The sequence below is a fragment of the Paraburkholderia sp. BL17N1 genome, from assembly GCF_003634175.1.
In the GTDB taxonomy this organism is placed as follows: domain Bacteria; phylum Pseudomonadota; class Gammaproteobacteria; order Burkholderiales; family Burkholderiaceae; genus Paraburkholderia.
Genome location: NZ_RBIW01000002.1, coordinates 3,396,785 through 3,510,640 on the forward strand (window position 1 = coordinate 3,396,785; position 113,856 = coordinate 3,510,640).

Here is a 113,856-nt window from a genome sequence, read left to right on the forward strand (position 1 = left end):
CGAAGTGCGCACGGCCGGCGACGGTATCGCGGGTCTCGAACTGATCGGCGCGTTCGCGCCGCAGGCGGTGATTCTCGACATCGGGTTACCGCAACTGAACGGCTATGAAGTGGCGCGGCGGATTCGCCAGGATCACCAGCACGCGGGCATTGTGCTGATCGCCGTCACCGGCTGGGGCCAGCAGCAGGACAAGCAGACTGCTCTCGCCGCGGGATTCGACCATCACTTCACCAAGCCGGTCGACCCCGGCGAGTTGCAGCGGGTATTGAGCCGGCAGAGTGCGTGAGTGCGTGGTTGCGTGATCAACGCGCCTTGTTAAACTGACGCGATTTCCGCCCGCCTCTCTTTATGCCCTACGACACTGTTGCCGCTTTCGCCGCTGCCTCTTGCGAAACCGTTTCGCCCCGCACTGGCACAGCCGCCCATGCTTGACGACGCTCAGGTCACACGCACCTTCGCCACGCGCGGCATTGTGCCCGACGCGAACCAGCGCGAAGCGATCGCCGCGCTCGTCACACTGCTCGGCGCGAACGGCCCGCGCGCGCGTTCCGCCGCGACAGCGCCGCATCAGGGCGTGTATTGCCATGGGTTGCCTGGGCGCGGCAAGAGTCTGGTGGTCGATACTGTGTTCGAGTTGGCGACCTGCCGCAAGCGGCGTCTGCACTTCCACGAATTTTTGCGCGAGATGAACCGGCGGCTCGTCCGCGAACCGAGTGGCGACGACCGCCTCGGCTCGGTCTCGCGCCAATGGCTCGACGGTATCGAGCTGCTGTGCTTCGACGAATTTCACGTACACGATATCGCCGATGCATTCCTGATGGGCCGCTTTCTCGATACGGCGATCGGGCTCGGCACCCGCATCGTGCTCACCTCGAACTATGCGCCGGAAGGTCTGCTGCCCGACCCGGAGTTTCACGAGCGTTTTCTGCCGACCATCGAGCAGATCAAACGCTGCTTTAGCGTGATTCATTTCGACGGCGCGCGCGACTACCGCTTCGGCGGTGAACAGGCGCAGGTGCCGCATTTCTTCGCGCCGCTCGATGCCGCCAGCCGCGAGGCATTGCTGCGGATTTTCGTGCGCTATGAAGGCAGCGAAACGCTCGATCCCGTCACGGTGAGCGCGGCGGGCCGACCGCTTGTCGCACGCGCGGCGGGCGCGGCTTTACTGTGGGCGGACTTCGAGAATCTGTGCGTGGCGAGCCGCTCGCATCTCGACTACCTGGACCTCGCCGAGCAATGGCACGGTCTGATCCTCGACAATGTGCGCAACGAGTGGTTGAGCACATCTCACACGCTGCAACGGCTGATCTGGCTGGTCGATATTCTCTACGACCGCAAGCGTGCGCTGTTTATCGCGTCCGATGAACCAATCGAGACGGCGCTCAGCGGCCTGCAAGGCGCGCACGATCTGTCGCGCACACTGAGCCGGCTCGCCGACATGCAATCGCGCGCTTATCGCAACACGCTCGATGGAACGCGCGAGGTTTCAGCGGACATGCCGGTCGATGCGTTGGACGATTCCGCGTAAGCCGGAGCACCCTGGGCGCGTTTCCATAAAAAACCGGCGGTTTTCATCAAACCGCCGGCTTTTTCACTGCGCACCTTTCGCGCCCTCACTCCTGGCTGCGCTTCGCCTTCACCCGCTCGACCTGCTGCTTCGCCGCTTCATGCACACGCTCCGGCGTGAAGCCGAACTTCTTCTTCAGATCAGCGAGCGGCGCGGATGCGCCGAACGTATGCATCACTACCTGCGCGCCGAGCCGACCCACATAGCGGTCCCAGCCGAGCGAGGCAGCCTGTTCGACGGCGACACGCGCGTCGACGTCCGAGGGCAGCACCGACTCCTGATACGCCTCGTCCTGGCGCTCGAAGATGTCCCACGACGGCATCGACACCACGCGCGCCGCGATCCCCTCGCCCTTGAGCTTCTCGTACACGTCGACGCAGATCGAGAGCTCGCTGCCCGTCGCCATCAGGATCACTTGCGGCTTTTGTCCATCGGGTGCGTCGGCGAGCACATACGCGCCCTTCTGCGTTCCGCTGGCGGCGGCATAGCGGCTGCGATCCAGCGTGGGCAATGCCTGGCGCGACACGACGATGCACGACGGCCGGCGCGGATCCGACAGTGCCACGCGCCAGGCCTCGGCGACTTCGTTGGCATCGCCCGGACGCAGCACGGTGAGACCCGGCACGCCGCGCAATGAGGCCAGTTGCTCGATCGGCTGATGGGTCGGACCGTCTTCGCCCACGCCGATCGAATCGTGCGTGAACACGAAGATCGACGGCACTTCCATGATCGCCGAGAGGCGGATCGGTGGCTTCATGTAGTCGCTGAAAATCAGGAACGTGGAGCCGAACGGCCGCAGATTCGACAGCGCGAGGCCGTTTACCGCCGCGCCCATCGCGTGTTCGCGAATGCCGAAGTGCAGATTGCAGCCGCCGTAGTTATCGTGCTCGAAGCTGCCTGCGCCCTCGAATTTCAGGTTGGTTTTGGTTGACGGCGAGAGATCCGCCGAGCCGCCGATCATCCACGGCACGCGCGCGGCAATCGCGTTGAGCACCTTGCCCGACGAATCGCGTGACGCGACGCCTTTCGGGTCGGCGTCGAACTTGGGGATGTCGCTGTCCCAGCCCGCGGGCAAGTCGTGCGCTTCCATCTGCGCGAATTCACGCGCGAGTTCCGGGTACTTCTTGCTGTATGCGTCGTACTGGACCTGCCATGCCTCGCGCGCCGCCTTGCCGCGCGCGCCGATGCCGGCCGCGAAGCGCTCGTGCACGCCATCAGGCACATAGAAGAACTTGTCCTCCGGCCAGCCATACGCCTTCTTGGTGAGCGCCACTTCTTCGACGCCGAGCGCCTCGCCGTGCGCCGAGGAACTGTCCTGCTTGTGCGGCGAACCCCAGCCGATGATGCTATGCACGACAATCAGAGTCGGCCTGTCGGTGATGCTTTTCGCCTCGACAAGAGCGGCCTCGAGCGCGGCGGCGTCGTTGGCGTCGTTCACGCGCAGCGTGTGCCAGTTGTAGCCGCGGAACCGGCTTTCGACGTCGTCGCTGTACGCGAGGTCCGTGTGGCCCTCGATCGTCACGCGGTTGCTGTCGTAGATCCAGATCAGATTGGACAGTTTCAGATGCCCGGCGAGCGATGCCGCTTCGTGCGAGATGCCTTCCATCATGTCGCCGTCGCCGCATAGCGCGTAGACGCGATGGTCGAAGAGCGGCGCATCCGGCTGGTTGAAGTGGCTCTCGCACCAGCGCCCCGCCATCGCCATGCCGACGCTGTTGCCGAGTCCCTGGCCGAGCGGGCCGGTGGTGGTTTCGACGCCGGTGGTCATGCGGTACTCGGGGTGTCCCGGCGTGTTGCTGTCGATCTGGCGGAAATGCTCGATGTCGTCCAGCGAGACGGAGGGCCTGCCGGTCGGCTTGCCCTCGTCGTCCACCGCTTTCACGTTGGCCAGATGCAGCAGCGAATACAGCAGCATCGACGCATGCCCCACCGAGAGCACGAAGCGATCGCGGTTCGGCCACAACGGCTCGTCCGGATCGTAAACAAGATGGTTTTGCCACAGATGATAGGCCACGGGTGCCAGTGCCATCGGCGTGCCGGGGTGACCGGAATTGGCCTTTTGCACAGCGTCCATCGACAGCGTGCGGATCGTGTTGATGCACAGCTGATCGAGGGCGGGATCGTTTTGCATGGGACACTCCTTGTTCGGCGGTTGAAGAGAAAGCCGGAACGCGCTGTGTAGGCGCACCCGGCGAACCGTGTTACGTGGAAGAACGCATGAGGAACCGCTGCGAGGCTCAACGATGATGCGCCGATGCGCGCAAATCTGCACGGAGCGTTACACGCGGCATCGGGCGGGCTTGCTGCGGGAAGCGGTTATTACAGCGGGCTTGCCACTGGAACCCGTTCGGAGCGGCGCTGACACGAAGAAAAAACCGCCGTGCGCCGAGATCAAGCCGCGCGCAGCCAATACTCGACCAGGGGTCCCTCCTTGCCGTCGATCGGATCCAATGGCGGAAAAGGCAACGCCTCCATGGCCGCCAGTTCGTCCGGCGTGAGCGCCTCGCGGCGGATGTCCCACTGCTGGTCCTCCGGATAGCCGGCGACGACCCGGAAGTGCCGCGCGAACGATTGCAGACAATGGCCAGTGCCGGCCGGCAGCAGGATCGCGTCGCCGGCGGATAGCGACACCACCCTGCCGCCCGGACCGCCGATGATCACCTGCGCGGAGCCGTCCGTCACACCGAGTACCTCGTGCGCCGTGGCGTGGAAATGGTGGTAGTCGAAGATCCCGTCGCGCCACTGCGGCGGCCATGCGTTGCGCTCGAAAAGGATTTCGAAGGCGGCCGCGAGGTCGCCGCTATCCGGCATGAGAGCGCGCCGGTAAATCACGACCGGCAGGTTGCGGTTATTCGGCACCCAGTCGTGCGGTTTGAGCATGAAGGCTTCGTATTCGGTTTTGGCGGCGTCGAATCCATGCTTTGAATCATTGAACATGGTTTCCTCCTTAGCGTCCTGCGGATCGCGGTGCGCCGTTGGAGCCGGCGTGGAAGACGCTGCGCTGGCCGGCTCGGGCGTTCGTTTCAGCGCCGCATAAAGCGCACCTGCCTTCGCGTCCGCTTCTTTTCGGGCGTGTTTGTACGCGCTACTGTGACGGTGGACGAATTTCGCAAACATATGAAGTATCGCTCGCCTGGTTACATTGCTGCGTCATTCCTTGCGCTGCGATTCACGTCCGCCGCCTCCGGGCGGCTCCGCATGCGTGCCGGTGCCGAGCGGCACTTCGGCGGTGTGTGCCGGGCGCTCGTTCGAGCGTGGCGGATTGGTCGCCTTGTCGACGCCGGTCTGCTCGACTGGCTCGATGCCAAGCGGACTGGGTTCGATATAGTGCGTGCCGCTTGGCTTGTTGCGCTGTTTCACCTCATCAGTAACCAATGCGTCCAGTTCGTCCTGCGATTTGGTGCCCTGCATGTCGCTCTCCTCGTGACGTGGGATATATCTTCGTTGAAGCAACATCCGGTCCCTCTCGGTCAACGCTCCCGCACTACGCCGGAGTATGGCCGGGCACGGCCGTTGCGAAAAACGAGGCGAAGGTGTGAACCGACATTTTGTAAAAAGGAGAACTTCATGACGATGACGACGATTCGCGTGTCCGATACCGAAGTGCAGGTCGAACGCACTTTGTACACATTCGCGCAGAAGAGCGACGCGGACGCATTCCAGCGCTGCCTCGCCGATTCCTCGATCGACAGTTGCTACCGCACCTATCCACCCGTCTCCGCGAAGCCCACCCTGCCCGACGAACACCCCAACGATCCGGGCCGCGGCAGCACGATTTCACCGTCGCTCGGCGGCATGCCATAAGGATTCCGTCTTTCCGGCAAGCGGCGCGCGTGCGCCGCCCTCCTCCACCTGCCTCCTTGCTCCCTCACTTTTCAGGGCTTGCGCGATCGGCGGCCACGATCTCGCGCCCATAGTCGATCGCGGCGCGGCGCGCCTCGTCGGCGGTCGCGTAGGGCCCGAGTTCAGGCGCGCCATCGAATGGAAACAGAATTTTTCTGTCCGCTTTTCTGACAACCTTCAGTCCACCTACGTAACGGCCGTCGCCTGTTCCGTGATAGCTGGCGTAAATCTCGAACTCGTCGTCAGCAACGTCGGCCTTATGTCGCGCCATTTTTTCTTTCCCTTATCCCTGCACATCTGTGCGTCATGTTCGGTGTGATATCGCGGCGCATACCGCCGCTGCTGGATACGCGCCTGCCGTGGTCGAGCAATAGCCGTTCCACGCGGCGCGCCCGCGTCGGCGGCGGTTCGAGCCGGTGGCATGCCGGTTGCGTTTCACATGCATCCCCACCACGGAACCCACCATGACGACGAAGACGACAAACACGAGTTGCATGCCGGATCTGCATCTGCATACGCCGATGCCGCCGGAAATCGACCCCGACGCGCCGCCCCCGACCAGCGATCCCGATCCATCGCCGCCGCCCGACGATGTGCCGCCGAACGACCCGGATCGTGCGCCCGACGGTGATCCGCCGGGCAGGCCGCCGCCACAGAGCGTCGCGTTCCTGTCTCACGCGCTTGCGCACACCGAAGGTCCGGCGCGACGGTTGTAAGCGCAAATTAATCCAGCGGTCCGGTAATTGCGGGGCTTCGGCTAAACCGGTGCGCAGGCACCGCCAACCGTTGAGGAGTCAGCATGAGCACCGACCCTACTGTCGAACCCACGTCCGAGAGTCCAGCGCAACGCGCATCCACCGCGCCCGATAGCGCGCCCATCAAGCCATATCGCCACGCTGCCGGCGGCTGGGGCTCGGTCAAAGCGGTCGCGTCGATCCTCGTGCAGGAACACGTGACGTTGAACGGCAGCCGCATCCTTGCGCAGCAGAACAAGCCTGACGGCTTCGCCTGCGTGAGCTGTTCGTGGGCCAAACCCGCGGACCCGCATCTTTTCGAATTCTGTGAGAACGGCGCGAAAGCGACCGCGTGGGAAATCACCAGTAAACGCGTCGACGCGGATTTCTTCGCCAGCCATACGCTGAGTGAATTGCGCTCGTGGAGCGGCCTCGAACTCGAATCGCGCGGGCGGCTGACCACGCCGATGCGCTGGGATCCCGTCACCGACCGCTACGTGCAGACCACCTGGCAACATGCATTCACCGAAATCGCGAGCGAACTGCAAGCAATGGATCCGAATGAAACGGTGTTCTATGCGTCAGGCCGCGCATCGCTCGAAACGTCCTACATGTACGCACTATTGGCGCGCCTCTACGGCACCAACAACCTGCCGGACAGTTCGAACATGTGTCACGAAAGCACTTCGGTCGGCTTGCCGAAGTCGATCGGCGTGCCGGTCGGGACCGTGCAACTCGAAGATTTCGAGCATACCGACTGCATGCTGTTCTTCGGCCACAACACCGGCACCAACGCGCCGCGCATGCTGCATCAGTTGCAGGATGCGCGCAAACGCGGCGTCGAAATCATCACCTTCAATCCGCTCAAGGAACGCGGGCTCGTCACCTTTGCGAATCCGCAGTCGCCGCTCGACATGCTCACTCCGGCCGACACGCGGATCAGCACGCAATATCATCAGGTAAAGATTGGCGGCGACGCGGCAGCGATTGCGGGACTCTGCAAGCTGCTGATCGAATGGGACGACGACGCGCAACGCAACGGTGAGCCACGCGTGCTCGACGCCGCTTTCATCGCGGAACATACGCATGGCTTCGAAACCTTCGCCCAGGCCATGCGCGCGACTTCATGGGAGGAGATCGAACACCACTCGCACCTCAGCCGCGCCGCGCTCGAAGACGCGGCACGCGTCTACGCGAAAGCGAATGCCGCGATGGTGCTGTACGGCATGGGCATCACCCAGCACCGCAGCGGCGTGCACAACGTGCAGATGCTGTCGAACCTGCTGCTTCTGCGCGGCAATATCGGCCGCCCGGGCGCGGGCATCTGCCCGATTCGCGGTCACTCGAACGTGCAGGGACAGCGCACGGTCGGCATCACGGAAAAGCCGGAACTCGCGCCGCTCGACAAGCTGAAGGAGCTCTACGGCTTCGAGCCGCCGCGCGACAAAGGCATGACCACGGTCGATGCCTGCCGCGGCGTGCTCGACGGCAAGGTCAAAGCGTTCATCGGCCTGGGCGGCAATTTTCAGGTGGCGATTCCCGACCACCATGTGATGGACCCCGCGTGGCAGCGTCTGCGGCTCACGGTGCAGATCGCCACCAAACTCAATCGCAGCCATCTGCTGCACGGCGAGGTCGCCTATCTGCTGCCATGCCTCGGGCGCATCGAGGTCGACCGGCAGGCGAGCGGCGAGCAATGGGTCAGTGTGGAGGACAGCACGGCCTGTGTGCATGGCTCGCACGGGCTCGCCGAGCCGGCCGGCGACATGCTGCTGTCGGAGCCCGCCATCGTCGCGGGTCTTGCCAAGGCGCTCTTGCCGCGCAACCCGAAGATCGATTGGGACGCTTGGGTCGGCGACTACTCGCTGGTGCGTGACGCAATCGAGCGCACCTATCCGGATCAGTTCAAGGACTTCAACGCGCGCTTCAAGCAACCCGGCGGCTTTCACCGGCCGCTCGCGGCCTGCGAGCGCAAATGGAAAACGGAGAGCGGCAAGGCGAATTTCATCGTGCCCGAGACGCTCGACGAAGACGCGGATATGCCGGCGCGAGGCCCGGACGTGCTGCGCCTGATGACGGCCCGCGGCGACAGCCAGTTCAACACCACCGTCTACGGCCTCGACGACCGCTTCCGCGGCGTGCACGGTAGCCGCAACGTGCTGCTCATGCATCAGGACGACATGGCGCAGCGCGGTTTCGCGGAGGGCGACGCGGTGTGCATCTCCACCGTCTCGAACGACGACGTGACGCGCGAAGTCGACGGCATGCATGTCCACGCGTTCGACATTCCGCGAGGCTGCATCATGGGCTATTACCCGGAATGCAATCGCCTGATTCCGCTCTCGCATCACGCGGAATCGAGTCAGGTGCCGGCGTCGAAGTCGATTCCGGTGCGGCTGCGCAAGTCGGCGGTGAGCGAGGATCGGGTGGCGTAAGAAAGTACAAAGGGCGCGCCGGCATGAACCGGGGCGCCCTTTCTGCCATGCCGAACTACCCGTTCTCTACACCGCGTCAGAACTGATGCAGCATACCCACGTACGCACCGGTTTGCGATTCGCCCACCAGCGGACTCGTATTGTTGCTCGCGTCGCGCGGCGATGCTTCGAGCGAGAAATTCGAGTTGCTGCCATTGCGCACGTAGCCCACGGTGCCGTACAGGAAGGTGCGCTTCGACAGATTGTAGGTGGTGCCGAGCACGTACATCATCGCGTGTCCAGAGGGGTCGTGCGCGGCATCGCCCGAACCGTCGCCGACCTTCACGTAGAAGCCGCCCGCCGTCATGGCCCAGCGCGGCAGAAAGTTGTAAGTGGCGCCGAGCCAGTAGTGATCGGCCGAGTCGGCGACACCGACCGGCGAATCGGGCGCGGAGTAATGCGTGTAGGCGCCCTGGATCTTCACCGCGTCGAAATGCACGTTGACGCCGGCAAAATATTCGCGCGATGCCTGGAAAATGTTGCTGAAGCGGCCATTGTTGTCGCGCAGTTCGTCGTAAATGCCGCGCACGTCGAAGAGCGGCGAGTGATAGGTCAGCATGATGCCGTCCGAGCGGCCGAATTCGCCGGCCGCGCCGCTGTTGAACGCGCCCGCCTGATTGCCGAACGCATATTGCGCCTGCACATCGAAGCCCCAGAATACCGGGCTGTGATACTCGACGTTGTTGCTGGTTTGCTGCCAGTTGCGCCCACGCACGAGCGAGGCCGATGAAAACGCCTGCTGCACGAACGGATCGAATTCCCAGACACCGTCGCTGTCGATAAACAGATTGCGGCCGGCCTGCAACGTGCCCCACTGCTCGCTTTTCAAACCGGCAAAGGCGCGCCGCGACCAGAGCCGCCCGCCGCTCGTCGTGCCGTTCATGACCTGCAAGCCGGTTTCGAGGTTGAAGACCGCACTGAGGCCGCCGCCCAGATCTTCGTTGCCTTTGAGGCCCAGCATGCTGGTGCCCCAGTCGCCGCCTTCGGCGCTCCAGCGGCTCGAACTGCCGCCCGCGCCATTGTTGATGTGATTCAGGTATTCAAGGCCGGCGTCGAGGCGGCCATATAAGCTCACGCTGGTTTGACCGTATGCCAGCGGACTTGCCACGGCGAGGGCCGCCATTAATTTTGTATGTAGTCTCATTGTTGTGCCGTCAATTTTTGTGTCCACGCTGCGGGCCAATGCGGACTGCGGATGCTTTTCAACAAGATCGGCGAGAAAGATGTTTGTAAAACCATAGCGCCGGGTCCGACGAACTATAGGCGACAGGCGCTTCATGGCCTATTCGTTTGACGCAATAAATATTTGCCCGGCATGCGCTCGACAAACCTCGCTTGCAAATGGATCGGGAAGATCAAAATACGCTCAAGATAAGATAGTCCGTGATTCGGCCTCAGCCAAATTGCAATGCATGATTCGTTATGGACTATTCAACCTCTGCCATGAATGCAACCGAACTGACCGAAGACGAAAACCTTGGCCTTTACCAGCGCGCCACGGAGAACGGCGCGGAATGGTGGCGCGTCAGCGTGGCCGACCGGCCGGAAAACTATCGGCTCGAACATGGCGTCGACCGTGACGGGGGCGCGGGCGCGGTCGATATCGATCTCGTCGTGGACGCGGAAAATCTGCGCGCGAAGCTGAAGAAATGGCGCCGCGAAGGCTTCGCGATGGACACGGACAACGCCGGCAGCGAGCAGTCCGCAGCCGGCCGGGTCGCCTTCATGCCGGAATTGCAGCGCGCCGCGGCGCGGGCTTCGGCGGCCAGACATCGGCAGCGGGAAGGCACCGGCGAGACCGTGCGCATCGGTCATGTGGAGGTGCCGTGCGGCGTCGACAATCCGCTCGTGCCGCGCATCAATCCGGCCTATCTGTTCTCCGAGCGCTTCAACGACATTGTCGAGGACATCGTCGAGAACCGGCGTGTCATGCTTATCGGTCATACCGGCGCCGGCAAGACCAGCCTGATCGAACAGGTCGCGGCGCGTTCGCGCCACGGCGTGCTGCGCTCGAACATGAACGGGCAAACCACCGTCGGCGACTTCGTCGGCTTCTGGACCGTCAAGGGCGGCGAGACGCTGTGGGTCGACGGCGTGCTGCCTACGGCCATGCGCGAGGGCCTCTGGCTGATCGTCGACGAAATCGATTTTGCCGAACCGTCGATTCTCGCCGCCCTCACCGCCGTGCTCGAACCGCACGGCCGCCTCGTGCTGAAGGAAAAAGGCAACGAGATCGTCGCGCCGCATCCGGCCTTCCGCCTGTTCGCCACGGCGAATGCGGTCGGCGCGATGAGTCAGTTCCGCCATCTGTATCAGGGCGCCAATCTGATGAACGAGGCGTTTCTGGATCGCTGGCGCGTGTATCTGCTCGACTATCTGACGCCCGCCGAAGAAGCCGACGTCCTGATCGCGACCCTCGCCCCGCATATGACGCGCGCGCTCGCCACCACGCTCGCCGCGATTGCCGCCGACTGCCGCGCGGCGTTCGCTCGCGAAGATCTCTCGAGCGCGTTCTCCACGCGGCGGCTGCTCGACTGGGCCGAACTGATGCTGCGCACAGGCGATCCCGAACGCGCCGCCGGGCCGGCCCTCTACGCGAAGGTGAGCCCGGAAGACGCCGCGTTGATTCGCGGCATCATTCGTCATCACATCGCGCCGGCCCCTGAAGCGTGAGCGCGGTGCATGCAAGCCGCGACACGCGCGGCTTCGCCTTCGAATCCACGCTCGCCAAGGTCGCCCGCGTGCTGACCGGGCAATATGGCGTGGCGGTCGTGTTCAGTCCGGACGGCCCGCGCGTGGAGCCGGGCCGCATTGTGATTCCCGACTACGAGTTGCATGGCGAGGTCGAGCGCGACGTGCTGATCGGCTATCTGGATCTGCTGGTGGCGCGCGCCAAACATGCGTCGCTCGCGCAACTCGACGCGCTGCCCGCGGGCGTCGCGGCGAATCTCGCGCAAGTAATCGACGACCGTCGCGTCTGCGCGCAGTTGCTCGACGAATATCCGGGCGCGCGCTGGTTCATCGGCAAGTTGCGCCTGCATGCGGCCGAGCGCGTACGGCGGCGCTGGCCGAAGCTGCACTGGCGCGACCGGCTGGTCTGGCTGGTCGAGCGCGCGATGTGGAACGAACCGCCCGCCCCGATCGAAGCGAGCCATGCGCTGCTCGCTGCCTTGCATGCCGCGGAGGATCTGCTGCACGAAGCGCGCGCGAGCCGCTCGACTGAGCAAAGCATCGCGGCGGCGCAGGCGCTGGTGGCGCGCGTGCGCGCGCTGTCGGCGGGTGAGGCGAACAGCATGATGTTCACCGCGGATCCAGTCGAGGACATCGATACGGAAACGGCGGCTTCGTCGTCCGCGCCGCTCGATGGTGACGACGCCGCGTTGCCCGGTCAGGACAGCGCAAATTCGCCGCCGTCCGACCGGAGCGGCGGTACGCAGGCGGACAACGCGGTCGGTATGGGTCAGTCGCTAACGGATGCGCGACAGCCGTCCACGCGCTCAGATGGCGAAGCCCGAGACGGAACCTCGAGCGTATCGCGGGCCACGCTGTCGATTCCGCTCGCCACCGAATTCGACGACATCCGCGATCTCACGGGCCAAGGCGACAGCGCCGTGTGGCGCGAATTGCGCGCGCAGGCTCGCGCGGACACCGCGCCGCTGAAGGAAAAGCTCGAACGCGCGCTGAGCGCCGACGAGCGCACGCGCTGGCGGCGCGAGCAGGAGCGCGGCGAGATCGATCGCACGGCGCTGGCCAGGCTCGCGACCTCACCCGGTTACCGCACGCCGTTTCGCACGCAGCGGCCCGCCAAAGGACGCGATGTCGCCGTGACGCTGCTGATCGACCGCAGCGGCTCGATGGCCGGCCGCAAGATCGAACTCGCGCGCCAGTGCGCGGCTGCGTTGTGCGACGCGCTCACGCAACTGTCGTTCGATTGCGAAGTGCTCGGCTATTGCTCGGTCGAATCCGCGCCCATGAAACAGCTCTACGAGCGTCAACTCGCCGGCGGCGCGGATCTGCGGCGCTACAACCGCTTTGTCGAACGGCTCGATCTCAAAGTCTATAAACGCTTCGGCGCAACGGACCTGAGCGGGATCGCCGCGATCGACTGCGGCCACGAGAATCCGGACGGCGAGGCGCTCGCCTGGGCCGCGACGCGCCTTGCCGACCGTCAGGCCGAACGGCGCATTCTGATGATGTTCTCCGACGGTTATCCCTCCACCGGCGACGGCGATCCGCAGGTATTGCGCAGCGATCTGCGCGAGCGCGTCGCGGCCATCGGCAAGCGCGGCATCGAACTGGTGGGAATCGGCGTGCTGACGGACGCGGTCGAGGACTTCTATCCGCACAACGTGGTGGTCAGCCGCCTCGCCGACCTGCCCTCGACCGTGTTCTCGGTGTTGAGTTCGATGCTGCTCACGCGTTGACGCCGCCGCTCGCGCGGTCCACGCAAGTCACGCCGCCTGCGGCTTGAACGGATATCGATCGATCACACCGCCGCGCGCCACCACCGCCGTGCTCTCGGGAATCTCTTGCCACCAACCGGGAAGGTCGGCGAGCGGCTCGGACAGCACCAGAAACGCATGCTCGCCGGCGGCCACGATACGCGGATCGTCGGGATACAGCGCGTGCAGATGCTGAAACGACGTGCTGTGAAACAGCGAACGTGACTGCCCCTCGCTCGAATAACGCACGGCGACGATCTGCTCGCCGTCGGTCGCGCACACCGTCATGTTCAACGGCTCTTCCACGCCGTGCTTGCGACCGGTTTCCTCGACGAAGGCCACCATCCGCTCCAGCGCGGTGACGGGCGCCAGTTCCAGACCGAAGCTCAGCGCGAGAAAAAACATCACCTCGGAATCGGTCGAGCCTTCAATGGACGGAAACAGATCCGGGTCGATCGCCAGCATCAGGTCGCGGCGCACGGACGGATAGTTGCGGATCAGCCCGTTGTGCGCGAAAAGCCAGCGCCCATAACGGAACGGATGGCAGTTGGTTTCCTGCGAAGGCGTATCCGTCGCCGCGCGGATATGCGCAACGAACAGCGGCGCGCGGATCGCCCGCGCGGCTTCGCGCAGATTGCGGTCGCTCCACGCCGGCTGGATGCAGCGGTAGCGATACGGGATATCGGTCGGATGGCCGTACCAGCCGATGCCGAAGCCGTCGCCGTTGGTCGTGGTGTGGCCGAGCCGCGAATGCAGGCTCTGGTCGATCAGGGAATGTTTTGCGTTGAACAACACCGTTTCGAGCTGAATCGGGTTGCCGGTATAAGCGAGCCAGCGGCACATGAGGTTCTCTCCTGTCGGGTCCCGTGCAAGAAAATGGCTGTCGGGTACGCATAAGCGCCCCCGGCACAGCGTGCCGCCGGGTGCGCGTCTACTTCGCTACAGGCTGCATCGTCGCGATCGGAATCAGGAATTCGGAGAAGCCGGTCAACATGATCTGCACGCCGATGCACAACAGCAAAAAGGAAGATACACGCATGGCGACCTTGGTGCCTTCCACGCCGAGGTATTTGGCGAACACCACCGCGCGGCTATAAACCAGATACACGGTGACGGCCACTGTCAGCGAGATCACCACCGACGCGATGCTCGAAATCACGAACTCCGAGAGCTTGTGCGTGCGGTTCGCGGTCAGCGCAACGGCGGTCGCAATCGAACCCGGTCCGGTGGTCAACGGAATGGTGAACGGGAAAAACGCTTTCGACATCGCGTTGTCCGCGTCCACCCGCTTGACCGCCGGCTTTTCGGCCGGCTGCGTGTCAGGCGCATTGAGCATCTGCCAGCCGCCCACGGCGACGGCGAGCCCACCGCCAATGCGCAGCGCCTGCATGGAGATGCCGAAAAAATGCAGGATCGGCGTACCGATGAAAAACGCCACCAGCAGCACGCACATCACGTTGATGGCGATCTTGCGGGCGAGCGCGGTGCGCTCCTCCGTGGTCAACGAAGCAGTCCGGTCCAGGAAGACGAATGCAATGCCGATCGGGTTGATGATGCTGATCAACCCGGTAAAGCCAAACAGAATGTCCGAGATCAGACTTTCGACCATATGCGTTCCGTGTCGAGCGACGGCTCGGGCGGCTGCATTGCGCACCAGCCGCGCCGCGCCATGTTGATGAAGCCGGACTCTCTCCGGCGCGCCGGATGTTGCCTGACTGTTGCTTGCGTTGCGTGGCGAGATGATATCGCGCCGCGCCAGCCAAAGCGGTAAAAAGCAGGCGCCGAAGGCGGCGTGCCGCAGCCCTCCACGCTATGCACGCCGCCTTGCAGCGCAGCAACCGAGCGCATAAAGATGCGCCCGCAACTTTCAGAAAGCCTACACTTTTTTGACCAGCTTTACGGGACCGAAGCATCCGGCATACAGTCCCCAGCGAAGCCGCACTTTCAACGAGACGTACTTACCGGTTCGAGGAGTTGCCCCCATGTTGCTTCGTGTACTTGCCGCGCTGCCGTTCATCGGCATTCTGCTCGGTGTTCCGTTTGTGAATCGTGTCGAGCCGCTGATGCTCGGCATGCCGTTCGTGCTGGCCTGGATCGTCATGTGGGTCGTGCTCAGTTCGATCATCATGGCGATCGTCTACCGTCTGGATCCGTCCAACCGTCAGCTCGCCGCCGATGGCGAGGAGGTCAGTTCATGAGCGCACTCGTCATCATTGCGGCCATCACGCTGTTTGCGCTTTACCTCGGGGTGCGCGCCAAGCGCGGCCACGACATGAGCCTCGAGCAATGGACCGTGGGCGGCCGCAGCTTCGGCACCGCCTTCGTGTTCCTGCTGATGGCCGGTGAAATCTATACGACCTTCACCTTTCTTGGCGGCAGCGGCTTTGCTTATGGCAAGGGCGCGCCGGTCTATTACATTCTGGCGTACGGCACGCTCGCGTACATCCTCTCGTACTGGATGCTGCCGCCCATCTGGCGCTACGCGAAGAATCACCGCCTCGTCTCGCAGCCGCACTTCTTCACGCGCAAATACGACAGCCCGGCGCTCGGCACGCTGGTCGCGCTGGTCGGCGTGGCCGCGCTGATTCCCTACCTCGTGCTGCAATTGAAGGGGCTGGGCATCATCGTCGCGACGGCCTCGTACGGCGCGATTTCGTCGACGGCGGCCGTGTGGATCGGCGCCTGTGTGGTGACGGCCTATGTGATCGTCTCCGGCGTGCGCGGCTCCGCGTGGAATTCGGTGGTGAAGGACATGCTGATTCTCGCGATCGTGCTGTTCCTCGGCATCTATCTGCCGCTGCACTATTACGGCGGCTTCGGCGACATGTTCCGCGCCATCGACGCCGCGCGCCCCGGCTTCCTGACCTTCCCGGCCAAGGGCTCGAGCGTGACATGGTTCCAGTCGACCGTGCTGCTGACGGCGCTGGGCTTCTTCATGTGGCCGCATACGTTCGGCTCGATTTTCACCGCGAAAGACGAACGCATTTTCCGTCGCAATGCGATGGTGCTGCCGCTGTATCAGCTGATTCTGCTGTTCGTGTTCTTCGTCGGCTTCGCGGCGACGCTGAAGGTGCCGGGTCTGAAGGGCGGCGACATCGACCTCTCGCTGTTCCGCCTGTCGTTGCAGACCTTCGACCCATGGTTTGTCGGCGTGATCGGCGCGGCCGGGATTCTGACCGCGCTCGTGCCGGGCTCGATGATCCTCACGTCCGCGTCGACGTTGCTCGCCAACGACGTCTATCGCGGCATGGTGAGCCGCAACGCCTCGGACGCCACGGTGGCGAAGCTTGCGCGCTTCCTCGTGCCGGTGGTGGCGCTGGTGGCGGTCGGCTTCACGCTGCAAGGCGGCGAAACCATCGTCGCGCTGCTGCTGATGGGCTACAGCTTCGTGACCCAGCTCTTTCCGGCGGTGATCTGCAGCCTGCGTCCGCATAACCGCGCGACGAAACAAGGCGCGTTTTGCGGGATTCTGGCCGGCGTGGCCGTGGTGGCCGTGACGACCACGATGCACCTCAGCATCGGCCAGTTGATGCCGTTCCTGCCCGATGCCTTGAAGGACATCAATATCGGCTTCCTGGCGTTGGCGGTGAACATCATCGTGTTCGCGGTGGTGAGCGCGATGACGCAGCCGCGGCCGGTCGAGCAGACGCACGCGCCGGTGCATTGATACAGACTTTGCGGATTGCGTAGTGAATGAAGGGCTGTCGTTCCGACGACAGCCCTTTTTATTTTCAGACGCCGCTCCGGCTTCTGAAATTAAGTGTCAAACCTACACACGAATGAAAAAACCGCGCTTCGGGCGGCCAGGCGTCAAGCCAGATAAATAGGCCTTTCAAGCCAAAGATTCGCCCATCCGCACTGCAACACAAACCCACCTCGCCGCCCCCTGCAAAACCGCGGACCTCAGGCACACCCCTTGCTGAATAGACGCGTCCGCGAATTCCACCGCACTGTGCAAGTGCAAAAAACCCGTCCTTGGGGGCCACTTTGCCGCTTAACGTTCTTCTCGTCGCTTCCGAAGCCCTGCCGCTCGCCAAGTCCGGCGGCCTCGGCGACATGGTCAGCGCCTATGCCGCCGCGCTGCGCGATGCCGGCGTCGATGTCTCGATCCTGATGCCGGCTTATCCGGCCGCGCTCGAACGCGCGGTCGACGTCGAGCCCGTCGCGCGCATGACCGGCCTGCCCGGCGGCGACGCGCGGCTGCTGCGCGGCCAGATGCCCGATACCGGCGTGCCGGTGCTGCTTCTGCAAATGGACCACCTGTTCGCGCGCGAAGGCCTCTATCGCGATCCGCAAGGGCGCGACTATCTGGACAACCTCACGCGCTTCGCCTCGCTCGCGGCAGCGGCCGCGCGAGTCGCGCGCGGCGTGCGCAACGTGAAGCGCCCCCACATCGTGCACGCGCACGATTGGCATGCAGGACTCACGCCGCTGTACCTGCGGCTTGCGGGCGTCGCCGCGAAAAGCGTCTTTACGATTCACAACCTGGCGTTCCAGGGCAATCATCCGCTCGCCATGGGCGGCTGGATCGGCGTGCCGCCCGAATTGCTGGCGCCCGCGCTGTCCGACGAACGCAGCATCGAGTTCTACGGCTCGCTGAGCATGATGAAGGCGGGCATCGTCCATGCGGATCGCGTCACGACGGTCAGCCGGCGCTATGCCCGCGAGATCCTGACGCCGCGCTTCGGGCACGGCATGGAAGGCGTGTTGCAAGCCCAGGCCGGCAAGCTGTCGGGCATCGTCAACGGTATCGATACGAGCGTGTGGAATCCGGCGACGGACAAACAGATCGCACGCCCCTACTCCGTCGATGACACCGCTGGCAAGCAGGCCTGCAAGCGTGAGCTGCAGCAGGCCTTCGGTTTGACGCGCGATCCGTTCGCGCCGCTGGTCGCGATCGGCAGCCGTCTGACCGAACAGAAGCTCGCCGATGTCGTCGTGCATACGCTGCCGGCGCTGCTGGAACGGCATCCCCGGCTGCAGTTCGCGATTCTCGGCCAGGGCGAGCACGGTCTCGAACAGGCATTGCAGGACGTCGCGGCGGCGTGGCCGGGACGCGTGGGCGTGCAGATCGGCTATGACGAGCGGCGTGCGCACATGCTGCATGCGGGCGCGGACATTCTGCTTCACGGCAGCCGCTTCGAACCGTGCGGACTCACGCAACTCTATGCGATGCGCTACGGCACGATCCCGGTAGCCTCGCGCGTCGGCGGTCTGGCCGATACGATCGTCGACTATGCACCGCACGATCCTCGCGGCGAACATAAGGCGACGGGTTTCCTGTTCGACGGCGAAAGCCCGGACGACGTGATGCATGCGCTCGGCCGCGCGCTGGCCGCGTTCGTGCAGCCGTCGTCGTGGCACGTGTTGCAGCGCAATGCGATGAGCCGCGAGTCCGGCTGGGACGCGTCGAGCGCGAACTATCTCGCGTTGTACGCGGATCTGGTGGACGCACGTCCGGCGCTGCGCGATACGCAAGTTCGCAAGAGCCCGGTTCGGGTCCATACGGCGGCCGCCACGGGTACACGCAGGGAAGAGTTCAACGCGGGCATCGGCGAGATGGCGCGTAGCGCCTGAACGGTTTTGACGCACTCGGGCGCGCCGCGGCGCGCGCGGCACGGTATGCTTGGCGGCCTATCTGTGTTTCGTGGAGTTGCCGATGCAGCCGCCCGTTCTCCGAGTCGCTCGTCCTACCAACAATCTGCGTAAGGTTGCTGATTTCTATACGCGGGGCTTGGGCTTCGAAGTTCTCGCGAGCTTCGAGAATCATGAAGGTTTCGATGGCGTCATTGTCGGACGGCGCGACTGCCACTGGCACATCGAATTCACCCATCAGCATGGCGTGACCGTCGAACGCGCGCCGACCACCGAGCACCTTCTCGTGCTCTATCTCCCTGAACACGATGCATGGAGCGCGGCCGTCGGCCGGCTCGAAGCGCTCGGCGTGCCGGCGTGCGCATCAGAGAATCCTTACTGGGACCGTCAAGGCAAAACGTTCGAAGATCCGGACGGGTATCGGATCGTTTTGCAGCAAGCGGCGTGGGTATAAACAGAAGCTGCTTGACGAGCTAATGCCACTGTTGGGCAAGCTGCTGCGTGCGGAAGCTTGCACCGCGAGGCCCGTTTCCTGGGCGCTGGCGCATGGGCATCCGCCGGGAACGGGGGTAGACTGTCCGCCGGATCGAAACCGGACCTCAAGCCACTATGCACAGCGACTCCACCCCTTACGTGCTTTACTATTCGCCCGGCGCGGCGAGCATGGCCGTGCACTGGATGCTGATCGAACTCGGCATCTCGTTCGAATCGCAACTGATCGACATCGACGCCGGCCGGCAGCACGACCCGGCGTATTTGCGGCTCAATCCCGCGGGACGCGTGCCCACACTGGTCGTCGACGGCACGCCGCGCCACGAATCGGCGGCGTTGCTGATGCTGCTGGCCGAGCGGCATCCCGAGGCGGCGCTCGCCCCGGAGCCGGGTTCCGTCGATCGCGCCGCATGGCTCGAAATGATGATCTATCTCGCCAACACGATTCTGCCCGCCATGCGCGACTGGTTCTATGCGGACTCCGACGGCGACCCTGCCGGCGCCGAAGCGGTTCGCGCGCTGGCCTGCCGTCGTCTCGACGCGGCGTGGGACAAGCTCGATGCCCATCTCGGCGCAAGCCACGACTATCTGGTCGGCGACAAGCTTAGCACCGCCGACTTCATGGCCGTCATGCTGATGCGCTGGACTCGCAATATGCCGCGTCCCGCGCTCGGTTGGCCGAATCTCGCACGTTATATCCGACAGCTGCGCGCGCGGCCTTCGTTCATTGAATTAAATGCGCGCGAAGGCCTGACCGAATGGCGTAACGAGGAACAGTGACGCGCGCTTGATCGAGATCGCGCGGGTGCCGGTTTGCTGTGGCCTCACTCGCGCGAGCCGTCTCTCGTGTCGCGCACTTGATTGTCGTGACCGTCTCCGCAGCCCGGCGTCAAGTCGGCCGCTTGCCGATGATCACAATGCCGCGTGAAAGTCCGCTCACGCTATCCACCGCCAACGCGCCCGCGTACAACTGCGCGATCGGCACCCAGACAGCTGGATATTTATAGCGCGCCACGTCGAGCAGCAACGCGCTGTCGCTCGCCGAGTCGTACGCAGCGAGCGGCGACCAATGTCCGCCGCCCGCCTCGCCGATCTCCACGCGCCTGAAATTCAATAGCACGAAGCGGTCGCTATGGCCCGTGGTCGCGCGCACCAGATCGCGGAACTGGCCGAGCGACAGGTCCGCCGCGTGATATTTCCTCACCTCGACCGGGAAGGAATTCAAAGCCGTGCTGAGCTGATCGAGCGTCATGCCCTCCTGCGAAACCTTGGCGGCGTTGGCCACCTGTGGATCGATGCCGTGGAAGAAATCGTCCTGCGAGAAGAACGGGAAGTCGGGGTACTGCGTCGATTGGGGCCGGCGGATGCCCAATGCGTTGAGCGCCATGACCGAGGTCGCGACGGAGCAATAGGCCTGGTTGCGCTGGGTTTCGAAATACTGCGAGAGGGGCCAGTACGACTGGTTGGAGCTGGAGCTCGTCAGCCGCTTCTGGCCGGCCGGCTGCGCCAACGCGACGAGGTTCGGCGGCACCGGCAGCGGGCCGTCGGCCGGACGCGCGGAGGCCTCGCTAGTGGGGCGAACAGCGGACTGACCGGCAGACTGAATGACGGCCGGCGGAACGGCGGCCTGACTGCTGGCCGGCGGCACCGGCGCACACGCGGTTAGCGCCGCGGCCATAACGGTGACGATCCATTCAGGCCGGCTCAAGCGCCCGATGGCGCGCATCAACGAATATTTGAACATGGATTTTTCCGCTGTGGATGAACCCGGATGACTGCGGCGGCGCCGGCGCGTGCATCGACGCGCGCGTGTAAGCCCCGATTTTGTAACACGAAACAAGACTCGGCGTGCGCGACGGTGCACGCGCTTTGGCCCGCGATGCGCGCTTCTCCCCTACAATGCTGCAGCATTTTCCCACCGACTCTCGCCCATTACCGGCGAGGTCAACCCCACGGAACCGCTGGTCGGATCATGACAATCCAGTCACCCTGCATCGACATTTGCAAACTCGACGGCGAAACGGGCTTCTGTCTCGGCTGTCTGCGTACGCGCGACGAAATCCGCGCGTGGAAGACCATGAGCGACGACATGCGTCTCGCGGTCATCAATGAACGGCCAGGCCGGGAAGCGATACTGAAACGGGCGACGCAAGGGGCGCAAGCGGCGCATCCGGCACCCGAGACTCAAACGTCCTGAGCGCGCCGCTCACTCAACCCGGGCCGCGAACGCGTAACCGTCTTTGCCGCCGCGCTTGACGTGATACATCGCGTCGTCGGCGGCGGCGACGAGGCGCTGATAATCGCTAACGGGATCGGGGTAGCTGGCAATACCGATGCTCGCTCGCACCACGCCGATGCCCATCTCCGCGTCGGTCTCGACCACGCACGTTATCAGCCGTTGAGCAATCTCGGCCAATTCATCCGCCGTCGAATACTCCCGAATCAGCACCGCGAATTCGTCGCCGCCAATACGCGCGACGATATCCCCTTTGCGTACCGACTCGCGAAAGGACCGCGACACCGCAACCAGGAATTCATCGCCGACGCGGTGACCGAGCGTGTCGTTGACCTGCTTGAAGCCGTCCAGATCGACATACAGCACGGCGATCTGGCGAGACGTCGGGCCAGCGTGTAAATGCGCCGCCACGTCGTCGAGCGTGGCGAACAGGTTGCGCCGGTTCGGCAAGCCGGTCAGGGAATCGTGCAACGCCGCGTACTCGAATTCGTGCGATTCGCCCGCCAGTTGACGATTACGTTTCGCGTACATGCCGAGCGCGGTGAGCAACATGCAGAACAGCAGCGCGGCCAGCGCGATCAATACGTTCGCCACATGGGCAATGCGCAGGCGCACGTCGGCGCCATCGGCATCGCGTTGCGCGCGCCAATACGACTGGATCGTGGCAAGCAACGCATCGGTGCCGTTCAGACTGGCATCGGGCGCCAATGCCGATGGCGGCATCCGCGGCGCCGCCGATGGGCTCGCATTCACCAATGCCGCGAGCGACTTCAGGCGATCGGCGAGTTCGATACGTGCATGGCGGTAACCTTGCGTTTGCGCCTGGCTGTCGCCGGCTTGCTGCTGCGCGTGTTGCTGCCATACGTCGACGATTGCGCGAGCACTTTCCGCGCGCTCCGCCGCTTCGAGCACGAGGCCGGCGTATTCCTGCTTCAACTGATCCGAGAAGATGGTCCGGATCTGCAACGCGAGATAAAGCAGGCCCACGAGCAGACAAAGCAGTGACGCGCCGGCGAGCATGGCGGGAGCGCGTCTGAATGGGCTCATGAAAGCGCCATCTGAACCGGCCCGTCCGGCACGACGCGGCTCACGGATGGGAATAGATGTCTTGCCGATTTGCGTTGCCATGTTGCCGGTAATTCACACGACGAAAGAAGAGTCCCATGCGGGCGAACAGGTTGTTTTTGTGGCGCGCGTTTTCAGGCGCGCGGCGCTCCTGCGGCGCGGCGCGACCGTCCTTGCCGGGATGCGACGCGGCGACCTGCTGCGTCGGTGCAGCGCTGGCGTTCGCGGACCGGCGCGCGGGCGTGGGTGGGGGCGCCGTAGAAGCGGACGTGCCGGATGCCACATTGGCAACACGCACAGGCTGCGCCGCGAAGGCCTTGGCCTTGACCTCGCCGGACCAGGACGCGAACTGCCCGCCCGCTTCCGGGTCCGTGCCCGCTGGCGATGCCGGCGTGGTCGCGCCGCTCGTCGCCATTACCTGAGACGAAGGCAGCGCTGGCACCGGCTTGGCCGACGCGATTGCGGCCGGGACCGCGGTCGCACTGGCGTTTTTCGCCATCACAGCCGCCACAGCCGCGTTCGCCGACACACCGTTGCCGAGCGCCCGGCGTGCGCCGGCCATTGCTTCGGCGTACGCCTGCTGATCGTGGTTGAACCAGACGCTATACGCCACCGTGCCCAACACGCCGATCGCAAGCGCGCTGGCCGCGGCCATGCACATCGCGAGGCGTCCGAACCTCGGCGGCGGCGTGGCGGAATTTGACAGACCGCTCGCCTGGCCGCCGGCATGCTGGCCATCGAGCACCGATTTTGGCGAGTCAGTATCGTTGTACATCGCAATACGCTCCGGAATCCTTACGTTCGGCCGGCAGGCCGACTTTATTCAGACGATTTCAGCTGCATGCAAAGCCTCTCGAAGCACGCAACCTGCCCTTCGCACGACGACATCAACACGGCAATGCTGCGCTTTAAACGCAGTCTTTGCGAGGCAGTTTTGCGCGAAAGAAACATGTAAAGCCTTCCACACCGCGCATAGCTACGCGCAATGTGCGCGAGAGACGCGCCGGGCGCCCTGACAAAACATGCAGGCGCACGCGGCAGGGCTCCGCTCGTGGCTGCGATCATGCGGCCAGCACTTCAGGCACAGTGGAGGTGTCAACGCTTCGGGGATTGCATTTCAAACGCAAGCGCTGTTCCCGACGGCCTGCTTCGCAGCCAGGCCAGTCTTTTCGGAAAGCGTCTGCCTCAGCGACCTGCCGTACCGGCTCCAGCAGAAACTGCCGGTCACGCCGTACGCCCGCGCGGCATTCTGGGGCGGCAACCAAAAGCACTACTCGGATTTTCCGGTTTATTCGCCTACTGTAGAAGCCGCTGAACAAACCGCTGAAACTGCCTGAGCGCATGCGCTTCGCTTGCCTCGCTTGCCTTGTTCGTGGCGAAGGCGCTCACCCAACCCGGAGATTGTTAATGTCACGCACCATCATGTTTGCGAAAGCCGGTGGCCCTGAAGTGCTCGAATTCATCGAGACGCCGGTGGTCACGCCTGGTCCGCACGAAGTTCGCATCAAGGTCGAGGCCATCGGCCTGAATCGCGCCGAGTCGATGTGGCGCCGCGACGCCTATATCGAGCCCGTCCGGTTTCCCGCGGGACTCGGCTATGAAGCCGCAGGCGTCGTCGATGCGATCGGCGCCGACGTCACCGGCATCGCGCCCGGCGACAAGGTCAACGTGATGCCGTCGTTCTCGATGAACCAGTACTTCACGTATGGCGAAGTGATCGTCGTGCCGGACAGCGCGGTCGTGAAGCATCCCGAGTCGCTCTCGTCCGCCGAGGCGGCATCGGTCTGGATGATGTTCGTGACAGCCTACGGCGCGCTGATCGAAGACGCGAAGGTAGGCCCGGGCGACTTCGTCATCGTGCCCGCCGCGTCGAGCAGCGTCGGCCTTGCCGCGATTCAGATCGCCAACTACGCCGGAGCGACGTCGATCGCGCTCACGCGCACTTCGGCGAAACGCGAGCGGCTGCTCGAAGCCGGCGCCGCGCACGTGGTCGCGACAGGCGAAACCGATCTGGTGGCGGAAGTCATGTGCATCACGGACGGCAAAGGCGCACGCGTGGCGTTCGATCCGGTCGGCGGCCCGAGCTTCGCGAAGCTGCTCGCGGCGCTGTCGTTTCAGGGCATCGCCTACATCTATGGCGCGCTGAGCGAGGAAGCCACGACGCTGCCGTTGCTCGACATGATCGCCAAGGTGCTGACCGTGAAGGCCCATAACATCTGGCTGACGAGCGGCGACCCCGTACGGCAGAAGGCCGCGGTGGACTATGTGCTGAAAGGCTTCGCGAGCGGCGCGCTCAAGCCGGTGATCGACCGCACCTTCAGATTCGACGACATGGTGGAGGCGCATCGCTATCTGGAAGAGAACGGCCAGTTCGGCAAGATCGTCGTGACGCTCTAGACCGGCCTGGCGGATTCGAGCGCCGGTTCGCCGCGCGTGCAGCGGGAGCGGTTTCGTCGGCGAGGCAGTTTTCCACGAACGCGGTGATCCTGAGCCGCCCTTGCATGCGCACCGGCCCTGGCCGCAGTCTGTAGACGGCTCCTGCAACGCTCACGCTCACTGCACCGTGATCGTCTCCTTCATATTCGGATGAATGCCGCAGAACACCTTGTACACGCCAGGCTTGTCGAACTTGAACTGGTACGTGTCGTTCTGGTCGAGCGCGGCAGAGCGGAACATGCCCGAGTCGTTCACTACCGTGTGCGGCTCGCCATCGAGATTCTTCCACGTCACCGTCGAACCGGCTTTGACCGTCATCTCCATCGGCACGAACATGAAATTCTTGATGGTGACCGTGTTGGGCGTCTCCGCGCGCGCCACGGACAACCCCGACGATGCCGCGAACAGTGCCGAACTCGCGGCCATTGCGAGCAAAACGCGGCGAATTTTTTTAGTTTGCATAACTGATCTCCTGTAATAGAAAAGAACTGACGTTTAAACCAGCGTCGTGTCGTCGAGCGTGGCCTTGAGCGGATGCCGGGCAATCTTGATGCTGGTCACACCGAGCATTTTCGGAAGCTGATCGCTGGGCACCGTCAATGGTCCAGGGCCGGTGCCGTTGCCGGCGGTCGGCTGCGGATAGGCGGTCGAGCGCGCCGTATGGAACGTGATGTTGCCCTCCACTTTCGACACGATCTGATGGATGTGGCCGTTCAGAACGGTCACCGAGCCGAAGCGTTTCAGATAGCTCATCGCCTGGCCCGCATCGCCGGTGCCCCAGCCCCACGGCTCGTAGATCGTCCACATCGGCATGTGCGCGAACACGACGATCGGCGTGCTGGACGAGCGTCCTTTCAGATCGTTTTCGAGCCACTCGAGTTGTTCGTCGCCGAGGCCGCCCAGGCCGTTGGGCTTGAAATGCATGACGTTGACGAGGCCGATGAAATGCACGCCCTGATGGTCGAAGCTGTAATAGCCCTTATTGTCCGAGGCCTTGCCGAAGCGGCTGAAGTATTCGGTTCCCGGGCCGTCCGTCACGTCGTGCTCGCCGGGCACGGTGTGCAATTCAGTGATATTCAGACCGGACATCAGCTGGGCAGCCAGATCGAACTCCGACGCCTTGGACAGATGCGTGATATCGCCGGTATGAATCGTCAGCGCGGGTTTGACCGGCATCGCGTTGACGTACTCGATGGTCTGTTTCAGCGTGCCCGCCACGTCGGGATTGGCTTCCTTGTTAAAGCCGATGTGCGAGTCGCTGATCTGCAGGAAAAGCGGCACACCGCCTTTTGCGGCGGAGGAATTCTGGTCGGCCGCGAGTGCCAGCTCCACCGGCGTGAGAATGCCGCCCGTCAGAACGAACACCGTGCCGAGACCTCCGAACGCAAGGCATTTGAGTGCGCCGCGCCGCGACGCGTTGAATGAATCATGTGATGACATGTTGACCTCACGTTTAAGAATCGCAGTCGAGCCGTGGATGATCCGGCGGCCCTCGCGAGTCGTTCGTCAGGCATGACCAGGCCGGCGTCGGTTTTATTCCAGCTTCGATCAATGAGTGGATGAAACGCCCTGCGCGCTGATGGATGGACAGAGGGTCTTCCGACGTGGCGGGCGAACGCACGGCCCGCGTCGAGCGTTTGCGCTGCCCAAGCGACTCATGCCTGACAGGCATGCCCGCCAGCTTATAAAGTCTTTTTACTCCGCCCGGAAAGTCACTAAATTGCACTCAAGGCAACGATTCAGGGCCGATCGCAACGCGATCAACCCGCTGCGGCCCGCTTCGCCCCATACCGCAAACACATACCCATCAGGAGTTTGAAATGAGCCAGCCCGTCATTCTGATCACCGGCGCACTCACCGGCATCGGCCGCGCCACTGCTGTCGCTTTCGCCGAAACCGGCGCCCGTCTCGTCGTCTCCGGCCGCCGCGAAGCCGAAGGCAAGGCACTCGAAAAAGAGCTGCGTGAACTCGGCGCGGACGCCCACTTCATCCAGGCTGACGTACGCCGCGACGAGGAAGTCGCCAACCTCGTCGACCAGACGATCGCGCGCTTCGGCCGCCTCGACGCCGCCGTCAACAACGCCGGCACCGAAGGCCAACCTGGCGCGATCACCAGTCAAACCGTCGAGAGCTACAGCGCGACGTTCGACACCAATGTGCTCGGCACGCTGCTCAGCATGAAGCACGAATTGCGCGTGATGTCGGCGCAAAAGAGCGGCAGCGTGGTGAACGTTTCGTCGACGTACGGTCACGAAGGCGCGGCCTTCGCTTCCGTGTACGCCGGCAGCAAGCATGCGGTGGAAGGCATGACCAAGTCGGCGGCGCTCGAAGTGGCGTCCACCGGCGTGCGGGTCAACGCCGTCGCGCCGGGGCCGACCGATACCGGCATGCTCGACCGTTTCACCGGCACACCGGAGAACAAAGCCGCGCTCGCCGCCAAGGTGCCGCTCGGCCGGGTCGGCCAGCCGGTCGATGTGGCGCGCGCCATCGTGTTCCTGGCATCGGAAGCGGCGTCGTTCGTCACGGGACAGATCGTGACCGTCGACGGCGGCAAGACGGCCGGCTGATCGCCGCCCGATCGCAGCGGCGCGCGGCCAGGAGCGCGCGCCGCGAAGCATCATTCATAGGACTATCAACATGACTACCGAAACATTGACGCTTTACCATTCCACTGCGTCGCCGAACTCGCGGCGCGTACGCATCTTTCTCGCTGAAAAAGGCGTGACGGTCACGCTCGCGGCGGTCGACCTCGGCAACCGCGAACAGCACGGCGACGCCTATCGCGCGATCAATCCCCGGCGCGTGGTGCCGACGCTGGTGCTCGAAGACGGCACGTCGATCGGAGAGGTGCCCGCCATCCAGCGCTACATCGAGGACGTCTATCCCGACACACCGCTATTCGGCACCACGCCGAAAGACAAGGCGCTGATCACGATGTGGGAACGGCGCGCGGAACAGGAGGGATTTGCCTCGGTGATGGAAGCGATCCGCAACACCGCGCCCGGTTTGAAGGGCCGCGCGATTGCCGGCCCGCATGACTACGAGCAGATCGCTGCGCTCGCCGAGCGCAGCCGGCAACGGGTCGTCAATTTTATGGCGGACCTCGACGAGCACCTGAAACACTCCGCGTTCGTGGCGGGCGAGCGCTTCTCGGTCGCCGACATCACCGCGCTCGTGACGATCGACTTCGCCGCCAAAGCAATCGACATGCAAGTGCCGGCTGATCTGAAATCGCTCAGGCGCTGGTACGACACAGTGTCCTCGCGACCCAGCGCTACGGCGTGACTTGTGGCGGCATCTGAAGCGGCATCTGAAGCGGCATGAAAACAGCGGCCCGCATCGCTGCAACACGATGCGGGCCGCTGGACTACCCGGTACGGCCGCTTATTGGCCTTGCTGCGCCTGCGGCTTCAGTTTGAACTTGCCCTGATAGCGGATCGTCGGACGCTGCGACTGCGTGGTCGGCGCCGTCATCAGCAACTGGCGCGCAAGCGGTGTCGCCGCCGGGCTCAGCGAGCCGATACTGGTGACGCGCGACGGATCCGCGAGACCGTTGTTCACGAGCAGCTTCGCTTCGAGTTGCAGACTGGTCAGCAGGACCGGATCCTTCAGCGCACTACCCTGCGCGAGCAACTGGCTCCACGCGTTGTTGCTGTAGTTGGTCACGTAGTAATCGAGACCGCTCGGATCGGCGAGCACAGCAGAACAGCCGTTCAGACGCACCTGCGTTTGCGTGTCCTTCATCGCCAACGTCTTGCGCGACGTGAGGCCGTCGCCGTACGCGAGCGTCAACGGGATAGTCCACTGGGTGCCCGGATACTGATTCTGATTCGGGAACGGCGACTGTTTCAGCGTGACCACAGTCTGGTTGGTCGTCAGATCGCACTGGGTGTCGAGCGTGATCAGCGGCACGCCTGTTTGCCGCACGAAGCTGTCGCCGATCGCCACCATCGGCTGGCCGCTAGCCTTCGACAGTTCGTCCCACAAACGCCTGGGCGTAACGTTGCCAAGGGAGTAGTCGGCGAGATATGACTGCAGGCCCTTGCGCATCACTTCTTCACCCAGGTAGTTCTCCAGCATCTTCAGCACGTGACCGCCTTTGTCGTACGTGAAGGCGCTCGCGCTCAGCACGAAGTCGTTCGACGCCCAGCCGTTGAAGTTCGGCTGCACCGGGAACGCCGTGGACTTCAGGTCGGCGTTGATCACCGCGTACTTGTTCTTCACGTCGTCGACCCAGCTGAAGCGGTCCGGGAAGAAACGCACCTTGGTCTTGTTCTCGAAGAACGTCGCGAACGACTCGTTTAGCCAGACGTCGTCCCACCAGTCGAGCGTGACCAGATCGCCGAACCATTGGTGCGCGGCTTCATGCGTGAGCACCGTCACCCCGTAGTCGGACATGGTCGTGCCCGGTGCCGGCAGAATGTCATCGGCGAATTCAAGAATGGCGCCCCAGTTCTCCATGCCGCCGAAGTTCAGGTCCTTCTGCTCCTTGAACGCGTCGTTGGCCGCGATCGTGTCGAACTTGGTAAGGGGCAGCGAAATGCCGGTGTAGCGATAGTAGTAATCGAGTGCCTGCTTGGTCTGCTGCATGGCCGGTTTGGCCCAGTCACGCATGCCGGGCGGCGTGAAAATCCGCAGATGCAGACCTTTGCCGTCGGGCAGCGGGCTCGTGAAGTCGTCTTCGAGAATGTCGAACTGGCCGCCGCCGAAGAACAGCAGATACGACGGCATGGGCGGCGTTTTCTCGAACGACACCAGCTTGTAGCCGCTATCCACGTTCACCGCCGGTTTCTCGGCCGCATTCGAGACCACGTTCCAGTTCTGCGGGACCTCCGCGCTCACCTCGTAGGTGGGCCGGAAAGCCGGCTCGTCCCAGCCGGGGAACCATTGACGCGCGAGGTTCGATTCGCCTTGCGTGAGGATCGCGCCGCTCGTCGTGCCGTCGGTCGACTTCAGGTCGACGCGGAACACGCCTTCGGCCGCGGAGCAACCCGGATAGGGATCGTCGCCGCAACTGCCGCCGGTCTTCGCGACCGGATCGTCATAGGTCTTGAAGTTGATGATCCCGCTCCACTCCATGTGCAGCGAGTAGTTGCCGGCGGCGATCTGCCCGCTCGCGGGGCGCAGTTGATAGAAGTCGCCGTCGTCCTGGGGCGTGGCGATTAACGGAATGTTGCCCGGCTGAAGGGTGATGGTGCCGTTGGTGAACTTGACGCGGTGCCCAGCGATCGTGATCGCGTTGACGGCCTTCTGCACCTTGATCTGCACGTCGGCGCGGCCGTCGAACGAAGACAGCGCGGGGTTCGGCCGGAACCATAGCTTGTAGTTGAGCGGCGTGACCGTGTCCGGCAACTCGACCGGCGGCACCGTCTTGTTGATCGAGGTGTCGGCCACGACCGGCGCGGCGGGCGGGACCAGCGCCACTTCGGAGGCGCCTGACGCGGCCGCGGGCGCCTGCCCGGATTTGCTCGTCAAGGCAGACGAGCCGTCGCTACCGCCGCATCCCGCCAGAATCGCAACTCCGGCTAATGCGAGGCACTGCATCTGCAATCGGAAATTTATACGCATGATTTAATCCTCGACTGACAATATCGGCAAAAGAAAGTGCGTTGAGTGCTTAAGCTGGATTTCTCTTTTTTCAGCGACAAAGGTCTCCCGCACTAGCACCGAATTGCTAGCGAGAATAAAAAGACGTGTTGGCGCCTCAGCACTTGTGGATGATTTTAGAATTGCGACACACGTTTATTACAATGCTTTCATTTCGACAGACTGGGATATTTTCCCGGCTGTTATTCGATCGTCCGGCTGATCGGCAAAGCGGCGGCATACCTGCGTCTCCGGGCAGGTGATTTAAACCGGATCAGTTTTTTGACGACAGTGCGTAGCACTAGTTTGGCAAACGTTCCCGTGTCAACTTCCTTTCACAAACTTTCTTTCATTCGCGCGATGCGTATGCAAATCGAATGGCGTCGGTAATGAACCGGAGTTAATCCTCTAAGAATTGCAATATTGCGTATGACTACGGTAAACTTTATTTTTCTTTGCGAGAGAGTGTGCTATAGCGCGAGGGCTTAAGCGAATAACCTCGAATGAGGTTTTAATTTGAACTAGCTGGAGAGTTCACCAGCAATTAGCGCGAATAAATACCCAAACAATCGGCTAACCATTCACCGCTGCCACGATTCGTGCGCACATCGCCTTGTCGGGTAATGGGCCCGAACCGGCTCGAACGTTGTCCGCCATGTATTGCGGACGCCCCGTGCCAGGAATCACGACCGTCACCGCCGGCTGCGCGAGCACGAACTTCAGAAGAATCTGCGCCCAGCTCGTGCAGCCGATTTCCCCTGCCCACGCAGGCAGCGGCGTTTTGCCGACGCGTGCCAGCAGGCCGCCGCCACCGAAAGGCTGATTGATCACGACGCCGATGCCCAAGTCCGTCGCGAGCGGCAAGATACGCGCTTCGGCGGCGCGGTCGTCCGCGGCGTAGTTGATCTGCACGAAGTCGGGTTTCTCGCTGCGCATGACGGACGCGACGTCGTCGAATGCGCTCGACGTGTAGTGCGTGATGCCGATGTAACGAATCCGGCCGCGCGCTTTCCAGTCGCGCAGCGTGGCGAGTTGCGTGCGCCAGTCGAGCAGATTGTGAACCTGCATCAGATCGATGCGCGGCTGCTGAAAGCGGCGCAGCGATTCCTCCATCTGCGCGATGCCCGCCTCGCATCCTTCGGTCCAGACCTTGGTGGCGACGAAGGCTTTGTTGTGCGCGTCCAGTTGCGTGAGCAGCGCGCCGGCCACCGCTTCCGACAAGCCGTACATAGGCGATGAATCGATCACCGAGCCACCCGCTGCGAACAGAATGCGCAGCACGTCGGCGAGCTGCGCGCGGCCGGCGGGATCGGTGCCGACATCGAAGGTGCGCCAGGTGCCGCAGCCGACCACGGGCAAGCGTTCACCCGTGGCGGGAATCACGCGTTGCGACATGCGTGGGAGCGATGTGGCGGCGGATTCGGTTTGTGACTGAGGCGTTGGCGAGCCAGGTGTTGACGATGACGTTTGGGTTGGCGTTTGGGTTAGCGTTTGAGCCGCCGCCATGCGCGGCAATGCGAGCGACGCCGACAAGCCGATCGCTGTATGACGAGCCGTGCGCAGAAAACGGCGTCTGCCCGCATTCCCAACAGCGTTTTTCGACAAAAGTGCCATGACGTACCCCCGATTCGCGCGCAGTACCGTGACTTCGTACGATACGGCAAATCGGCACAGCACGTCGATGCGACTCAAAGCGACCTGCCTCGACGATCGCAGGTCACACGTCACACGCCTAGCGGATAAAGTGCCCGCAAATCGGCATGCTCGCCAGCCGCGCGATCAACGACGACTGTTGTCCGCCACCTGCCACCGCAAACTCGTCCGCCGCCATGGCGGAGCCCGCCGCGGCACCGATCGCGATGATCGCGATCGCAATCCGGCGCAGCCGCCCGATGCGGCCCGCGAGCGAGCCCGACTCGCTGCGCCAGCTAGCCAGCAAGGTCATCGTGAGTGCAACTATCGCGCAGCACATGACTCCTCCTCAGGCGTTCGCCGTGGCGCGCTCCTGACGCGCGGGAAACGGATCGCGCCACGCGCCGATGGCGTTCAGTTGATCGTGCCAGCGCACCACTTCCGGAAACTCTTCAAGCGGCATCGCCGCGCCTTTCGCGTACGGCAGCGAGATGCCGACCGAGAAATCCGCGACCGTCAGGTCATCGCCAAGCAACCACTTGCGTCCCTTCAGGTGCTGGTTGAGCACGGCGGCATGCTTGCGGAAAAACCCTTGCGCTTCGACGACTTTCGAAGGATCGGGCTCGCCGAGTCCGACCCACGGCTTGATCAGATACTCGAAGTACAGCGCACCGGCATGCCTTAGCAGATGCTGACTATTCCAGCTGAACCAGCGCACGATATCGATCTGCTGCTGCGCGCCCCGCGGCCAGAGCGAAGATTCCGCGCGCTGCGCAAGATGGCACAGGATCGCGTCGGCCTCCCAGATGATCTTGTCGCCATCGACGAGACAAGGCACCTTGCCATTCGGATTGATCGCCAGATAGTCCGCTCGGGTATGTTCGCCCTTGCGCAGATCGACAAAGGCGTAGTCGATTGGCAACCCTAAGTATTGGGCCAGTGCGCAGGTTTTTCTGGGAGACAGCGTTTCAGCATAGTAAAGCTTCATGGTCGACCTCAGTGTGCGTTGACTTCGGTGGAATATGCTTCATTTGGCCTGGTTTTCCAGCCCGGCAAGCAGTGCGTCCAGCTTCTCGAATGCACCGGTCCAGCCGGTTTGATGACCGTCGCGAGCGGCCTCGTCGAAGAACTGCGCATGATGGAAATGCAGTTCGGTGCCCTCTTCTATCGGACGAAACCGGATGGTCACGAGCGACCGGCGCTCGGGCAGCGTGACCCACTCCCATGTGAAGACGAGCTTGCGGTCGGTCTCCACTTCCTGGTATTCGCCACGGCAGTCGTGCGTTTCGCCGTCCAGCGTCTGAAACACCACGCGAAAGCGGCCGCCCACGCGCGGATCGGCTTCGGCGCTCAGCACCGGCCCGGCGTCCGGTCCCCACCAGCGCGCCATCAGTTCCGGCCGCGTCCATGCTGCGTAGACTCTTGCAGGCGGCGCCTTGATGCGCCGAATGATGGTCAGGCTGGGCTTTTCGTTCATTCGTCGTTCCTCTCGACAAAATCGGCGAGCCGGTCGAGACTCGCGGACCAGAAGCGTTCGTAGCGTCGCAGCCACGCCATCGCCTCTTCCATTGGGCCGGCAACCAGTTCGACCGAGACGGTCCGGCCATTCTTTGTGCGCGCCACCAGACCCGCGTCGCTCAGCACGTCGAGGTGCTTCATGACGGCGGGCAGTTTGAGCGGCAACGGCCGCGCGATTTCCGTGACCGACAAGCCCGGCTCGCGCTCGAGACGCGCGAGGATGGCCCGCCGCGTGGGGTCCACGAGGGCGGAAAACGTGCGATCGAGTTGACTGACTGGAGACTTTGCCATATGGTGAACTATAGGCCGTGAACTTCGGGAGTCAAGGTTTTTTGCGGCCGACTCCGTGAACCCGTAGGCCCCTTGATACTGTCCGTCCTCGACGCGCCACGGCTATCATTCCAACGATTCGCAATCACGGATTCGCTCAGCGTCGAGAGGACAGCACCGTATGGACCTCCTTCAAGGCATGGCAGTGTTCAAGCGCGTCGTGGACGCGTCCAGTTTCTCGAAAGCGGCGGATTCACTGGAGATGCCGCGCGCCTCGGTGTCGACGCTCGTGCAGAATCTGGAGAGTCATCTCGGCGTGCGCCTGCTCAACCGCACGACGCGCCGCGTGCAGGTGACCGACGACGGCGCGCTTTACTACGAATATTGCGCCCGCATACTCGCCGAGGTCTCCGACGCCGAGTCGGCGCTATCCAGCAAACGTCAAAGTCCGCGCGGCACGGTGCGAGTCGACACGTCCGCCACGTTCGCGCATCACGTGCTGATTCCCGTGATGCGCGATTTCAACGCGCGCTATCCCGACATCACGGTGAAGCTGGGACTGGCCGACCGCAACGTGGATCTCGTGCAGGAAGGCGTCGATTGCGTAATCCGCATTGGCGTGCTCGACGATTCGAACCTGGTGGCGCGCTCGCTCGGCAGCGTGCGCATGACGATCTGCGCCGCGCCTGCCTATCTCGAGCAGATGGGCGAGCCCGCCACGCCCGACGATCTCGACCGGCACCACGCGGTCAATTATTTTTCCGCGCGCACCGGGCGCGTCTATCCGATGGAGTTCGAAGCAGACGGCGTGCTGATCAAACGACCGGTCGAGGGCAAACTCGCAGTCAACGAAGGCCTGGTCTATGTTGCGTCCGCGGTGGAAGGCCTGGGTCTGATCCAGACGCCGCGCTTCATGGCGGCGAAGGCAATCGAATCCGGCGCGTTGCGTGAGATTTTGCGCGACTGCCATTGCGCGCCGTTGCCGCTCTCGATTCTTTATCCGCACCGTCGTTTGAGCATGTCCGTGCGGGTATTCAGCGAGTGGGTGCACGAACTGGTGCAGCAGAATCCGGACTTCTGCGACTAGCCCATTCGAAAAACAGCCACAGCCACCAGCTTTCGAAAAACCAAAAAACTTCTCCGCCAAAGGAATAAAGCCACGACACCGTGCGTTCAATAAGCGCAATGACCATCGGTCATGACAGAGAGGTGCGGCCATGAAATCTGTGCTTAAAGCATTGGGCGTCGTCGTGGGCGGCGCGGCATTGGTGAGTCTTGTCGCGTCGTGCGGCGGTTCCGATTCGGTCAACAGCCAATCGTTTACGTCGACGGCACTGGTCTCGGACGGCGCCGTCGCGGCAGCGCATACGGACCCGAATCTGAAGAACGCATGGGGCGTTGCCTTTAATCCAAAAGGTTTCGTCTGGGTGGCCGATAACGCCACCTCGCTCGCCACGCTTTATGACGGCAACGGCACGCCACAATCGCTTGTGGTCAGCATTCCGAACGGAACCAACGGACCGGCGAATCCGACCGGCATCGTGTTTAACGGCACGACGGACTTCGTCGTGACTCAGGGCGGCAAATCCGGCGTGGGCGCATTTATCTTTGCCGGCGAAGGCGGCACGATTACCGCATGGGCGCCGACGGTCGCGCCCACCACCGCCTTCGTCGTATTCGACAGCGGCAGCGCCGGCGCGGTGTACAAGGGTCTCGCGCTGGCCAGCAACGGCGGCGCCAGCTTCCTCTACGCCGCCGACTTTCACAACAACAGAATCGACGTCTTCGACAAGAGCTTCGCGAAGGTATCGACGCCCGGCAAGTTCCAGGACGCGTCGCTTCCAGCGGGCTTCGCGCCGTTCGGCATTCAGGCGCTCGGCGCAAAGCTCTTCGTGACCTACGCGAAGCAGGACGCGGAGGCCCACGACAACGTCGACGGCGCCGGCCTCGGCTTCGTGGATGTCTACGATACGGCGGGCAATCTGCTGCAGCGTTTCGCCTCAGCTGGCGTGCTGAATGCGCCGTGGGGCATCACGCAGGCGCCGGCCAATTTTGGACGCTTCAGTGGCGACGTGCTGATCGGCAATTTCGGCGACGGCACGATCAACGCCTTCGATCCGGCGAGCGGCCAGTCTCTCGGCGCCATCAACTTGCCCGACAACACGCCGTTCGTGCAGCACGGTCTGTGGGGTATCGCGTTCGGCAATGGGCTCAGCAATCAGCCGGTCGACACGCTGTTTTTCGCTGCCGGCCCGAATGAAGAAACGAACGGCGTCTACGGACGTATCGATGTGAAAATGTGACGCACGAACGCGCGTCGCGGGCGCTCTCCGCCACGCGCAGGTGATTGGCGCGGCGGCCGCTTCATGCCGCGCAGCGCATGCGCGCCGCGAGCCGCTGCACGTTCAGCAGCCTCACGATCCGCTTGAGCGCGTGACGCACGCGGCCACGCAAATGCGCCGCCCGCATGGTGCGCCAGAAACGGTCCGGCGCGAAGTCGTCGAAACGCGCTTCCTTTTCGAGCAGCGCCTTGCCGCCGGGCAGATGGACGAACGAACAGCAACGGAACCAGCGCAAATCCCGATAGTTGTTGCCGGCCCAATGGCGCCCCACGGCCTGATACGCCCCGACTTCGATCAGCACTTGCCCTTCGTCGCTGAGCGCATTGAGCGCGGCCGAGATGAACGCTTCGTCGCCGTGATGCCTTAATCGCTCGCTTTCGCTGAGATAGCGTGCGTAACTCGCTCGTGCGCGAGGCACCAGCCGGCGCAACGCAACGGGTGTGGCGATCAGAAATTCGCCGCCGTACCAGCGCGGATTCATCAAGCGCCGGTCCGCGACGATCTCCAGATCCGCGACCACCCGCTCGCTGCCATAAGCCGGAAACACCTGATCCGAAATATCGAAGACACCGAGGCCGGCTTGCGCGCACCGTTCGATCAGATCGCGGTCGAGCGGCAGCAGCGCCACCATGTCGGCGTCGAGCAGCAACATCATCATGTCGGCGGGCAAGCTCTCCGCCACCTGGTCCATCAGGTCGAGTTTGAAATGCGCCGCGTAGAACGGCGTATTCTTCGGCAACTCGATGGTCGCGGTGAGCCGCGTCACGAGCGGGCGATGCTCCGCCGGTATGCTTTCGAGCCGGCGCGCGACCAGCTCCGGCGCGTTGGTCATGATCGTCAAGGTCGGCAGGCCCACGCGCCGCAAGCTGTTGTTCAGGCAGACCGCCTGACTTACATACGAGAGCGGATCGCGATTGGTCGAGTTGGGACCCGGCTTCGCATCGACATCGACATAAACGAGAGTGCACGGAAAAAGATTCACGTTGCTCCTAAGCACGCGTGAGCGACGGACCGCCTTTTGAGCGATGCCGTCACTGTCGAAGGTTGATCCACATGTTCTTGCCTCGGGGCGCGGAAGCAGCCGCAAGGTGCGCGACGTTTGAAATCGCGAATCGTGCCATCGTGGCGTCACATTCGAGCCGGGCACGCTGATCTGCGGCGATGGAGTCGGATGAACCGGGGCGCAGGCATCAGGGTTGGTCTATCGTTTCACGTCCTTGCATCGCCTTTCCGCCAAAACGCAGAGAGACATGACGTGGTGCTGCCGCAGGTTGGTCGGGGGCGATTGCATTGCGCAATAGTTGCGGATGCGTCAGTGAGCGTCGCGAATAACTTACTCGTTGCGCTTCGTCATGTGCTTACGATTGGCAGACACGTCGCTTGCGCGTCCACGCGTTCGCAACTTTGCGACAGACGACAGCGCTATTCCGCCGCGTCCGGCTCAGCTTCGTAGCGCACCGTTCCGGTGAAGCCGTGCGACCGTCAACTCATACGTACCGGCGTGGCACCGGCGGCCGCGTTTCGACTAGCTGCGCGGCTGCCGCAGCGGCCGAAAGAAGCGGCGAATTTCCGCCGCGAGCAGATCAGGCTTTTCCATCGCCGCGAAATGTCCGCCAGCGGGCATGTCGCTCCATTGCACGACGTTGAACGTTCTTTCGAGCCAACTGCGCGGCGGGTGATTGATCTCCTTCGGAAAGTGCGCGAAACCGACCGGCGGCGCGACGCGTGGCCCTTCGGCGAAACGCATCGGCTGCAGGCGGTTTTCCCAGTACATCTGGATCGCCGGGCCGATGCACTGCGTGTACCAGTAGAGCGAGATGTTGGTCAGCAGATCGTCTTTCGAAAACACACGCTCCACGTCGCCTTCGCAATCGCTCCATGCGCGAAACTTCTCGCCGATCCATGCGGCCAGTCCCACCGGTGAATCGTTGAGCGACGCCGCGAGCGTGAGCGGCCTGGTGCTGTGCATGTGCGCATAGCCGCCTTCCTGCGCGGCCCACTCGTTTTTCTCCCGCAGGAAATTTTCTTCGGCTGGCGTAAGCGGTTTTTGCGCCGCGCCGAGGGCCGGCTCATACGAACTCGGCAGGAAGTTGAGATGAATGCCCCCGACGGCTTGCGGATGCCGCGCGGCGAGCGCGATCGACACGCCCGCGCCGAGATCGCCGCCCTGCGCGCCGAAACGCTCATAGCCGAGGCCTTGCATCAGCGAGGCCCACACATCGGCCACCTGAAACGCGGACGTGCCGGCTTGCGCGGGCGCCTGCGAAAACGCGAAACCAGGCAGCGACGGCACGACGACGTCGAACGCATCGGCAGGATCGCCGCCGGACGCGGCCGGGTCGCATAAGCGGTCGAGCAGCGCATGGAACTCGAAGAACGAGCCGGGCCAGCCATGGGTGATCACGAGCGGATACGGCGCCGGCCCTACGCCGCGCCGATGGACGAAATGCACGCGCTGCCCTTGCACATCGGCGAGAAATTGCGGCTGCTGATTCAAGCCGCGCTCGGCCGCGCGCCAGTCGAAACGCTCGGCCCAATACTCAGCCAGTTCGCGCAGCCATGTGGCATCGACGCCCTGTTGCCAGGCCGGCGACGGCGTCGCGGGCGCCCAACGTGTCGCACGAATACGCCGGCGAAGTTCGTCGATCTCGTGGTCGGCGATTGCAATCTGAAACGCTTGTGTCTGCATGGCAACTCGTCCGGGACGGTGTGTGGCTCGACGTGCGCAACCGGCTCAAACAGCGGAGCCACGGCCCGTTCAGGCAGCGAGCCAGCACGAGGCAAGCTGCATGGTACACAATGGCGCATTTTTCCGTTTTGCACTCTGGAGACTGCCATGCTTCAAGCGCTCGCCGCCCTGCTCACTTTTCAGTGCCTCGGCGAAGGTGTGTCGTACGTGTTCCATTTGCCGGTGCCGGGTCCGGTGATCGGCATGCTGCTGTTGTTCGGCTTCATCATGCTGCGCCCACAAACCGCCGATGCGATCGAGCCGACCGCGCTCGAACTGCTGCGCCATCTGTCCTTGCTGTTCGTTCCAGCGGGCGTCGGCATCATGGTGTCCGCGAGCCGGATTCGCGGCGACGCTGTCGCGGTGATCGTCTCCATTGCGGTCAGCACGACGCTCGCGATTGCGGTGGCCGCGCTCGTCACGCGGGCGTTGATGCGCCGCCAGCATCACGAGCGCTCCGCGCCGGAGTCCGCATCATGACCGCCCTTCCAAAGCTCGGCGCGATCTGGGTGTATCTCGCCGCGAGTCCCTTGCTCGGGCTGACGATCACGCTGATCGCCTACCTCATCGCCCAGACAATCTACGCGAAGGCGCGCTTCAATCCGCTTGCTAATCCCGTGCTGATAGCGGTAGCGCTGCTGGTGGTGTTGCTCGAGATCACCGGCACGCCGTACGCGACATATTTTGAAGGCGCGCAATTCGTTCACTTTCTGCTGGGTCCAGCGACCGTGGCGCTCGCGCTGCCGCTCTACCGGCAATGGCCGAAGCTGCGCCGCTCCGCATTGCCGCTGATCGGCGGCCTCGTCGCGGGATCGTTGACGGCCATCGTTTCGTCGGTCGGCGTGGCGGCGCTGTTCGGCGCGTCGCATCAAACGCTCGCGTCGCTCGCACCCAAATCCGCGACCACTCCGATCGCGATGGCGGTCGCTTCCGAGATCGGCGGCATTCCGTCCCTGACCGCCGTCCTCGTCATTTCGACCGGCGTATTCGGTGCCGTGTTCGCGCGCGCGATTCTCAACGCGCTGCGCATTGCCGAACCCGAGGTGCGCGGTTTCGCGCTGGGGATCGCATCGCACGGCATCGGCACGGCGCGCGCTTTTCAGGTGAGCGAGGAAATGGGCGCGTTCGCCGGTCTCGGCATGGGCCTGAACGGTGTGTTCACCGCGTTCGTCGTCCCGGTGTTGATGCCGCTCGTCGCGCGCTGGCTGACGGGCTGAGCGACGTCATCGCAGCAACAGAAAAGCCCGATGGCCGGATAATGAGGCTTCCCGTCCCTTACCCATCCAAAGGAGTTTGCCGCGATGTCTGCCTATGAATCCAAAGTGCCGCGGGTACTGTTGACGAACGACGACGGTATCGACGCGCCCGGCCTCGCCGTACTCGAGGCCGTGGCCGCCGAGCTCGCGCACGAAGTCTGGGTGGTCGCGCCCGAGCACGATCAGAGCGGCACGTCGCATTCGATCAGCCTGCATTCGCCGCTGCGCGTGAGCCGTCAGGGCGAGCGGCGTTTCGGCGTGGCCGGCACACCCGGCGATTGCGTCGTGATGGGCGTGCGCCATCTGATGCGCGACACGCCGCCCACGCTGATTCTTTCCGGCATCAATCGCGGCGGCAACCTCGGTGTCGAGACGATGTTTTCAGGCACTGTCGGCGCCGCCATGACGGGCCTGTTGCTCGGTTTGCCGTCGTTCGCGCTCAGCCAGACTTTCAGCAATCGCGACCACGTGCGCTGGGACACCGCGCGTGCGCTCGCGCCCGGCGTGATTCGCCAGTTGCTTGCAATCGAGCACGCCGCGCCCACCTGCCTGAACATCAACTTTCCCGATGTCGACGCGGCGCGTGCCGGTCCGCTCACGCCGACTCGCCAGGGCGTTGGACTGGTGGAAGATATCGACGTGTTGCCGCAAGTCGATCCGCGCGGCATGGCTTATCACTGGCTGCGCTTTCAACGCGGCGCGCGCGCGAACGATCCCGACAGCGAAACGGCCGTGGTGGCGTCGGGGCGCGTGTCGGTCACACCGCTCGCTTTCGATCGCACCGACGAGCCCATCTTCACGCGGCTCGCGGCTTCGCTGGGTTAATCCTGCGGCTCGCCTCCCGCCAATCGCCGGTTTGCGCGGCGTCACGGACGCGGCGCAGCGGTGAGACTCGGCGCCCCGCCCGGCCCCGCGGGGTCGGGATTGCCGAACGCGGGGAGGCTGCCGTTTTCCCGGGCGCGGGCGATTTCCGCGCGCACCTGCGAGCGCGTTTTCGGGCCGCCGTCCGTTTTCGCCACCGTGCCGGCAGACGGCATAGCCTGCACCAACGGCGGCGACGGCAAGGTGGCTTGCGTGGCCAGGCCTGCTTGCGGCTCCGTCGGCGCAGTTGAAACCAACGGCGGTTTCTGCGGCACTTGCTGGACTAGCGGCGTCACGACGCCCGGCACGCTGGTCGCGCTCTGCATCGCTTTCAGCTCGGCCTGGACCGATGACGGTTGCCTAGCCATGGCCGGTTCGCCGTTGACCGGCGTTCTCGCGTCCGGCGCGCTGTGGCCGTCGACACGGGCGACCAGGCTGTCCAACGCGGCCTGGCTCTCCGCATAACTCGTCTCGCGGTTCGCCTCGGGGTTCGTCTGTTCCCGGGCCGCAGCGCGGCTTTCACGCGACCGGCCATGTTTCGCTGATGAAGAAGACATCCGCACGGGCTTCGCAGCAGGTTGCGGCGCCTTCTCGGCTCGCGGTACGGTCACGGCACGCTGCTCGTTATCCGCGCGCGCCTGCACTTCCTTTTGCAACGCGCGCACCTGATCGTCGTCCTGATGCGCGGAACGCGCTGCATCCAGTTGCGCCTGCGCGGCGGCAAGATCGTTGCGTTGCAGACTATTGCGCACCGCCTGCAGGCTGCTGGCCGGAGCACCGCTCGAATCGCTGCGAGCGGTGACCGGTCCGGATATGACCGCGCCGCTGATCGTGTCGCCACGCGTGCGATAAGCCGGCGTCTCACCTCGCGCGGCACCGAATTCGTCCGTCGACTGCCAGGGTTTGCCGGCCTGCGAGACATAGGCAGCGATTGCAACAGCGCTGACGACAAGACCTGCGAGAACGATCTTCCTGGGTTCGCTATACATGCGCCTGCCCTTCGAGTCGTGTTGAATGCGTGTCCGCGGCTGCACGGAAATGCCCGGATTCATCAGAAGGTTGCGACGAACAGGTCCGTTGGACGCCGCTACGATAACCGCGAGTTCGCGGCCCCGGCTTTAGCCGCGGGTTCGGCCGATCAAGTCACGTACGGAGGCGCACGCGAACTGGATGCGCTCATTTTCTATTTATATCAGTGAGGCGTCGAATCGTCCGATTGTGCATGGCCCATTGGCCGAAAAAGCCAGCCTCGACGCGTATTTTTTCCCGATAGTACCTGGAACTGCGAAGCAATCCGGGAAAACCGAAAGGTGTCCGGAACTTTTCGCGGGCCGACTGCGCAGCTCGCAACGGTGGAAAACGGATTATGCCTGCAGCGCCATCACGGATCGACTCAGTGAAAAAGCAAAACCGCCATGCTCGTTGGTGCAGCGCAGCGGCTGCGCATCTTGCGCATGCCGCTCGCATAGTCGTTTGTAACGCCGTGTAATTTGTGCGATGCTAGCCACGCCCTGGTTATCCCTAGAAGAAGCATTGGGCGCGAGGCAGACCAATCCTGTTGTCCATTCCTCTGGAGGAGACATGATTGAGTCATCGCAATTGCGCAACATCGCGCGCGTCGGCAGCGTATCCCGCACCGCTTTCCGTAGCGTCGAATCCACCAGGCTGCACCGCATAGCGGCCGCTTCAAGCTTCGTTTTCCTGATCAATCTCGCCGGCGTCTGCCATGCCGACACGCAGGTCGGCGGCACGCTTCCGCCCGCGCCCGACATACTCTACGGCGATCTCTTCGTCGCCGTGCAAACCGCGCAAATCTACCCGGATCAGAAGACCTTCGTCGACGCAACGCCGAACGCCGATCCCGCCGCGATCGTCCAACTGTACGAGCAGCAAAAGCACAACCCCCGCTTTTCGCTGGCGAAGTTCGTCAACAAATACTTCACGCCGCCGAGTGAGCCGATCATCACGCCGCCCGCCAACCAGACTCTGCGTGAACACATCAACTGGCTGTGGCCCGCATTGACCCGCACCACCACGAGCGCGCCGCCCAACAGCTCGCTGATTCCATTGCCGAAACCCTATGTGGTGCCGGGCGGCCGTTTCCGCGAAGGCTACTACTGGGACACCTATTTCACGATGCTTGGGCTGCAGGAATCGGGCAACGAAAATCTCGTCGACGACATGCTCGACAACTTCGCCTACGAGATCAATACCTTCGGCCATATTCCGAACGGCAATCGCACCTACTACCTCGACCGTTCGCAGCCGCCGTTTTTCTCGCACATGGTCGAACTCGCCGCGAAGGCGGAAGGCCACGGCGTCTACCAGAAGTACCTGCCGGCGCTGCGCAAGGAATACGCGTACTGGATGCAGGGCGAGACCACCACGCAACCCGGCTCGGCCACGCGCAATGTGGTCGTGATGCCGGATCGCACGGTGCTCAACCGCTACTGGGATGAGCTCGACACGCCGCGCGACGAGTCGTATCTGGAGGACATCCAGACCGCGCAACAGGCGAGCGGCCGCAAGCCGAACGACGTCTACCGCGAGTTGCGCGCCACCGCCGAAAGCGGCTGGGATTTCAGCTCGCGCTGGTTCGGCGACAACATGACACTCGCGACGGTGCGCACCACGTCGATCATTCCGGTCGACCTGAACAGCCTGATGTTCCACCTCGAGATCACCATCGCCAAGGGTTGCGGCGAGACGCGCGATTTCCGCTGCGTCGGCGAATTCGCGCAGCGCGCCGCGAAACGCGCGCTCGGCATCAATCGCTATCTGTGGAATCCCAACGGCTATTACGGCGACTATGACTGGGAGCTCGCCAAACCGCGCGACAACAAGACGGCCGCGATGGTGTTTCCGCTGTTTGTCGGCGCGGCGTGGCCAGAACGTGCGCTCAAGACGGCGAAACAGGTGCAGTCGACCTTGTTGAAGCCGGGCGGCCTCGTCACCACGACCTACAACACGACGCAGCAATGGGATGCGCCGAACGGCTGGGCGCCGCTGCATTGGGCCGCCATTCAGGGCTTGAAGCGCTACGGGCAGGACGAGCTCGCGCAACAGATCGGCACGCGTTTTCTTACCGACGTGAAAGGCGTCTACGCGTCCGATCAGAAACTGGTCGAGAAATACGTGGTGGAAGGCTCGGGAACGGGCGGCGGCGGTGGTGGCGAATATCCGTTGCAGGACGGCTTCGGCTGGACCAATGGCGTGACGCTCAAGCTGCTCGACCTGTATAGCCCGGGCGATTGAGTCCGCACGGAGGGCGGGCTTGCGGCCGTGGCGGCCCATGAATACTGTATAAAAACACAGTATAATGATTGCCCGAGCCGCCCTTCGTTGTCCGACCGCGCGGCACCCAGCCCACGTCGGAATCATGGTGTCCCAGCAAGCCCTATTCGCGCCCGAGCCCTTTTCCCTTCTCCATGACCAGGAAGGCGGAATCCGCTATCTGCCCGAGTCGATCCCGGCTGCCACGGCGCAAGCGTGGTTCGAGACGGCGCTGCGCAATGTCGGCTGGCTGAGTCAGCAGCGCATGATGTACGACCGCGAAGTCGCTGTGCCGCGTCTGCTCGCCACGTTCGCGCGTGGTGCCGACGATCTGCCCGCACCCTTGGGCGAAGCATTCGAAGCCGCGCGCGCGCTCGTGGGCGCGCCGTTCAACCGCGTCGGCCTCAATCTCTATCGCGACGGCGGCGACAGCGTCGCGCTTCACAGCGACAAGACCGAGAAGCTGGTGCCCGCCCAGCCCATTGCCATCATTTCGCTCGGCACGAGCCGCCGCATGTCGATCCGGCCGAAAGCGGGCGCCGGCGCCGGACGGATCGTGCATGTTGAACTGGAACCCGGCAGTTGTCTGGTCATGAGCTATGCGTCGCAATTCACGCACGAGCACGGCATTCCCAAGCTCGCGGGTGTGACGGAGCCGCGTATCAGCCTTGCGTTTCGATGCTTCAGCGGTTGACTAGCGAATGGTGCGTCAGAGCAACGTGACCCTGCCGGTCGCCAGGTCGTAAATGCCGCCGGCAATCTTGACCTTCCCGCTTTTCACATACGGCCCGATCATCGGTCTGGACGCGATCAGCCGGTTGACATTCAACCTGACGTTTTCAATCGTGGTTTGCGTAACGAGATCGTCGCCTTGATCTCCTTTCGTCACTTTCGTCACTTTCGCCAACTGCATGGCGGGCTTGATCGCGCGAACCAGTTCCGGCAGATGGCCGGGCAAATGAACGCCATCCTTGAGCGCCTTGACCGTGGCGCTCACCGCACCACACTGCGTATGTCCGAGCACCATGATGAGCGGCACGCCGAGGAACTCGACGCCGTATTCGAGGCTCGCGAGAATATCGTCGTTGACGAAATTACCTGCCACGCGCACCACGAACAGATCGCCCGGACCCTGATCGAAGGCGAGCTCGGGCGCGACCCGCGAATCCGCACACCCAACGACGGCGGCAATCGGATACTGCGCCGAGACACGCGCCGCGCGGCCTGCGGAATAGTCCTTGTTTGAAGGGTTGTTCGCGGCGTAACGGGCGTTGCCCTGCATCAGGCGGTCGAGCGCTTCAGAAGGTGGAATCGAATTCGGCGCATTGCCTGGCGCGGGATCCGCCGCCACGGCTACGCGCCGCGACAAACCCGCCAGCGTGATCGACGACGCACCGGCCAGCAGCAGATTGCGCCGCGTGGGGGAAGACAGATGACGGCCGCACATGGCTCGCCTCCTATGTCATGAGCAACGCCCCAGCGGTGCCGTTCGAACCGGCATGAGCCGTGAAAGCGGGCCGCGCGCGCGACGCCTCATCGTGCGCATCCCACGCTCGGACATCAAGTTAGACGGCGTAGATGTCCGGGTTGTCCACTAGCGGTAAAAATTTGCCGCTAGTGCCGTCGAGCGCGAGCATCGTGCCGCTTTCGATATCGAAGATCCAGCCGTGCAGCCGCAGTGTTTTATTCGCGAGCCCGACTGCCACCGACGGATGCGTGCGGATGTTCGCCAGTTGCGCGATCACGTTGTCCTTGACCAGCGCGGAGAGGCACTCGGCGTCCGAATGGTAGGTGCGTGATGCGTTGATGGCCTTGGCCGCATCCGCGTGACGCAGCCAGCCCGCCACTGCCGGCAGATGATCGAGATTCTTGCAGGTCGAGATCGCCGTCATCGCGCCGCAGTTCGAGTGGCCGCAGATCACGATATCGCGCACGCCCAACACGGCCACCGCGTATTCGACGGTCGCCGACACACCGCCCGGTTCCGGACCATAAGACGGCACGATGTTGCCCGCATTGCGGATCACGAACAGCGAACCCGGCTCGGTCTGCGTCAGCAGCTCCGGCACGACACGGCTATCCGAGCACGTCACGAAAAGCGTGCTGGGACTTTGCGCCGTGGACAGACGCTTGAACAATGCGCTTTGCTGCGGAAAGACTTCGCGTTGAAAGCGGATGAGACCCTCGATGATTTCCTGCACGATTGTTCTCCATAAATCGAAGCGTGAGCCCGCAGTGCTCGCGGCAATATGAAACCCGCGAGCATACATGCGATCCATTGGCGCGACTATACCGCAGCCAAAGGCTGCGACCGCGCACTGGACAAACATGCGAGTGCGAACGTCGCCGAGGCGCCATGGTGAGAACATTTTCACCGTGCGCGGCGAAATAAAAAAAGCCCCGGCTGTTACCAGCCGGGGCCAACTCTCTCGCTCGCACACCGGAAACCGTGCGTGCCTGACTACTTTACCGATACCGCCGGAGCCGATATATACGCCATGCTGGAAGAGTCCCTTCCAACCCGGCGCGCACTACCCCGCGCCCGTCGGATCAACGGCTATACATCGCATTCCAGTCGGCGGAAGACACAGCCGGGCGGCCGCTTTGCGAGGTACCCGCCACGTTGCCGCCATAACCGCTGGTCTCGCCATTGCGCGCGGCGACGCGCGCTTCTGCGGCCTGAATCGCTTCCGGGTAATGCGCCTGGTCGCCGTCGCCGACGTGATAGCCGCCCTGCTGCAGTTGAACCAGTTCCGCGCGCACCTGCTCGCGCGTAATGCCGGAATTCGATTGGGCGAACACGGTGGCCGAAGCAGCCAGCGAAGCGACGATAACGACAGCCTTGATCAGGGAATTCATGATGGAAACACCTCCGATAATTGATGGTCAGCAGCGCTTCGAATCGCTCTCCGCGCAACCGCTGAAACCAATATAGGTGCCGATTCCTCATAGAATAACGGCCCGCCGTCGAAGGGATTGTTCCTGAATCCGGAGCAATCACGCTCAGAAGCGCGTGCGGATCCCCACCGTGCCGACCACCTGATTTGCCGTCGACGACGCGCCGCCCGCGGTGTTGATAAACGCGGTGTAGCCCTTGCCGCTCACGTGCTGGTACATCGCTTCGGCATACACGTCGGTGCGCAACGACAGCGCATAGACGGCTTGCAGGTTCACCTGATTCCACTTCGGATCCGAGCCGAAGCTCGAGGTGCCGCCCACATGCGCGTCCGTATAGGTATAGGCCGCCCCGAGGCTCACCGCGGGCGTCACGGCGTACTTGCCGTTCACTTCGTAGTTGTCGAAGCGCATCGAGCCATGCGTGGCGCCGAACGATGCGGTGTTCTGGAACTGGCTGTGCGTGTAGACGAAGCCGGCCGTCACGGGACCAAAGCCATAGCTCAACGCGGCGCCAGCCGTGCGCTGCACATCGGCGCCGAGCTGAAAGCCGCCCGTGCCATTGGCCGCGGATTCGCCGAGATCGACCGCGCCGGACGTATTGCCGGTCGAGTTCGAACCGTTGATCTGCAAATAGCCGGCAGCCGCCTTGAACGGACCGTTGACATAGCTCACGCCGGCGCTATAGGCACGATTGACCGCGAATTCCGTGTTGTTCGAGAATGCGTACATCCCACCGAACTTCAGACCGGCGTAGTTCGCGCTCGTGTACTTCACGGCGTTGCTCATGCGCACGGAGTGATTCAGATTGTCATTGTCGAACGGATGTGCGAAGCCGGTATCGCCGAAGGTGCCCGCCGTGCCCGAGAGCGGCGCGACGAAATCGACCAGCGAGTCGTACTGGCGGCCCAGTGTGAGCGTGCCGTACTGCTTGCTGCTCAAGCCGACAAACGCCTGACGGCCGAACAGCCGGTTGTTCTGGCCGAGCTTGCCGTTCTGCACGTTGTAGCCGTTCTCCAGCACGAAAATCGCCTGCAATCCGCCGCCGAGATCTTCCGCGCCGCGCAAGCCGAAGCGGCTGCCGTTGATGTTGCCGCTCGTCGCCTGAACGAGCGCGCCCTGCGATCCGCCCTTCTTCACGTTGTTGGTGTACATCACGCCGGCGTCGATGAGGCCGTACAGCGTGACCGAACTTTGCGCATGCGCCGTCGCCGCGGCGAGTCCTGCGAACGCCGCGACCGCGGCGGTAATCTTTTTCACGTCAATGCTCCTGCGTAGCTGGAATATCAGGTTGAACAGCGACGCGAGTATAGAAACACGGGCATTGAAAACGAATGCCCCGACCCTGGAGCAGTCCTTTATGGAATCTGGAAGAATCCGTCATCTGCACGCAGCAATCGCGATGTGCCGCGCTTCGACGAGGTGTTTTGAAAGCAGGAGACGCGCGGCGATGGCTCTGCGCGGAATGGCGGGTTGTGTATGAACAACAGCCGTTGAGTCGTTTGCGAGGCCCGGCGCGCGCGCCGGGCTCATCGTCAATCAGAAACCAGGCCGCTCAGGCCCTGTTGAAATCACCGGTTTCGAGTTCCACGGACTGCCCGCCGTTTTTTTCGAGGACCTTGCGCGTAGCGTTTTCAATCCGCGCGCGATTCGCCTCGAACGTATTGACGAGGTCATGGGCCGAAGGGCCGTCGTTGCCGAAATGCTCGTTCAGCGCATCCAGCGACACGCTGCACCAGACGTCGGCCCCGTCGACATTGGCTTCGAAGGCGACGCGCGCCGCCGCAACCACTTCACGGCGTCCGGTGAATTCGATCCTCATGATGACCCTCCATTTGTCGAAAGAAAGCTTCGAGTGCGCAAACGCTGTGCCACGGCGGCGTGGTCCGCAAGACCGGCCGGGGTCAGCGCGCATTCTCAGCAGGGTGCATACTCGACACCGGCCGTCCTCGTACGGTCGTGCCGATGCGTCACGGCCTGGCCGCCCATGGCCACGCTGCCCGACGTGCCTTATATCCTAATACTAACTCCTGGCCCATGTCCCGCAACCCGCAATCGTCGCGTCCCCTCGTCATTGCCGCCGTGATGGCGTCCATGGCGATGGTCGCCATCGAAGCCACCATCGTCTCCACCGCCATGCCTCAGATCGTCGCGCAACTCGGCGATCTGCATCTGTATAGCTGGGTCTTCTCGTCGTTCCTGCTCACCCAGACCGCCATGACCGTGGTATTCGGCAAACTCGCCGATCTGTACGGCCGCAAGCCCGTCATGCTGGCCGGCATCGCCATCTTTCTGCTTGGCTCGGTGCTGGCCGGCTTCGCCTGGTCGATGCCGGCGATGATCGCGTTCCGGCTGATTCAGGGCGTCGGTGCGGGCGCGATCCAGCCGGTCACGCTGACCATCGTCGCCGATCTCTATCCCGCGCGCGAACGCGGCAAGGTGCAAGGCTATCTCGCTAGCGTGTGGGCGATTTCCGCGGTGGTGGGCCCGATGGTCGGCGGCTTCATCATTCACAACATGTCGTGGGCCTGGATCTTCTGGATGAACGTGCCGATCGGCCTTGCCTCCGCGGCGGGCTTCATCGCGTTTCTGCGCGAATCGGAACGGCATGCGCGCCCTTCGATCGATTTCGGCGGCGCGGCGTTGTTCATGGCGGCCATCGCCGCCCTCATGATGGCGCTCACCTACGCCGGCGACGACCAGATTGCGCAAGCGTCGATGGCGGGCGGCGCGTTCGTGCTGTGCGTGCTGCTGTTCGTGTGGCAGGAGCGCCGCGCGGCTGAACCGATGATCTCCTTCGCGCTCTGGAGCCGCCGGCCGATTGCCGCCTCCAACGGCGCCACGTTGCTGTCCGGCATGATCCTGATGGGCGCGACCACGTTTTTGCCGATGTACGTGCAGGGCGTGCTGCATCGCTCGCCGGTGATCGCCGGCCTCGCCCTGACGATGATGATGGTGGGCTGGCCGGCCGGCGCGACGCTCGCGGCGAAGTCGTTTCATCGGCTCGGCTTGCGGCGCATTCTGATCGGCGGCAGCGCGGCCATTCCGCTCGGCGCGCTGTTGCTGCTGTTTGTGTCGCCCGGCGGCTCGCCGCTCGTCGCGGCATTCGGCTCGTTGATCATGGGCTTCGGCATGGGCACGTCGAGCGTCAGTTGCCTGATCCTGATCCAGGAGATCGTTCGCATGGACGAACGCGGCAGCGCCACCGCGTCGAATCTGTTTTCGCGCAATCTCGGCAGCACCCTGGGCGCAACGCTGTTCGGCGCGGTGCTCAACTTCGGCCTCAGTCATTCGAAAGGTGTGGCCGTGGTCACGTCGGATCAGTTGAAGGCGCTGTTGCAAAATCAGGCCGCCAGTCTCGGTGACAGCGACATGATCCGCACTGTCCTGCATCAATCGCTGCACCTCACGTTCATTTCGCTCTTCGTCATCGCGATCTTCGTGGTCGTGCTGCTGATGTTCGTGCCCGCGATCAGGATCGGCGGCGAGAGGAAGATGCCGATCGAAGCATTGGCGCCGCTGGAGGACTGAGATGCGTGGCGGGCGCGGCGGCGTACGGTCCGCCGCCGCGCTTTGTTCGATAAGCCTGACGCACTTCTGTCAGCTTCACCGCGCCGGCAAGGTCGCCGCGAAAAAGCGGACCGCCCGGTCGGCAGCCAGCGCATGCACCGCATCACGATCGACGCCCGGTCCATCCCGGCAAATGCCCGCGAGGTGCGCGACGACATCGGCGAGACAGGTATCCAGAAACGTGTAATGCGACGCGCCCGGCACCATCTCCACATGCGCGTTGCGCAGCAAACCCGCTATGCGATGAATGTTGGTGGCCACCGGCGCGGTGACGTCGGCGTCACCCGCGAGCAGCGAGACGGGAATCGTCACGCCGGCAAACGAGTCGTCGTCGAAGGCCTCGCCCAATGCGGGCGCAATGGCGAACACGGCTTTGACGCGTGGATCGCGATACGACGCGCCGGACCGCGCGCGCGAGGCCTTCGTTGCCGCTGATAGATCGTCGAGTGCCGAGGGCGCCACGCCCGATGCATCGCTGATACGCGCCGCCTCCGGTGGATGACAGATCGCGTCGGCCTCAGGCGATGCGCAGAAACGCTCGAACGCCGGCAGATTGGTCCGCGCGCCCGCCAGTTCGAGCACTGTATAGCCGCCCAGCGAAAAACCCACCGCGCCGATCCGCTCGCGGTCCACATGCGGCCCGAGCAGCGGATCGGCGAGCACGCCGTCGAGCACTTCGCTCGCGTCGGTGGCGCGCTCCCACCAGAGCATGAAGCCGTCGCGCGTCATCGGCGCCGCCGCGCTGTTGCCCGGATGATTGGCGCCGGCCACGATATAGCCTTGCGCGGCGAGCGCCGCGGCCAGCCAGTCGAGACTGTCGGCGGTGCCGCCCGTGCCGTGCGAGAGCACCAGCAGCGGGTAGCTCGTGTGGGCGGTCGAGAGCGGCGCATCGTCGGCGGCGGCACGGCCGTGAAAGATCGGCTGAGCGGGCGCGCCGATCTGGCGCGGCGTCTGCGGCACCGACGTGTCGACCGGATACCAGATGCGCGTCACCAGCGCCTCGGTTTTCGCCCCGCGCCAATGGCGAGCCACGGCGGGCTGAAACACGCGCGTCGTCTCGCCCACATGCAAGTCGGCCTGATCCGCCGACACGGCGCCCGCCCAGCACAACGCCGCCGCACATGCCAATCCGGCGATGACGGCACAGCTCGCACGAAACATGGTCAGTCCTTGCGGATAGGAATCATCAGGTCGGTCACGCACGTCTGCTGCAGACCGGCGACCAGTGGATTGCGATACAGCTCGAGTGCGGGACGCCGGTCGCGCAGATAACCGCTTTGCGGCAGCCAGCCGCCGTAAAGTGCGCGAAAGGTCGGCGAGATCAACGCATACGGACCGATCAGCCGATGCACCGCGTACAGCCCGCCTTCGAGCCGTAGCGGTTCGACTGCATCGCCGGCTTCGAGCGGCACGTCACGCGGGCTCGCGACGATCGCCGCGCGATAGCTGAAACTGTCCTTCGCCGCCGGATCGCGCACGCAGATGCCCACGCGCTGATCCATCACCGCGTTTTCGTCGCAGCGTAGCATCGTCATGAGCGCGCGAAAGGTCTGGCCGATGGTTGCGACGGGTCCGTCGTGCCGCAGACTGAGCACGTCGAACGGCGCGATCTCCGTGAGTTCGACGGCAGGCAGCGCCGGAGCCGGGGCGTTGTTCCTCGGCGCGTCGAGCTGTGCGTCAGTCGCGCGGCCCCTGCATGGCGCGGCCAGACGTTTTTGCCGTGCCTTGAACTCGCTCGGCGAGACGCCGGTGAAGCCGCGAAACGCACGCGCGAAGGCTTGCGGGCTGTTGTAGCCGGCATCGTGCGCGACCGTGGTGATTGACGCGGCGGCATCGGTCAGCCGTTGCGCCGCTTGCGCAAGCCGCAGGCGCTGCACGGTCTCCACGACGCTCTCGCCCGTCAACGCCCGGTACACGCGATGAAAATGAAACGGCGACAGGAGCGCCACCGCGGCGAGGCTCTCCAGCGTATGGTGCGCGCCGGGTTCGAGCAGAATCGCCTCGACCACGCGGGCGATCCGCCGACGGTAATCACGTTCGGTGCTGGGCTTCATCATGGCGCTAGGATAGCGGCGTCGCGGCCGCAAGACGGTGCAGAGCTTGCGAAATTTCAGGCGGCGCGCGCCGCGCGAGGCAGGATGCTCGTTGCGGCTCGCGCCGGCGAGATACCATGATCTTTTCGCGGTCGCGCCGGCGATCGCGAGCGCGCTCATTGCGCTCCTTGCTCCTCACGGCACAGCGCAGTCATCCACGCGTGAACCGCATCCACCGCGGCCGAGCGCGCCGGTTGCGCTGAGCGCATCAGCCAGAGCGGCGCGAGCGCGAAGCCCGGCACTTGCGGCAGGACTTCGACGCGGCCGCTCGTCAACGCGTCGCCCGCGTCGAGTCGCGACACCATCGCGATGCCCATTTCCTGTTCCGCAGCAGCGACGAGAAAACGTGGATCGCTAACCGTGATCGCCCGGCGCGTGCGCAAGCCGCCGCGCTTCAATTCCGGCAGCCACGGCGCCCATTCGGGACGCGCCTCGTGCACCAGCAACGGCGCCTGCGTCAAGACATCGGGAAACGGCGCGTCACGCAGACGGCGCGCCGTCACCGGTCCGCAGATCGCCACGGCCGCTTCGCTGAGCAATGGCTCGCACACCACTTCCGGCGTTCGGATGGCCTTCGACGAGACGACCAGATCGACATCCACGCGGTCGATCTCGTTGACTTCCTCGCCGGTCACGAGCCATAGCTCCAGCGTCGGCAACGCTTCGGCGAACGCCCGCATGCGCGGCATCAGCCAGCCTGAAGCAAATTGCGGCGCGCACACGAGAATCACCGAATCCGGATTGCCGTACGGCTCGATGCGATCGCGCCCGTCGGCAAGCGTGGCGAGCGCCGTCGTCACGGTTTGCGCGTACAGCGTGCCGGCGGCGGTCAGCGCCACACCGCGGCCGATGCGGCGAAACAGCGGCTGCCCGGTCCATTCCTCGAGCTGCTGGATCTGATGGCTGATCGCCGACTGCGTCAGCGCCAGTTCCTGCGCGGCGCGCGTGAAGCTGCCCAGACGCGCGGCGGCGTCGAAGGCGAGCAAGGCTTGCAAGGGTGGAAGTCTGCGCATCGTCTGGTTGGTCGAGATATTAGAAATATCGATACTTTCAGCAAGATTCTTCGCTTTTCGCCGGAATTTTTCCCCGCAATCATAGACCCAGTTGCCCGTCACGCGTAACTCGCCGCCGATTCGCCTTGCGGCAGACATGAGCAATATTTGTGTGACGGGCGCTTCATCTAACCGACCGGATAGCTCTGTATGACCCTGAATCTGAACGCGCCACATCCGTATTTGAAAAGCCCCGCTCAAGACGGCGGCCAGCCCGCCGCGCCGACCTATGCGGGCGTGCTGTCTTTCATGCGCCGCCCCTACTCGCGTGACCTCACCGGCGTGGACGTCGCCGTATCCGGCATCCCGCTCGATCTCGCCACGACTTTCCGTCCCGGCGCACGCTTCGGCCCGGCGGGCGTGCGCGCCGCCTCGGTACAACTGGCGGAACTCGGCGCATTTCCGTGGGGCGTCGATCCATTCGATCATCTGAACGTGGTCGACTACGGCGACTGCTGGTTCGACGCGCACAACCCGTCGAGCATTCGCGACGCGATCATCGCGCACGCCCGCGGCATTCTCGCCACCGGCGCGCGCATGCTGACGTTCGGCGGCGACCACTACATCACGTATCCGTTGCTCGTCGCGCACGTCGAGAAATACGGCAAGCCGCTCAGCCTGATCCATTTCGACGCGCATTGCGACACCTGGCCGGACGACAACCCCGATTCGCTGAACCACGGCACGATGTTCTACAAGTCAATCCGTGAAGGGCTGATCGATCCCGCGCGTTCGGTGCAGATCGGCATTCGCACATGGAACGACGACTTCATGGGCGTGCGCATTCTCGATGCGCCGTGGGTCCATCGCAACGGCACGCAAGCCACGATCGACGAAGTGCTGTCCATTGTCGGCAGCGCGCCCACTTACCTGACCTTCGACATCGACTGTCTCGACCCGGCATTCGCGCCCGGCACGGGCACGCCGGTGGCGGGCGGGCTGAGTTCGGCGCAAGCGTTGGAGATCGTGCGCGCGCTGGGCGCCGTGAACCTGGTGGGCGCGGACGTAGTGGAAGTGTCGCCGCCGTACGACCACAGCGACGTGACCGCCCTCGCCGCCGCGCATCTCGCGTCGGACATGCTGTGCCTGATGCGCAACCAGAAGCTGCAACGCCTCACGCACTTATAAGCGCGCCCGCGACCCGTTGAACCCTTTCCGGATGAGATGACCCACCATGCCCCGCACCACGATGAAACGGCTTCTGGCCGCCCTGCTGCTCGGCGCACTCAGCGCTGCCTCGCACGCCGACGAAAAACAGCTCAACCTGTACAACTGGGCTGACTACATCGCGAAAGACACCGTGCCGAACTTCGAAAAAGAGTCCGGCATTCACGTGCGCTACGACGTGTACGACGGCGACGAAACCTTGCAGGCGAAATTGCTGACCGGTTCGACCGGCTACGACGTCGTGGTGCCGACCTCGAACTTTCTGGCCAAACAGATCGAAGCCGGTATTTATCAAAAGCTCGACAAATCGAAGCTGCCGAATCTCGCGAACCTCGACCGCAATCTGCTGAAGCTGGTTGCCGACGCGGACCCCGGCAATCAGTACGCGGTGCCGTGGGCGTGGGGCACGACAGGGCTCGGCTACAACCTCACCCGCGTGAAGAAGATTCTCGGCAACGAGGCGCCGCTCGATAACTGGGACATCCTGTTCAAACCCGAGTACCTAAGCAAGCTGAAGAGTTGCGGCGTTTCCGTGCTCGACGCGCCGTCCGATGTGTTCGCGGTCACGCTGCACTATCTCGGCCGCGATCCGAACAGCGAGAATCCCACCGACTATCAGGCCGCTTACGAGGCGCTGAAAAAGATCCGCCCGTATATCACGCAGTTCAACGCGACGAGTTATATCAACGACCTGGCGGGCGACGATATCTGCTTCGCGCTGAGCTGGTCAGGCGATGTTTCGATGGCAAGCCATCGCGCGCGTGAAGCCGGCAAGCGCTATGAGGTCAAGTACTTCATTCCGCAAGGCGGCGCGCCGGTCTGGTTCGACATGATGGCGATCCCGAAAGATGCGCCGCATCCCGAAGCGGCGCTCAACTGGATCAACTATATCGAGCGCCCCGAAGTGCACGCGGACATTACCAACACCGTGTTCTATCCGAACGCGGATGCCGCCGCCCGCAAATTCGTGCGGCCGGAAATTCTCAACGACCCGACCGTGTATCCGCCCGAGGCCGTGCTGAAGACGCTGTTCCTGCTCAAGCCTTTGCCCGCGCAGATCAAGCGTCTGGAAGGCCGCTTGTGGGCGCAGTTGAAATCGGGTTCGTGAAGTACTGTCGACTGAGGCGGGCGATGGTCATTACGTGTGGCCCTCTTCCGTCAGCAACTCGATGCCGTCGAGTTGCGCCGCGCAGGTATCGCGTACGATCCTGACGAAATCATCGAAATAAGGCCGGTTCGCGAAGCCTTTCGCGGCCACTGCGTATAGTTCGCTCCACAGTCCCTGGGTGCCGACGCGCTTGGCCAGCACGTAATCGTGATCGACGTAGTTTTTCACGCCCCAGTTCGGCAGCGCCGCGATCCCGCGGCGGCTCGCCACCAGTTGCATGATGGCAATGGTCAGTTCCGCCGTGCGCCGTTCGAGTTTGATGCCGGCGGGCTCCAGCACCTCGCGAATCAGATCGATGCGCGCCTCCGGCACTGGATAGGTAATCAACGTCTCGTCACGCAGATCGTCCGACACCACGCGACGCTTGTTGCGCAGCCGATGCTCGTTGGCCATCACCACCAGAATCTCGAAGCGGAATAGCGGCGCGATATGCAGGCTGCGCCGCGCGGCGGGTTTCGAGCCGATCACCACATCGGCCTTGCCGTCGCTGAGCAAACGCAACGGATCCGCGTGGAACCCGGCGACGAGATCCACTTCGACCTCCGGCCAGCGCCGGCGGAATTCGTCCATGACCGGCATCAGCCAGTCGAAGCACGTATGGCATTCCAGCACGATGCGCAACTCGCCGCGCGTGTCGCCTTTCAGCCGAACAAGATCGCGCTCCGCCGCGCTCACCGCCGCGATCGTTTCGCGGCCGAGCGCAAGCAGCCGCTCGCCGGCCGCAGTGAAACGCAAACCCTGTTTGGTGCGCTCGAACAGCGACACCTCGTAATGCGCCTCGATATCGCGAATCTGATGCGAGAGCGCGGACTGGCTCAGATGCACGCGCTCGGCAGCCGCCACCAGTTTGCCCGACTCGGCAATGGCAATCAGCGAACGCAGGTGGCGAAGCTCAAGCATGGAAATGGCTCCGCGTTGAAGGAAAAAAGCTTGATATGAATCTGGCTCATACATTGGTGAAAACATGTCGCTTGATGAATCATAGCGTGACTTTCACACTGGGCGTCAATTCACACAACGAACAACAGGACTTCACATGGCCCGCACGCATATTCCCGGCTTTCCTCGCATCGGCGCGCAGCGCGAACTGAAATTCGCGCAGGAGTCGTTCTGGCGCGGCGAATCCGACGAACAGTATTTGTTCGGCGTCGCGCGCGAACTGCGCGCCCGTCATTGGCAATTGCAGCAGGATGCCAAGCTGGACTTCGTCACCGTCGGCGATTTTGCCTACTACGACCAGATGCTCAATCTGAGCGCGCTGCTCGGTGCTTTGCCGCAGCGTTTCGGCTTCGACGCGAAGACGTTGTCGCTTGCGCAGTACTACGAGCTCGCGCGTGGCAACGCCGCGCAACCGGCCATGGAAATGACCAAGTGGTTCGATACGAACTACCACTACCTCGTCCCGGAACTGGGACCGCAGACGAGTTTCGACGGCGGCGTCGAGTGGCTGTTCGACGAGATCGATGAAGCGCTCGCCCTGAACCTGCCGGTCAAGCCGCTGCTGATCGGCCCGATCACTTACCTGTGGCTGTCGAAGAGCCATGTCGCCGGCTTCGACCGTTTGTCGTTGCTGCCGAAGCTAGTGATCCGCTACAGCCGTTTGCTAGAGAAGCTCAAGCAGCGCGGCATCGAATGGGTGCAACTGGACGAGCCAGCGTTGTGCGTCGATCTGCCCACTGAATGGCTCGACGCGTTTTCCGCCGCGTATGACGTGCTCGGCACGTCGGGCGTGAAAGTGCTGCTGGCCACGTACTTCGAAAGCGCAGCGGAACACGCGCCGCGTGTGGCTGTGCTGCCGGTCGCCGGTGTGCATCTCGACCTGGTGCGCGCGCCGCAGCAACTCGACGCTTGGCGCGCGGCATTGCCTAAGCACGCGGTCTTGTCGGCCGGTGTGATCGATGGACGCAATATCTGGCGCGCCGATCTCGGCGAGATCGTCGAATCGCTGCAGGCCCTTCATGCGGAATTCGGCGAACGCTTGTGGGTTTCGTCGTCGTGCTCGTTGCTGCATGTGCCGGTCTCGCTCGATGCGGAGCAAAAACTCGACGCCGATCTGAAATCCTGGCTCGCCTTCGCCACCGAAAAACTCGACGAAGTCGCCACGCTCGCCCTCGCCTTGCGCGACCCTGCGGCAGCCGAGGCAACACTCGCCGCCGCCGACCGCGCGCTCGAAGCGCGCCGCCATTCCAGCACAGTGGTCAACGCGCTCGTGCAAAAACGCGTGGCCGCGGTGAGCAGCGCGATGGCCGACCGGCAAAGCCCGTTCGCCGAACGCAATCGACTGCAACGCGAAGCGCTCGACCTGCCGCTCCTGCCGACCACCACGATCGGCTCGTTCCCGCAAACGTCCGCGATTCGCCAGGCGCGCGCCGCCTACAAGCGCGGCGAACTGCGCGCACTCGACTATCTGCAGCGCATGCGCGCCGAGATCGAGATCGCCGTACGCAAACAGGAAGAGCTGGGCCTCGACGTGTTGGTGCACGGCGAAGCCGAACGCAACGACATGGTCGAATATTTCGGCGAACAGTTGTGGGGCTATGCGTTCACGGAAAACGGCTGGGTGCAAAGCTACGGCTCTCGCTGCGTAAAACCGCCGATCATTTACGGCGACGTGTATCGTCCCGAACCGATGACGGTCGAAACCACACGCTACGCCCAATCGCTCACGCAGATTCCGATGAAAGGCATGCTGACCGGTCCGGTGACGATGCTGCTATGGTCGTTCGTGCGTGACGACCAGCCGCGCTCGACCACCGCGCTGCAACTCGCGCTCGCGATCCGTGAAGAGGTGGTGGATCTGGAAAAGGCCGGCATTCGCATCATCCAGATCGACGAACCGGCTTTCCGCGAAGGCTTGCCGTTGCGTCGCGCCGATTGGGCTGCGTATCTGGAATGGGCCACGCGCGTGTTCCGCATTTCAGCCGCGGGCGTGGCCGATCAAACGCAGATTCATACGCATATGTGCTATTCGGAGTTCAACGACATTCTGCCGTCGATCGCCGCGATGGATGCCGACGTGATCACAATCGAGACCTCACGCTCGGCGATGGAACTGCTCGACGGTTTCGGCGCTTTCGCGTATCCGAACGAAATCGGCCCGGGCGTCTACGATATCCACTCGCCGCGCGTGCCGGATGCGCAAGCCATGGAACGTCTGCTGGAACGCGCGTGCGAAGTGATTCCCGCTGAGCGCTTGTGGGTCAATCCGGATTGCGGGCTGAAGACGCGCGGCTGGCCGGAGACCGAAGCTGCGCTGACGAATATGGTTCGGGCCGCCAAAGCATTGCGTGTGAAGCTGGCGGCGAGGCAGCCGGATGAAGTGACGGCGTAAGAGGATCTGGCGTTGCGAGCTAATCCGCGCACTGTGCGACGGTGCGCGGATGGGCTTTTTCAAGCAGACGGTTTCAGTCTTTCGCATACAGCGTCGAGTCGGCGAAGCCTTCGGCGGCCAGCACCTGGCCGACCAGGATCAACGCGGTCCGCTCGATGGAGGTCGATTGCACCTTGCCGACAATATCGTCGAGCGTGCCGGTGATCTTTTCCTCGTCGGGCCAACTCGCGCGATAGATCACCGCAATCGGACACGTGCCGCCGTAATGCGGTCGCAATTCATCGACGATCCGCGCGAGATGCCGCACGCCGAGATGAATCGCCATCGTCGCACGATGCCGGGCGAGGTCGGCCAGTTGTTCGCCTTCGGGCATGCTGGTTTTGCTCGCGAAGCGCGTGAGGATCAGCGTCTGCGAAATATCGGGCAATGTGAGTTCGCAACCCAGCGTCGCCGCGCATGCCGCCGTGGCGGTGACGCCCGGCACGATCTCATAGGGAATCTTCAGTTCGCGCAGTCTGCGGATCTGTTCGCCGATCGCGCCGTACAGCGACGGATCGCCGGAATGCACACGCGCCACGTCCTGGCCTTTGTCGTGCGCGGCCGCGAGCAACGCGACGATCTGATCGAGGTCGAGTTCGGCGGTGTTGACCACCTGCTGTGCCGCGTGGCCTTCGAGCACCGCGGCCGGCACGAGCGAACCCGCGTACAGGATCACCGGACAACTGCGCACGAGGCGCTGCCCTTTCACCGTGATCAGTTCGGGGTCGCCCGGACCCGCGCCGATAAAAAACACCGTCATTCACTACTCCCTGATTCGTTGAGGCGGCGTGGCATGCATGCGCGATTCAGACTGCGCGTTGCAGCGCGTCGAGCAGATCGGAAACGCTTTCGAATTCCCTCTCTGCTACCGGCAATTCAGGTCGGCGCAGCATCACGACCGGCAAACCGCGTTCACGCGCGACTTCGAGTTTTGCTTCAGTCGCCTGGCCGCCGCTATTTTTGCTGACCACCACGTCGAAGGCTTGCAGGGCGAATAGCGCACGCTCACCTTCGAGCGTGAATGGACCGCGCGCCGCGAGGATCCGCGCACGCGGCGTGTCGGCGTGCGCTTCGAGACAACGCACGACCCAGAACTGATGCGGCGGAATCTCGTCGAGATGCGCGAGCGGTTCGCGGCCGAGCGTGAAGAGCGGCTTTATGAACGGCGCGAGCGCATCCGTGAGTTCACTCCAGTCGCCGACCATGCGCCAATCGTCGCCGGCTTGCGGTTGCCACGCCGGGCGGCGCAATGCCCAATACGGCGCGCGCGCGGCGCGGCTCGCCTCGGCCGCGTTCGCGCTGATTTGCGCGGCATACGGGTGCGTCGCGTCGATCACGAGATCGATACCTTCACCGACGATGTAGCGCGTCATAGCTTCGCTGCCGCCAAAGCCGCCGACTCGCACCGTGCACGCCAGATCGTCAGGCACCTTGCCGAGGCCGGCGAGACTATACACGTGCTCGGGCGCGAGTTGCCGCGCGATCCGCAATGCGTCGCCTGTGCCGCCGAGCAGCAGAATCCGCTTCGTTTTCATTGCGCGGCTCCGATCAGCTTACCCTCGCGATCGATCGCGAACATTTCGACGTTGACCTGCGGCGGCACGATCTCGCGCGCTACCGCCAGCGCATGCCGGCAGACGATATCGCCGAGCGGCACCTGCCGCGCGTGCGCCAACGCGACCGCCTGCTGACTCGTGTTGGCTGCGCGGATCGCCGCCTGAAGCGCGTCGTCGGCGCCCTGTTCGGCGGCCCATTGCGCGAGCCGCTCGAGGTCGATGCTCGAATTGCGGCTATGCAGATCGAGATGGCCCGCCGCCAGCTTGCTGAGCTTGCCGAAGCCGCCGCACACGCTCAGGCGCTCGACCGGCGCGCGCTTCATATGCTTGAGCACCGCGCCGACGAAGTCGCCCATTTCGATCAGCGCGATATCCGGCAGGCCGTAGTGCGCGCGCATCGCGTCCTCGCTCGCGTTGCCGGTGCAGGCGGCGAGATGGGTATAGCCGTTGGCGCGCGCGACGTCGATCCCCTGATGAATCGACGCGATATACGCCGAGCACGAAAACGGACGCACAATGCCGGTGGTGCCGAGGATCGACAGCCCGCCGAGAATGCCGAGACGCGGGTTCATCGTTTTCAGCGCGAGCGCTTCGCCGCCTTCCACGCCGATCGTTACTTCGAAGCCGCCGCCGTACGCATGCTCCGCCGCGAGTTCGGCCAGATGCTCGGCCATCATTCTGCGCGGCACCGGGTTGATGGCGGGTTCGCCGACCGGCAGCGTCAGCCCCGCGCGCGTCACCGTGCCGACGCCCGGCCCCGCGCGAAATATCACGCCCGCTTCGGCGATGAGGCGCACGCGCGCGAAGACGAGCGCGCCGTGCGTGACGTCGGGATCGTCGCCGGCGTCCTTGATCGTGCCGGCTTCCGCGCCTTCTTCGCCATTCCCGATCAGGCGGCAGAACACCAGCGGCATCGGCACATGCTGCCCCTTCGGCAACACGATCTCCGCCACTTCGCTGACGACACCCGCGAGCAACAGACGCGCCGCCGCCAGCGACGTCGCGGTGGCGCAACTGCCGGTCGTGTAGCCGCTACGCAGCGGCGCGGGTTGTTCGGGGGTTTCTTCGCGCATCAGGGTTCTGGCGATGGGTCGGTGGGGGTGGCGCCGGTCGTGTTCGTCGCTTTCGTCGTGTTGGTCGAGTTGGTCGTGTTGGTGACATTCGTGGCGCTCATACCGCTTCCGGCACTTGCGGCACGCCTGGAATTCGGCACATTCACCGCATTCGTCGCATTGGTTGCGTTAATCACGGTTTCGGTTCCCACGAGGTTCACGCCCTCGCCGCTCGCCGGCTTCGTCACCTCCAGCAGCGTGATCGGCAACGCCTGCCGCCACGTATCGAACCCGCCAAGCGGTTGCGCGTCCGCCAATGCGATCCGTGTCAACGTCCCGCCATGCCGCTCGCGCCACGCCGTCAACGCCGCCTCGCCTTGCAACGTCACCGCATTGGCGACCAGCCGCCCGCCTTCGCGCAGACCTGCCCAGCATGCCTCCAGCACGCCCGGCACGGTCACGCCCCCGCCGATGAACACGGCATCCGGCACCGGCAACCCCTGCAGCGCCTCAGGCGCGCGCCCCGCCACGAGTTGCAGCCCCGGCACACCCAACGTATCGCGATTGTGTTCGATGAAACGTTGCCGTTCCGCGTGCCCTTCAATCGCAATCGCGCGACAGGTGGAATGCGCGCGCATCCATTCGATGCCGATCGAGCCGCTGCCCGCGCCCACATCCCACAGCAATTCGCCGGGCGTCGGCGCGAGGCGCGCGAGCGTGATCGCGCGCACGTCGCGCTTGGTCAACTGGCCGTCGTGACGAAACGCATCGTCGGGCAAACCGCAGGTCAGCGGCAGACGCGGTGCACCTTCGGTAGCACGGCAGTCGAGCGCGATCAGGTTCAGCGCGGCCACGTCGCCCGCGGACCACTGATCCGCGCGGCCGTCGATGCGCCGCTCCAGCTCGCCGCCCAGGTGTTCCAGCACACTCATGCGGGTCGCCCCGTAACCTCGTGCGTTCAGCAATGCCGCGAGCGCCGCGGGCGTGCGCCCGTCCGCGCTGAGCACGAACATGCGCGCGCCGTCGTGCAGATGCGCGTTCAGCGCGGGCAACGGCCGCCCCACCAGCGACACCGTCGCGACATCCTGCAACGGCCAGCCGAGCCGCGCGGCCGCCAGCGACAACGACGACGGCGCCGGCAGCACCCGCAATTCCCCCGCCGGCAATTGCCGCGCGAGTGTCGCGCCGACGCCGAACAGCATCGGATCGCCGCTCGCCAGCACGCACACGGCTGCGCCGCGCTCGGCCAGCAAGGGCGCGAGATCGAAGGGACGCGGCCAGGCGGCACGGCGCGCGGCGAGACGCGCGGGCAGCATCGCCAGATGACGTTCGCCGCCGTACACCACCGACGCTTCCAGCAAGGCCCGCCGCGCGGGCCGCCCCAAGCCGGCGAAGCCGTCGTCGCCTATGCCCACCACCGTCAGCCACGCGGGCATGCATCCATCCTCATTCTGTGTCTTCAAATAATGCGCTGTGCCACGCCGATCAAAGCGTCCAGCCTCGTTGTGCTGTTCGAAAAAAGGCATAATACAGCCGCCGGTGCCCTTCGGGGCCGAAGAGGGAACACAGTGCCACTGTGGCTGCCCCCGCAACTGTATGCAGCGAGTCCGCCTGCGCTCCACGCCACTGGTTCGACCGGGAAGGCCGCAGCGGACCATGACCTGCCAGCCAGGAGACCTGCCGGCGAGACTGTTCGTGCCAGCCAACATCGGGCGGGGTGTACCGATGCCGCAGCCATGCCCGCCTCACGGCATGCTCGGGCCGTCGCGCGACGCTAAACCCGGTGTCCGTCTTGAATCAAGCAACGCCCTCCACCGTTTTATCCGACGCGGCCGCCACGCTGCGGCCCTCGGCGTGTCCGGGGCTGCTGCGCATCGTCGCCGCGCGCGACGGCGGGATTTGCCGGATCAAACTGCCCGGCGGCGAATTGAGCGCGGCGCAGGCTCGGGCGATCGCGGAGGCTAGCGCGCGGCACGCGGGCGGGGTGATCGAGTTGACCAATCGCGCGAATGTGCAGGTGCGTGGCGTGAAGCGCGGTGAAGAGGCGGCTTTGATCGCGGCTTTGATCGACGCCGGTCTTGGGCCGATGCCGGCGAACGGCGTGGCGGGCCGTGCGAACACGATGGCGGCGGCCGACGCTGTGAATGAATGGGCCTCGAAAGCCCCGGACGCAGCAGCGCAGCGAGTGGGCACTGCCCACGCACTCTCCGCCGCAGTCTCGGCCGACGACGTCCGCAACGTCATGATCAGCCCCGCTGCCGGACGCGATCCATTCGCGCTGTTCGACACACGCCCGCTGTGCGCCGAATTGCTCACTATGCTGCAAAGCGAAGCGCGTTTCGCGGCGCTGTCGCCGAAATTCGCACTGTTGCTGGACGGCGGCGAACGGCTCGCGAGAGTGGACCATCCGCACGATGTGTGGCTGGCGGCGTCGCAAGAGGCGGACGGCGTGCGGTTCGTGTTCGGGTTCGCGGGTTGTCCGCCTGTGAGCGCCTATGCCGGCGCGCTTATGCAACGCCAAAGCACCGTGCTTGCAAAACCGGGCGTGAACAACACAGGGGCTCTAGCCGCAATCCTGCCTTCACAAGTCCCGGCACTAGTACGCGCGCTGCTCCTCACATTCCTCGACCTCGCCGCCGCCGACGCCACACGCATGCGCCACCTGCTAACCGCGCATTCCGTCGACGCAGTACTGCATCACGCCCAGCGCTATCTCGACTTCCCACTGACGCGAAACGCGAAGCTCGCCAACTGGCACCGCATTACACCAGCCGACGCCAACCTTCGCCTTGGCGCTCACGCCCAACGCGTGCCCGGAGCCTGGCACGTCGGCGGCCAGCCACCGCTGGGACGTCTCGATGCAGACACGCTAACGGGACTCGCCACGCTGTCGCAACAGCACGGCAGCGCCACGCTTCACCTGACACCCTGGCAAAGCGTGCTATTACCCGACATCGCCACGCACGCCGTTCCGATCTTGTTGTCCGGCCTGAACGCCCTCGGTCTCGCCTGCGATCCCGCACACGCGATCACGCACCTGATCGCGTGCGCCGGATCGAGCGGCTGCGTGAAGGGCCTCGCCGACACCAAGAACGACGCGTTGCGCCTCGCGGCTCGGCTGCCAGCCGGCGTGGACGTGCATCTGAGCGGCTGCTTGCGCTCGTGCGCCGCCGCGCATTGCGCGCCGTTCACGCTGCTCGCCGCCGCGCCCGGCCTGTACGACCTTTATCGGCGCGACGGCCGGCCCGGCTTCGGCCAGTGCGTCGCGCGCCAACTGACGATCGGCGAGGCCGCCGACCTGCTCGAACGCCTCGCCCGGAGTGACACCGATGCTTGATTACATTCGCGACGGTCAGGAGATCTATCGCCAATCCTTCGCGACGATCCGTGCGGAGGCCGACTTGTCGCGCATTCCCGCCGACCTCGAAAAACTCGCGGTGCGCGTGATCCACGCATGCGGCATGGTCGATGTGATCGACGATCTGCAATTTTCCGCGGGCGCGGGCGCGGCGGGCCGCGCGGCGCTCGCGCAAGGCGCGCCGATCCTGTGCGATGCCGGCATGGTCGCGCAAGGCATCACGCGCGCGCGGCTGCCGGCGAACAACGAGGTCATCTGCACGCTGACGCATCCAGACGTGCCGTCGCTCGCACGTGAACTCGGCAATACGCGCTCGGCGGCCGCGCTCGAATTGTGGCGGCCGCAGCTGGCGAGCGGCGTGGTCGTGATCGGCAATGCGCCGACCGCCCTGTTTCATCTGCTCGATATGCTCGACGCCGGTGCGCCCAAACCCGCGCTGATTCTCGGCTTTCCAGTGGGTTTTGTCGGCGCGGCCGAATCGAAAGCCATGCTCGCGGACGACAGCCGCGGCGTGCCCTACGTGGTGGTGCATGGCCGGCGCGGCGGCAGCGCGATGGCGGCGGCCGCCGTGAACTCGCTCGCCACGGAGGTCGAATAAATGACGGCGCAAGGACGTTTGTTCGGCCTCGGCGTCGGCCCCGGCGACCCGGAACTCATCACCCTGAAGGCGGTGCGCTTGCTGAAGGCGGCGCCGGTGGTCGCGTACTTTGTCGCGAAGGGGAAGAAGGGCAACGCGTTCAGCATCATCGAAGCGCATTTGCACGATGCCCAGCAGCATCTGCCGCTCGTCTATCCCGTGACCACCGAAGCGCTCGAACCGCCGCTTTCCTATGAAGCGATCATCGCCGACTTCTACGACACCGCCGCGCAAATCGTCGCCACGCACCTCGACGCAGGCCGCGACGTCGCCGTGATCTGCGAAGGCGATCCGTTCTTCTACGGCTCGTACATGTACCTGCACGACCGGCTCGCGGCGCGCTACGAAAGCGAAGTCGTGCCCGGTGTGTGCTCGATGCTCGGCGGCGCCGCCGTGCTCGGCGCGCCGCTGGTGTATCGCAATCAAAGCTTGTCGGTGCTCTCGGGCGTGTTGCCCGAAGACGAGTTGCGTCGCCGTCTCGCCGATGCCGACGCCGCCGTCGTGATGAAACTCGGCCGCAACTTCGACAAGGTGCGGCGCGTGCTCGGCGAACTCGGTCTCGCGGACCGCGCGCTTTACGTCGAACGCGCGACGATGGGAAATCAGCGCATCGTGCCGCTCGCCGAAGTCGATCCCATGGCGTCGCCGTATTTTTCGCTGCTCGTGGTGCCGGGGGAAAAATGGCAAGGATGAGCGCACCCGCGATCGTCATTCTCGGCGCGGGCGCGCTGGCGACGGCGCGGCGCATCCAGGCGCTGTACGCGGGCAGCCAGGTGCATGCGTTGCAGGGACGCGTCGAGGCGGACGTGCCGTACAGCGAACTCGGCGCGCATCTGCGGGAACTGTATGCGCTCGGCACGCCGATCGTCGCATTGTGCGCGGCGGGTATCGTGATTCGTTGTCTGGCTCCGTCGTTGTCGAACAAGGGCGTCGAGCCGCCGGTGCTGGCCGTCGCCGAAGACGGCAGCGCGGTCGTGCCGCTGCTCGGCGGTCTCGCCGGCGTCAATGTGATGGCGCGCGAGATTGCCGCGCTGCTGGCTGTGCCACCGGCCATCACGACGAGCGGCGAACTGCGTTTCGGCACTTGCGTGCTGAATCCGCCCGAGGGCTATACGCTCGCCGATCTCGGCCAGGGCAAGCGCTTCGTGTCGGACCTGCTGGCCGGCGAGAGCACGCGCATCGAAGGCGAAGCGCCGTGGCTCGATGACGCGCAACTGCCCCGCTCCGACTCGGCGCGTCTTGCGATTCGCGTGACGCCGCGTGCATGGGACGGGCGCGAAGACGAGCTGGTGATTCATCCACGCAGCGTGGTCGCAGCGGTCACGGCCGTGGATGGCGAAATCGCGACACGCGTGCGCGAGGCACTGGACGCGCAGGGTCTCGCGCCGCTGTCGCTCGCGGCATTGCTGGCGTCTTCTGAGCGCATGGCCGACCCGGCGCTGATCGAGGCTGCAGCGAACCTGAACGTGCCGTTGCGTTTCGCGCTGACACGTCCCGACGATGGCGCGCCGCCGGCCAACCTGCTGCACGCCGCCTTGCGCATTCCGTACGAGACGCTGCACAACGACGCGGCGGCAGGCGTCGCGCTCGCGTTGGCGCCGCTCGCCATCGATCCTGACACGATCGGCCGCGCGCGTGGCCGACTGACTGTGATCGGCCTCGGCCCCGGCAGCGCCGATCTGATGGTGCCGGCCGCGCGCACGGCACTCACCGAAGCCACCGACATTCTCGGCTACGACACCTACGTGAAAATGGCCGGCCCATTGCGCGCCGACCAGCGCGTGCACGGCACGGACAATCGCGAGGAAATGCAACGCGCGCGGCATGCGTTCGAACTGGCGAGCGAGGGACGTTCCGTGGTGATGGTGTCGTCGGGCGATCCGGGTGTGTTCGCGATGGCGGCGGCGGTGCTCGAAGCGTTAGAGTCGTCGCTGAACACGGACTGGGCGGCGGTCGAGTTGTCGATCGTGCCGGGTGTATCGGCGGCGATGGCAACGGCGGCGCAAGCGGGTGCGCCGTTGGGTCACGACTTCTGCATGCTGTCGCTGTCCGACAATCTGAAGCCATGGACGATTATCGAAAAGCGTCTGAGGCATGCCGCCGAAGCGGATCTGGTGATGGCGTTTTATAACCCGATTTCGCGCGCACGGCCGTGGCAGTTGGATAAGGCGCTGGATATTGTGCGGGAATATCGTGCGACGCAGACTCAGGTGGTGCTGGGTCGTGATATTGGCCGCCCCGGCGGCACGCTGCGCACGCTCACGTTGGGCGAATTGCGTTCGTCCGATGTGGATATGCGAACGATGGTGATCGTGGGGTCGTCCATGACGCGGCGGTTTGGCGTTGGCGCCGGCGGCGCCGAATGGGTTTATACGCCGCGGTGGTATGAGTGACTGGGCAGGCGGTGGTTATGATGTTTTCCAGTGGATGAACCGGCGCATCGCGAGACAGCAAAAAATAAGAAGCACACCGACGCATAGCGTTGCTATCGCCCAATAAAGGTTGACGGCGAAATACGCCAGATAGTCGTCGGCATCTGCACCACCGCCGTGCCCCGTGACTGATTGATAGGCTTTGATAAACGCCTTCACAGGAAGGGGAATGTCGACGGTGTACCTGGCGAACAAGAGCGAAAGATACCAGCCAAGATCGCAACTGACGACGAACGCAAGTAAAGACATGACAGGCATGACAAAAAAAGGCAGGCTGGGAATCGCTTCGCCATTTTTCTTTGCGGTGAAGTAGCGGGACCCCCACCTTTTAAGTCCCGCCAGTCCCCACGCAAACAGCAACGTAGCGATCAGCCAGTAGAGCAGCAACGCGAGCACTTCCATATCGACAGGATTTGCGAGATATTCACCGCCGGTGTGGCGCAACCAGAACAGGATAAAAGCTTCCACACTGTCCGGCGTCTCGGTAAGAACGAAGTCAACAAGATACGTTGATCGCCACCCTTCCACCGCCGATATCAATATTAAGGCGATGTAAATCGAAAAATTGATTGCGAATCGCTGGTTCATTTCACGTCGACGGTTCCGTAGGCTCGCATGCCTGATCAATAATCAACAAGATTGGATCTATGCGCGATGTGACTATGAATCCGCCGGCGCACGCCGACCATAATTTTTTTTCCGCACAAACCGGCGTATCGCAAGGCAGCAAAGAATCACAGGCACGCCGATAGCCACCGTAGCTACCGCCCAGTAAAGATCCATCGCGTACAACAGCATGTCGAGATCTTGTTCCGACCTGGCGCTTTGGCCTGTGACTGACAGACAGAATCTGATAATCGCTTTGACAGGCAACGGTATATGGAACGGGTAGCGCGTGAGTGGGCTCGTTAGGTTCCATCCAAGGTAGCTAATAACGAGAAGCGCTATCAATGACGTAGCGAGTGTTACGGGCAAAGGAAGCTTGGGAATCGCGTCAGCGCTCTTCCGCGCAATTAGGCTGCGAGACACCCATCGTTCGAATCCGATGAGCACTACCGCGGTCAAAAACGTGGCGATCGTCCAGTAGAGAAGCAGCGCAAGCATTTCCATGTCGTCGGCATTGGCCAGATTATCATTGCCGCTGACCGAGAGTACTAGCCGAATGAATGCATCGACAGAAAGCGGCATTTCGAGAGGCATTAGTGTGAAGAGGCACGTCAGATACCACCCGCCGATAACAGAGCCGACAAGACAGGCAACGATGAGCAGTATTTTCAGCCCATATTTTTTTATCATTTCACTTCGACCGTCCCATAGGCCTTCATTGTCGTGCCAGGAACGGGCAGCGTGCGTCCGCGCGAGCGAATATACTTCTGTAGCCGCTCAAAGTCATTCGGCTGAGTCACAGTAATGCATCCTTCGCTCAATCGAAGCACACCCATTGGGTGCAACCTGAAATTGCCTCGTTTGATGCCGTTAATGTTGGTCGTGTCGCCAGAGACGGGATTCCATAGCATGAACCAGCTACGCCTGTCGGTGGAACCGCCGTACTCACCCAATAAGTCGCGAACCAGCCCGACAAAACCGCCTGATTTCCGATCAACCAGATAGTAGACGCCCTTGGGCAGAGGTCCGACATTCGGCACGGCCGTTTCATTGGGATTATCCCGGCCGCGACCGTTTCCTGAAAAAGCAGTGACCGGTACGGTTCCCTCACAAGTAAAGGTCGACACGGTCAGCCCATTCAAAACAAAAGTACACTTAACCGGCATATCCTCCTCCCCCGCCCGGTCAATTCGTCGTGTTGTTCTTGATATACAGAGTGGCAGTCACCGCACCGCCGCTTCCTCCCAGCGCGTTTTGCACGAAGTACTCATGCTTCATCGTCGAGAAAGACAGGTGAACATCTTCATGGCACTCGTCACCGCCGCCGATCGGTTCCACCTGGGTAATGATCACGTCGTACATCGTGATCTTCAGGTATTCGAACGGCATTCCCCCGGCCTTTCGCACAGCCAGCTTCACCTGATCCACATGCTTGCCGGTGAAGCAGTATTTGGCCAAATTCGGACTTGCGCGATCCAGTTTGTGCGTGAATTCCAGATCGGAAACGGTGGCCTTGCCGGCTCCGCCGCCGGAGCCCGACATCATGGTCGAGTCCTGTGAAACCTTCCAGCGCCAACCGATTACATCAATTTCGTTCAAATGCGAGGCGTCCTGCGATTCGCCGTCGATGCCGTTGATCTTGATGAACGTATCCTGTGCCATTGACTATCCCCGTGACATTGCGACTGTTCAGACGGTCGTCACGCGGACATGGTAGGCATTCGACACAAGCAGAATTGACTACTGTTGGCGAAAGGCTCAGACCGCGATGAAGACTCGGATCAGTAGTTTCCGGGGAAATATTGATCCCTGAAGACGGACCTTTCTGCAAATTCACGTTGATTCATCGGCGGCGCGGCTTCGCTCATGCAGCCTGCATCGATCGCGTCACGCCGCGCATCGTACCCCTAAGCCGCCACCTTCAAATCCTCAATCGCCCGCTGCCTCACGCCCAGGTCATCCCACAACTCCGGGTGGCAAGTGAACACCAGAATCTGATGGCGCGTGGCCGCGTCGATCAACGCGCGCTTGATCGCGTCGCGCCGCGCGGCGTCGGTATGCACCGCCGCGTCGTCGAGCATGAGCAAGGTCGGCCGGCCCGATGCCTTCAACAGATCCGCGTATGCGAGCCGGGTCAGAATGCCGAGTTGTTCGCGCGTGCCGAAGCTCAGCGCATCGAGCGTGTCCGCGCGGCCAAAGCGGTCCAGGGTCGCGGGACTCAGATCGTCGCCGAGCGCGATCGTGGATTGCGGGAAAATCCGTTTCAGATAATGCCCGAGCCGCTCGGTCAGCGGTGCGCGCAATTGCGCGACCGCGGCATCGCGTTCGTCGACCAGCACTTCGTCGAGCAGGCTCAACGCGCTCGCGCGCAAGCTCAGTTCGTCTTTGCGCCGCGTCGCCTGCTCGACCTTGGCTTCCACCGCCGCCAAACGCTCGCCGAGACCGGACGCGCCGGCCGTCTCCAGTTGACCGCGCAACGCCGCGATCTTCACCTGCCGCTCGTTCTGCTCGCCGCGCGCGAGTTCCGCCGACGCGCGATAGCGCTTCGCCTCAGCCGCCGGGTCGTCGAGACGTGCCGCTTCCAGTTCGCGCTCGCGCCCTTCGCGCTGCTTGCGCAAGGCCTCGACCTGCACGCGTTGTTCGACGATCTTCGCCTGCCACTGCGCGCGGTTGCGACGGAACGCTTCGTCGTCCAGTTGCGCCTGCTTGCGCTGCAATTGATCAGCGAGCGATTCCGCGTTCGCCATGCCGGTCGATTTTTTGTCGGCCGCCTGCGTTAGCACTTTTCTGGCGGCTTCCAACGCGTCGCGCGCGATCTCGGCGTTGCGGCGCGCTTCGTCGAGCGGCGGCGCAGCGGAAACGTCGGGCAGACCCGCGAGCCGCCCATTGGCGGCCTGCATGCGCGCCGCAGCCGTCGCCGACGCTGCGCGCAGCGCGTCGATGCCCTGCGGCGCGTGCACGTCGAGAATCTTTGCCTGGCTTTTCTGCTGCGCGAGCGCCGCCTTCCAGCGCTCGTGCCGCGCTTCGCCCTCACCGAGCGACGCGACGCCGAGCGCCTGCAACAACTGCGCATGCTGGGCTTCGAGCGACGCGAGTTCGGACAAACGCGCCGGCAGATCGGAGACACCCGGAATCACCCGCAATTCACCGAGCGCGCCAAGGCCGATCCGCTTCTCTTCGTCCACACGCAGGACGCCCTCGCCGCTCACCGGTTTTTCGTCGACGGTAATCGCGCCATTCAGGCGATATTCGATGCGGGTCATCGCTGCTTCAGTGCGAGCACGCAACACACTCAGCTCACTGCCGAGCGCGGCGAGCCGCTTGAGCTTAGCCTTGTCGATTTCGAGCGTGGCCGCTTCGCGCGCGGCTTCGAGCACGGCGTCGTTAGCCCTGCTGGCGGCGGCGATCGACGCTTCGAGCCGCTCGCTTTCCGCGCGAAAGAGTCCGATCTGGCTGCGCAAATCGGCCGCGGTCACGGCTGCGTTAGCCAGTTCGAGCGCGCGGTTGGCATCGGCGAAAGCCTGCTCGAATTGCGTCACGCCGGCCGCGGCATCCGCGTGTTCGGCCTGGACCGCCGCGACGCTCGCACGCAGCGCGTCGAGTTGCAGGCGCTCGCGCGCGACGGCCGCTTCCAGGTCGAGCGCATTCTGCTCCTGCTGCAATGGCAAAGCCAGTTCGGCTTCACTTGCTTTCAGCGACTGCTCAAGTCCTTTGAGGCTGCCTTCGAGTTGCACGACGGCGTCGGCGCGCAATTGCGCCTGCAACGCCTTCTGCTCGTGAACCTCCCACGGGCGTTTGCGCTGCGTATCGTCGAAGGTTTGTTGCTGTGTGGCGAGACTTGCAATGTTCGCCTCGAACTGTTGACGCTGCTGTTCGAGATCAGCGCGCTCCTCGATCAGGCGCGTGAGGGTCTGTTCGGCCTCGGCGAGCGGACCAGTGGACTTCTGCGTGCGCGCGGTGAGCAGTTGCCGAAGCTCGCGCTGCACGGCGGCGATCAACGCGTCCTCGCCCGCCGATTCGCGGCCGCCCGACAGTTGCGATAACGCGTCGCGCAGATACTGCGCCGCGTGGCCGGTGGAATCGCGCATCTCCTGCGTGCCGCCTTGCTGCACCCACAGCAAGCCAGGAACGCCCGCGTTCTCCGCCTTCAACGGCCCACGCGCGGGGCGTGAAAAACCGAGCAAGGCGGCGAGCTTGTCTTCGGCTTCATCTTCACCGAACGCGCTCTGGCCGATCCTCAGCTCGCAACGCTGCCGCGTGACGAACTGCTTCGACAAGCGGCACGCGATGCCGTCCAGTTCGAAGCTCACTTCGACCGACGGCTGCCCGCTCGCCTTGCCCCATGGCAACAGGTCTTTCAGATGGGAGGCCTTGTAGCGCTCCAGAAACACCGCGCGCACGGCTTCGGCAATGGTGCTCTTGCCGGCTTCGTTCGGACCGACGAACAGATTCAGACCGGGCTGCAGATCGTCGATGACGAGTTTCCCGGTGAACTGCTTGAACTCCTGAATCGCAATACTTTGCAGCTTCATGCGGACCTCGCTTCGCGCGGCAGTTCACGTTGAAAACGCGCCAGCAGCAGCAATGCCTCGGCCGCGCGCTTGATCTCTTGCGGGTCGGACTGCGGGTTCTCCTGCAAGCCGCGCAGACGCGCCACCACTTTCGCGAGGTAGCCGCTCTGCGCGCCGAGTTCGGCGAGATCGTCGTCGGTGGGCAGCACTTGCAGGCCGCTCAGGTCGACGCGCAAGGCTCGCACGCGCGCGCGAGCTTCTTCCACCGCGACGTGAAGCGCTTCGGCGTCGGCGAGCGCTACCGTACCGCCGACCGTCACGCGCAACACGTCGTGGCTGCCTAGCGTGGCGAGGCGCGCCTTGAGCGAATCCACATCGGTCGGCACGGCGATGGTTTCCTCCCACCGATGCCATTGATATTGACCGACCCGCACCGGCTCGACCACCGGCGCCGCGCCCGGCTCGCTCAAGGTGACATCGAGCATGAAGCCCGGATCGTTGGCGCGGAAGCGGTCCTGCTCGTGCGTGCCCGCGTACCAGACGCGCTCATCGACACGCAGATGCCCGTGCCAGTCGCCGAGCGCCAGATAATCCAGACGCGCGCTCGCGGCACGCGTCGGCGCGATGGGATTCGACGAGTCGATGCCTTCCTGCAGAATTCCGCTCACGCTGCCGTGCGCGAGCCCGACGCGGTGATAGCCAGGCGGCGTCTCCGCAGTATCGAAGAAACCGGTGGTGTCGTCATACGTGATGCGCTGCGTGAGCGGCGCGCACAAAAGCGCGCAGCGGCAGTCGTCCAGCAGCACGACACCGGGTTCGAGCACCACGCGCACATTCGGCGCGACGCAGTTCAGGCGCTGCGCGCGCGTCCACACGCTCTCGACGAGCGCGGCATCGTGATTGCCCGGCAACATGATCCACGGCCCGGCGAACGCTTGCAGCGCGCCGAACAAACGGCGGATCACCGTGTCGGAGACGGTTTGCAGATCGAAGACGTCGCCGGCCACGAGCACCGCATCCACATTGCGCGCGGCGGCTTCTGCCGCGATCCGGCGCACGGTCTCGAAGCGTGCCTCGGCGAGATGCGCCGCCTCGTCCGGCTCGAACTGGCCGAATTGCGTGCCGATCTGCCAGTCCGCGGTGTGCAGAAACCTGATCACTGTGCCTCCTTCCGTTTCATTCCGCCCAATTGCAACTGTCTCGCCAGGCGAGCCGGCGCAGTCTAACCGCAGATGTTACCGTGCCCGCGCGGCAAAGCTAGCCCTCGACAACGATCGCACCTGGCCCGGCGCCGCCGAGCGGCGCTACACTCGCGATTCCGGACGCGCGCGTGGAGCGCGCCGCATGATTTCAATCGACCTGGACCCGCTGCCCGCCGCCGATGAACAAAGCAATCGAATTGAAGAAGGCCAAGCGCACCCCACTCCTGCTGTTGATCGCCGCCGCCTGCGTTTTCGTGGTGACCGCGTTCATGCCGCGCGGCATCTGGGTGGACGGCATCAAGGCGGTGGCCGAGGCCGCGATGGTGGGCGCGCTCGCCGACTGGTTCGCGGTCGCCGCCCTGTTTCGCCGCGTGCCGATCCCGGTCGTCTCCGCGCACACCGCGATCATTCCGAGGAACAAGCACAAGATCGCCGACAACCTCGCGGTGTTCGTGCAGGACAAGTTCCTGGATGTGCCTTCACTGCTCGGCCTGATCCAGAAGCACGACCCCGCGCGCACCATCACCGCGTGGCTGACGCAGCCGGAAAACACCGCCCGTTTAGGCGACTACGTCGTCAAGCTCACCAGCGGCATTCTCGAATTGACCGACGACGTGCGCATTCAGGTTTTCATCAAGGACGCGCTGCGCGACGTGCTGGCCAAGGTGGATCTGTCGCAATCGATGGGCTCGATTGTCGACACGCTCACCAAGGACGGCCGCCATCAGGAACTGCTCGACGCCGGCATCGAACAGGTGGTGGCGCTGCTGCGCGAACCGCACGCGCGCGAGTTCATCGCCGAGCGGATCGTCGAATGGGTGAAAGGCGAATACCCGAAGATGGAGAAGATCCTGCCTTCGGCATGGCTCGGAGAGAAAGGCGCCGAAGCCATCGCCAACGCGGTAAATCGCATGCTCGAACAGATCAGCGAGAATCCTACGCATGAACTGCGTCAGAAGTTCGACGACGCGGCGCACAAGCTGATCGTGAAGCTCAAAACCGATCCCGCGTTCCTGCAAAAGGGCGAGGAACTGAAACGCTATCTGGTGGAAGGCGACGCGCTCAGTTCGTATGTGAAAGACATGTGGGGCGAATTGCGCGCGTGGCTCAAGCGCGATCTGCAAAGCAGCGACTCGGCCCTGCACGCGCGCGTGGTGGCAATGGGCCAATGGGTCGGCCGCGAACTCGCGCACGATCCGGCGTTGCGCCAGTCGCTCAACGATCACCTCGAAGAAGCCGCGCGCACAATGGCGCCGGACTTCGCGCGGTTCCTGACGCGCCATATCAGCGACACCGTGAAGAACTGGGACTCGCATGAAATGTCGCGGCAGATCGAGCTGAACATTGGTAAGGATCTGCAATACATCCGCATCAACGGGACGATCGTGGGCGGCTTTATCGGCCTGTTGCTGTACGCGAGCTCGCAATTGCTGGGCTTGCTGCGTCTGCACATGGGATGAGCAGGCCGCCCTGCGTCAAAGCGCCTACAATCCGGGCATACGAATTGCTCATGCGTTTGGCCCGGACACCCTCTCACGGTCCGCGAGCAGCCCTTATAAAAACGACAGCACGTCTCAATCGGAAAGTGTGCTCATGAAAATCTCGTTACCGCCAACTGAGCGGCCGAACCGCGTTTACCCGCCGGGCACGCCGAGTCTGCACGGGCTTGCGTCGGTGATTACCGGCGTGGTGGTGGTGTGCGGCTTGTACTTCGGCCGCGCGGTGTTGATCCCGATCACGCTGTCGGTGTTGCTCAGTTTCCTGCTCGCTCCCCTCGTACAGATGTTGCGGCGTTTCCATATGGGGCAATTGCCGTCAATTTTTATCGCCGTATTGTTCGCGTTGGCCAGCTTACTCGCCGTCGGTGCGCTGATCACCGCGCAACTGGTGCAACTCGCGGCCGACCTGCCGCAGTATCAGGAGGCGATCGAGCAGAAGATCGAAACGGTGCAGGAAAAAACCGTCGGCCGCGCCGATTCGCTGATGAGCCGCGCCGCCGTCGCGTTGCAGCGCGTGTCCCCGCCCAAGCCGAACCCACCGCGCCCCACCGGACGCGCCGCGCGCAATGCGCCCGCCGTGCCGCAGCCGGTCGAAGTGCACGAACCCTCGCCCACGCCGATGCAGCTCGCGCAACGCGCGTTGTCGCCGGCCATCGCGCCGATCGAAACGACCTTTATCGTGCTGGTTGTGACGATCTTCATCCTGCTGCAACGCGAGGATTTGCGCGACCGTTTGATCAGCCTGTTCGGCTCACGCGATCTGCACCGCACCACCACCGCGATCAACGACGCCGCCGTGCGGCTGTCGCGCTACTTCGTCGCGCAACTCGGGGTGAATCTGAGCGCGGGCGGTGTGATCGCCATCGGGCTCGCGATCATCGGCGTGCCGGGGGCGCTGCTGTTCGGCGTGATCGCCGCATTGCTGCGCTTCGTGCCGTATATCGGCATCTGGATCGCCGCGATTCTCGCCGTCTTCCTTGCGGCCGCGATCCAGCCGCAATGGACCATGGCGGTCTATACGCTGATCCTGTTCATTGTCGTCGACTTGGTGGCCGGACAGATCGCGGAGCCGCTGCTCTACGGTCACCGTTCCGGCCTTTCGCCGCTCGCGGTCGTGGTGGCGGCGATTTTCTGGAGCTGGCTGTGGGGGCCGATCGGTCTCGTGCTGTCGACGCCGCTCACGTTGTGCGTGGTCACGCTGGGCCGCTACGCCGACCGGCTGAACTTTCTCACGGTGCTGCTGGGCGACCAGCCCGCGCTCACGCCCGCGCAGAACTTCTATCAGCGGCTGCTCGCGGACGATCCGCACGAGGCGATCGTGCAGGCGGAGCGCCTGCTGCGCGAGATGTCGCTGATCGACTATTACGACAAGGTCGCGCTCGAAGGTCTCAAGCTCGCCCGCAACGACGCAATGCGCGGCGTGCTGATGCCGGACCAGTTGCAGCGTATCAACGACGCGCTGGTGGACATCGTCGAAAACCTCGAGATCGCGGACGGCTTGCCGGACCGCCTCGCACGCAGCGAACCCGCCGATACCGCGAGCGCGCTGCTCGCTTCGGCCTCGGCCGATCTGTCCGAGCGGCACGACAGCCACGTTTCAGCGCACCCACGGATGCGCTCCGAAGCGGCAAAAACGTCCGTGCTGTGCGTACCCGGCCGCGGTTCGTTCGACGAAGTCACCACCGCGATCGCCGTGCAACTGCTCGCCCGCCAGGGCCTCGCGCCGATGATGGCCACGCACTCGGGCTATCGCAGCGCACGCGCCGACGAACCGAGCTTCAAGGACGCGCCGATCATCTGCATCGTCTCGCTCGATGCGCCCGAATCGCCGCCGTATCTGCGCAACATGCTGCGGCGCACGCGCGAATGGCGGCCGCGCGCGACGCTGGTGGTCGGCGTCGGCGGTGTGCCGGAGGGCGGCGCGGAGATGGGCGCGACCGGCGCTTCGCACTCGGCGCCCACCTTCCGCGTGATGATCGAAGAATGCCTGGCGGCGTCGAGCTTGCAGCACGCGCGCCACGTTTCGCATGTGGGCGGCGCGGATTGAGCGCGGTTCCGCGGTGATCCAGGCGGCATGAGAGGCGCGGCGTCGGCATGCGCCTCGGGCATCTCCCTCGATCCGATCTTCCCCACTGCCGAAGTCGGCCGAAGGGAACTTCACCGGTTCATCTGGCCATCGGTCATGATCATTTCCGTCGGCTCGGTGGCGGCCAGTATCACCGGCGCCCGCGCGGGACGCGGGCCATCGGCCGGCAACAACGGATCGGCCCTGGCACTCGCCTCGGCAGTGCGGGCCGCGTCCATCAACGCTTGCGGCGGCGCCGCGCGCACGCTCCATTGGCCGGTCAGCGACGCGGCGACGTACCAGTAACCCGCGGCATGCAGAAATAACGTGCCGCCGGCGTCCTGCAGCAAGAGCGCACGGCTGTTGAGCGCCCGCTGATAGGGCGTGCCGCTGACCGGCCGCCAGACCGGCGGACCGTCCACGAGAACCAGCACAGTGGGCCGCGTGGCGAAAACGATGCGCGGAGCCTCGTTCTTCACGGCCATGCCTCGCGCGGCCGCGCGTTGTTTCGACGCCGCGTAGCTGGTCTGCAGTTCGTCAAGCGACGTAGTCAGTCCCGCTGCCGGCAAGTGCGACACCAATACCTGTCTGATCCGATCGGCGATGCCTGGGTTGGTCGGCACTTCCACGCTGACGATTTCGACATGGCTAAGTTGCGCGAGCCCCGCCAACCTGTCGGTTTCGGCAATCGCGGAGAAATGCGCGACGCCGTAAGTCGGCGCGCCCCCGCTCGGCCCGACGGCTATCGCGGCGCGGCCCGACAGGCGATTGCCTTCCCAAGTCTCAATCTGCGGTTGATAGAGCTCGACGTGCTCGCTGTCGTCATCGAAGTTGCGCGGCCAGATCGACGGTGCGGGCGAGCCGCGAGGGTTCGCCGCCTCGGTATGCGAGCCCCACCACGCGAGGCAGGTCGTTGCAATAAGCATCGTCAGGCTTCTGGTTATTCTGGACATCTGATTGAACTCCGGATTCGGTTTCGACGTTCTGGTCTGCCTTCGCTTGCGTCGCCGCGATGGTTGCGCTTTCGGATGCGAACCCCGGGGCGCTTCTTATCGCACTTCGTTTTCTGGAATGTTCGTGTCCTGCGTCACGCTGGCTGGCGCGTCCGCGCCCCAGCCGCCGCCCAGCGCCTTGTAAAGCGTGACGAGTGAGATGTATTCGCTGCTGCGGGTTTGCGTGTAGGCGAGTTGCGCACTGAACAGACTGCGTTCGGCGTCGAGGACTTCCATGTAGCTGGTGTAGCCGCCTTCGTAGCGTTCTCGCGCGAGCCTTGCGTACACGCTCAGCGCGTCGACCTGTCGTTCTTGCGCGCGCAAGCGCTCACGCGACGTTTCGACGTTGAGCAGCGCGTCGCTGACTTCCTGGAATGCGGTCTGAACCGACTTCTGATACACATACAGCGCCTGTTGCTGCCGCGCTTTGGCTTGTTCGACCTGTCCCGCGATGTTCCCGGCGGAGAAGATCGGCTGCGTGAGCGCGCCCGCGAACGACCACGTGTTCGCCGGTCCGCTGAAGAGCCTCGTCAAATGCGTGCTCGACGAGCCGAGCAGCCCCGTGAGCGAAACCTGCGGAAAATAAAGCGCACGCGCGGCGCCGATCGAAGCGTTGGCGGAGATCAGGTTCTGTTCGGCCTGCAGCACATCCGGACGACGCCCGAGCAATGCCGACGGCAAACCCGCCGGCACGCCGGGAGGCTGGAGCTGATCGAGCGCGCGGCCACGCAGAATGGGGCCCGGGTTATTGCCGAGCAGAACCGAGAGCGCGTCTTCCTGCTGTCCGATTTGCGCCTCGACGGCCGGAATGTCCGCCAGCGACGCCTCGTATTCCGACTGACTTTGCGCCAGTTCGACCTGCGAGATTTGCCCGCCCCTGAAGCGCAGCTCGAATACTTTCACCGACGCGGCACGGCTCGCCGCGGTCGTTTTTGCAATCGCGAGTTGCTGGTCGAGACCGCGCAAGTTGATATAGGCGGTGGCCACCGACGCGACAAGCGTGAGGATGGTGGCCCGCCGGCCCTCCTCGCTGGCGAGCAGATTCGCGCGTGCGGCCTCTGTCTGGCGCCGCACGCGGCCGAATACGTCGATCTCCCATGAGATGGGCAACGTGGCATTGAACGCGTTGTAGACCGTGCCGAGACCCGCCGGCAGCGAAGCTTGCGCAAGCGGAGAGACACGCTGTCGGCTCGCGTCGAGACCGGCGCCGACCTGCGGGAACAACTGCGAACGCGCGCTGACGAATTGTCCGCGGAACTCGTCGACCCGGGCCGCGGCGATTTTCAGATCGCGGTTTTGCGCGAGCGCCGTTGCGATCAGTTCGTTCAGCACCGGATCGCCAAATTGCATCCACCACGCGGCGTCGGCGATTTGCACCTGCGTGCCGTCCGCAAAGCGGAACGCCGCGGGCGTTTCGATAGACGGCCTGACATAGTCGGGGCCCAACACGCAGCCGCCGAGGCAGAGGCAAAACGCGGCTGCGGAAATGAGAGAAAAACCTGAAACGATTGCACGCATGTTGATCACCCACGCTTCGTGCCGGGTTGCATGCCGGTCGAACTATTAGTCTTGGTCGTCAACGGAGAATCGGACCGTTCGCGCTCGTCCCGCTGTTCCGGTTCGACACCTTTCTTCTTGACCGCGCGCCGCTCGCTTGCGGATTCGAGCAGGAAGAAGAACATCGGAATGAAGAAGACGGCCACGCCGGTCGCGCCCAGCATGCCGCCGATCACGCCAGTGCCGATGGAATGCCGGCTGTTCTGCGACGCGCCGGTCGCGATGGCGAGCGGCACGCAGCCTAAAATGAAAGCGAACGACGTCATGACGATCGGCCGCAAACGATCGCGCGCGGCAGTTACCGCGGCGTCGAACGCCGAGGCGCCTTGTGCACGATTGAGCACCGCGAACTCGAAAATGAGGATCGCGTTCTTGGCGGCGAGCGCGACCAGCATGGTGAGACCGATCTGGAAATAGACGTCGTTGTTCAGGCCTCTCAGCAGAATCGCCAGCAAAGCGCCTGACAGGGCGAACGGCACCGCCATCAGAACGCCCACAGGCAGGCTCCAGCGCTCGTATTGCGCGGCGAGAATCAGGAACACCATCAGCAGACCGAACGCGAACACCAGGCCGGACGTACCACCCGACTGGCGCGCTTCGTACGCTTCGCCGCTCCATCCCACGCCGTATCCCGCGGGCAGGCTCCGCGCCAATTCTTCCAGCACGCCGATCACCTCGCCCGAGCTATAACCCGGAGCCGCATTGGCAGTAATCATGACGGCGGGAAAATCGTTGAAGCGCGTCATCAGCGACGGCCCGGTCACGTAGCGATAGGTCACGACCGACTTGAGCGGGACCATGGTGCCATTGGCACTGCGCACGAAGACCTGTTCGAGATCCGCGGGCTTTAACCGGTATGACGGCTCCGCCTGAAGGATCACCTGCCAGAGCCGGCTCGACTGATTGAATTGCGAAACGTACAGCGAGCCGAACATCGTCTGCATCGTGCTGTAGATCTCGTCGATCGGCACACCGAGCGTGGCGGCCTTGTCACGATCCACATCGACACGCAGTTGCTGCGAGAACGCATTGAAGGTCGACGTGACGCCCGCCAGTTCGCGGCGCGCCTTTGCTCTGGCGACCAGGTTCTGTACGACCTGCGCCAGTTGCGCGGTGCTGGCGTCGCCTTGACTCTGGATCCACATCTCGGTGCCGCCCGTCGTACCGAGTCCCGGGATAGACGGCGGATTGACCGGCACGACAATGCCTTCCTCGATGCGCGACAAGGCCCGGTAAGCGCCGAGCAACAACGCGTGCGCGTTCTGCGTGCGAATGTTCGCCCACGTATACCTTTCATCGAAACCCTCCAGCCCGACAAAGAAAGTTGAAGCGTTGTTCATGGTCTGGTTGTCGAGCAGGCTGTATCCGTCGACCACCGTAACGCTGCCTACTCCCGGCTGCTTCGCGAAGTAGTCGGTGACGCGCGACGACACCCGCCCCGTTCGATCGAGGCTCGCCGCGTCGGGCATGATGACCGCGCCGAGCAGGTAGCCTTGATCTTCGGGCGGCAGGAAGGCGTGCGGAATCGATCGCAGCATGGTGAGTGCAAGCAGAACCATGCCGGCGAACAGCATCAGCGCGATCGCAAAGCGCCTGATCGCCAGCGCGACGGCGCGGCTGTAGCCCGCCGTGAGGCGCGCGAACGCGTCGTCGAACCACTTGAAGAAGCGATGCTTGGCACGCGTTCGCGGTTTCAGCAGCAGCGCCGCCAATGCCGGCGACAAGGTCAGCGCCACGATGCCGGACAGGACCACTGAAATCGCGATGGTAATGGCGAACTGCTTGTACATCTGCCCGGTGATGCCGCCCAGAAAGGCAACCGGCACGAAGACGGCGCACATGACGAGCACGATCGTGACGACCGGGCCGGACACTTCGTCCATCGCTCGCTTGGCCGCCGCATTCGGCGAGAGGTCGAACTCGCGCATGTTGCGCTCGACGTTCTCGATCACGACGATCGCATCGTCCACCACGATGCCGATGGCCAGCACCAGGCCGAACATGGTCAGCATATTGATCGAGAAACCGAGCGCGGCCATGCCCATGAACGTGCCGAGAATGGAAACCGGCACCGCCAGCACCGGAATCAGCGTTGCGCGAAAACTTTGCAGAAACACGAAGACGACGATCACCACCAGCACGACGGCTTCGAAAAAGGTCTTCACCACGTCCGCAATGGAAGCCCGCGTGAAGTCGGTGGTGTCCATGGCGATGCGGTAGTCGACGCCCTCGGGGAACGACTGCTTCATGCTCGCCAGCGTGGCGCGCACCTGCTTCGACACATCCAGCGCATTGGCGCCGGGCTGCTGGTAGATGGCGATAACCGTGGCGGGTTCGCCCTGGAACCGGCTGCGTATCGAGTAGTCTTTCTGCCCGAGTTCGGCGCGCCCCACGTCCTTCAGACGCACGATCGCCGCACCGTTGCCCGCCGCGCGAATGATGATGTTGTCGAACTCGGCGGGACTGGAGAGGCGGCCGGCCGTGGTTACGGCGAACGACTGCTCGACCGGTGAGCCGGTCGGCGCCTGGCCGAGCCGCCCGACCGCGAATTGCTGGTTCTGGTTCGCCACGGCGTTCTGCACGTCGGAGGCCGTCACGCCGAGTTGCGCCATGCGATCCGGGCGCAGCCAGATGCGCATGGCGTAGTCCGGCGTGCCGAAGATGCTGGCCTGATTCGCGCCCGGAATGCGCTTGAGCGCGTCGAGCACGTAAACGTTCGCGTAGTTGGCGACGTACGTCGGATCGACCCGACTACCGGGCGAATAAACCGCGACCACCATCATGAATGCGGAAGACTTTCTTTGCACCTGCACACCCTGCGATTGCACGGACTGCGGCAGTTGCGGCAACGCGAGGTTAACGCGGTTCTGCACGTCGACCTGGGCCAGATCGGGGTTGGTGCCGTTGCGGAAAAACACGTTGATGGTCAGACTGCCTGTCGACGAACTCGACGACGTCATGTAGATCATGTTGTCCGCGCCGTTGACCTGCTGCTCGATGGGCGCGACCACGTTGTTCGCCACCACATCGGCGCTGGCGCCCGGATAGCTGGCCGTGATCGTGATCTGCGGGGGCGTGATCTCGGGGTACTGGGCAATCGGCAGCGCGAACATCGCCAACAGGCCGCCAAGTGCTATGACAATAGAAATGACGGACGCGAAAATCGGCCTGTCGATGCAGAAATGAGAGAGCTTCATCCGGTTTGCAGCCTAGTGCGCAGTGTGGTGTTCGGAATCCTGTTGCGCAGCAAGCGGTGCGATTGCCGGCTGCGCCACGGCGGGCACTGCCCCCGTTATCCTGATCCGCGCGTCGGGCGACAGCCGTATCGCGCCGTCCACCACGACTCTTTCGCCGGCATGCAGGCCGTCGTCGATGAAGCTGTCATCGCCTAGCCATTCGCCGATCTCGACAAAGCGCTGATGCGGTTTGTCGTCCTTGTCGAGCGTCCACACGAAGTGGCTTTTCGCGCCCTGCTGCACGGCACGCTGGGGCAACAGAACGGCATTCGGCCGCACGGCGCCCGACACTTTCGCGCGCACGAACTGGCCCGGACGCAAGCTGCCTTTTTCATTGGCGAATACGGCTCGTACGAGAAACGTCCCGGTCTGCGCGCTGAATACCGGGTTGGCGAAGGCGATGCGCCCGCGCGCGGGAAACGTCGAACCGTCGGCCAGCAGCAACGAGATGTCGAACTGGTTGTCGGCGGGAAAGCGCAACCGGCCTTTCGCGATCTCGTCGCGATAGCGCAGCATCTCGTTCTCGGAAATGCTGAATTCGACCCACATGGGATCCATCTGGTAGACATACGTCAGCAGGCCGGATTGGGCCGGCGTGACATAACTGCCGTCCTGCTGGCGCGCATAACTCGACAGGCCGGTAAGCGGCGATCTGATCGTGGTGTAGCCGAGATTCAGTCGCGCGGTCTGGACCTGCCCCTTTGCGGCGATGACGGCGGCTTGCGCCTCGTGCTCGCCGCCGATCGCGTCGTCGAGATCCTTTTTGCTCAATGCGTTCTGTGCGGCGAGAGGCGTCACGCGTGCGAGATTGGCCTTCGCGACCTCGAGCCGCGCCTGCTGCTGCGCAAGCGCACCCTGCGCCGATTGCAACGCCGCCTCGAAAGGTTTGGGATCCATCAGAAACAGCGTCTGCCCCTCACGAACCATCTGCCCTTCCGTGTACGCCCGCTTATCCAGAAATCCGTCGACCCGCGCGCGAATTTCCACCGCACGCGAGCTCTGCGTCTGCGCGACGAACTCGAAGTCCACAGGAGTGTCATGCGGCGCCACGGTCATGACAGTGATATCGACCGGCTGAACCGCTTCGGGAGTCGCCGTTTTGCTACAGGCGGCCAGTAGGGCGAGCAGACTCAACCCCAGGGCCGGCCGTCTCCGCACCTCGTCAGGCAAACGCTTGCGTGCGTTCAACGAGCGTAGCAGGCACCGCAACAACGAAACTGGCATGAATGTTCCGTAAAAATGATTCGAAAACCGGGCGCGAAAGCAATTGACCGAGGACGGCTGCGCCAGAAGGGCCGCCGGCTGTGATATGCCGACCCATTGCGATGACGGCAGACCGCCCCCTCTTGACAGGAGGCTCGGCGGCCTCGGCCCGGCGCGATAGAAACTGCCGCGAGGTCAGAACCGGTGACGGATGCCGGTCGTCATCAGATATTGATTGCGGGCCGTCGACGGCGCCGAAGTGCCGTTGATCTGCACGCTGTTCAGCCCGCGTCCGTTGTTGGCGCCAAGCTGCGTGACGGCTTCAGCGTAGACATCAGTACGCTTGGACAGCGAATAGTCGGCCTGCAGGCCGAACTGATTCCAGTGGGCCGCGCCGGTATTCGTGTCGGTGGTGCCCGGCGCCGCGCGCAGCGCCTGCGTATAGGTGTAGGCCGCACCCAGCGCCAACTCCGGCGTCATGGTGTAGCGCGCGTTGACCTCGTAGTTGTTGTAGCGAACCGAGATATCCGAGAACTTGTCCTGGAAGCGGCTCTGCGTGAATACGGTCCCGAGCAGGAACGGACCGAACGCATAGCTTCCGCCAAGGCCCCAGGTGCGTTGATTCTGAACGCCGCTGACCGCCGATGCCGCGAAAGTGCCGCCTGTGATAGCGCCATTGTTCTGATTCAGGTCGATGCCCTGGTACTGTAGATAGGCCGCACCCAGTTGCAAGCCACCGTTGCGGTACCCCGCGCCGACGCTGTACGCCCGGTTGTCGGCAAAGCCCGCGTTGTTCGAGAAGCCGTACAGGCCGCTCATGGAAAAGCCGTCGTAGTTCGCGCTCTTGAACTTGACCGAGTTGTTGACGCTGATCGAGGAGTTGGCGTTATCGTTGTCGCCGCGATGCGCGAAATACGTGCCGCCCCAACTGCCGGCCGCGGTCAACGGCGCGAGATAGTCGACCACGGAGTCGTACTGGCGTCCGAAAGAGACCGTGCCGTAGGCGTTCGACAATCCGACATATGCCTGACGGTTGAACAGCGTGTTGGGCACCGTCTGGGTGCCGTTTGCGATGTTGAATCCGCTTTCCAGATTGAAGACCGCCGCCAGTCCGCCGCCGAGATCCTCGACACCGCGCAGCCCCCAGCGGCTCGCCTGAACGTTGCCGCCGGTCATGCCGACCATGGCCTTGCCATTCGTGACACGCCCGTCGGACGTCACCGTGGAATCCCTGCTGACTTCATTGCTCACATACGTCAAACCGGCGTCAACAATGCCGTATAGCGTGACGCTGCTCTGGGCGTGCGCCGCGCACGCAAAAGTGGCGGACACGGCGGCGGCGGTGATGATTTTTTTCATTTGAATACCTTGGCATTTAATCTTAAAACTCGGCTGCGGACTTGAGAATAAAATCTGCCGCAACCACAATGCACCCGCCCGGAACTGCATATAATTCCGAATCGAAAAGACCCTGTGTGCAACTGGAATCTTAAAACGTGGGCCGCAGTCGTAAGGCGCTAAATAACGAAAAAGTATTTTTGATTTTATTTGAGACAACGTTTCGAATTAAATGAAAATCCCGCGTCTAGGGATATTCATCAAATTCCGAACCGATGGAGTCTCTCCGATATCGCGACCAGATCGTTGCGGCACGCCAACAGCAAAAAACACCGTCTATTTTTGAGAAAGAAATGCCGATACCGTGGATGACCAATTAAATTGTCATTTTACAAATCTGCAAACTACCATTCGAGGCCCGCCATTCACCTTTATTAACCGTTACCACCCTGAATCTTCCGGAAAATACTATCGTCTTTATCGTTGGTGATATCATGAATCAGCTTCAGGCTATGCGAGTATTTATCAACATCGCCGAAACGATGTCATTCGGGCAGGCCGCGGCTCATCTTGGCATCTCGAATGCCATGGCCACGCGCTACCTCGATCAACTCGAAACCCACCTCAATACACGGCTCGTGAACCGCAATACGCGCGGCCTCTCCTTGACCGAAGAGGGCGAGATCTATCTGAAGGGGTGCCGCAACGTACTCGACGAAATTGAGCAGATAGAAACGGTGGTGCTCCGCGCCACGACCGAGCCGTCCGGCACGCTGCGGGTCGCGGCCGGAGCGTCCTTCTCGCTATCCAGTCTGACGCCGTTGCTGCAGGAATATCTGCGGGAGTATCCGAACGTCAGACTCTCCCTGACACTCCTGCATCAGCACGTCGATTTCGTGAAAGAAGGTTTCGATGTCGGCATCGTATTGCCGAAACAGATCAGCGGCACCACGTTGGTCAAACGCTCCTTGCTGAGCGTCCGTCCCATTGCCGTCGCATCGCCCGGTTATCTCGCCGGCAAAGGCATTCCGTCGCGGCCGGCGGATCTGGCCGCCCACACGCTTCTTGCTCTCAGCTCGGCTTCGCACGACGGTGACTGGGTCTTCGTTTCACCCGATCAGCGCGAAAGGCGCGTCACGCTCTCCGCCGCGCTGGTAGTGAACAATGCCTCCATGCTGCGGCAGGCCACACTGGCGGGCATGGGAATCGCGGTGCTGCCCGAGAATCATGTACTGGCCGATCTGGGCAACGGCGCGCTCGTACAGATCATGCCGGACTTCCACATCACGAATGCCGACAAGGAGTTGGCACTCGTGTACGCGAATCGTCGGCACATCTCCGCGAAGACCCGTTCGTTCGTCGACTTTTCGATCGAGTGGTTTCGCACCAATGCCGATCGTTTGACTTCCATGGCTTCAGTCGGCAAGTATCCCGCACAGAGTCCGCGCGACTCGCGGGCGCCAGGCAAGCAGCCTTCGTGAGTGGCCTGGCAAGCTCGCTCCGGCGGCAGGGTTTTCCCCGCGCCGCTGTACCCAAAATGAGGACAGCCACGCGCGCACCCTCCTTCATACTTCGCTATCGACTCGCACCGCCTCGAAGAGCTAGCCAGCCCCGGCGGTCGATCCCCGGCATCGAAGCTCCAGGAGACACGCATGAGCCGCCCCTTCAAACCCTATCCGTTTTCGCCGCGTCACTATGAAGGCGTGGCGCCGCCGCTCGTCGACGGGCGCGATCCGGTCAGGCGGTCCGTGGCGATTGTCGGCGGCGGGCCGGTCGGCATGACGCTGGCGCTCGCGCTGGCTCGCCAGGGCGTGCGCTCGGTGCTGATCGAAGCCGACGACGGCGTCTGCACCGGCAGCCGCGCGATCTGCATCTCGCGGCGCAGTCTGGAAATCTTCAAGCGACTCGGCGTCGTGCAAGGCTTCATGCGAAAAGGCTTGCCGTGGACCGGCGGCCGCAGCTTCTATCGCGACACCGAAGTGTTCCGCTTCACCATGCATCAGGACGACGAGCAATCGCTGCCACCGATGATCAACATCGCGCAATATCAGATCGAGCAGTTGCTGCTCGACGAGATAGAACGGCATGCCGACCTGATCGAGATCCGCTGGCAGACGCGCGTGACCGGCATCGAGCAACACGCGGCCGAAGGCGGCCGCGAGAATCTGGAAGGCACGGCCGGCGCAACGCTCGCCCTGCTTACCGGCGACACCGCATGGATGATGGACGCCGACTGGGTGGTGGCCTGCGACGGCGGCCGCAGCACGATTCGCGAGGCGCTCGGCCTCAAGCTCACCGGCACCACGTACGAAGGCCGTTACGTGATCGTGGATATCGAACTGGCCAGCGCGCGCGCCACCGAACGCCTCGCCTATTTCGATCCGCCGTCCAATCCCGGCTCGACGGTGCTGGTGCACAAGCAGCCCGACAACGTCTGGCGCATTGACTACCAGCTTCGCGACGACGAAGACCCGGAAGCCGCCGTGCATCCCGAGAACGTCATGCCGCGCGTGCAGAGCGTGCTCGATTCGATGGGCGAAACCGGCGCATGGTCGCCGATCTGGATCACGGTCTATAAGGCCAACGCGTTGACGCTGGAACGCTACCGGCATGGCGCGGTGCTGTTCGCGGGCGACGCCGCGCATCTCGTGCCGATTTTCGGCGTGCGCGGCGCCAATTCCGGCATCGACGACGCGGACAACCTCGGCTGGAAACTGGCCTGCGTGGTGAACGGCGTGGCATCGCCGCGTCTGCTGGACAGCTACAGCGACGAGCGCGTGTTCGCCGCGCGCGAGAACCTGAGCTACGGCATGAAGAGCACGGAGTTCATGGCGCCGCCCTCGTTCGCCTTCGACCTGATGCGCCAGGCCGTGCTCGGTCTCGCCGAGCGTCATGCGGCGGTGCGTCCGTTGATCAATCCGCGGCAGACGCATGCGATTGCCTACGCGCAGTCGCCGCTGAACGAAACCGCGGGTGACGCGAGCGACGCTTTCGCGCAAGGGCCGGCGCCCGGTACTGTGCTTCCGGAATGCAGACTCAAACGTGAGGACAAAGGCGTCTTTGTCGATATCCATCTGACGGATCTGCTCGGGCCATGCTTCACTGCATTACGCTTCGGCGCGAACGCGAACGACGACTCCGCGCAAGACGCAGCGTGGCAGCAGTTGCAAGACACGCTGGCCGGACAACGTATCCCCTTCAAAACCGTCAAGCTGGTCAGGAACGATACGCAAAACGTCGCGAGCTCAAACGTGATCGATCACAGCGGCCGTCTGCACGACATGCTCGACGCCACGCCCGGCACGGTCTATCTGATTCGTCCCGATGGCCATGTACTCGCCCGCTGGCGCGACGGCAGCGCGGAAGCCACGCAGCGCGCCATCCGCGCGGCGCTGACGATCTGATACAAGGAGACAAACATCATGACCGATAGCGATCTCGACCTCGTCTATACGACGCTCTGCAAGACCCTCACGAACGAAGGCGAAGCGCAGGCGCCGCTATATCTGGCCCGCCTCGCGATGCTGTGCCTGACCGAACTCGACAACCCGCGGCGCGCGTTGTCGCTGATCGAAGCGGCACGGCTGCCGGTTTCGACTGCGGTGACGGCATAAAGCGTAAAAAAGCCGCCGCGCCTGACATGGCGCGGCGGCTTTTCCTTGACGACAGTGTTACTGCTTCGGATACAAACCCAGCGTGCTCGCATGCAGGCGCGCGAGACCGAGCAACGCATCCGTATACGGCGTAGCGACGCCTGTCAGTTGCCCCAGTTCGCGCACCGCGGCCACCAGCGCGTCGAGCTCGACCGCTTTACCCGCCTGCACGTCCTGCAGCATCGAGGTTTTCATCGCGCCGAGTTTCAGCGTGACCTCGTGGCGATCCGCCGGCTCCTGATCGATCGGAATGCCGAAGCGCGCGCCGATTTCCTTGGCCTCCAGCATGATGCTCGTGACGAAGTTGCGCGCCAGCTCGTCGCTGAGAATCCGGTCGGTGGTCGCGCCGGTGATCGCGCTGATCGGATTCATCGTCATATTGCCCCACAGCTTGTACCAGACGTCGCGCTGAATCTGCGCAGACGCCGACGCATTGAAGCCGGCCGCCACGAGCGTGGCCGTGAGCGCCGCGACACGCTCGCTCGCCTGTCCCGACGCCTCGCCGATAATCAGCCCGTTACCCTGATGATGCCGGATGACGCCCGGCGCTTCGACAAGGCAACTGGCGTGCACCACGCAGCCCACCGTCTGCGCAGACGGAATCGCGGCGGCAATCGCGCCGTCCGGATCGATCGACTTCAGGCGCTTGCCGGTGAAGTCCGCACCGAGTCCGTCGCAGAACCACCAGGGTACGCCGTTCATCGCCGTCAAGACGATGGTTTGCGCGCCAAGCAGCGGCGCGATCCGCGCAGCCACCGACGCCATTGCCGGCCCCTTGACGGCGACCACGACGAGATCCTGCACACCGAGGTCCGCGGGCTTCTCGCTCGCGTTCACTTTTTCGGCATGTGTAGCGCCGCCTTCGATCAGACGCAAGCCGTGCTCGCGTAGCGCGTTCAGCGTCTCGCCGCGCGCCACCACGCTCACGTCGTGGCCGGCCTGCGCGAGCTTCACGCCCATCCAGCCGCCGATCGCGCCCGCGCCGTAGATTGCTACTTTCATCGTTTCAATCCTTATAACTGGCGTCCATGCGGTCCACTCGCCGCACCAACGCGTCGAACACGTCCTGCCCCGCGCCGTGACGCGGATCGAACTGCAGCGCGTCGCGCGAGCAGCGAATCGCGACATCTTCCGGCACCGGCCGCGCGCGGCCCATCGCAAACGTCGCCATCTGGATTTCGCAGGCGCGGTTGAGCGTCCACAGAACCGCGAAAGTTTGCGGCAAGGTGTGGCCCCACGCAAGCAGCCCATGGTTGCGCAAGATCACCGCCTGCCGGTTGCCGATGTGCTCCAGCAGACGCGGACCTTCTTCCGCGTGCACGGTGATGCCCTCGAAGTCGTGATACGCAATGCGGTCGTGCAATTGCGCGCTGTAGAAGTTGGTCTGTTGCAGACCGTCTTCCAGACAGGCCACGGCGACGCCCGCGGTGGTGTGCGTATGCATCACGCAGTGGGCGTTGGGCAAGCCTTCGTGAATCGCCGCATGCACGACGAAGCCGGCCGGATTCACCGGATACGGCGAGTGATCGAGCACGCGACCCTGTGCATCGATCTTCACGAGATTGCTCGCGGTCACTTCGCTATAGTGCAGCCCGAACGGATTGATCAGGAACTGCCGCTCGCCGCCGCTCACGCTGGCGGGAACGCGCAGCGTGATGTGGTTGTAGATCATCTCGGTCCAGCCGAGCATGTCGAAGATCCGGTAGCACGCTGCAAGCTGCACGCGCGCATGCCATTCGTCCGGATGCATCGCGTGGGCCTTCGGCGCCGTCGGCGCTGGTATATCGAGGGTGGTCATCTTGGTCTCCCTTATCGACCGCTGTTATCGTTCTGTTGCTCGAAAAGCCGTGCTTACGCGCCCGACACCACGGCCGCGATCGACGCCGCCACATATTCCGCGTTGCGTTCGTTCAGACCGGCCACGCACATGCGCCCAGAGCGCAGCACATACACCGCGTATTCGCTGCGCAAACGCTCCACCTGGCTTTCGCTCAAGCCCGTATAGGTGAACATGCCGCGCTGCGCGACGTAGCGCGCGCGCATCACTTCATCCACACGGCCCGCGAGTCCGGCGTGTATCGTGCCGCGCATGGCGAGAATCCGTTCGCGCATGGTGGCGAGTTCCGCTTCCCACGAAGCGCGCAACGAGGCATCCGCGAGCACGTTGGCGACGAGCCGCGCGCCGTGCGTCGGCGGATTGCTGTAGTTCGCGCGCACCGTCGACATCAATTGGCCCAGCACGCGGCCGGCCTCTTCCGCGCTCTTGCAGACCACGCTCAGCGCACCGACCCGCTCGCCATACAGCGAGAAATTCTTCGAGAACGAATTGGCGGCGATCAACGGTATGCCCGCGTCGGCCAGCAGACGCACGCAAGCGGCGTCTTCTTCGAGACCGGCGCCGAAACCCTGATAAGCCATATCGACAAATGCGATCAGCTTGCGGCGCTGCAAGACCGGCACCAGCTCGGCCCATTGCGCCGGGCTCAGATCGACGCCGGTCGGGTTGTGGCAGCACGCGTGCAGCAGCACGACGCTCTGTTCGGGTAAGCGGCCGATCGTTTCGATCATGTCGGCGAAACGCAAGCCGCCGGTGTGTTCGTCGTAATACGGATAAGTGTTGACCGTGAGCCCCGCGCCTTCGAACACGACGCGATGGTTTTCCCAGCTGGGGTCGCTGATCCAGATCTGCGAGCCGGGGAAATAACGTTTCAGGAAATCGGCGCCCACCTTGAGTGCGCCCGAGCCACCGATGGTTTGCAGCGTCGCGATCCGCCCCGCCTTGCGCGCCTCGCTGTCCGCGCCGAATACAAGTGCTTGAGCCGTATCGCGATAGAGCGGCAGGCCGGCCATGGGCAGATAGGAGCGCGGGCCGATCGAATCGAGCAGCGCGGTTTCGGCGCGGCGCACGGCGTTCATCACCGGCAGCTTGCCGGCGTCGTCGAAATAGATGCCGATGCTCAGATTGACTTTGTTGGTGCGCGGGTCGAGTTGGAAGTCTTCGTTCAGGCTCAGAATCGGGTCGCCTGGATAAGCGGGAATGTGGTCGAACATGGCAATTCCTTGAAGGTGGCCGCGGCGCGGTCTCGGTGTGGCGCTTGGTATGGCGGGCGCGGGGCGCGCGTGTGGCAAAACGACAGCCCACGTGAACCGGCCTGACTCAGACTGGCGAGACGGGAGTCTAAGCGGGTTTGGCCGGGCGCGTCGATTAAGACAAGTCTCCACGCATGCTGCACGCTACACAATCAATCGATTTTTCACGATTCGTTAGTTTTTCTTTAGAATCGCCTGATGCCACTCACGCGCGTCACCCTCCGTCAGTTTGAAGCGTTTCTCGCCATCGTCGATCTGCATAGCATCGGCGCGGCGGCGGACCGGCTCGGCCTGACTTCGTCGGCAGTCAGCCAGTTGCTCGCCGACCTCGAAACGGAACTCGGCTTCCGCCTGTTCGACCGCACCACGCGGCGCGTGAATCTGTCGAGCGCCGGGCAGGATTTTCTGGCGTCGGCGGAATCGGTGCTGCGGCACGTGCGCGCCGCCGCGCAATCCGCCGACGATATCCGCAACCGCGCCGCCGGCATCGTGCGGATCGGCGCGCCGCTGGTACTGGCGGCGACGGCGCTGCCAGCGGCCATCGCCGAATATGCGCGCGACAAGCCGAAGGTGGTCGTGCGCATTTGCGATACCGTGGTCGAGCAGCTGGTGGAGCGCGTGGAAAGCGGCGACGTGGATCTCGCGATCGGACCCGACCGGCAAAGCGGCACGCGCGTGCGTTGCGATCCGGCATTCGCGAGTCCGTGGGTGATGTGGTGCGCGCCGACCCATCCGTTGAACGCGCGTCGCCGTGTGCAGTGGCCGCATTTGCGCGGCGTGCCGATCGTCGCCACCGGCCGCGACCACGAACGCGCGGTCGGGCAAATGCTGGCCAATCTGCCGGCGGAAGCCCGCATCATTCCCGTGGACGTGGTGGACAACGTCACCACGGCGTTCGGCCTCGCCTCACAAGGGCTGGCCATCACGCTCGCGCCGGCCTACGTCGCGCCGTTGGCGCGCACCTTCGGGCTGGTGATGAAGCGTATCGTCGATCCCGAAACGATCCGCGAGGTGTGCGTGTATCGCTCCACGGAACGCGCGCTGTCGCCGCCCGCCGACGGTTTTGCGGACTTCATCATGCCGTGGTTAAAGCGCTGGGATCGCGAGACGCAGGCGGAGGCACGCGGCAAGCGTGCGTAATTGGTAGCTGCGTGGTAGCTGCGCTGCGGGGTGGTTGCGCTCAAGAGACAGTGTCGGCCGCACCGGCTTAACCTAAAACGCGCAAGCCGGCCGCGCTCCGTTTCAGGGTCAAGCCAGTTCGGGCGTCATGCACAACGCGAACAACTGTCTCTGGCTCGAGATGCCGAGCCGCGCGTAAGCGCGCTTCTGATAGGTAATCACACTCGCCGGCTTGACGCCCATCCGCACCGCGATTTCAGCGGCGCCGGCGCCTTCGAGCGTGCCGCGCAGCACGTCGAGTTCGCGCGACGTGAGCGCCGGGCAAGCGCGCCTGACCCGCGCCAGCATCGCGGCCGCCGAACCCTGCTGATGTTGTCCATTCAACGCGTAATGGCCCTTCGCCGCGTGTGCGAACAAGGGCGCGAGACTTTCCACGCGTTCCAGTTCGCCCGGTTGAAACACGCCATAGGCGCGGTCGCGATACAGATTGATCGACAGCCAGACGCTTTCCATGGGCTGCACGAGCAGCGACAGCCGGTCGGACACGTTCGGCTGCGCATAACAGGCCGCACGATACGCTTCGTTTTCGATCTCTTCGCTTTGCTGCTGATGCAGCACCAGCGCATCGCGCGCCGGTTTGTCGCGTGGCCGCCCGATGATCTCGCGATTGCCGTCGAGCGCATAGAAATGCGTGGCGTAGCGATCGGCGACGTCGCGCAGAAAGCGGCCACCGCGATGATCGGCGGCGGACACCGTGCGCGGCCTCGCGTCGAATTCATAGGCGAAGATGGTGCACTGCGAAACCGGCAGCGTATCGCCGACGGCTTTCAAAATGCTGGCTGCGAGCGCGTCGGCATCCGCATGCGAAATCGACATGACCAGCTCGGTTGCGCGCGCAGTGCTGATCTGTCCGTTGCCATGCGGTGGAGAAATGCGCCATGAACGCATGATGGAAGTCCGGTCGCCGTGCGGTAGTTCGGTTCGGCAAGCGTAGCACAGCGGCACATGCGGCACGTTCCTCACTAACGGCGCAGCGCCGCGCCGTTACTTCCCCGTAAACGATCCGCGCTGGAACGTCACCATTCTCGGCAACTCGATCGTAAAGACCGTGCCCACGGCTTCGTCGGAGTTCACGCTGACGTTGCCGCCGTGCATGCGCGCGATTTCCTGCACGATATGCAGGCCCAAGCCCAACCCTTCGCGCGAGCGCGCACCGCTGTTGTTCGGGCCGAACGCCTTGAACAGATGCGGAAACACCTCGGCCGGAATCGTACCGCGATTGGCGACTTTCAGACGCACGCACTCGACCGCCTCGCCGTCCACCTCGACGCCGATATCGCCACCCGGCGCGCCATGATGCAGCGCATTGCTCACCAGATTCGACACGGCTTGCCAGACGAGGTCGGTGTCCCACGCGCCCGACGTATTGCCGCGGCTCGCGAACACGATCTGCTTGCCGTTCTCGCGCGACGCGAATTCGTCGATCACCGAGCGGCACAGCGTCGCCAGTTCGATCGAGCGCGGCTGCAGCGGCAGGCGCCCGCCTTGCAAACGCGCGAGATTGAGCAGCTGGTCGACCATGCGCGCCATCCGCAGCGAACTGTTCTTCACACGCGCGGCCACCGTCGCCGACTGTTCGTCGGCCGCCGTGCGCATCAGATACTCTGCCGACGCCAGCACCGCGCCGAGCGGCGTGCGCAGATCGTGACTGAGCACGGCCATCAGCATTTCGTTGGCTTCGAGCATTTGCCGCGTAGTGACGAGTTGCGCCGCGAGTTGACGCTTCTGCTGTTCGAGCTGCACGAACACGTCGACCTTGGATTGCAGAATCCGCGGATCGAATGGCTTGTAGAGAAAGTCGACCGCGCCCGCCTCATAGCCGCGGAACGTGCGCGACGCGTCCTGCGCGGTTGCCGTCAGAAAGATGATCGGCACGTGCGAGGTGCGCGGGCTGCCACGCATCAGCGCAGCCAGTTCGAAGCCGTTCATGCCGGGCATGTTGACGTCGAGAATCGCCAGCGCGACCTCGTGCTTGAGCAGCAGGTCGAGCGCCGCCGTGCCCGAGTCGGCCACCAGCACGGCGAGATCCGGCCGGGCCAGCAAAGCTTCGAGCGCCGTGATGTTGTGAACGATGTCGTCGACGATCAGAATGTTCACGGGTGAGTTCGTCATGGCATCGCGTCAGAAAGAGGCCGGCAATGCAGCAAGCCGCCGGGCCATGGTTTCGGGAGTGTAGATAAAATCCGCCGCGCCGCGTTCAATCGCGGCGCGCGGCATTTCGGGGGAAACAGCGGTGTCGGGCGCCTGCACCCAGCTCGTGCCGCCCAGCGCGCGCACGCGCTCCAGGCCTTGCGCGCCGTCGTCGTTGGCGCCGGACAGCAGGAGCGCGAGCAGGCGTTCGCCATATACGGCGGCCGCCGATTCGAACAGCACGTCGATCGAGGGACGCGAAAAGCGCACGGCGGCATCGGTCGATAGCGCGACGGTGCGGTCCACCTCCACCAGCATGTGATAGCCCGGCGGCGCAATGTGCACGCGCCCCGGCAAGATGCGCTCGCCCGCATCGGGCTCGAGCACCGGCAACGCGCAGCGATGCGCGAACGCATCCACCAGATAGCTGCGCGGATCGGGCGGCAGATGCGTGACGATCATCACGGCCGGCGCAAAGCCCGCGGGCAGTGCGCTGAGCAGCACGTTCAGCACTTCGATGCCGCCCGCCGAGCCGCCGATCACGACGAGCTCATAGCCGCGCGCCGCTTCGGCATCGACATCTGGCTGGACAGTTGAGCGTGGCATGGTGAGCGTGCTAGCGCTTCTGGTAAATGCGTTCGCTCGGACGGAATTCGTCGAACGCTTCGTAGTGGCTGGAAAACCGCAAACTTTCCTTGCTGCCCAAACCGAGAAATCCGCGCCGCACCAGCGCGTTTTCGAACAGACCGAGCGCGCGATCCTGCAAGCCGCGGTCGAAATAGATCAGCACGTTGCGGCACGACACCAGGTGCGCTTCGAGAAAGACTTCGTCGGTGGACAGGCTGTGGTCGGCGAACACCACGCGCTCTTTCAGCGAGCCCGCAAAGCGCGCGCCGCCATACGCCGCATGATAGTAGTCGGACAGCGAACGCTTGCCGCCGGCCGCCAGATAGTTTTGCGTGAAACCCTGAATGCGGTCCAGCGCGTAGATGCCGGACTCGGCGCGCGCGAGCGCGTCCGGGTTGATGTCGGTCGCGTAGAACAGCGTGCGTTCAGTCAGCCCTTCCTCGTCGAAGAGAATTTTCAGCGACCAGAGTTCCTCGCCCGTGCTGCACCCCGCAACCCACACCTTGATCGACGGATAGGTGCGCAGACGCGGCAGCACGTGTTCGCGCAGCGCAAGAAAATACGCCGGATCGCGAAACATCTCGCTGACCTGCACCGTGAGGTACTGGAACAGCCGCGAGAACTCGTCGCCGTTGCGCATGATGCGGTCCTGCAGCTGCGACAGCGTCTTCAGTCCGAATTCCTCGAGCGCCTGCGACAGCCGGCGCCGCAGCGACGACATCGCGTAGTGGCGGAAGTCGTGCTGATACTTGAGGTAGACCGCCTCCAGCAGCAGCTTCAACTCGATGTCGAAGTCGCTCATGCGTTGCGGTGCGTCGAATTCGGACTGACTCATCGTGTTCCTGTGTTCCTTCTACCGTTGGCGCAACCAGACACGGCACAACGCGACCAGCTTGTCCACGTCGATCGGCTTCGAGACGTAGTCGTCCGCGCCGGCTTCGAGGCAGCGCGTGCGGTCGTTCGCCATGGCCTTCGCCGTCAGCGCGATGATCGGCAGATGCGCAAAACGCGGATTGCGGCGAATCTCGCCCATCGCGGTCAGCCCGTCCATCTCCGGCATCATGATGTCCATCAGGATCAGATGCACTTCGGGGCCGTTGTCCAGCGCTTCGAGCGCTTCACGGCCGTTGCGCGCAATCTGCAGTTTCGCACCGAGCGGCTCCAGCACGTGCGAGAGCGCGAAAATATTGCGGACGTCGTCTTCGGCCAGCAGGATCGTGCGGCCCTCGAAGGCATTGTCGCGCTGACGCACCGTGCGCAGCATGCGCTGCTGCTCGGGCGCGAGCGACGACTCCACGCTGTGCAGGAACAGCGTCACTTCGTCGAGCAGGCGCTCGGGCGACTTCGCGCCCTTGATGATGATCGATTTCGAATAGCGGCGCAGACGATGCTCTTCCTCGTCGGACAGCATGCGGCCCGTGTAGACGATCACCGGCAGCGCGGCATGCGCGGTGTTCGCGGCGAGCCGTTCGAGCAGATCGTAGCCGGTGCCGTCGGGCAGCGCGAGATCGGTCACCACGCAGTCGAAGCTGAACTTCGCCAGATATTCCAATGCCTCGGCCAAGGTTGCGACTGCAACGATCTCGGTGTTTTCGCTTTGCAGCAATGCGCGGATGCTTTCGCGCATCGGCGTGTCGTCCTCGATCACGAGCACGCGTTTGAGGCGCTGCTGCAGACGCGCTTCGAGGCGGCGGATCGCGGCTTCCATCGTGCTGCGCGCGGTCGGCTTGAGCGTATAGCCGATCGCGCCGAGGTGCAGCGCCTTGTCGGCGTGATCCGTGGCCGAGACGATATGGATCGGAATGTGACGCGTGAGCGGATCGTTCTTCAGCCACTCCAGCACGGTCAGGCCGGAACGGTCCGGCAAGCCGACGTCGAGCAGCACAGCGGCCGGGCGCATGTCGCGCACGAGGGCGAGACCGCTGGCCGCACTGCTCGCATGGACGAAGTCGAAGTCGAGTTCGTGGGTCAGATCGCGCAGGATTTCGGCGAAGGCGAGATCGTCTTCCACGGCGACGATCAGACGGCCGGCACGCGTGCGGTTGTCGCGGTCGTCGGCGATCGGATTGTGTGTGGGGTTGTGTGTGGTTTCGGACGAGTTGCCGCTGGTTAAGCCATTGGTTGATGCGTTGGTTGAGCCGTTAATCAGGCCGTTGGCCGGCGTGATCACGCCGGGCTGGCTGCCGCCCGCAGATGGGCGCACCAGCAGCGACTCGGCCACAGCCGGCGCACCGGCCGCTGTCTGTGCCGATGTATGTGCCGCTGCAAACGCCGGCGCCGTTGCGTGGTGCGCGTCCTGGCTCGCGTTCAGCGCCGCCTGCGCATCGAGCGGCAACCACAGCGTGAACACACTGCCCTTGCCGACTTCGCTGGCAACGGTGATCCGGCCGCCCAGCAAGCGCGAAAACTCGCGCGAAATCGACAGACCGAGACCGCTGCCGCCGTATTGACGGCTGGTGGAACCGTCGGCCTGCTGGAACGCCTCGAAGATCATGTCCAGCTTGTCGGCGGCGATGCCGATGCCGGAGTCACGCACGTCGATGCGCAGCATGCCGCCTTCGGCCGGCGCGACGGACAGCGCCACCTCGCCGCGTTCGGTGAATTTCACCGCGTTCGAAAGCAGGTTGCGCAGAATCTGCGTGACGCGCTGGCCGTCGGTGATGAAGGTATCCGGCGTGCCCGGCAAGCGCTCGAACGCCAGGCTCAAATGCCTGGCGCCTGCCAATGGCTTGAACGTTTCCTCGAGCGCCTGCAGGGTCGCGTCGATCGATACGGTTTCGAGTTCGACCGTCACCTGCCCGGCTTCGACCTTCGACAGATCGAGAATGTCGTTGATCAGCACCAGCAGGTCGCTGTTCGACGCGTGGATCGTGTCCGCGTAGCGCACCTGCTCTTCCGTCAGATTGCCGGTGCGGTTCTGCTGCAACAGCTTGGCGAGAATCAGCGAACTGTTCAGCGGCGTGCGCAGTTCGTGCGACATGTTGGCGAGGAACTCCGACTTGTAGCGGCTCGACTGTTCGAGGCGCGCCGCATTGGCCGCGAGATCGTCCTGCGCGCGCAAAAGATCGGACTTCTGCCGCTCGAGACGCTGCGCGTATTCTTCGAGCTGCACATTGGTCTGTTCGAGCTCGGCTTGCTGCGCTTCCAGACGCGCCTGCGATTCCATCAGCGCGCGGCCGCGCTCTTCGAGTCCTTCATTGGAGACGCGCAATTCTTCCTGCTGCACCTGCAGTTCTTCGTTCAACTGCTGCGTTTCGGCCAACGCGTCCTGCAGACGCTCGCGATACAACGCGGCTTCGACGAAATCGCCCATGCTCTTCGCGATCAGCTCCATGAACTCCTGATCGCGCACGCCCAGCTCGCGAATGAAGCCCAGTTCGACCACGCCGTTGACCTGGCCGTCGTTTTCGATCGGCATGATGAACAGGTTCTTCGGCGCGCTCTTGCCGGTCGCGGACATCACCTGCACGTAATCCGCCGGCACGTCGCGCAAGACCAGCGTGCGGCGCGCCAAAGCCGCCTGACCGATCAGCGTCTCGCCTTCGGCGAAATTGCGCGCGGCGGCCTGCTCGTTGTCGCGGCTAAAACCGTAGGTCGCGATCCGCCGCAGCGTGCCGTGTTGTTTATCGCGTACATAGAGCGCGGCCACGACAGCGTCCAGATATTGCGCGAGAAAGTCGAGCATCGCGCGGCCGACCAGCGGCGAGGTAGTCTGCCCGACCACCTTTTCAGCGAGGAGGCGCTGCCCGGAGCGCAGCCACACCTGCGCCTGCAGAATGTCGGTCTGTTCGGCCTGCTGGCGCAGCACGCCGTCATAGGTGGTCGACAGGCTCATCAATTCGCGGCGGCCCATCCATGCGAGCAGGCCGCTCACGCCCAGGCTGAAGAGCAGGAACACGCTCACCAGCGTGGTCGTGACGCGGCGCGTGGCGTCGCTGCGCTCCTGACGCAGGCGCAACTCGACGTCGAGAAAATCGCCGAATTCACGGCGCGTTTCGTCGAATTCGATTTTGCCGCGCCCGCTAGCCACAGCGCCCTCGACGTTCTGATTGCGACGGCGCGCGTCGATCATCTCTTCGGCAAAACGGCTCCAGCGTTGCTGGATCGCCTCGATCTGCTTGAGCTTTTCGACTTGCGGCGGGTTGTCGGCAACCATCGCCTGCAAGGCCTCGATCTGCGTCTTGAAGCGCGGGCCGCCGGTTTCGTAAGGCGTAAGGAAAGTTTCGTCGCCCGTGATCAGGAAGCCTCGCATGGACGATTCGCGATCGACCGCGAGACGCAGCATTTCATTGGCCCGGCCGATCACGCGCTCGGAATGCTCGGCCCAGTTCATGGTCGAGACCAGATAAGCAATCAGTCCGACGAAGACGGCTATCGTGACCAGGCCGACACCCAGAGGCAAGGCGATATTGCGGCGAATAATGCTGCGAAAACGATTCTGGTCGACGGCCTGGGATGCGGTCATTTTTTCTGTCTTCGGCGGGGCGAATCGAGTCGATTCGGAATATTTTTCGGGTATTTCGCGTGATTCCTTCTCTCGCGAAGCGACGCGCGTAATCATACAGGATGGGCTTGTTTTTGAGAGGTGCGCGCGGGGGGTTTAGGCTTGCTGGACGGGGCGGTACGAAACTCACGCAACTTTGCGCGACCCGCGTGGGTCAATCGTGCGAGGAAAGCAAATCCGCTCTTCGATCATCCGATCGCCGTCCACTTTCTTCCGGTAGCCGATGCCTTCTCACGCCTTCACCGATTTCTCCCGCGCGCCCTGGCGTATCGCCCTCGCCGCGGCCTTCGTGTGGCATGCCTCGTTGGGCGGCGCGGCGCAGCTTGCCGAGCCGCCCGCGGCGCGCGGCGGCATTGTCGCCGCCACGGTGCACGTCGAGGCGCCCACGCAGGCTTCGCCGGTCGTGCCCGTGCCGCCGTCCGAGCAATACGCGGCGCTCTATCGCGACGTGCAGCTCGCGCATCTCTATCCCGACAGCAAAACCTTTGCGGACATGGTGCCGCTTTCAGCGCCCGCGCGGATCGTGGCGGCGTACAACGCCGCGAAGCAACAGCCCAATTTCAATCTCGCCGACTTCGTGAAGCGGAACTTCACGCTGCCCACGCGCACTGCCAAGGCCTACGTGTCCGATCCGAATCAGGATGTGGTGGGCCATATCGACACGCTCTGGAACGTGCTGCGCCGCGAGCCGGATGCGACCGCGAGCCCATGGTCCTCGCTGCTGCCGCTGCCGTACGCGTATATCGTGCCGGGCGACCGCTTCGACGAGATCTACTACTGGGACTCGTACTTCATCATGCTCGGCCTCGAACAGAGCGGACAGCATGCGCTGGTTGTCGACGAACTGAAAAACTTCGCAACCCTGATCGACCGGTACGGCCATATTCCAAACGGCAACCGCACCTATTACCTGAGCCGTTCGCAACCGCCGTTCTTCGCGCAGATGGTGCAGCTCGTCGCCGAAAAAGATGGCGACGCGATCTACGCGCAGTATCTGCCCGAGTTGCAGCGCGAGTACGCCTACTGGATGGACGGCGCCGACGGCCTGCCCGCCGGCCACGCAAACCGGCACGTGGTGCGCCTGCCGGACGGCACGCTGCTCAACCGCTATTGGGACGAACGCACCTCGCCGCGCGACGAGTCGTATCGCGAAGACGTCCTCACCGCGCAGCAAACGCCGCAACGCGATTCCGCGGATCTGTGGCGCAATCTGCGAGCGGGCGGTGAAACCGGCTGGGATTTCAGTTCGCGCTGGTTTGCGGACGGCAAGACGCTCGCCACCGTGGACGTGACCTCGCTCGTGCCCGTCGATCTGAATTGCCTGCTGGCCGATCTGGAACGCACGCTCGCCAGGGCTTATCGTCTGCACGGCGACGTCACGCATGCGGAGAATATGGAACAGCGCGCCGCCGCGCGCGCCGAAGCGATTCGCCGCGTGCTGTGGGATCCGCAATTGCAGGCATTCGGCGACTACGACTTCGTGCATCACACGCTCACGCACCGGCTCACGGCCGCGACGGTCTATCCGCTGTATATGGGGATCGCGACCCGTCAGCAGGCGAAGACTGTCGCCGCGACATTGCAGCGCGAATTGCTGCGCCCGGGCGGGCTCGCCACCACGCAAACCGCGACGGGCCAGCAGTGGGACGCGCCTAATGGCTGGGCGCCGTTGCAGTATCTGGCGGTAATCGGCCTGCGGCGCTATAGCGAAATGGCGCTCGCGCAAACCATCGCGACTCGCTGGATCAGGACCAATGTGTCGTACTACCAGCATACGGGCAAACTCGTCGAAAAATACGACATCGACGCAGCCACGCCAGGCGTCTCGGCCGGCGGTGGCGAGTATCCGCTGCAGGATGGCTTCGGCTGGACCAACGGCGTGCTGCGCGCGTTGCTCGTGCTCTATCCGCGGACGTTGCAGGCGTCGCGTCCTAGCGATATCCCCGAAGGTCCGGCGGGCGTGTCGGCGGCTGCGGCTTCCGCTGCCGCCGCGCCGAAGAATACGCATCGGCTGCATGGCACGCGGGTGAATCCTTAGCGCGCTCTTTACGCTGCAATAAAAAAGACCTGGCCAGTGCGAACCAGCCAGGTCCTTTGACAACTCACCGCACGCTCAAGCCGGCACGGTCTCGGCCTGCTTCGCCCGCGACCATACGCGATGCTGCTCGGCCGCCTTGACGAAGGCCTTCAGCACGTCGGCGGCCTGCTTGTCGTCGCCGGTTGCGACGCCGTCGGCATGGTCGGGCAAGTGCGCGGCAGCGAGCACGTCACGGCCCGCGCCGATCGCCGCGATCGCCTTCAGATGCTTGAACGCCTCGAGCACGAAATGCCGCGCGTCGCCCGATCCGGCCAGCGTCTTCGCACCCTTGTCGCCGCCCACCACGATCACCGCGTCGAACATGATCGACGGCAAGCCGGCAATGGTGGCGTCCGGCGCCATGCCGTCGATCGCGGCAAGCGTTGGCGCGATCAGCATGGGCACCGCGCCTTCGCCCTGCAGCGCCTTCTGCAAGTCCTTGATGGCGGCGCCGTCGGAACCCGGCGCGGCCAGCAGCGCGATCTTGCGGGTCTTGATTCCCGGCCGCACGCGGTTGAGCAGGCTCAGCGCCGGCGACTCCTTGGGCCCGCTCAGCTTCACCGTGCCTTTCTTCGGTGCGGGCAAACCGAGGCCCTCGGCCACCTGCGCCGCGAGTCCCGCGTCGAAGTTGGCGAGAATCTCATTTACTACGCGCGCACGAATTTCCGGCTTCGTCACTTTGCCGAGTTCGAATTGATAGGCCGCGGCGATGTGGTCTTTCTCAGGCTGCGACATGCTGTTATAGAACAGCGCGGCCTGCGAGAAATGATCGGCGAACGATTCGCTGCGCACACGGATCTTGGTGCCTTCCACGCGCTCCTGATAGCTTTCGAAGCCGCCGTCGGACGGTGCCGGATCGGTTTCCTTCGGCCAGCCGCCGCTCAGCGAATTCGGCTCATACGAAGCCTGGCCGACATTGATCGCCTGGCGGTGCATCGCGTCGCGCTGGTTGTTGTTGAACGGGCACACCGGCCGGTTGATCGGAATCTCGTGAAAGTTCGGGCCGCCCAGCCGGCTGATCTGCGTATCCGTGTACGAGAACAAACGGCCTTGCAACAGGGGATCGTTTGAGAAGTCGATGCCCGGCACGATATGGCCCGGATGGAACGCCACCTGTTCGGTCTCGGCGAAGAAGTTATCCGGGTTGCGGTTGAGCGTCATCTTGCCGATGATCTTGACCGGCACGAGTTCTTCCGGAATCAGCTTGGTCGGATCGAGCAAGTCGAAATCGAATTTGTGCTCGTCGGCTTCTTCGATGATCTGCACGCCCAGTTCGAACTCAGGGAAGTTGCCCGCTTCGATCGACTCCCACAGGTCGCGCCGATGAAAGTCCGGATCCTTGCCGGCCAGTTTCTGCGCTTCGTCCCACAGCAGCGAATACGAACCCAGCACCGGGCGCCAGTGGAATTTGACGAAGCGTCCCTTGCCTTGCGCATTCACGAAACGGAAGGTGTGAATGCCGAAGCCTTCCATGGTGCGCAGGCTGCGCGGAATCGCGCGATCCGACATGGTCCACAGCACCATATGGGCGGACTCGGGCACCAGCGAAACGAAGTCCCAGAAGGTATCGTGCGCGGAGCCGCCGGTCGGCATTTCGTTCGGGGCTTCCGGTTTGACGGCGTGCACGAAGTCGGGAAACTTGATGGCATCCTGAATGAAGAACACCGGCATGTTGTTGCCGACCAGATCGTAGTTGCCTTCCTGCGTATAGAACTTCACGGCGAAACCGCGCACGTCGCGCACCGTATCGGCGGAACCGCGTGGACCCTGCACCGTGGAAAAGCGTACATAGACCGGCGTCTGGACAGCCGGGTCCTGCAGGAATGCGGCCTTGGTGTACTCCTTCATCGACTCGTACACCTGAAAAACGCCATGCGCTGCCGAGCCGCGCGCATGCACGATGCGCTCGGGTATGCGTTCGTGGTCGAAGTGCGTGATCTTCTCACGCATGATGAAGTCTTCGAGCAGCGAGGGGCCGCGGGGTCCGGCGCGCAGGCTGTTCTGATTGTCGGAAATCTTGACGCCCTGATTGGTCCTCAGCGCCTGGCCTTCCGGGCTGACTCGAAACTGTTCGAGATCCTTCGATTTCGGATCCGCTTGCGGGTTGGCCGCCTGCGCGTTCTTCGCTGCGGGCTTCTGCGTATTCGTTTTACCTGCCATGAGAATCTGCTCCTTGCGTTCGGGGGCGTGCCGGTGGGGAAATCCGGTCTGACGCAACCAAACAATGCAGCAATCGATATACCAGCGCGGGGGCGCGGCGAGTCGCGCTTGGTGATAGCTGAGCGGTAATGAATGGGCTATGCGGCGGGCGCGCCGCGAATGGCGCGCCGCCGTGCGTTGATGGATGCGCCAGAGCGCGCGATCAGAAGCGGTAGTTGATCGAAATGTCGGCTACGCCGTTGGCTTTGCGGTGCGTGACCGGACTATTGCCCGCGCTGCCCACGAGTTGTTCGAAGGCGCCGTCCGCGGTGGCGAACCAGTGCTTGTCGAACAGCCATATCGCGCTGATGCCGAAGCCCACCGACTTGAATCCCGCGCTGGCGTGGTACTGCGAGTATTTCGAATTTGCCGCCTGGGTCTGATTCACGCCGAACCAGCTATTCATGTAAGTGGAGTCCGCCAGCGTCACGTTCGGACCGGCGAACCAGAAGAACTTTTTGGTGCTGCCCGGCATCGGCATATAGGCGCCGAGATCGCCGATCCAGCCGTTCGAGCCGCCGAAATAGCGCCTGACGTCGGCACGCAGCACGAGCGGGAAATCCTTCGAGATCACGTACTCGCCCGACAGTTTGACGCCCGGCGCCGGGTTGATATTGCCGAGGCCGTCCAACTCTTGCGGATCGTCATGACCGCGGCGTCCCAGATCGTAGACGGTGGCAAGACTCGCGCGCCAGTTCTCGCCCTGCGCGAAATTGACGCCAAAACCCTCGCCGCTCGAGAAGAAGAACAGATCCTTATAGCGCACGTCGATGCTCGGTCCCGCCATCAGGTGATACCGGTCCGAACCCTCATAGCGCGGCTGAAACGATGTCGCCGCGCCAAGCCGCACCTGCCAGTCCGGAATATTGGGCTGCCACATCTTCTGCAATGGAATGCCGACCGAATATTGCCATTCGCCCAGTGGCGAGGGAGTTTGCGCCGAGGCCGAATGCGGAATGACGGCAACGCCGCCGATGGCCACGGCCACCAGGGAGGATGCCGCGATGCCTGTTTGTTTATTGCGGAGCTTGCCGCCCCGCTTTCTACGGCTGTTAAACACCAGAAGCCTCCGATCTCGCCTATGCGAAGAGGGTTATGTTCTCGCCCCGGGATCCGCAAGGGATAAAAAGCACCAGGGCGACCGCCGCGTTGCTACCTGCGGCATGTAACTTTTTCAGCGAACGACACGTATCGCTCGGCAATCCCACGAGCCGCATCCGTCAGAAGCCTGTAAATAGCGGCTTTTGTCTGAACAGAGCGGCACGAAAGATTTGCCGATGGACGCACTCGTGCAAAATGCGGGCCTAGTCGCTGGAGAACGGGCTCGGGTTGGCGGAAGACGAAGACACAAAGAGACGAATACGCGCACGCGGATGCCAATGCGGATGCGGTGAACAAGGCGCGGCCGGCGCCGCAAGACGCCGCGCCGGCATTCTCGTGGCCTACTGCGATGCCTCGACCAGCACCGGCTTGTCGCGGTACAGATTCGGGAACAGACGCCTCAGGTTGGCGACCTTCGGCATGTCGTTGATCGCGATATACGCCGAGTTGGGGTGCAGCGTCAGATAGTTCTGGTGATACGACTCGGCCGGATAAAAGCCCTTGAACGGCTCGGCCTTCGTCACGATCGGTGCCGGGAAGGCGCGCGCCTTGTCGAGTTGCGCGATATAGCCTTGCGCCACGCGCCGCTGCGTGTCGTTCAGCGGAAACACCGCCGAGCGGTATTGCGTGCCGCTGTCCGGCCCCTGGCGGTTCAATTGGGTCGGGTCCTGAATCACGGAGAAATACACCTGCAGCAACTGGCCGTATGTGACCTTGGTCGGGTCGAACGTGACCTGCACCGACTCCGCGTGCCCCGTGTCGCCGCCGCTGACCGTTTCGTACTGCGCCGTGTCGCGCTGCCCGCCCGAGTACCCCGAGACGGCCTTCGTGACGCCGCGCACATGCTGGAACACGCCCTGCACGCCCCAGAAGCAGCCGCCCGCGAAGACCGCGGTTTCTTCGTGCGCGGTCGCGGCGGACACCGGTTCGTCAAGCGCCGGTGGGGCGATCACGACGGCGGCCTCCGAGGAAAACGCCATGCGCTGCGCCAGCAGCAGCGCGAGTGCGCCGAGTCCGACCGAGAGTGAAATCGCCGCCACGCGCGAGCGCGCCGGGCTGCCGTCAATCCGTTTGTGGAAGTTCATGAGGTCCATCCTGATTCATCTGAATCACGCGCCCGTTGTGGGCGTGAACGTCATCGCCAGACCGTTCATGCAATAGCGCAGGCCGGTTGGTTTGGGGCCGTCGTCGAACACGTGGCCGAGATGGCCGCCGCAGCGCCGGCATAGCACTTCGTCGCGCGTCATGCCGAACGACTTGTCGGTATGCGTGATGACCGCGTGATCGAGCGGTTGCCAGAAACTCGGCCAGCCCGTGCCGCTGTCGAACTTGGTCTTCGACGAGAACAGCGGCAGTTTGCACCCGGCGCAGGCGAACGTGCCCGCGCGGTGCTCGTCGTTCAACGGGCTGGTGAACGGGCGTTCCGTGCCCGCCTCGCGCAGCACGCGGTATTGCGCGTCGGTCAACAATTTGCGCCATTCGGCGTCGCTGTGCGTAACCTCGTAGGCGGCTGCCGCGCCGCCGCCTGGCGTCTGTGCCGCGCGCGCCATGCGCCACGTCGAGGCGCCGCCGGCCAGCGACAGCGCGCCGATTAACCTGAAGAATATCCGTCTGTTGCAAGCCATGATGATCGCTCCGGAAAGTCCGTGCCGCTCACCCGCTCCGGCGCCAACCGCGCCGCCCGCGAGTGCTCCCGATGCTTGGTCGCACGAGAGCGGGATAAGTGACAGCATGCGCGTCTTTTTGTGTCACGGTGGCCGCCGCAACGGCGATTACAGTGGAAATTTCGTGGTCGAGAGAATTTCCTTGAGCACCATGAACGAGCGGATCTGCCGGACGCCCGGCAGATAGAGCAACTGCTCCGCGTGCAGGCGATTGAAACTGTCGCTGTCGCGCGTGCGGATCGTCATGAAGTAGTCGAATTCGCCCGTCACGACGTGGCACTCCATGCAGCCGGCCACCTTCTGCGCCGCTTTTTCGAACTCGGCGAACGACTCCGGCGTGGAGCGGTCCAGCACCACGCCGATGATCACCAGCATCCCCGCCCCCGCCGCCTTCGGATCGATCAACGCGACGACGCCGCGGATCAGCCCCGACTCCTTGAGCCGCTCCACGCGACGCAGACACGCCGGCGCACTCAGCTTGACCTTCGCCGCGAGCGCGACGTTCGAAATCGACGCGTCGGTTTGCAATTGCCGCAGGATCGCGCGGTCGATGCGGTCGAGCGCCTGCAGTGGATCGGCCGGGACGGCGGCGGCGGCGGCCACCGCCGTCGGGGTGCTACGAATTTTTGTTGCGTTCATGGGCCTGTTCACGGTCATTTCTTAAGCAGATCGCAGTTTTGCACTTTCAAAACTATGCTCAGGCCATTTTTTTTGCAAGCTCATTTCCAGCTCTTTTCCCTACCATTTGCTCAACGCGACCGGATGCCGTTCGCGTCCCACCTACCCGACCACGGAGCTGCCATGAACCTGCAACGATTCCCTCGCTACCCGCTGACCTTCGGGCCGACGCCGATCCAGCCGCTCAAGCGCCTGAGCGACCACCTCGGCGGCAAAGTGCATCTGTATGCGAAGCGCGAAGACTGCAACAGCGGCTTTGCATTCGGCGGCAACAAGACGCGCAAGCTCGAATACCTGATCCCCGAAGCGCTCGCGCAGGGTTGCGACACGCTCGTATCGATCGGCGGGATCCAGTCGAACCAAACGCGCCAGGTGGCGGCCGTGGCGGCGCATCTGGGCATGAAGTGCGTGCTGGTGCAGGAGAACTGGGTCAATTATTCGGATGCGGTCTACGACCGGGTCGGCAACATCCAGATGTCGCGCATTCTCGGCGCCGACGTACGCCTCGTCGCGGATGGTTTCGACATCGGCTTTCGCAAGAGCTGGGAAGATGCGCTGGAAAGCGTGCGGGCCGCCGGCGGCAAGCCGTATGCCATTCCGGCCGGCTGCTCCGACCATCCGCTCGGCGGGCTCGGTTTCGTCGGCTTCGCCGAGGAGGTTCGCCAGCAGGAAGCTGAACTGGGCTTCAAGTTCGACTATATCGTCGTGTGTTCCGTGACCGGCAGCACGCAGGCCGGCATGGTGGTGGGTTTCGCCGATGACGGCCGCGCCGAGCGTGTGATCGGTATCGACGCGTCGGCCAAGCCCGCGCAGACGCGCGAGCAGATCACCCGCATCGCGAAGCAAACCGCCGAACGGGTCGGCCTGGGACGCGATATCACCAGTAAGGACGTGGTGCTCGACGAACGCTTCGGCGGCCCGGAATACGGCTTGCCGAATGACGGCACGCTCGAAGCGATCCGTCTGTGCGCGCGCCTGGAAGGCGTGCTGACCGATCCCGTCTACGAAGGCAAATCCATGCACGGCATGATCGAGATGGTGCGCAACGGCGAATTCCCCGCAGGTTCGCGCGTGTTGTACGCGCACCTCGGCGGCGTGCCGGCGTTGAATGGCTACAGTTTTATTTTCCGCAACGGCTAAACCAGGCGCTTTCTCAAGTGCTCCCTCAGGAATTCCACGAACGCCCGGATCGTGAGGGAGCTTTGCCTGTGCTGCGGATACACCGCGTAGACGCTCGTGGCGGCTGGCAGGAATGCTTCGAGCACCGGCACGAGCTGACCGCTTTTGAGCGCATCGGCGACGATAAAATCAGGAAGCCGAACAATCCCGAGGCCCGCGACGGCCGCATCGCGCACCAGCTCACCATTGTTGGCGCGCAACGGCCCGTGGACCTCGACGCCTTTCGTCACGCCATCGACGACAAACTCCCAGCTCACCGCGCCACCGTGCCCGTATAACAGACACGAATGGCGCGTCAGGTCGGCGGGCACCTTGGGCGCGCCACGGCGCCGCGCATAACCGGGACTACAGCAGGCCACCATCCGGATATCCACGAGCTTCTGCCCGATCAGCGTGGAATCCGGCAAGCTGCCGATCCGGATCGCCATGTCGAAGCCTTCGCCGACCACGTCAACGGTGCGATCGCTTAACTCCATCTCGAAGCGCACGTCGCCGTGTTCGCGCAGAAACATCGCCACGAGCGGCGACAGATGCGCCATGCCAAACGACATCGGTGCGCTCACGCGCAACAGCCCGCGCGGCCCGGCGCGCCGCAGCGACATGGCCTGCTCGGCGTCTTCCACTTCACCAAGGATGCGTCTGGCGCGCTCGTAAAACTCCTGCCCGAGGTCGGTCACCGCCAGCTTGCGTGTATTGCGGATCAGCAACTGCACGCCGAGCGTTTCCTCCAGCGCCATCACCCGGCGGCTGACGAACTGCTTCGACAGCGACAGGCGGTTGGCGGCGGCCGTGAAGTTGTGCGCGTCCACCGTGGTGACGAAAATCCGCATGTCATCGAGCTGCATCTTATTGTCCACTCCACAGTGACAGTGTTTCCGATTTCATGGCGATTATACCGGTATGGATTGACCTACACTCTCATTCATGGATCGCGGACAAACATCTGGCCGGATCGCACAACCCAAGGAGAAAAAAGATGCTTGAAATCAGACACGCCAATCAACGCGGCCGCGCGGAGCACGGCTGGCTCAGCTCGCGTCATACGTTTTCCTTCGCTAACTATCACGATCCCAAGCAGAACGGCTTCTCCGATCTGCTCGTGATCAACGACGACCGCGTTGCCCCGGCGCAAGGCTTCGGCAAGCACCCGCACCGCGACATGGAAATCTTTTCGTACGTGCTGGAAGGCGCGTTGGAGCACAAGGACACGATGGGCACCGGCTCGGTGATCGTGCCCGGCGACATCCAGTTGATGAGCGCGGGAACCGGCGTCGCGCACAGCGAATACAACCATTCGAAGAGCGACCCGGTGCACTTCCTGCAAATCTGGATCGCGCCAGGGCAAAAAGCTACGACGCCGCGTTATCAGCAGCGTCACTTCGGCGCGGACCAGAAGCGCGGTGTTTTACGCCTCGTGATCTCGCCGGACGGTGCGGACGATTCGTTGACGGTGCAGCAGGACGCGCGGGTCTATGCCGGTCTCTTCGACGGCGATGAAACGGCGCGGCTCGAACTGGCGAGCGATCGCTATGCGTATGTCCACGTGGCGCGCGGCAGCGTGACTGTGAACGGCGTCGAGTTCAAGGAAGGCGATGGTGCGCGTGTGCGCGGCGAAGAAGCGCTAACCTTCACGCAAGGCCACGATGCGGAAGTCCTCGTGTTCGACTTGCGCAACATCGAGACGTCGGAGTTGTGGGCTTGAACGGCCGAATGAGCTAAATACGGGCTCGCCGGAAACAAGCCGGCGAGCCACTTTCTTCCTACCTGTTGAGACAAAAATCATGCGCTATACGCTGTTTGAAAATCAGAAAGACGCGGTCATCCTCGTCGCCCGTGTTCTGTTGATGGTGCTGTTCGTCATGTTCGGCTGGTCGAAGCTCACCGGTTTTTCCGGCACCGTGGCTTATATGACGTCGAGCGGCGCGCCGGTGCCTGAGTTGTCGGCGGTGATCGCCGTGGTGATGGAGTTCGTCGTGGGCATCGCGCTGCTGGTCGGATTCTTTACGCGACCGCTTGCGTTGCTGCTCGCGATTTATACGCTCGGCACCGCGTTCATTGGCCATCATTACTGGAACATGACCGGCGCGGTGCAGTACGACAACATGATTCACTTCTACAAGAACATCAGCATCATCGGCGGATTGTTGCTGCTGTGTGTGACGGGCGCCGGGAAGTATTCGATCGATCGGCGTTGAGGCGGCTGGCTCGCGCGGAGCGGTGCGGGCGGTACGTCAGAAAAAAAGCCATCCGGCTTGATGCCGGGCGATGTCAAGCGCGAACAAAAACGGCGGCCCAAAGGCCGCCGTCCACTTCCACTACTCACACCACTGCGTCAAACCGCTACTGCAACCTCAGCTTCACCAACCACTTCCACTTCTTCACTATTGCGGATCAGGTGATCGAACGCGGAAAGCGATGCCTTCGCGCCTTCGCCCACGGCGATCACGATCTGCTTGAACGGCACCGTGGTTACGTCGCCGGCGGCGAACACGCCCGGCACCGACGTCGCGCCGCGTGCATCCACGACGATCTCGCCGTGCTTCGACAACTCGACCGTGCCCTTGAGCCATTCCGTGTTCGGCACGAGACCGATCTGCACGAACACGCCTTCCAGTTCGATCTGCTTCACTTCGCCCGAACGCAGATCCTTGTAGACCAGACCGTTGACCTTCTTGCCGTCGCCGGTGATTTCCGTGGTTTGGGCCTGCGTGATGACGGTCACATTCGCGAGGCTGCGCAGCTTGCGTTGCAGCACTTCGTCGGCACGCAGCGTGGCGCCGAACTCGAACAGCGTCACTTCACGCACGATACCTGCCAGATCGATCGCCGCTTCGACACCGGAATTGCCGCCGCCGATCACGGCGAC

The 113,856-nt window shown here is 63.7% G+C and carries 101 protein-coding genes and 1 riboswitch (2 of these 102 only partly in view); of the genes, 41 read left to right on the forward strand and 60 right to left on the reverse strand.

Annotation, left to right across the window (positions count from 1 at the left end):
• Both B0G82_RS35150 and zapE read left to right on the forward strand, forming a co-directional pair.
• Window positions 1–286: the 3' portion of a PAS domain S-box protein gene (locus B0G82_RS35150; protein WP_121310586.1), read on the forward strand. 2,045 nt of this gene lie to the left of the window's left edge; the window shows 286 of its 2,331 coding nt (coding positions 2,046–2,331); the start codon falls outside the window, past its left edge; it ends in the stop codon at window positions 284–286.
• A gap of 138 nt (window positions 287–424) precedes the next feature.
• On the forward strand, window positions 425–1,528 hold the full coding sequence (gene zapE / locus B0G82_RS35155; protein WP_121310588.1) for a cell division protein ZapE: 1,104 nt from the start codon (window positions 425–427) through the stop codon (window positions 1,526–1,528).
• 85 nt (window positions 1,529–1,613) lie between these two features.
• Here zapE and tkt read toward each other — a convergent pair whose 3' ends face one another.
• From tkt to B0G82_RS35170, 3 genes are all read right to left on the reverse strand, one after another.
• On the reverse strand, window positions 1,614–3,698 hold the full coding sequence (tkt, locus tag B0G82_RS35160) for a transketolase (RefSeq protein WP_121310590.1): 2,085 nt from the start codon (window positions 3,696–3,698) through the stop codon (window positions 1,614–1,616).
• A gap of 260 nt (window positions 3,699–3,958) precedes the next feature.
• Complete coding sequence (locus B0G82_RS35165; protein WP_116148859.1) at window positions 3,959–4,504, reverse strand: cupin domain-containing protein; 546 nt, start codon at window positions 4,502–4,504, stop codon at window positions 3,959–3,961.
• Window positions 4,505–4,717: 213 nt separating this feature from the next.
• Complete coding sequence (locus B0G82_RS35170; RefSeq protein ID WP_116144965.1) at window positions 4,718–4,978, reverse strand: hypothetical protein; 261 nt, start codon at window positions 4,976–4,978, stop codon at window positions 4,718–4,720.
• Between the two features lie 156 nt (window positions 4,979–5,134).
• Between B0G82_RS35170 and B0G82_RS35175 the strand changes: the two genes are divergently transcribed.
• The gene (locus B0G82_RS35175) at window positions 5,135–5,371 is read left to right on the forward strand and encodes a hypothetical protein (protein ID WP_106278101.1); all 237 of its coding nucleotides are present in this window, start codon (window positions 5,135–5,137) and stop codon (window positions 5,369–5,371) included.
• A gap of 64 nt (window positions 5,372–5,435) precedes the next feature.
• On the opposite strand, the gene B0G82_RS35180 is transcribed toward B0G82_RS35175, so the two are convergent.
• Window positions 5,436–5,681 carry a DUF6723 family protein gene (locus B0G82_RS35180; RefSeq protein WP_116121735.1) on the reverse strand — a complete coding sequence of 82 codons (246 nt, stop codon included), beginning with the start codon at window positions 5,679–5,681 and terminating at the stop codon, window positions 5,436–5,438.
• Window positions 5,682–5,874: 193 nt separating this feature from the next.
• Here B0G82_RS35180 and B0G82_RS35185 point away from each other — a divergent pair, with 193 nt between their 5' ends.
• Window positions 5,875–6,126 carry a hypothetical protein gene (locus B0G82_RS35185; RefSeq protein WP_121310592.1) on the forward strand — a complete coding sequence of 84 codons (252 nt, stop codon included), beginning with the start codon at window positions 5,875–5,877 and terminating at the stop codon, window positions 6,124–6,126.
• 83 nt (window positions 6,127–6,209) lie between these two features.
• Window positions 6,210–8,579 (forward strand): FdhF/YdeP family oxidoreductase, encoded by a 2,370-nt coding sequence (locus tag B0G82_RS35190; RefSeq protein ID WP_241974971.1) that lies wholly within the window; start codon window positions 6,210–6,212, stop codon window positions 8,577–8,579.
• A gap of 76 nt (window positions 8,580–8,655) precedes the next feature.
• On the opposite strand, the gene B0G82_RS35195 is transcribed toward B0G82_RS35190, so the two are convergent.
• Window positions 8,656–9,741: a porin gene (locus tag B0G82_RS35195; protein WP_116144971.1), complete on the reverse strand. Its 1,086-nt coding sequence runs from the start codon at window positions 9,739–9,741 to the stop codon at window positions 8,656–8,658.
• 320 nt (window positions 9,742–10,061) lie between these two features.
• Here B0G82_RS35195 and B0G82_RS35200 point away from each other — a divergent pair, with 320 nt between their 5' ends.
• Both B0G82_RS35200 and B0G82_RS35205 read left to right on the forward strand, forming a co-directional pair.
• Window positions 10,062–11,291, forward strand: coding sequence for an AAA family ATPase (locus tag B0G82_RS35200; protein WP_121310594.1), 1,230 nt, complete (start codon window positions 10,062–10,064; stop codon window positions 11,289–11,291).
• The gene (locus B0G82_RS35205; protein WP_121310596.1) at window positions 11,288–13,042 is read left to right on the forward strand and encodes a cobalamin biosynthesis protein CobT; all 1,755 of its coding nucleotides are present in this window, start codon (window positions 11,288–11,290) and stop codon (window positions 13,040–13,042) included. The genes B0G82_RS35200 and B0G82_RS35205 overlap by 4 nt, the downstream gene beginning before the upstream one ends.
• A gap of 27 nt (window positions 13,043–13,069) precedes the next feature.
• On the opposite strand, the gene B0G82_RS35210 is transcribed toward B0G82_RS35205, so the two are convergent.
• Entirely contained in the window at window positions 13,070–13,903 is an 834-nt protein-coding gene (locus B0G82_RS35210) for a class II glutamine amidotransferase (RefSeq protein ID WP_121310598.1), read from the reverse strand.
• Between the two features lie 88 nt (window positions 13,904–13,991).
• Window positions 13,992–14,669: a MarC family protein gene (locus tag B0G82_RS35215; protein ID WP_106278405.1), complete on the reverse strand. Its 678-nt coding sequence runs from the start codon at window positions 14,667–14,669 to the stop codon at window positions 13,992–13,994.
• A gap of 373 nt (window positions 14,670–15,042) precedes the next feature.
• Here B0G82_RS35215 and B0G82_RS35225 point away from each other — a divergent pair, with 373 nt between their 5' ends.
• The 5 genes from B0G82_RS35225 to B0G82_RS35245 all read left to right on the forward strand — a co-directional run bounded on the left by B0G82_RS35225 (window position 15,043) and on the right by B0G82_RS35245 (window position 19,927).
• Complete coding sequence (locus tag B0G82_RS35225) at window positions 15,043–15,258, forward strand: DUF3311 domain-containing protein (RefSeq protein WP_116144978.1); 216 nt, start codon at window positions 15,043–15,045, stop codon at window positions 15,256–15,258.
• Window positions 15,255–16,727: a sodium:solute symporter gene (locus B0G82_RS35230; protein ID WP_116121740.1), complete on the forward strand. Its 1,473-nt coding sequence runs from the start codon at window positions 15,255–15,257 to the stop codon at window positions 16,725–16,727. The genes B0G82_RS35225 and B0G82_RS35230 overlap by 4 nt, the downstream gene beginning before the upstream one ends.
• Window positions 16,728–17,047: 320 nt before the next feature.
• Window positions 17,048–18,637 carry a glycogen synthase GlgA gene (glgA, locus tag B0G82_RS35235; RefSeq protein WP_121310601.1) on the forward strand — a complete coding sequence of 530 codons (1,590 nt, stop codon included), beginning with the start codon at window positions 17,048–17,050 and terminating at the stop codon, window positions 18,635–18,637.
• 82 nt (window positions 18,638–18,719) lie between these two features.
• The gene (locus B0G82_RS35240; RefSeq protein WP_121310603.1) at window positions 18,720–19,109 is read left to right on the forward strand and encodes a VOC family protein; all 390 of its coding nucleotides are present in this window, start codon (window positions 18,720–18,722) and stop codon (window positions 19,107–19,109) included.
• 155 nt (window positions 19,110–19,264) lie between these two features.
• Entirely contained in the window at window positions 19,265–19,927 is a 663-nt protein-coding gene (locus tag B0G82_RS35245) for a glutathione S-transferase family protein (protein WP_121310604.1), read from the forward strand.
• A gap of 109 nt (window positions 19,928–20,036) precedes the next feature.
• Here the strand turns inward: B0G82_RS35245 and B0G82_RS35250 are convergent, their stop codons facing one another.
• Window positions 20,037–20,891: a phytochelatin synthase family protein gene (locus B0G82_RS35250; protein ID WP_121310606.1), complete on the reverse strand. Its 855-nt coding sequence runs from the start codon at window positions 20,889–20,891 to the stop codon at window positions 20,037–20,039.
• 228 nt (window positions 20,892–21,119) lie between these two features.
• Here B0G82_RS35250 and B0G82_RS35255 point away from each other — a divergent pair, with 228 nt between their 5' ends.
• Complete coding sequence (locus B0G82_RS35255) at window positions 21,120–21,344, forward strand: DUF1289 domain-containing protein (protein WP_121310608.1); 225 nt, start codon at window positions 21,120–21,122, stop codon at window positions 21,342–21,344.
• Window positions 21,345–21,353: 9 nt separating this feature from the next.
• Here the strand turns inward: B0G82_RS35255 and B0G82_RS35260 are convergent, their stop codons facing one another.
• Both B0G82_RS35260 and B0G82_RS35265 read right to left on the reverse strand, forming a co-directional pair.
• Window positions 21,354–22,430, reverse strand: coding sequence for a GGDEF domain-containing protein (locus B0G82_RS35260; RefSeq protein ID WP_121310609.1), 1,077 nt, complete (start codon window positions 22,428–22,430; stop codon window positions 21,354–21,356).
• 40 nt (window positions 22,431–22,470) lie between these two features.
• A complete protein-coding gene (locus B0G82_RS35265; protein WP_121310611.1) occupies window positions 22,471–23,223 on the reverse strand; it encodes a hypothetical protein in 753 nt (250 codons plus the stop codon).
• Window positions 23,224–23,855: 632 nt separating this feature from the next.
• Here B0G82_RS35265 and B0G82_RS35275 point away from each other — a divergent pair.
• The gene (locus tag B0G82_RS35275) at window positions 23,856–24,845 is read left to right on the forward strand and encodes a zinc-dependent alcohol dehydrogenase family protein (RefSeq protein ID WP_121310612.1); all 990 of its coding nucleotides are present in this window, start codon (window positions 23,856–23,858) and stop codon (window positions 24,843–24,845) included.
• A gap of 156 nt (window positions 24,846–25,001) precedes the next feature.
• On the opposite strand, the gene B0G82_RS35280 is transcribed toward B0G82_RS35275, so the two are convergent.
• Together B0G82_RS35280 and B0G82_RS35285 are read right to left on the reverse strand one after the other, a co-directional pair.
• Window positions 25,002–25,346, reverse strand: coding sequence for a cupredoxin domain-containing protein (locus B0G82_RS35280; RefSeq protein WP_116144998.1), 345 nt, complete (start codon window positions 25,344–25,346; stop codon window positions 25,002–25,004).
• A gap of 33 nt (window positions 25,347–25,379) precedes the next feature.
• Window positions 25,380–26,324, reverse strand: a complete 945-nt coding sequence (locus B0G82_RS35285; RefSeq protein ID WP_116145000.1) for a metallophosphoesterase — start codon at window positions 26,322–26,324, stop codon at window positions 25,380–25,382.
• Window positions 26,325–26,704: 380 nt separating this feature from the next.
• On the opposite strand from B0G82_RS35285, the gene B0G82_RS35290 reads away from it, so the two are divergent.
• Together B0G82_RS35290 and B0G82_RS35295 are read left to right on the forward strand one after the other, a co-directional pair.
• Window positions 26,705–27,451, forward strand: a complete 747-nt coding sequence (locus B0G82_RS35290) for a glucose 1-dehydrogenase (protein ID WP_116145002.1) — start codon at window positions 26,705–26,707, stop codon at window positions 27,449–27,451.
• A 70-nt stretch (window positions 27,452–27,521) separates the two neighbouring features.
• On the forward strand, window positions 27,522–28,169 hold the full coding sequence (locus tag B0G82_RS35295) for a glutathione S-transferase (protein ID WP_121310614.1): 648 nt from the start codon (window positions 27,522–27,524) through the stop codon (window positions 28,167–28,169).
• A gap of 99 nt (window positions 28,170–28,268) precedes the next feature.
• Here B0G82_RS35295 and B0G82_RS35300 read toward each other — a convergent pair whose 3' ends face one another.
• From B0G82_RS35300 to B0G82_RS35325, 6 genes are all read right to left on the reverse strand, one after another.
• Complete coding sequence (locus B0G82_RS35300; RefSeq protein WP_121310616.1) at window positions 28,269–30,452, reverse strand: M1 family metallopeptidase; 2,184 nt, start codon at window positions 30,450–30,452, stop codon at window positions 28,269–28,271.
• 591 nt (window positions 30,453–31,043) lie between these two features.
• Window positions 31,044–32,084 carry an aldo/keto reductase gene (locus tag B0G82_RS35305; protein ID WP_121311054.1) on the reverse strand — a complete coding sequence of 347 codons (1,041 nt, stop codon included), beginning with the start codon at window positions 32,082–32,084 and terminating at the stop codon, window positions 31,044–31,046.
• Window positions 32,085–32,202: 118 nt separating this feature from the next.
• Window positions 32,203–32,442 carry a hypothetical protein gene (locus B0G82_RS35310; RefSeq protein WP_147308703.1) on the reverse strand — a complete coding sequence of 80 codons (240 nt, stop codon included), beginning with the start codon at window positions 32,440–32,442 and terminating at the stop codon, window positions 32,203–32,205.
• 9 nt (window positions 32,443–32,451) lie between these two features.
• The gene (locus tag B0G82_RS35315) at window positions 32,452–33,090 is read right to left on the reverse strand and encodes a glutathione S-transferase family protein (RefSeq protein WP_121310617.1); all 639 of its coding nucleotides are present in this window, start codon (window positions 33,088–33,090) and stop codon (window positions 32,452–32,454) included.
• Window positions 33,091–33,129: 39 nt separating this feature from the next.
• Entirely contained in the window at window positions 33,130–33,579 is a 450-nt protein-coding gene (locus B0G82_RS35320; protein ID WP_106278145.1) for an SRPBCC domain-containing protein, read from the reverse strand.
• Entirely contained in the window at window positions 33,576–33,911 is a 336-nt protein-coding gene (locus B0G82_RS35325; RefSeq protein ID WP_116121756.1) for a metalloregulator ArsR/SmtB family transcription factor, read from the reverse strand. The genes B0G82_RS35320 and B0G82_RS35325 overlap by 4 nt, the downstream gene beginning before the upstream one ends.
• Before the next feature lie 160 nt (window positions 33,912–34,071).
• Here B0G82_RS35325 and B0G82_RS35330 point away from each other — a divergent pair, with 160 nt between their 5' ends.
• Both B0G82_RS35330 and B0G82_RS35335 read left to right on the forward strand, forming a co-directional pair.
• Entirely contained in the window at window positions 34,072–34,977 is a 906-nt protein-coding gene (locus B0G82_RS35330) for a LysR family transcriptional regulator (protein WP_121310619.1), read from the forward strand.
• Window positions 34,978–35,107: 130 nt separating this feature from the next.
• The gene (locus tag B0G82_RS35335) at window positions 35,108–36,193 is read left to right on the forward strand and encodes a TIGR03118 family protein (RefSeq protein ID WP_121310621.1); all 1,086 of its coding nucleotides are present in this window, start codon (window positions 35,108–35,110) and stop codon (window positions 36,191–36,193) included.
• 61 nt (window positions 36,194–36,254) lie between these two features.
• Here the strand turns inward: B0G82_RS35335 and B0G82_RS35340 are convergent, their stop codons facing one another.
• Window positions 36,255–37,214, reverse strand: coding sequence for a hypothetical protein (locus B0G82_RS35340; RefSeq protein ID WP_121310623.1), 960 nt, complete (start codon window positions 37,212–37,214; stop codon window positions 36,255–36,257).
• Between the two features lie 543 nt (window positions 37,215–37,757).
• A complete protein-coding gene (locus B0G82_RS35345; RefSeq protein ID WP_121310624.1) occupies window positions 37,758–38,921 on the reverse strand; it encodes an epoxide hydrolase family protein in 1,164 nt (387 codons plus the stop codon).
• 147 nt (window positions 38,922–39,068) lie between these two features.
• Here B0G82_RS35345 and B0G82_RS35350 point away from each other — a divergent pair, with 147 nt between their 5' ends.
• The 3 genes from B0G82_RS35350 to surE all read left to right on the forward strand — a co-directional run bounded on the left by B0G82_RS35350 (window position 39,069) and on the right by surE (window position 41,041).
• Window positions 39,069–39,440, forward strand: a complete 372-nt coding sequence (locus B0G82_RS35350) for a CidA/LrgA family protein (RefSeq protein WP_121310626.1) — start codon at window positions 39,069–39,071, stop codon at window positions 39,438–39,440.
• Window positions 39,437–40,177: an LrgB family protein gene (locus tag B0G82_RS35355; protein ID WP_116145022.1), complete on the forward strand. Its 741-nt coding sequence runs from the start codon at window positions 39,437–39,439 to the stop codon at window positions 40,175–40,177. Before B0G82_RS35350 ends, B0G82_RS35355 begins: the two co-directional genes overlap by 4 nt.
• An 84-nt stretch (window positions 40,178–40,261) precedes the next feature.
• Window positions 40,262–41,041 carry a 5'/3'-nucleotidase SurE gene (surE, locus tag B0G82_RS35360; protein WP_121310628.1) on the forward strand — a complete coding sequence of 260 codons (780 nt, stop codon included), beginning with the start codon at window positions 40,262–40,264 and terminating at the stop codon, window positions 41,039–41,041.
• A 41-nt stretch (window positions 41,042–41,082) separates the two neighbouring features.
• Here surE and B0G82_RS35365 read toward each other — a convergent pair whose 3' ends face one another.
• Window positions 41,083–42,066, reverse strand: coding sequence for a DUF4148 domain-containing protein (locus B0G82_RS35365; RefSeq protein ID WP_158608213.1), 984 nt, complete (start codon window positions 42,064–42,066; stop codon window positions 41,083–41,085).
• A 592-nt stretch (window positions 42,067–42,658) separates the two neighbouring features.
• On the opposite strand from B0G82_RS35365, the gene treA reads away from it, so the two are divergent.
• Window positions 42,659–44,332 (forward strand): alpha,alpha-trehalase TreA, encoded by a 1,674-nt coding sequence (gene treA, locus B0G82_RS35370; protein ID WP_121310631.1) that lies wholly within the window; start codon window positions 42,659–42,661, stop codon window positions 44,330–44,332.
• 124 nt (window positions 44,333–44,456) lie between these two features.
• Window positions 44,457–45,044, forward strand: coding sequence for an alpha-ketoglutarate-dependent dioxygenase AlkB (locus tag B0G82_RS35375; RefSeq protein WP_121310633.1), 588 nt, complete (start codon window positions 44,457–44,459; stop codon window positions 45,042–45,044).
• Window positions 45,045–45,059: 15 nt separating this feature from the next.
• On the opposite strand, the gene B0G82_RS35380 is transcribed toward B0G82_RS35375, so the two are convergent.
• The 5 genes from B0G82_RS35380 to B0G82_RS35400 all read right to left on the reverse strand — a co-directional run bounded on the left by B0G82_RS35380 (window position 45,060) and on the right by B0G82_RS35400 (window position 49,067).
• Window positions 45,060–45,797 carry a carbonic anhydrase gene (locus tag B0G82_RS35380; protein WP_121310635.1) on the reverse strand — a complete coding sequence of 246 codons (738 nt, stop codon included), beginning with the start codon at window positions 45,795–45,797 and terminating at the stop codon, window positions 45,060–45,062.
• A gap of 118 nt (window positions 45,798–45,915) precedes the next feature.
• Window positions 45,916–46,551, reverse strand: a complete 636-nt coding sequence (locus B0G82_RS35385; RefSeq protein ID WP_116121771.1) for a carbonic anhydrase — start codon at window positions 46,549–46,551, stop codon at window positions 45,916–45,918.
• Window positions 46,552–46,900: 349 nt separating this feature from the next.
• Complete coding sequence (locus B0G82_RS35390; protein ID WP_116145034.1) at window positions 46,901–47,209, reverse strand: DUF4148 domain-containing protein; 309 nt, start codon at window positions 47,207–47,209, stop codon at window positions 46,901–46,903.
• Between the two features lie 144 nt (window positions 47,210–47,353).
• Window positions 47,354–48,505: a porin gene (locus tag B0G82_RS35395; RefSeq protein ID WP_121310637.1), complete on the reverse strand. Its 1,152-nt coding sequence runs from the start codon at window positions 48,503–48,505 to the stop codon at window positions 47,354–47,356.
• A 295-nt stretch (window positions 48,506–48,800) separates the two neighbouring features.
• Window positions 48,801–49,067: a DUF1488 domain-containing protein gene (locus tag B0G82_RS35400; protein WP_106278178.1), complete on the reverse strand. Its 267-nt coding sequence runs from the start codon at window positions 49,065–49,067 to the stop codon at window positions 48,801–48,803.
• A 215-nt stretch (window positions 49,068–49,282) separates the two neighbouring features.
• On the opposite strand from B0G82_RS35400, the gene B0G82_RS35405 reads away from it, so the two are divergent.
• The gene (locus B0G82_RS35405) at window positions 49,283–50,776 is read left to right on the forward strand and encodes an MDR family MFS transporter (protein WP_121310639.1); all 1,494 of its coding nucleotides are present in this window, start codon (window positions 49,283–49,285) and stop codon (window positions 50,774–50,776) included.
• Window positions 50,777–50,851: 75 nt separating this feature from the next.
• Here the strand turns inward: B0G82_RS35405 and B0G82_RS35410 are convergent, their stop codons facing one another.
• From B0G82_RS35410 to B0G82_RS35420, 3 genes are read right to left on the reverse strand one after another with little or no spacing between them, the layout of a single operon-like run.
• A complete protein-coding gene (locus B0G82_RS35410) occupies window positions 50,852–51,976 on the reverse strand; it encodes a peptidase (protein ID WP_121310641.1) in 1,125 nt (374 codons plus the stop codon).
• A gap of 2 nt (window positions 51,977–51,978) precedes the next feature.
• Window positions 51,979–53,028: a GyrI-like domain-containing protein gene (locus B0G82_RS35415; protein ID WP_241974972.1), complete on the reverse strand. Its 1,050-nt coding sequence runs from the start codon at window positions 53,026–53,028 to the stop codon at window positions 51,979–51,981.
• Window positions 53,025–53,921: a LysR substrate-binding domain-containing protein gene (locus tag B0G82_RS35420; RefSeq protein ID WP_158608214.1), complete on the reverse strand. Its 897-nt coding sequence runs from the start codon at window positions 53,919–53,921 to the stop codon at window positions 53,025–53,027. Before B0G82_RS35420 ends, B0G82_RS35415 begins: the two co-directional genes overlap by 4 nt.
• Window positions 53,922–54,110: 189 nt before the next feature.
• On the opposite strand from B0G82_RS35420, the gene speB reads away from it, so the two are divergent.
• Both speB and B0G82_RS35430 read left to right on the forward strand, forming a co-directional pair.
• On the forward strand, window positions 54,111–55,088 hold the full coding sequence (speB, locus tag B0G82_RS35425) for an agmatinase (RefSeq protein WP_121310644.1): 978 nt from the start codon (window positions 54,111–54,113) through the stop codon (window positions 55,086–55,088).
• A gap of 46 nt (window positions 55,089–55,134) precedes the next feature.
• Window positions 55,135–56,235, forward strand: a complete 1,101-nt coding sequence (locus tag B0G82_RS35430) for a polyamine ABC transporter substrate-binding protein (protein WP_121310646.1) — start codon at window positions 55,135–55,137, stop codon at window positions 56,233–56,235.
• A gap of 30 nt (window positions 56,236–56,265) precedes the next feature.
• Here B0G82_RS35430 and B0G82_RS35435 read toward each other — a convergent pair whose 3' ends face one another.
• Window positions 56,266–57,195, reverse strand: a complete 930-nt coding sequence (locus B0G82_RS35435; protein ID WP_121310648.1) for a LysR family transcriptional regulator — start codon at window positions 57,193–57,195, stop codon at window positions 56,266–56,268.
• Between the two features lie 136 nt (window positions 57,196–57,331).
• Here B0G82_RS35435 and metE point away from each other — a divergent pair, with 136 nt between their 5' ends.
• Window positions 57,332–59,626, forward strand: a complete 2,295-nt coding sequence (metE, locus tag B0G82_RS35440; protein ID WP_121310650.1) for a 5-methyltetrahydropteroyltriglutamate--homocysteine S-methyltransferase — start codon at window positions 57,332–57,334, stop codon at window positions 59,624–59,626.
• A 73-nt stretch (window positions 59,627–59,699) separates the two neighbouring features.
• Here metE and cobM read toward each other — a convergent pair whose 3' ends face one another.
• Genes cobM through cbiE form a run of 4 tightly spaced genes read right to left on the reverse strand, consistent with a single transcriptional unit; the run spans window position 59,700 to window position 63,709 of the window.
• The gene (gene cobM, locus B0G82_RS35445; RefSeq protein ID WP_121310652.1) at window positions 59,700–60,425 is read right to left on the reverse strand and encodes a precorrin-4 C(11)-methyltransferase; all 726 of its coding nucleotides are present in this window, start codon (window positions 60,423–60,425) and stop codon (window positions 59,700–59,702) included.
• A gap of 46 nt (window positions 60,426–60,471) precedes the next feature.
• Window positions 60,472–61,200, reverse strand: a complete 729-nt coding sequence (locus B0G82_RS35450; protein ID WP_121310653.1) for a cobalt-precorrin-6A reductase — start codon at window positions 61,198–61,200, stop codon at window positions 60,472–60,474.
• Window positions 61,197–62,294, reverse strand: coding sequence for a cobalt-precorrin-5B (C(1))-methyltransferase (locus tag B0G82_RS35455; RefSeq protein ID WP_121310655.1), 1,098 nt, complete (start codon window positions 62,292–62,294; stop codon window positions 61,197–61,199). The genes B0G82_RS35450 and B0G82_RS35455 overlap by 4 nt, the downstream gene beginning before the upstream one ends.
• Window positions 62,294–63,709: a precorrin-6y C5,15-methyltransferase (decarboxylating) subunit CbiE gene (gene cbiE / locus B0G82_RS35460; protein WP_241974973.1), complete on the reverse strand. Its 1,416-nt coding sequence runs from the start codon at window positions 63,707–63,709 to the stop codon at window positions 62,294–62,296. Before cbiE ends, B0G82_RS35455 begins: the two co-directional genes overlap by 1 nt.
• 84 nt (window positions 63,710–63,793) lie before the next feature.
• Window positions 63,794–63,973: riboswitch (cobalamin riboswitch) on the forward strand.
• Window positions 63,974–64,065: 92 nt separating this feature from the next.
• Between cbiE and cobG the strand changes: the two genes are divergently transcribed.
• The 4 genes from cobG to cobJ are packed head-to-tail and all read left to right on the forward strand — an operon-like array spanning window position 64,066 to window position 68,661.
• A complete protein-coding gene (gene cobG, locus B0G82_RS35465; protein WP_277872813.1) occupies window positions 64,066–65,610 on the forward strand; it encodes a precorrin-3B synthase in 1,545 nt (514 codons plus the stop codon).
• Window positions 65,603–66,229 (forward strand): precorrin-8X methylmutase, encoded by a 627-nt coding sequence (locus B0G82_RS35470; protein WP_121310658.1) that lies wholly within the window; start codon window positions 65,603–65,605, stop codon window positions 66,227–66,229. Before cobG ends, B0G82_RS35470 begins: the two co-directional genes overlap by 8 nt.
• On the forward strand, window positions 66,230–66,961 hold the full coding sequence (locus B0G82_RS35475; protein WP_121310660.1) for a precorrin-2 C(20)-methyltransferase: 732 nt from the start codon (window positions 66,230–66,232) through the stop codon (window positions 66,959–66,961).
• A complete protein-coding gene (cobJ, locus tag B0G82_RS35480) occupies window positions 66,958–68,661 on the forward strand; it encodes a precorrin-3B C(17)-methyltransferase (protein WP_121310661.1) in 1,704 nt (567 codons plus the stop codon). Before B0G82_RS35475 ends, cobJ begins: the two co-directional genes overlap by 4 nt.
• Before the next feature lie 15 nt (window positions 68,662–68,676).
• Here cobJ and B0G82_RS35485 read toward each other — a convergent pair whose 3' ends face one another.
• The 6 genes from B0G82_RS35485 to B0G82_RS35510 all read right to left on the reverse strand — a co-directional run bounded on the left by B0G82_RS35485 (window position 68,677) and on the right by B0G82_RS35510 (window position 74,977).
• The gene (locus B0G82_RS35485) at window positions 68,677–69,288 is read right to left on the reverse strand and encodes a hypothetical protein (RefSeq protein WP_121310663.1); all 612 of its coding nucleotides are present in this window, start codon (window positions 69,286–69,288) and stop codon (window positions 68,677–68,679) included.
• A 72-nt stretch (window positions 69,289–69,360) separates the two neighbouring features.
• Window positions 69,361–69,996, reverse strand: a complete 636-nt coding sequence (locus tag B0G82_RS35490) for a hypothetical protein (RefSeq protein ID WP_121310665.1) — start codon at window positions 69,994–69,996, stop codon at window positions 69,361–69,363.
• Window positions 69,993–70,472, reverse strand: coding sequence for a DUF2778 domain-containing protein (locus B0G82_RS35495; RefSeq protein WP_121310667.1), 480 nt, complete (start codon window positions 70,470–70,472; stop codon window positions 69,993–69,995). The genes B0G82_RS35490 and B0G82_RS35495 overlap by 4 nt, the downstream gene beginning before the upstream one ends.
• A gap of 19 nt (window positions 70,473–70,491) precedes the next feature.
• Window positions 70,492–70,968: a type VI secretion system tube protein Hcp gene (locus tag B0G82_RS35500; RefSeq protein WP_121310668.1), complete on the reverse strand. Its 477-nt coding sequence runs from the start codon at window positions 70,966–70,968 to the stop codon at window positions 70,492–70,494.
• Between the two features lie 245 nt (window positions 70,969–71,213).
• Window positions 71,214–73,838 (reverse strand): AAA family ATPase, encoded by a 2,625-nt coding sequence (locus tag B0G82_RS35505; RefSeq protein ID WP_121310670.1) that lies wholly within the window; start codon window positions 73,836–73,838, stop codon window positions 71,214–71,216.
• Complete coding sequence (locus B0G82_RS35510) at window positions 73,835–74,977, reverse strand: DNA repair exonuclease (protein WP_121310672.1); 1,143 nt, start codon at window positions 74,975–74,977, stop codon at window positions 73,835–73,837. Before B0G82_RS35510 ends, B0G82_RS35505 begins: the two co-directional genes overlap by 4 nt.
• Window positions 74,978–75,198: 221 nt before the next feature.
• Here B0G82_RS35510 and B0G82_RS35515 point away from each other — a divergent pair, with 221 nt between their 5' ends.
• Entirely contained in the window at window positions 75,199–76,479 is a 1,281-nt protein-coding gene (locus B0G82_RS35515; protein WP_121310674.1) for a DUF445 family protein, read from the forward strand.
• A gap of 133 nt (window positions 76,480–76,612) precedes the next feature.
• Window positions 76,613–78,565 carry an AI-2E family transporter gene (locus B0G82_RS35520; RefSeq protein ID WP_121310676.1) on the forward strand — a complete coding sequence of 651 codons (1,953 nt, stop codon included), beginning with the start codon at window positions 76,613–76,615 and terminating at the stop codon, window positions 78,563–78,565.
• Between the two features lie 110 nt (window positions 78,566–78,675).
• Here B0G82_RS35520 and B0G82_RS35525 read toward each other — a convergent pair whose 3' ends face one another.
• The 5 genes from B0G82_RS35525 to B0G82_RS35545 all read right to left on the reverse strand — a co-directional run bounded on the left by B0G82_RS35525 (window position 78,676) and on the right by B0G82_RS35545 (window position 86,930).
• The gene (locus B0G82_RS35525; protein WP_241974974.1) at window positions 78,676–79,509 is read right to left on the reverse strand and encodes a hypothetical protein; all 834 of its coding nucleotides are present in this window, start codon (window positions 79,507–79,509) and stop codon (window positions 78,676–78,678) included.
• A 123-nt stretch (window positions 79,510–79,632) separates the two neighbouring features.
• On the reverse strand, window positions 79,633–81,093 hold the full coding sequence (locus B0G82_RS35530) for an efflux transporter outer membrane subunit (RefSeq protein WP_121311058.1): 1,461 nt from the start codon (window positions 81,091–81,093) through the stop codon (window positions 79,633–79,635).
• 5 nt (window positions 81,094–81,098) lie between these two features.
• Window positions 81,099–84,329, reverse strand: a complete 3,231-nt coding sequence (locus B0G82_RS35535; RefSeq protein WP_121310677.1) for a multidrug efflux RND transporter permease subunit — start codon at window positions 84,327–84,329, stop codon at window positions 81,099–81,101.
• 12 nt (window positions 84,330–84,341) lie between these two features.
• Window positions 84,342–85,592, reverse strand: coding sequence for an efflux RND transporter periplasmic adaptor subunit (locus tag B0G82_RS35540; protein ID WP_121310679.1), 1,251 nt, complete (start codon window positions 85,590–85,592; stop codon window positions 84,342–84,344).
• Window positions 85,593–85,766: 174 nt separating this feature from the next.
• Window positions 85,767–86,930, reverse strand: a complete 1,164-nt coding sequence (locus tag B0G82_RS35545) for a porin (protein ID WP_116145090.1) — start codon at window positions 86,928–86,930, stop codon at window positions 85,767–85,769.
• Between the two features lie 473 nt (window positions 86,931–87,403).
• Here B0G82_RS35545 and B0G82_RS35550 point away from each other — a divergent pair, with 473 nt between their 5' ends.
• The 3 genes from B0G82_RS35550 (at window position 87,404) to B0G82_RS35560 (ending at window position 90,523) form a co-directional block, all read left to right on the forward strand.
• On the forward strand, window positions 87,404–88,390 hold the full coding sequence (locus B0G82_RS35550; protein ID WP_116145092.1) for a LysR family transcriptional regulator: 987 nt from the start codon (window positions 87,404–87,406) through the stop codon (window positions 88,388–88,390).
• 171 nt (window positions 88,391–88,561) lie between these two features.
• Entirely contained in the window at window positions 88,562–90,313 is a 1,752-nt protein-coding gene (locus tag B0G82_RS35555) for an FAD-dependent oxidoreductase (protein ID WP_121310681.1), read from the forward strand.
• An 18-nt stretch (window positions 90,314–90,331) separates the two neighbouring features.
• Window positions 90,332–90,523 carry a hypothetical protein gene (locus tag B0G82_RS35560; protein WP_121310683.1) on the forward strand — a complete coding sequence of 64 codons (192 nt, stop codon included), beginning with the start codon at window positions 90,332–90,334 and terminating at the stop codon, window positions 90,521–90,523.
• 57 nt (window positions 90,524–90,580) lie between these two features.
• Here B0G82_RS35560 and B0G82_RS35565 read toward each other — a convergent pair whose 3' ends face one another.
• The 3 genes from B0G82_RS35565 to B0G82_RS35575 are packed head-to-tail and all read right to left on the reverse strand — an operon-like array spanning window position 90,581 to window position 93,613.
• Window positions 90,581–91,564 (reverse strand): 2-dehydropantoate 2-reductase, encoded by a 984-nt coding sequence (locus B0G82_RS35565; protein ID WP_121310685.1) that lies wholly within the window; start codon window positions 91,562–91,564, stop codon window positions 90,581–90,583.
• Window positions 91,565–91,568: 4 nt separating this feature from the next.
• Window positions 91,569–92,360, reverse strand: a complete 792-nt coding sequence (locus B0G82_RS35570) for a class II aldolase/adducin family protein (protein WP_121310687.1) — start codon at window positions 92,358–92,360, stop codon at window positions 91,569–91,571.
• Window positions 92,361–92,413: 53 nt separating this feature from the next.
• Window positions 92,414–93,613, reverse strand: a complete 1,200-nt coding sequence (locus B0G82_RS35575) for an amino acid aminotransferase (protein WP_121310689.1) — start codon at window positions 93,611–93,613, stop codon at window positions 92,414–92,416.
• Between the two features lie 237 nt (window positions 93,614–93,850).
• On the opposite strand from B0G82_RS35575, the gene B0G82_RS35580 reads away from it, so the two are divergent.
• Window positions 93,851–94,792 (forward strand): LysR family transcriptional regulator, encoded by a 942-nt coding sequence (locus B0G82_RS35580; RefSeq protein ID WP_106278230.1) that lies wholly within the window; start codon window positions 93,851–93,853, stop codon window positions 94,790–94,792.
• A 108-nt stretch (window positions 94,793–94,900) separates the two neighbouring features.
• Here the strand turns inward: B0G82_RS35580 and B0G82_RS35585 are convergent, their stop codons facing one another.
• The 5 genes from B0G82_RS35585 to B0G82_RS35605 form a co-directional block, all read right to left on the reverse strand.
• Window positions 94,901–95,719, reverse strand: coding sequence for a helix-turn-helix transcriptional regulator (locus B0G82_RS35585; RefSeq protein WP_121310691.1), 819 nt, complete (start codon window positions 95,717–95,719; stop codon window positions 94,901–94,903).
• Between the two features lie 96 nt (window positions 95,720–95,815).
• Window positions 95,816–96,943, reverse strand: a complete 1,128-nt coding sequence (locus B0G82_RS35590) for a hybrid sensor histidine kinase/response regulator (RefSeq protein WP_106278232.1) — start codon at window positions 96,941–96,943, stop codon at window positions 95,816–95,818.
• Window positions 96,944–96,952: 9 nt separating this feature from the next.
• Window positions 96,953–97,567 carry a chemotaxis protein CheB gene (locus tag B0G82_RS35595; protein WP_121310693.1) on the reverse strand — a complete coding sequence of 205 codons (615 nt, stop codon included), beginning with the start codon at window positions 97,565–97,567 and terminating at the stop codon, window positions 96,953–96,955.
• 10 nt (window positions 97,568–97,577) lie between these two features.
• Entirely contained in the window at window positions 97,578–98,423 is an 846-nt protein-coding gene (locus B0G82_RS35600) for a CheR family methyltransferase (RefSeq protein ID WP_106278236.1), read from the reverse strand.
• Window positions 98,424–98,441: 18 nt separating this feature from the next.
• Window positions 98,442–102,053 carry a response regulator gene (locus tag B0G82_RS35605; protein WP_121310695.1) on the reverse strand — a complete coding sequence of 1,204 codons (3,612 nt, stop codon included), beginning with the start codon at window positions 102,051–102,053 and terminating at the stop codon, window positions 98,442–98,444.
• Window positions 102,054–102,315: 262 nt separating this feature from the next.
• Here B0G82_RS35605 and treF point away from each other — a divergent pair, with 262 nt between their 5' ends.
• Window positions 102,316–104,130: an alpha,alpha-trehalase TreF gene (gene treF, locus B0G82_RS35610; RefSeq protein WP_121310697.1), complete on the forward strand. Its 1,815-nt coding sequence runs from the start codon at window positions 102,316–102,318 to the stop codon at window positions 104,128–104,130.
• Window positions 104,131–104,205: 75 nt separating this feature from the next.
• Here treF and katE read toward each other — a convergent pair whose 3' ends face one another.
• The 5 genes from katE to B0G82_RS35635 all read right to left on the reverse strand — a co-directional run bounded on the left by katE (window position 104,206) and on the right by B0G82_RS35635 (window position 109,772).
• Window positions 104,206–106,335, reverse strand: coding sequence for a catalase HPII (gene katE, locus B0G82_RS35615; protein WP_277872817.1), 2,130 nt, complete (start codon window positions 106,333–106,335; stop codon window positions 104,206–104,208).
• Between the two features lie 196 nt (window positions 106,336–106,531).
• Entirely contained in the window at window positions 106,532–107,428 is an 897-nt protein-coding gene (locus B0G82_RS35620) for a MipA/OmpV family protein (RefSeq protein ID WP_116145115.1), read from the reverse strand.
• 382 nt (window positions 107,429–107,810) lie between these two features.
• Window positions 107,811–108,554, reverse strand: coding sequence for a peptide-methionine (S)-S-oxide reductase MsrA (msrA, locus tag B0G82_RS35625; protein ID WP_121311059.1), 744 nt, complete (start codon window positions 108,552–108,554; stop codon window positions 107,811–107,813).
• A 24-nt stretch (window positions 108,555–108,578) separates the two neighbouring features.
• Entirely contained in the window at window positions 108,579–109,019 is a 441-nt protein-coding gene (gene msrB, locus B0G82_RS35630) for a peptide-methionine (R)-S-oxide reductase MsrB (protein ID WP_241975052.1), read from the reverse strand.
• A 222-nt stretch (window positions 109,020–109,241) separates the two neighbouring features.
• A complete protein-coding gene (locus B0G82_RS35635) occupies window positions 109,242–109,772 on the reverse strand; it encodes an Lrp/AsnC ligand binding domain-containing protein (RefSeq protein ID WP_116148869.1) in 531 nt (176 codons plus the stop codon).
• Between the two features lie 162 nt (window positions 109,773–109,934).
• On the opposite strand from B0G82_RS35635, the gene B0G82_RS35640 reads away from it, so the two are divergent.
• Window positions 109,935–110,951: a 1-aminocyclopropane-1-carboxylate deaminase gene (locus B0G82_RS35640; protein WP_121310701.1), complete on the forward strand. Its 1,017-nt coding sequence runs from the start codon at window positions 109,935–109,937 to the stop codon at window positions 110,949–110,951.
• Here the strand turns inward: B0G82_RS35640 and B0G82_RS35645 are convergent.
• The gene (locus B0G82_RS35645) at window positions 110,948–111,835 is read right to left on the reverse strand and encodes a LysR family transcriptional regulator (protein WP_121310703.1); all 888 of its coding nucleotides are present in this window, start codon (window positions 111,833–111,835) and stop codon (window positions 110,948–110,950) included. The two genes, B0G82_RS35640 and B0G82_RS35645, sit on opposite strands and share 4 nt — an antisense overlap.
• 131 nt (window positions 111,836–111,966) lie before the next feature.
• Here B0G82_RS35645 and B0G82_RS35650 point away from each other — a divergent pair, with 131 nt between their 5' ends.
• Window positions 111,967–112,692: a pirin family protein gene (locus tag B0G82_RS35650; RefSeq protein ID WP_121310705.1), complete on the forward strand. Its 726-nt coding sequence runs from the start codon at window positions 111,967–111,969 to the stop codon at window positions 112,690–112,692.
• Window positions 112,693–112,771: 79 nt separating this feature from the next.
• The gene (locus B0G82_RS35655; protein WP_121310706.1) at window positions 112,772–113,185 is read left to right on the forward strand and encodes a DoxX family protein; all 414 of its coding nucleotides are present in this window, start codon (window positions 112,772–112,774) and stop codon (window positions 113,183–113,185) included.
• A gap of 137 nt (window positions 113,186–113,322) precedes the next feature.
• Here the strand turns inward: B0G82_RS35655 and ahpF are convergent, their stop codons facing one another.
• Window positions 113,323–113,856, reverse strand: partial view of an alkyl hydroperoxide reductase subunit F gene (ahpF, locus tag B0G82_RS35660; protein WP_106278256.1) — the final stretch only. The gene runs 1,059 nt beyond the window's last position; the window shows 534 of its 1,593 coding nt (coding positions 1,060–1,593); the start codon falls outside the window, past its right edge; the stop codon is at window positions 113,323–113,325.

What these genes read in the sequence shown, in the direction of transcription:
- B0G82_RS35315 (WP_121310617.1), bottom strand. Translation starts at nt 33,090, where the DNA reads ATGAAGCTTTACTATGCTGAAACGCTGTCTCCCAGAAAAACCTGCGCA.
- B0G82_RS35645 (WP_121310703.1), bottom strand. Translation starts at nt 111,835, where the DNA reads ATGCAGCTCGATGACATGCGGATTTTCGTCACCACGGTGGACGCGCAC.
- B0G82_RS35275 (WP_121310612.1), top strand. Translation starts at nt 23,856, where the DNA reads ATGTCACGCACCATCATGTTTGCGAAAGCCGGTGGCCCTGAAGTGCTC.
- B0G82_RS35495 (WP_121310667.1), bottom strand. Translation starts at nt 70,472, where the DNA reads ATGCCGGTTAAGTGTACTTTTGTTTTGAATGGGCTGACCGTGTCGACC.
- B0G82_RS35305 (WP_121311054.1), bottom strand. Translation starts at nt 32,084, where the DNA reads ATGGCACTTTTGTCGAAAAACGCTGTTGGGAATGCGGGCAGACGCCGT.
- B0G82_RS35375 (WP_121310633.1), top strand. Translation starts at nt 44,457, where the DNA reads ATGGTGTCCCAGCAAGCCCTATTCGCGCCCGAGCCCTTTTCCCTTCTC.
- treA (WP_121310631.1), top strand. Translation starts at nt 42,659, where the DNA reads ATGATTGAGTCATCGCAATTGCGCAACATCGCGCGCGTCGGCAGCGTA.
- treF (WP_121310697.1), top strand. Translation starts at nt 102,316, where the DNA reads ATGCCTTCTCACGCCTTCACCGATTTCTCCCGCGCGCCCTGGCGTATC.
- B0G82_RS35165 (WP_116148859.1), bottom strand. Translation starts at nt 4,504, where the DNA reads ATGTTCAATGATTCAAAGCATGGATTCGACGCCGCCAAAACCGAATAC.
- surE (WP_121310628.1), top strand. Translation starts at nt 40,262, where the DNA reads ATGTCTGCCTATGAATCCAAAGTGCCGCGGGTACTGTTGACGAACGAC.
- B0G82_RS35170 (WP_116144965.1), bottom strand. Translation starts at nt 4,978, where the DNA reads ATGCAGGGCACCAAATCGCAGGACGAACTGGACGCATTGGTTACTGAT.
- B0G82_RS35230 (WP_116121740.1), top strand. Translation starts at nt 15,255, where the DNA reads ATGAGCGCACTCGTCATCATTGCGGCCATCACGCTGTTTGCGCTTTAC.
- B0G82_RS35365 (WP_158608213.1), bottom strand. Translation starts at nt 42,066, where the DNA reads ATGTATAGCGAACCCAGGAAGATCGTTCTCGCAGGTCTTGTCGTCAGC.
- B0G82_RS35580 (WP_106278230.1), top strand. Translation starts at nt 93,851, where the DNA reads ATGCCACTCACGCGCGTCACCCTCCGTCAGTTTGAAGCGTTTCTCGCC.
- B0G82_RS35560 (WP_121310683.1), top strand. Translation starts at nt 90,332, where the DNA reads ATGACCGATAGCGATCTCGACCTCGTCTATACGACGCTCTGCAAGACC.
- B0G82_RS35600 (WP_106278236.1), bottom strand. Translation starts at nt 98,423, where the DNA reads ATGAGTCAGTCCGAATTCGACGCACCGCAACGCATGAGCGACTTCGAC.
- B0G82_RS35325 (WP_116121756.1), bottom strand. Translation starts at nt 33,911, where the DNA reads ATGGCAAAGTCTCCAGTCAGTCAACTCGATCGCACGTTTTCCGCCCTC.
- B0G82_RS35295 (WP_121310614.1), top strand. Translation starts at nt 27,522, where the DNA reads ATGACTACCGAAACATTGACGCTTTACCATTCCACTGCGTCGCCGAAC.
- B0G82_RS35455 (WP_121310655.1), bottom strand. Translation starts at nt 62,294, where the DNA reads ATGCGCGAAGAAACCCCCGAACAACCCGCGCCGCTGCGTAGCGGCTAC.
- B0G82_RS35285 (WP_116145000.1), bottom strand. Translation starts at nt 26,324, where the DNA reads ATGTCATCACATGATTCATTCAACGCGTCGCGGCGCGGCGCACTCAAA.
- B0G82_RS35545 (WP_116145090.1), bottom strand. Translation starts at nt 86,930, where the DNA reads ATGAAAAAAATCATCACCGCCGCCGCCGTGTCCGCCACTTTTGCGTGC.
- B0G82_RS35225 (WP_116144978.1), top strand. Translation starts at nt 15,043, where the DNA reads ATGTTGCTTCGTGTACTTGCCGCGCTGCCGTTCATCGGCATTCTGCTC.
- cbiE (WP_241974973.1), bottom strand. Translation starts at nt 63,709, where the DNA reads ATGCCCGCGTGGCTGACGGTGGTGGGCATAGGCGACGACGGCTTCGCC.
- B0G82_RS35475 (WP_121310660.1), top strand. Translation starts at nt 66,230, where the DNA reads ATGACGGCGCAAGGACGTTTGTTCGGCCTCGGCGTCGGCCCCGGCGAC.
- B0G82_RS35585 (WP_121310691.1), bottom strand. Translation starts at nt 95,719, where the DNA reads ATGCGTTCATGGCGCATTTCTCCACCGCATGGCAACGGACAGATCAGC.
- B0G82_RS35655 (WP_121310706.1), top strand. Translation starts at nt 112,772, where the DNA reads ATGCGCTATACGCTGTTTGAAAATCAGAAAGACGCGGTCATCCTCGTC.
- B0G82_RS35430 (WP_121310646.1), top strand. Translation starts at nt 55,135, where the DNA reads ATGCCCCGCACCACGATGAAACGGCTTCTGGCCGCCCTGCTGCTCGGC.
- B0G82_RS35320 (WP_106278145.1), bottom strand. Translation starts at nt 33,579, where the DNA reads ATGAACGAAAAGCCCAGCCTGACCATCATTCGGCGCATCAAGGCGCCG.
- B0G82_RS35400 (WP_106278178.1), bottom strand. Translation starts at nt 49,067, where the DNA reads ATGAGGATCGAATTCACCGGACGCCGTGAAGTGGTTGCGGCGGCGCGC.
- B0G82_RS35490 (WP_121310665.1), bottom strand. Translation starts at nt 69,996, where the DNA reads ATGATAAAAAAATATGGGCTGAAAATACTGCTCATCGTTGCCTGTCTT.
- B0G82_RS35640 (WP_121310701.1), top strand. Translation starts at nt 109,935, where the DNA reads ATGAACCTGCAACGATTCCCTCGCTACCCGCTGACCTTCGGGCCGACG.
- B0G82_RS35240 (WP_121310603.1), top strand. Translation starts at nt 18,720, where the DNA reads ATGCAGCCGCCCGTTCTCCGAGTCGCTCGTCCTACCAACAATCTGCGT.
- B0G82_RS35200 (WP_121310594.1), top strand. Translation starts at nt 10,062, where the DNA reads ATGAATGCAACCGAACTGACCGAAGACGAAAACCTTGGCCTTTACCAG.
- B0G82_RS35535 (WP_121310677.1), bottom strand. Translation starts at nt 84,329, where the DNA reads ATGAAGCTCTCTCATTTCTGCATCGACAGGCCGATTTTCGCGTCCGTC.
- msrB (WP_241975052.1), bottom strand. Translation starts at nt 109,019, where the DNA reads ATGGCGCGCGCGGCACAGACGCCAGGCGGCGGCGCGGCAGCCGCCTAC.
- metE (WP_121310650.1), top strand. Translation starts at nt 57,332, where the DNA reads ATGGCCCGCACGCATATTCCCGGCTTTCCTCGCATCGGCGCGCAGCGC.
- B0G82_RS35550 (WP_116145092.1), top strand. Translation starts at nt 87,404, where the DNA reads ATGAATCAGCTTCAGGCTATGCGAGTATTTATCAACATCGCCGAAACG.
- B0G82_RS35245 (WP_121310604.1), top strand. Translation starts at nt 19,265, where the DNA reads ATGCACAGCGACTCCACCCCTTACGTGCTTTACTATTCGCCCGGCGCG.
- B0G82_RS35605 (WP_121310695.1), bottom strand. Translation starts at nt 102,053, where the DNA reads ATGACCGCATCCCAGGCCGTCGACCAGAATCGTTTTCGCAGCATTATT.
- B0G82_RS35190 (WP_241974971.1), top strand. Translation starts at nt 6,210, where the DNA reads ATGAGCACCGACCCTACTGTCGAACCCACGTCCGAGAGTCCAGCGCAA.
- B0G82_RS35185 (WP_121310592.1), top strand. Translation starts at nt 5,875, where the DNA reads ATGACGACGAAGACGACAAACACGAGTTGCATGCCGGATCTGCATCTG.
- B0G82_RS35635 (WP_116148869.1), bottom strand. Translation starts at nt 109,772, where the DNA reads ATGAACGCAACAAAAATTCGTAGCACCCCGACGGCGGTGGCCGCCGCC.
- B0G82_RS35520 (WP_121310676.1), top strand. Translation starts at nt 76,613, where the DNA reads ATGAAAATCTCGTTACCGCCAACTGAGCGGCCGAACCGCGTTTACCCG.
- B0G82_RS35345 (WP_121310624.1), bottom strand. Translation starts at nt 38,921, where the DNA reads ATGCAGACACAAGCGTTTCAGATTGCAATCGCCGACCACGAGATCGAC.
- B0G82_RS35525 (WP_241974974.1), bottom strand. Translation starts at nt 79,509, where the DNA reads ATGCTTATTGCAACGACCTGCCTCGCGTGGTGGGGCTCGCATACCGAG.
- B0G82_RS35380 (WP_121310635.1), bottom strand. Translation starts at nt 45,797, where the DNA reads ATGTGCGGCCGTCATCTGTCTTCCCCCACGCGGCGCAATCTGCTGCTG.
- B0G82_RS35575 (WP_121310689.1), bottom strand. Translation starts at nt 93,613, where the DNA reads ATGTTCGACCACATTCCCGCTTATCCAGGCGACCCGATTCTGAGCCTG.
- B0G82_RS35555 (WP_121310681.1), top strand. Translation starts at nt 88,562, where the DNA reads ATGAGCCGCCCCTTCAAACCCTATCCGTTTTCGCCGCGTCACTATGAA.
- B0G82_RS35450 (WP_121310653.1), bottom strand. Translation starts at nt 61,200, where the DNA reads ATGAAAACGAAGCGGATTCTGCTGCTCGGCGGCACAGGCGACGCATTG.
- B0G82_RS35590 (WP_106278232.1), bottom strand. Translation starts at nt 96,943, where the DNA reads ATGACGAACTCACCCGTGAACATTCTGATCGTCGACGACATCGTTCAC.
- B0G82_RS35530 (WP_121311058.1), bottom strand. Translation starts at nt 81,093, where the DNA reads ATGCGTGCAATCGTTTCAGGTTTTTCTCTCATTTCCGCAGCCGCGTTT.
- B0G82_RS35260 (WP_121310609.1), bottom strand. Translation starts at nt 22,430, where the DNA reads ATGAGCCCATTCAGACGCGCTCCCGCCATGCTCGCCGGCGCGTCACTG.
- B0G82_RS35485 (WP_121310663.1), bottom strand. Translation starts at nt 69,288, where the DNA reads ATGAACCAGCGATTCGCAATCAATTTTTCGATTTACATCGCCTTAATA.
- B0G82_RS35255 (WP_121310608.1), top strand. Translation starts at nt 21,120, where the DNA reads ATGACAATCCAGTCACCCTGCATCGACATTTGCAAACTCGACGGCGAA.
- B0G82_RS35570 (WP_121310687.1), bottom strand. Translation starts at nt 92,360, where the DNA reads ATGACCACCCTCGATATACCAGCGCCGACGGCGCCGAAGGCCCACGCG.
- msrA (WP_121311059.1), bottom strand. Translation starts at nt 108,554, where the DNA reads ATGAACTTCCACAAACGGATTGACGGCAGCCCGGCGCGCTCGCGCGTG.
- B0G82_RS35195 (WP_116144971.1), bottom strand. Translation starts at nt 9,741, where the DNA reads ATGGCGGCCCTCGCCGTGGCAAGTCCGCTGGCATACGGTCAAACCAGC.
- B0G82_RS35300 (WP_121310616.1), bottom strand. Translation starts at nt 30,452, where the DNA reads ATGCGTATAAATTTCCGATTGCAGATGCAGTGCCTCGCATTAGCCGGA.
- B0G82_RS35470 (WP_121310658.1), top strand. Translation starts at nt 65,603, where the DNA reads ATGCTTGATTACATTCGCGACGGTCAGGAGATCTATCGCCAATCCTTC.
- B0G82_RS35540 (WP_121310679.1), bottom strand. Translation starts at nt 85,592, where the DNA reads ATGCCAGTTTCGTTGTTGCGGTGCCTGCTACGCTCGTTGAACGCACGC.
- B0G82_RS35420 (WP_158608214.1), bottom strand. Translation starts at nt 53,921, where the DNA reads ATGCGCAGACTTCCACCCTTGCAAGCCTTGCTCGCCTTCGACGCCGCC.
- B0G82_RS35175 (WP_106278101.1), top strand. Translation starts at nt 5,135, where the DNA reads ATGACGATGACGACGATTCGCGTGTCCGATACCGAAGTGCAGGTCGAA.
- B0G82_RS35280 (WP_116144998.1), bottom strand. Translation starts at nt 25,346, where the DNA reads ATGCAAACTAAAAAAATTCGCCGCGTTTTGCTCGCAATGGCCGCGAGT.
- B0G82_RS35595 (WP_121310693.1), bottom strand. Translation starts at nt 97,567, where the DNA reads ATGCCACGCTCAACTGTCCAGCCAGATGTCGATGCCGAAGCGGCGCGC.
- B0G82_RS35500 (WP_121310668.1), bottom strand. Translation starts at nt 70,968, where the DNA reads ATGGCACAGGATACGTTCATCAAGATCAACGGCATCGACGGCGAATCG.
- B0G82_RS35250 (WP_121310606.1), bottom strand. Translation starts at nt 20,891, where the DNA reads ATGTTCAAATATTCGTTGATGCGCGCCATCGGGCGCTTGAGCCGGCCT.
- tkt (WP_121310590.1), bottom strand. Translation starts at nt 3,698, where the DNA reads ATGCAAAACGATCCCGCCCTCGATCAGCTGTGCATCAACACGATCCGC.
- B0G82_RS35515 (WP_121310674.1), top strand. Translation starts at nt 75,199, where the DNA reads ATGAACAAAGCAATCGAATTGAAGAAGGCCAAGCGCACCCCACTCCTG.
- cobM (WP_121310652.1), bottom strand. Translation starts at nt 60,425, where the DNA reads ATGACGGTGTTTTTTATCGGCGCGGGTCCGGGCGACCCCGAACTGATC.
- B0G82_RS35335 (WP_121310621.1), top strand. Translation starts at nt 35,108, where the DNA reads ATGAAATCTGTGCTTAAAGCATTGGGCGTCGTCGTGGGCGGCGCGGCA.
- B0G82_RS35415 (WP_241974972.1), bottom strand. Translation starts at nt 53,028, where the DNA reads ATGAGCGCGCTCGCGATCGCCGGCGCGACCGCGAAAAGATCATGGTAT.
- zapE (WP_121310588.1), top strand. Translation starts at nt 425, where the DNA reads ATGCTTGACGACGCTCAGGTCACACGCACCTTCGCCACGCGCGGCATT.
- B0G82_RS35180 (WP_116121735.1), bottom strand. Translation starts at nt 5,681, where the DNA reads ATGGCGCGACATAAGGCCGACGTTGCTGACGACGAGTTCGAGATTTAC.
- B0G82_RS35565 (WP_121310685.1), bottom strand. Translation starts at nt 91,564, where the DNA reads ATGAAAGTAGCAATCTACGGCGCGGGCGCGATCGGCGGCTGGATGGGC.
- B0G82_RS35355 (WP_116145022.1), top strand. Translation starts at nt 39,437, where the DNA reads ATGACCGCCCTTCCAAAGCTCGGCGCGATCTGGGTGTATCTCGCCGCG.
- B0G82_RS35330 (WP_121310619.1), top strand. Translation starts at nt 34,072, where the DNA reads ATGGACCTCCTTCAAGGCATGGCAGTGTTCAAGCGCGTCGTGGACGCG.
- B0G82_RS35350 (WP_121310626.1), top strand. Translation starts at nt 39,069, where the DNA reads ATGCTTCAAGCGCTCGCCGCCCTGCTCACTTTTCAGTGCCTCGGCGAA.
- B0G82_RS35405 (WP_121310639.1), top strand. Translation starts at nt 49,283, where the DNA reads ATGTCCCGCAACCCGCAATCGTCGCGTCCCCTCGTCATTGCCGCCGTG.
- B0G82_RS35215 (WP_106278405.1), bottom strand. Translation starts at nt 14,669, where the DNA reads ATGGTCGAAAGTCTGATCTCGGACATTCTGTTTGGCTTTACCGGGTTG.
- cobJ (WP_121310661.1), top strand. Translation starts at nt 66,958, where the DNA reads ATGAGCGCACCCGCGATCGTCATTCTCGGCGCGGGCGCGCTGGCGACG.
- speB (WP_121310644.1), top strand. Translation starts at nt 54,111, where the DNA reads ATGACCCTGAATCTGAACGCGCCACATCCGTATTTGAAAAGCCCCGCT.
- B0G82_RS35310 (WP_147308703.1), bottom strand. Translation starts at nt 32,442, where the DNA reads ATGTGCTGCGCGATAGTTGCACTCACGATGACCTTGCTGGCTAGCTGG.
- B0G82_RS35435 (WP_121310648.1), bottom strand. Translation starts at nt 57,195, where the DNA reads ATGCTTGAGCTTCGCCACCTGCGTTCGCTGATTGCCATTGCCGAGTCG.
- B0G82_RS35650 (WP_121310705.1), top strand. Translation starts at nt 111,967, where the DNA reads ATGCTTGAAATCAGACACGCCAATCAACGCGGCCGCGCGGAGCACGGC.
- B0G82_RS35210 (WP_121310598.1), bottom strand. Translation starts at nt 13,903, where the DNA reads ATGTGCCGCTGGCTCGCTTATACCGGCAACCCGATTCAGCTCGAAACG.
- B0G82_RS35290 (WP_116145002.1), top strand. Translation starts at nt 26,705, where the DNA reads ATGAGCCAGCCCGTCATTCTGATCACCGGCGCACTCACCGGCATCGGC.
- B0G82_RS35505 (WP_121310670.1), bottom strand. Translation starts at nt 73,838, where the DNA reads ATGAAGCTGCAAAGTATTGCGATTCAGGAGTTCAAGCAGTTCACCGGG.
- B0G82_RS35265 (WP_121310611.1), bottom strand. Translation starts at nt 23,223, where the DNA reads ATGTACAACGATACTGACTCGCCAAAATCGGTGCTCGATGGCCAGCAT.
- B0G82_RS35390 (WP_116145034.1), bottom strand. Translation starts at nt 47,209, where the DNA reads ATGAATTCCCTGATCAAGGCTGTCGTTATCGTCGCTTCGCTGGCTGCT.
- B0G82_RS35410 (WP_121310641.1), bottom strand. Translation starts at nt 51,976, where the DNA reads ATGTTTCGTGCGAGCTGTGCCGTCATCGCCGGATTGGCATGTGCGGCG.